Raw genomic sequence first — 111276 nt, forward strand, 5'->3', positions numbered from 1 at the left:
TGCTGCAGCCGGGGGATACGGTGATTGTCGACGATCCCTGTTATTTCAATTTCCATGCCCTCTTGCGGGCGCATCGGGTGAAGATCGTCGGTGTGCCCTATACGCCAACCGGACCGGACCTGCCGCTTTTCGAACAGGCTCTGAAAGAGCATCAGCCACGGCTATATATCACCAATTCCGCCATCCATAATCCCACGGGCGCAAGGCTTTCCGCCGTTTCCGCGCATCGTCTGCTGATGCTGGGCGAACAGGCGGGCCTGACCATCATCGAGGATGATATTTTTGCCGATTTCGAAACCCAGGCGGCTCCCCGGCTGGCGGCCTTCGATGGTCTGAACCGCGTCGTCCAGATCGGCAGTTTTTCCAAAACACTGTCGGCTTCCGTGCGGTGCGGTTTCATCGCGGCGCCCCAGGCATGGGTGGAAGCCCTGACTGACCTCAAGATCGCCACTGCTTTTGGCGGATCCCATTTTTCGGCGGCATTGATTCTCTCGCTTCTGACGGACGGCAGTTACCGCAAGCACGTCGAGGCTCTCAGGCAGCGTCTCGCGGCAGCGGTGCCGGAGGCGTCGGCGCGTCTGAAATCGGTTGGGTGTATCCCGTGGATCGAGCCGCAGGCGGGCATGTTTTTGTGGTGCCGCCTGCCGGATGGGGTGGATGCCGCCGACGTGGCGCGCAGGGCGCTTTCCCGGCAGGTGGTTCTGGCACCGGGCAATGTGTTCAGTTCCTCGCAGAGCGCCTCCGGTTTCATGCGTTTCAACGTCTCGCAAATGGCTGGTCTGCAGGTCATGACGGTGCTGGCAGAGGCCCTTCGGCAGGCGCCGGATCGCCACCTGTCCTGAATGGGTGGCCGGAATCGGAACAAAATCGCGTGAAGACCGTTTTCTCCGCAGAATGAAGAGGAGGAAACACCATGACATTCGATCCCAACAACCCGCGTCCGGACCGCGATCTTCGTCCGGAAGTGAATATCAGCAATGAACCACGTGCCCGCACGTCATCGTCCTGGGTGCCGTGGCTGGCGATCATCGCTGTCGTACTGGTGGGCATTTTCGCCTGGTCGCAGATGAGCGGCCCGACCACCGATCCGGCAACGACGTCCTCCACCACGCCGCCTGCGGCAACGGATCAGGCACCGGCACCCATGGCTCCGACTACTCCGGCAACGCCGCCTGTGAACAATACCGCACCGGCAAGCCCGAATACCGGCGGCACGCAGACCCAGCCTTAACGGGCCTGCTGATATGAAAAAACCACCTGCCTTCGGGCAGGCGGTTTTTTCGTGCGCGCAATCCGTCTACGGTCTCTAAAGCTGCTCCATGGCGGAGGGGTGGTTGGAAACGTGGGACCAGCGGGCAATCGATTCTTCCGCGAGCGCCGAAAGCCTGATGCTTCCGAAGCGGGACAACAGAATATTTTCCGCCTCGTTCATGGCGTCGAAAAGTGCTGCGTTGACGGCCTGCTCGATGACGCAGTTCGGATTGTCGCCCGCCAGCCCTATCGAGAAGAGTTCCGGTGTTCCGAGCGCCCGGTAGATATCGAGCAGCGTGATTTCGCTGAGCGGCCGCGCCAGCACCCAGCCGCCGCCATGGCCTTTTTCCGAGGATACATAACCATGCTCCCGCAACCCGGCCATGGTCCTGCGCACCACCACCGGGTTGGTCTGCAGCATGGCGGCGATGCTCTCGGACGTCGCCGCACCCTCGTGTTTTTCCATATGGATCAGAATGTGAAGCACCCTCGAAAGGCGCGTATCGTGTCTCATCGTTCAGGCCCGGTTCTCTTAATCAACGCTACCATCTTCCCGATGACGTAACAATATAAGTTGCGTGACTATTGACTCCTCATTTCATGTAACAATATAAGTATCGTGAAACGATGGCGGTTCCGCCTTGGTCCCTAAACGGTGGTGCATCATGAAATTCGACGTCATTATCATCGGCGGCAGCTATGCCGGCCTCTCGGCCGCCCTGCAGCTTGGCCGTGCCAGAAAAAACATTTTGATCGTGGATGCAGGCGAGCGCAGGAACCGTTTCGCCAGCCATTCGCACGGATTTCTCGGGCAGGACGGCAAGGCACCGGGCGACATTATCGCCGAGGCGCGCCGCCAGATCGAACGCTACCAGACGATAGATCGGGTTGAGGGCAGGGTGACCGATGCCTCCGGGTCTTTCGGCGATTTCGTGGTCGAGATCGACGGCACTCGCCGCGAAAGGGCGGATCGGCTCATCCTTGCCATGGGTGTCACCGATGAATTGCCGGATATTGCTGGGCTGAAGGAGCGCTGGGGCTCTTCGGTTTTCCATTGCCCCTATTGTCATGGTTACGAACTCAACCAGGGCAAAATCGGCGTCATTGCGGCTTCGCCCCTGGCCATTCACCATGCGCTGATGCTTCCGGACTGGGGTGAGACGACCTTTTTCACCAACGGCATATTCGAGCCGGATGCGAACCAGAACGCGCAATTGTCGGCCCGGGGTGTGCAGGTGGAAAAAGCCCGCATCAGGGAAATTGCCGGGCACGCGGATGTGGTTCTTTCGGATGGGCGCAGCATTGCTTTGGCTGGTCTTTTCACCCAGCCGAAATTGCGGATCGCTGCCGGCTGGATCGAAAAACTCGGCTGCGCGGTGGAGGAGGGGCCGATGGGGGCGAGCATCGTGACGGACCCGATGAAACAGACCACCGCCCGCGGCATCTTCGCCTGCGGTGATGTGGCGCGACCCGCCGGCTCGGTCGCCCTTTCGGTGGGGGACGGCGCCATGGCAGGGGCTGCGGCACATCGGTCGATCCTGTTTCCGGAATGACTAATGCGAGATAAGGCGCAACCATCGGCCCGGCGGCATGCCGAAGGCATTTTTGAAATGCCGGGTAAAATGCGCCTGATCCGCAAAGCCGCAGGCAAAGGCCGTTTCGGCAAGGCTCGCACCCGCGCGCATCATGTCCTTGCATTTTTGCAGCCGGCGCATGATGAGATAACGGTGCGGGCTGGTGCCGAACAGGCAACGGAAGTGCCGGAAGAGCGTGAAGCGGTCGAGCCCGCTTATCTGCTCCAGCTCCTGTGACCCAACGGTGTCGGCGCTGTTCTCCAGCAGATAGTCCCGGCACCGCAGAACGGCGGCACGGTCGATCCACTTGATGGGTCTGGCGCTTCCGTTCGAATGTTTCCAGAGCAGATCCGAAAGCCGCGATTGCCAGTCGGTGAGAAGCAGACTGCCAGGTTCACCGTCGAGATTGCCGAGTGCCTCGGTCAGGCATTGGCGAAATTCTTCGTCTTCGATGACGGCACTTTGGGCAAAGGGCAGCGTGTTATATCCCGCCTCTGTCGTTTTCTCCGGTGGAAGGTAGAGCATGCGATAATGCAGGCCTTCCTCCGTGCCTGCGCCGCCATCGTGAACTTCATCGGGATGCAGAACGATGACATTTCCCGGCATGCTGAAATGCGATGTGCCGCGATAGGAAAAGGTCTGGACGCCGGAAAGCGTGACGCCGAGCGCATAGGTATCATGGCGATGCGGCGCATAGGCATTGCCGTGAAAGCGCGCTTCGATGCGCTCTATGCCCTCGCTGGAGCGGGCCTGCATGATCCCTTCGAATTTGCACGAACGTTCAAGATCGCTGACGCCCCGAGGCGTTAGAATATCTTCTCTTTCGTAACCACAGCCGGATTGAGTTCGCATGTTTGATACCAAGATCGCCGTCATCCTTCGCGATGACCTTGCCGTGTGGCAAAAACTGAACGTCACCGCATTTCTCATGTCCGGTATCGTCGCCCAGACCGGAGAGATCATCGGGGAACCATATCGCGATGGGGCAGGCAACGTCTACAATCCGCTGTCCATCCAGCCGATCGTGGTCATGGCCACGGATCAGGAGGCGTTGCGCAAAATCCACCAGCGTTCCCTAGAGCGCGATGTTACGACATCGCTCTATATCGAGGAGATGTTCGCCACCGGGCATGATGTCGCCAATCGTCAGGTGTTTTCGGAGTTTTCTCCCGAAACTGCCAGGGTGGTCGGCATGGCGCTCAGGGCCGACAGGAAGATCGTCGACAAGATCACCAAGGGTGCGAAGCTGCACGCCTGAGGATGTGCCTTCAAACGCAAAAGGGAGGCTGTGAGCCTCCCTCCAATAGCGATGACAAATGATTGCCGCTTATTCGTCGTTCATCTTCAGAGCGGCGATGAAGGCTTCCTGCGGAATTTCCACCTTGCCGAACTGGCGCATGCGCTTCTTGCCTTCCTTCTGCTTGTCCAGAAGCTTGCGTTTACGCGTTGCGTCGCCGCCGTAACACTTCGCCGTCACGTCCTTGCGCAGGGCGCGCACGGTTTCGCGGGCAATGACCTTGCCGCCGATGGCGGCCTGGATCGGGATCTGGAACATGTGCGGCGGAATGAGTTCCTTCAGCTTTTCGCACATGCCACGCCCGCGCCGGTCGGCCGCAGAGCGGTGTACCAGCATGGAGAGCGCATCGACAGGATCGCCATTGACGAGGATCGACATCTTGACGAGATCGCCTTCGCGATAGTCGATGATGTTGTAGTCGAACGAGGCATAACCCTTGGAGATGGATTTCAGGCGGTCGTAGAAATCGAACACCACTTCGTTGAGTGGCAGTTCATAGGTAATCATCGCACGGTTGCCGACATAGGTCAGCTCCGTCTGCAGGCCGCGCCGGTCCTGACACAGTTTCAGGATGCCGCCGAGATATTCGTCCGGCGTCATGATCGTCGCCCTGATCCACGGCTCGCGGATTTCCTTGATCTTCACCACGTCAGGCATATCGGCCGGGTTGTGAAGTTCCTTTTCCGTGCCGTCCGTCAGCGTCATTTCATAGACAACCGAAGGGGCAGTGGCGACGAGATCGAGATTGAACTCGCGCTCGAGGCGTTCCTGAATGATTTCGAGATGCAGCAGGCCGAGGAAGCCGCAGCGGAAACCGAAGCCGAGGGCGGCAGACGATTCCATTTCGAAGGAGAAGGAGGCGTCGTTGAGGCGAAGCTTACCGACAGCTGCACGCAGGTCTTCGAAATCGGCCGCATCGACCGGGAAGAGGCCGCAGAACACCACAGGCTGTGCCGGCTTGAAGCCGGGCAGGGCCTGCGCCGTCGGGCGCTTGTCGTCGGTGATGGTATCGCCGACACGGGTATCGGCCACTTCCTTGATCGAGGCGGTGATGAAACCGATTTCGCCGGGGCCGAGGCTGTCGACATTGACCATCTTCGGCGTCAGTACACCGACGCGCTCGATGCCGTATTTCGCGCCCGAGCCCATCATGCGGATCTGCTGGCCCTTGCTCAGCACGCCGTCGATGACGCGCACCAGAACCATGACGCCGAGATAGGTGTCGTACCAGCTGTCGACCAGCAGCGCCTTCAGCGGCCCGTTTTCGCCAACTTCGCTCTTTGGCGGCGGCAGGCGGTGGACGATGGCTTCCAGAACATCGGGAATGCCAAGACCGGTCTTGGCCGAGATCATCACCGCATCGGAAGCGTCGATGCCGATCACTTCCTCGATCTGTTCCTTGATGCGGTCGGGTTCGGCCGCCGGCAGGTCGATCTTGTTGAGCACCGTGACCAGCTCGTGATTATTGTCGATCGCCTGATAGACGTTGGCGAGCGTCTGGGCTTCCACGCCCTGCGACGCGTCAACCACCAGCAGAGAGCCTTCGCAGGCCGAAAGCGAACGGGACACTTCGTAGGCAAAGTCGACGTGGCCGGGCGTGTCGATGAGGTTCAGCACATAGGTCTCGCCGTTATTCGCCTTGTAGTGCAGGCGCACGGTCTGTGCCTTGATGGTGATGCCGCGTTCGCGCTCGATATCCATCGAATCGAGAACCTGTTCCGACATGTCGCGTTCTGCAAGGCCGCCCGTCGACTGGATCAGCCGGTCGGCCAGCGTCGATTTGCCGTGATCGATGTGGGCAACGATCGAGAAGTTGCGGATATGGTCCAGGGGCGTGCGGGTCGAATTTGTGCTCATGTTCCGCGCTATAGCAGGGGCTTGTCATGCCGCAAAGCGGGAATTTGGTTAAAAGCCCTTTAAAATGGGCTTTCAGACCGCAAATTGCTCCGGCCAGTCGCGGCGAGTGGCAACCTGTCCTTCGGTACGGAGCCTTGCCACGGCGGCAAGATCGATATCTGCTATCAGCAGCGTGCTCTCCGTTACCGCATCGCTTTCGCTTTCTGCAAGGATGCCGGATGCCGGCATGCCGTAATCGGACGGCACGTAAAGGGCCGCCCGGCCGCGATTTTCATCGACGGCGGGAGACCATGGAGCCTCGCCCGCGGTGGGGGAGGAGAGGACGGCATATTGATTTTCCAGCGCCCGTGCCTGCGCGCCGATGCGTACCCGGTAAGCGCCGGCCAAAGTGTCGGTGCAGCTTGGGGCCAGCACCAGTTCCACACCGAGCTCTGCAAGCTTGCGGCCTAGCATCGGGAATTCGTTGTCATAACAGATCATGATGCCGAGCCTGCCGATGCTCGTCTCGAAGGCCTTCAAACCTTCGACACCGGCATGAATGTTCCATTGCTCCCGCTCGAAGCGGGTCATGATCTGCTTGTCCTGATAACCGATCAGTCCATCCGGGCCAAAGAGCCACGCCCGGTTGCGGAACTTGCCGTCCGGGTCCTTCACCGGCGCGCTGCCGGGCTGGAACAGAATATGGTGCTGTTGCGCCAACTCTTCGCAAAGCTCCACCCAGGAGGGGATGAGCGGCTGTATCTCTTCGATGGAACGGTGCAGATCGGAGCGGGCGTCGTGCGGCAGCTGCCCGGTCAGCGCCATCGCCGAATATTCCGGCAGAAGCAGCAGTTCCGCGCCCTTTTCCTTGGCCTCGCGGACGATGGCGGAAAGATGCGCGGCATAGGCCTCCCATGTCTCGATCAGTTCGATGGCATATTGGCTGGCGGCTAACCGTGTCATGCGTTTCCATCTCCGGCGATGTTCTTCATCCAGAAAGACAGCGGTTTTGCACTTTCGCTGCTCTCGTCCAGGTCCTGCCATGTGAAGCTGGTGCGCAATTCGGGATGGTGGCGATAACCGCGCTTTTCCCAGAAGGCATTGAGCGGCACGTAATCGGCCGGGCGGCGTGGATGGTCGGCGGGCCGCTCGACCGCGCAGAAGGTGCACCAGTCGAAGTTCAGGCGTCTTGCGTGAGCCTCCCGCTCCTCGAAAAATCTGACGCCAAGGCCGTGGCCGCGATGGCCCGGCAGCAGCACGCTTTCGCCGAAATAGAAGAACTGCGACGGATCGTAACCCGCCTTGACGAAGGGTGCCTTTACCTCATCGGTCTCCGCCATCATCGGCATGCCGGTGGACATGCCGACGACGCGCCCATCATCAAGCGCAAGGACGAAAACCGCACCGGTCGTATTGGCATAGGTCGCGAGATATTTGCGCTCGTAATCCAGCGAACCGTCATAGAGATAGGGGAAGGCACGAAAGACCGTGATCCGCAGGCGCGCGAGATCATCGAAATGGGGTGCGGCGTCGATGCCGGAAAGAGACTTGATTTCGACGGTCATGGGCATTTTCACTCTCGGTTGCACTGGTTATACCGTCATGGAACACCCGCGCAAGCATGAACGGAGAAGACGATGACCGCTGCCGAGACCATCCGCGCCTACTACGATGCCTTCAACCGTCAGGACATGGACGCCTTCCTGGCGTTGCTTCACGATGAGGTGGTGCATGACATCAATCAGGGCGAGCGCCAGACCGGCAAAGCCGCCTTCGCCTCCTTCATGGACCATATGAACCGCTGCTACCGGGAAAACCTCACAGAGATGGTGATCATGGCAAGCGCAGATGGCAAACGCGCCTCTGCCGAATTCATCGTGAACGGCGAATATCTGGTAACCGACGAGGGCCTGCCGGAGGCGAATGGCCAGAAATACGTACTACCGGCCGGTGCCTTCTTCGACCTGAAAGAAGGGAAGGTTAGCCGAGTAACAAACTACTATAACCTGAACGACTGGATCGCCCAGGTCGGCGCCTGAGCCGTCATTTGCCGCGCCGAGCCAGCCGCAACACACGGCCATGATTTCCATCATCATGGATATTGACTCCATCATGTGAGAACTCTAGTCTCATATGATGGAAAACGAAGATCATATTCTCGAACGTTCGATCGGCGGGCGGATCAAGGCGCTGCGGGCTGAAAGCGGCCTGACGCTGGATCGGCTCGCATCCGAATCCGGCGTCAGTCGCGCCATGATCTCGCGCATCGAGCGTGGTGAGGCGAGCCCCACCGCGTCGCTGCTCGCCCGCATCTGCGCAGCCCTTGGCCTTTCACTCTCCGGTTTCTTCGCCGAAGATCAAGAGGCGGTTTCCCCGCTGGTGAAGAAGCGCGACCAGCAGCTCTGGAAAGACCCGGAGACCGGTTATGTCCGCCGCGCCATTTCTCCGCCCCGCGTGGGGTCTGACGTTGATATCGTCGAAGTCGAATTTCCCGCCGGCGCGCGTGTCGGATTTCCGCCGCATGCGGCAAGCCGGGGCATGACGCAATATGTCTGGCTTTTCGAAGGTGTGCTGGAAATGACGAGCGGCGGTGTGGTGCACCGGCTGGAGCCCGGAGATTGCCTGTTCATGCCGGTGGGCGAGGGGCACGTTTTTCACAACCCTTCCGAAAAACCCGCCCGTTACGCCGTCGTGCTGGATCAACGGCAGCGCTGATTTTCCAAGAGGAGTTTATATGACCACCATCCGTGTATTGAACGGGCAAGAAACCATCGATGTCCTGCCCGAACTCTGCGACGTTCTTACTGCCTGCGTGAATGGCGACGCATCCGTCGGCTTCATGTTGCCCTTCTCCCTGCAGGATGCGGAACCCTTCTGGCAGGCCGTCGCAGAAAATGTGGGCGAGGGCGGTACGATCCATGTGGTGGCGGAAGTGGATGGCAGGGTGGTGGGCACCGTTCAGGTTGGACTTGCTTCCAAACCCAACCAGCCGCATCGCGGCGATCTGATGAAGCTTCTCGTGCATCCCTCGGCACGGGGCCTCGGTCTTGCCCGCAGGCTTATGGAAAAGGTGGAGCAGGAAGCGGCGGCTCGTGGCCGTACCCTTCTGGTGCTGGATACGGCCACCGGCAGTGATGCCGAGGCGATCTATCCCCGCCTCGGCTGGGAGAGGGTCGGCGTCATTCCTGACTACGCCCTGTTTCCCGATGGGCGTTATTGCGGCACGACCCTGTTTTACAAGCGGATTGGCTAGACCTCCCGGTTGCCTATTGTCCGGGCTTCAGCGTCCTGTTGAATGCGGCAACGATCATTTTTTCGAGCTCGGCGTGAATATCGGAACGATCGCGCGGCCCGGCCGGTTCGCAGATCGGATCGCGTTCATCGACGGATTTGAGAAACGCGCTGGCGCCCTCTTTGCAGAGGGGCAGGAAGCTGAAATGGTCGGCCTCGTTCACCTGCTGATAGGCGGCACCCGGTACCTCGGTCGCCAGCTTGTCCGCCAGCACGGCGGGCGGAATTTTACCCTTGCTGCCGAGATTGATGAAGGTGAGCGGAATATCGATCTGTCTCAGGCTGTCCGGCTGGAAGGCGAGTGCGAGACCGGGATCGACCAGCACGGCGGAACGGATGCGAGGATCGCGGTTCTGCTGCTCGAAACGGGCCTTGTCGAGGGTTCTGAGATCGAGCTTCGGCACGCTGGCCGGCTCGTTATTGACATAAGCCCGTCCGCCAGCGAACCACTGGCAATCTGGCATTGTTATATAGTCTTCGCAATAGCGCGCATAGGCGTCGAGATTGGCGCGGGCGCCGGATATCTCCATTGCCGCGCTGCCGCCCAGCGAAAAGCCGAGGACGCCGATCCTGCCCGTATCGATCGAAGCCAACCATTTACCTTGTGTCGTGAGCGCTGTGGCGATCGTGGAAAGATCGCCGGTCCGCTCCCAGATTTTCGGCGTATTGGCCGGCGTGGAATCGCCGCTGGTCGTGCCTGGATGGTTGGTGCCGGCGACGATGAAACCCTCACTCGCAAGTTTCGAGGCGATCCAAGCCATGCTGCGCACGCTGGCACCCGAGCCATGGGAGAGAAGCACCAGCGGAAGACGGCCAGGCTGCACCGCAGCGTCCTGGAAGGCGGGTGTGCCCTGAAAAATGCGGTCCTCGCCTGAAAACACCTGCGTGCCCTTGCCGTCCGTTGGATACCAGATCGTCACGGCAAGATCCTTGCCCCGTTCAGGCGAGTGAATGGCGATGTCGCTGACGCCGACAGCCTCGCCCGCAAAAAGCGGTTGGGTGGCGAGAGCGGAAAACAGTAAGGTCGTGATGGTGGTGAAGGTGTGCATGAAAACCTCGTGCGGTGAAAGGAACGAGGTGCAGTCTGCGCCATCACCGGTTTTCCGCGTCCTTGATCGCGTTTGAGGTCGTACCGAAACGCGATCTGGTCCATGAATGCGCAATATAAGTCTCGTTCAGGGGATATCCTTCGTGCTGTTCATTCCGCTGCCTTTTGTCGTGGCGCTTCTGCTGGTCGTCATGTTCATCGTCTTCCTTCGAAGTGGAGACGATGTGCGGACCAACCGGGCCTTTCTGGCGTCCATTGCCCTTTGCGCCGTGCAATCCGTCCTTGTCGGCCTGCGCTGGGGGTACGGTATCAGCGAAATGCGTTATGTTCTGCCGATCCTTGCCGCCTGCCTGCCGCCGCTCGTCTACATCGCCTTTCGCGGATTGATGGGGATGGGGGCTGAGAGCCGCAGAGCGATGCTCGCCAGTCTGGCCCTGTCGCCCCTGTTGATCGTCGTGCTGGAATTTGCGTTCCCGGCTGCGATCGACCTCGCGCTGATCGTCATTTTTGTCGGCCACGCCATCGCCCTGCTTCTTCTGGGGAGAAAGGGGCCGGACGGGCTGGACGAGGCGCAGTTCGCCAGCGTCGCCTCGGCGCACCGGGCGCTCATCATCGCCGCCGTTGCACTGTGTGTTTCCGCTCTTTTTGACCTGCTGGTGGTTTTCGATTTCGAATGGGCGCAGGGGCAGAATGTTGCAGCCCTCATCAGCAATGCCAATCTGCTCGGCTTGTTGTTGATTGGCCTCATGGTCACACTGGCCGGTAAAAGCAAAGCGCCTGAAACGGCCGCGGAGTCGGTTACGGAGGTTTCACCGCCGGCGGAGCCTTCCGAACAGGACCGGGACATCGTCGCAAGGGTCGATCGGCTGATGGAGACACAGGCGCTCTACCGCGATGAGAACCTCAATCTGTCGCGGCTTGCAAGACGCCTCGGCCTGCCAAGCCGGCAGATTTCGGGCGCGATCAATCGCCTGCTCGGCGTCAATGTCTCGCAATATGTCAACCAGCTCCGCATCCGCGAAGCCTGCCGGTTGCTGGAGGAAACGGAGCAATCGGTGACGGCGATCATGTTGTCCGCCGGCTTTCAGACCAAGTCCAATTTCAACCGGGAATTCCGCCGTGTCACCGGCATGAGCCCAGTTGACTGGCGCGAAAGGGAAGTGTGGAAACTGGTCTCGCCAAACAAAACGGCCACCCGGCAGATGCCGGATGACCGTTCGAAACCCGATGAACCTCTAAAGATCGTCGGAAAATGACGAGGGATCAGAGCGTGCCGTTACGCTGCTGGATCATCATGTAGGTATCATAAGTATATTCGGCGATCTGGGCCCAGAGATAAGCGTCCTTCTTGAAGGCCTGCTGGCTTTCATAGATCTTCTTGAAGTTTTCGTTCTTGGCCGAAATCTCCGCATAGGTCTCCAGTGCTGCCTTGTGGCAGACGTCGAGGATTTCCTGGCTGAAGGGGCGCAGGATGGCGCCCTGCGCCACCAGTTCCTTCAGCGCCTTCGGGTTGCGGGCATCGTAACGCTCCAGCATGCTGGCGCTGCCGGCGGCGCAGGCGTCTTTCAGAATGCGCTTGTAGTTCTCAGGCAGATCGTTGAACTTCTGCAGGTTCACGAAAGCATGCACGGCCGGGCCGCCTTCCCACCATGCCGGATAGTAGTAGTACTTCGCGACCTTGTAGAAGCCGAGCTTCTGGTCGTCATAGGGGCCGACGAATTCGGTGGCGTCGATCGTGCCCTTTTCCAGCGCGGCATAAACATCGCCGCCGGCGATCTGCTGCGGGGTCACGCCAACCTTCTGCATCACCTGGCCGGTGAGGCCGGCAATACGCATCTTCAGGCCCTTGAGATCGTCGATGGTGTTGATTTCCTTGCGGAACCAGCCACCCATCTGGGCACCGGTATTGCCGAGCAGGATCGAATAGATATTGTGCTGGGCAAGGAATTCATTGAGCAGCTCGTTGCCGCCGGCCTGGTTGAACCAGGCATTGGTCTGGCGTGCGTTGAGACCGAAGGGGACGGAGGTTCCGAGCGCGAAGGTCGGATCCTTGCCGACATAATAATAGGAGCAGGTATGCGCCATTTCGACGGTTCCGGCCGTCACCGCATCCGCTGCCTGCAGCGCCGGCACGATTTCACCGCCGGCGAAATGCTGGATGACGAAGTTGCCGCCGGAGGCTTCCTTGACATGGTCGGCAACGATCTGGCCAGCACCGAACAAAATGTCGAGGCCCTTGGTAAAGGACGACGTCATGCGCCAGGTGATCTTGGGGTTTTCCTGTGCGATGGCCGGGGCGGCAAGCGCCGTTGCGGTTACGCCGGCGCCGACAGCGCCTGCCTTGCGGATAAATGATCTGCGATCCATGTCGATAAGCCTTGATATGTCTGCATAATACAGGCGAACCGCACGGTACGCCTCCCGCTGGCTACTAAACATTTATCCTTGCGGCCATCAAGAGGGAATGTTCGAAACTTGCGTGATCTTCCGCAGTGCTTGCCGATTGTTGCTTGGTCTGCTCTTCCCGCTTCCGGTGCGGACTACGGCGCGCTGCTTTTTAACGCCGGGTCGTCCATTGCGGGATTATAAAACAGCGAAAGCGTCAGGCTTCTGGCGATGCGTTCCGCCGTTTCCATGAACCAATGATGGGCTTCCCTGCTCGGCGCGATGTCATCGAGCGTGGCGGAGAAAAGCGCGAGCCATTGCGGGAAAAGCTCTGCCGCCATGCCCTTTACCCCGAGATGGGCCTGCACCGGCTTACCGCCATAACCGCCATTCTTGAAGGCGACGGCCGTCCAGAACTGTTTCATCCTGGCCATATGTTCCGGCCAGCGCCCGGCAAGCCGCGCGTCGAAGACCGGGCCAAGCGTCGGGTGGTTGAGAACGGGGCCGTAGAAAGTTTCCACCAGCAGATCGATGAAACCGGCATCGACGCCGATCTCCGCCATGGCCTTTTCCGCCCTGTCCTGAATTTCCGCATTGTGGGCGGCTCTTGCCGCGACTTGGTCCTGCATCGTGTTTCCTTTTTGGTAAATTTACCCCGCCGCGCCATGGTCCGCAATGCGACCCTTTGCCTTGTTAGAATTATTCTAAAGCGGCTTGATCCCGATGTGGTCCGGATGTATTTAGAATTATTCTAAAAAGGTTTCAGCCATGTTTCGCAGTCTTTTTTCCCTGTCCAAGCGCCCGTTTTCCTCCCTCGGTGAACAGGAAATCCTGGCACTCGCCATCTCGTCCGAAGAAGACGATTCCCGCATCTACCGCTCTTATGCCGACCATCTGCGCGGGCAATATCCGCAATCGGCCAAAGTCTTCGACGATATGGCCGAGGTTGAGCAGCAGCATCGAAATGTCCTGATCGACATGCATCGCCGCCGTTTCGGTGAAACTATTCCGCTGATCCGCCGCGAACATGTGCGCGGCTTTTACGAGCGCACGCCGGACTGGCTGGTAAAAAACCTGTCGCTTGAGAAGATCCGCGCTCAGGCGGAACTGATGGAAGCCCAGGCGATCCGTTTCTACGATGAGGCCGTCAAGCGCACCACCGACGCCTCGACGCGCAAGCTGCTCGGTGATCTGGCCGAGGCAGAGCGGGGCCATGAAGACATCGCGCAACGGCTGGAAGAAAAACATCTCGATGAAAACGACCGGACCGATGAGGCCGAAACCGCTAAACGGCAATTTCTTCTGACTTATGTGCAGCCGGGCCTTGCGGGTCTGATGGACGGCTCCGTTTCGACGCTCGCGCCGATCTTCGCGGCGGCCTTCGCCACGCAGGATACCTGGCAGACCTTCCTGATCGGTCTTTCGGCCTCCGTCGGCGCGGGTATTTCCATGGGTTTCACTGAAGCCGCTCATGATGATGGCAAATTGTCGGGCCGCGGCTCTCCGGTCAAACGGGGCTTCGCCTCGGGCATCATGACGGCCATCGGCGGCCTCGGCCATGCGCTGCCCTATCTCATCCCGCATTTCTGGACGGCGACGGCCATTGCCGCCATCGTCGTTTTCGTGGAACTCTGGGCCATCGCCTTTATCCAGAACCGCTTCATGGAAACGCCGTTCCTGCGGGCGGTGTTTCAGGTGGTGCTTGGCGGTTCGCTGGTGCTGGCTGCCGGTATCATCATCGGCAATGGCTAATGAACGAAAAAGCCCGCGGCGTTCGCTGCGGGCTTTTTGCGTCGAGACTATATCCCGTGATTAGCGCAATGCGCCAACCAGCACGTCGCGGCCATCCTCGATGGAGACCCAGCGGCCCGTATTGAAGGACGCCTGCCGCTTCAGATAGGTGTAGTTGGTGTCGGTCCAGAGCTTCACGTCGTCAGTCAGGTTGTCGAGAATATAGTCGCCGTCGGTGGTGCGAAGCGTCAGCACGGCATGGCCTTCACCATCCGGCTTGCGCACGACGGTGATCAGGAGGTCGGCCACGGAGAAACCACGCTCGATCAGCTTCTTGCGCTTCAGCAGCACGAAATCCTCGCAGTCGCCAGCGGTCGTCGGATATTCCCAGACTTCGTCCTTGCCGTAGATTTCCTGGTCGGTCATCGCCACGATGGTCGTGTTGACGGAAGTATTGATTTCGCGAACGACACCCCAGCCATAATCGGTAACGCGCGGCGGCGGCGTCACCTTGCTGCGGATGTTGCACTCGTCGGCATATTTCTGACAGAACTCATAATGGCCGATCGGCTGGGACGTGATCCCGCCCGTCACCATGGAGGGGCTTCCCTTGATTTCCGCCATGGCGGAGGCAGCAGTCATTAGCCCGGCAGCAACTGCAAACAGCAGAGCACGCGCCAGCGGTGCGTTCATCATGAAACCCGTCCCTTAATTCTTAACGAAAAGTTAAGAGGGATAGGGGGTTTGAGTCAATCGCTAGCAATCGGCGATGCGCAAGACTCGTTGAATATGGTTAAGAGCGTTGCGCAAATGCCTATATTGCAAGGGCTTTGACCGCCGCGAGCATGCGCTCGATATCCTGCGGCCGGGAAAGCCGGTGGTCACCGTCGCGGATCAGCGTCAGCACCACGTCGTCGGCGGGAAGATGTTCGACGAGCTTCAGGGCATGCTGATAGGGAACGTCGGGATCGCGCATGCCCTGCAATATATGGACGGGGCAGCCGGTGGTGATGATGCCCGTGAGCACACGGTTCCGTTTTCCGTCTTCCATCAGTGCGTGGGTGAAGATGTTGGGCTCGGGACTATATTCCGAATGTTCCTCGAAATAACCCTTTTCCGCCAGAGAAGTCTTTTCCGCATCCGACAGGCTGGGCTCTATCAGTTCCGCCGTGAAATCCGGTGCAGGCGCAATGAGAACAAGACCGGCGACGGAGGGCGCGCCGCCCGCTTTCCGCAGCTCCTCGACCATACGCAGGGCAATCCAGCCGCCCATTGATGAGCCGACGAGGACAACACGCGATGGCGCCTTTGCGCGTACCACGGCGAGCGCCTCTTCCAGCCATCTTGAAATGGTGCCTTTTTTGAAATCGCCGCCGGAAGCGCCGTGGCCGGAATAATCGAGGCGCAGGCAGGCAAGACCGTTTTCCGCTGCGAAGCGATCAAGCTCGATCGCCTTGGTTCCGGTCATGTCAGAACGATAACCACCGAGCCATACCAGCATGGGCGCGTTCCCCTGCGAAGTGGCCGGGCGATGGAGGAAAGCGATGTCGCGGCTGTCGTTGTCAGGGCCTACACGCAGGAATTCAGCGGCTTGTTCGGTCATCTATATGCAATTCTCCTGATTTTTCGCGCAACAACGGCGCGTATTTGCAAAAACCGTGGCAACAGGTGATCTTTTCGGGCAGATATGCTATTGACTTCGCCACGGCAATAACGACATTTCCGCCGCTTGTACCAAACAAGCTGTTTTTTGCTGACGTGATCCAGAAACAGATCAGGAGAATACGACCATTCGCAGACCTTTCAAAGCCGATGCCCCCGTCAAGGAGGGGCCGCGCTCCAACCGGGAAATTCGGGTTCCCAGAGTTCAGCTTATTGATGAAGAGGGCCAGAACCTCGGTAGCATGCCGACGGATCAGGCTTTGAAACTGGCGGAGGAGGCCGGTCTCGATCTCGTTGAGATTTCGCCGAACGCTGAACCGCCGGTGTGCAAGATCCTCGATCTCGGCAAGCTGAAGTACTCGACCCAGAAAAAGGCCGCTGAAGCGCGCAAGAAACAGAAGATCGTCGAAGTTAAAGAAATCAAGATGCGCCCCAACATCGACACGCATGACTATGACGTGAAGATGAAGGCTATGGGCCGTTTCTTTGATGATGGCGACAAGGTGAAGGTAACGCTGAAGTTCCGCGGCCGCGAAATGGCCCACCAGGAACTCGGCATGAAGCTTCTCCTCCAGGTGAAGGAAGACACCCAGGCGATTGCCAAGGTGGAGGCCGAGCCGAAGCTCGAAGGCCGTCAGATGATGATGGTTCTCGCCCCGAAATAATTTGCGCCGGCCTTTGCGGCCGCATGAATCACCATCGCAAGGGGAAGTTTGCTTTCCCCGTTGCGCTTTTAGCCGACTGCGGTTATAAGCGCGCGTCCGAACGGTCCGGCAGGGCATGCCGTGGCCGTTCCTGAATAGCTTGAAATAGGCCTCGTCTGCCTGTTTCGATACAAAAACGGAGTAGCAAAATGCCCAAGATGAAGACGAAGTCCGCTGCAAAGAAGCGGTTCAAGATCACTGCGACCGGCAAGGTTGTTGCAGCCGCCGCCGGTAAGCGCCACGGCATGATCAAGCGTACCAACAAGTTCATTCGCGACGCGCGCGGAACCATGGTTCTCGCCGAAGCTGACGGCAAGAAGGTCGTCAAGAACTACCTGCCGAACGGTCTCTGAGACTTTTCCGCACATTTGGACACTTTAAGGAGATCATGACATGGCACGCGTAAAACGTGGCGTAACTTCCCGCGCCAAGCACACCAAGACACTCAAGGCAGCCAAGGGCTTCTACGGCCGCCGCAAGAACACCATCCGCGCAGCAAAGGCTGCCGTGGATCGTTCCAAGCAGTACGCTTACCGCGACCGCAAGGTTAATAAGCGCAACTTCCGCGCTCTGTGGATCCAGCGTATCAATGCTGCTGTTCGCGAATTCGGCCTGACCTATGGCCGCTTCATCGACGGCCTGAACAAGGCTGGCATCGAAGTCGACCGCAAGGTTCTGTCCGACATGGCTATCCATGAGCCGGCAGCATTCGGCGCGCTCGTCGAAGCAGCGAAGAAGGCGCTTGAGTACCTCAAGGATGCTGGTACGGCCAACGAGTTTGAAACCGCTGTAAAGTAATTACGGCGCGGACAAATCTGTTGTTCATTTGAAACCCGCGCCGGTTCTCCGGCGCGGGTTTTCGTTTTCTGAAATTCACGGCAGTTTGGGCAAGGGCGTGCAACGCTTTACGCCGGGGTTGCCAATTGGGTGGGGCATCCGGCTCTCGGTCGGCAGGCTCCATTGGGGGCAAAAATGCTGGTTGCCGCAAGCGAGGCGGAAAAGGCAAAGGGTTTCCACGTCCATCTCGAAGATGGCGATATCGCAGCCTTGATGCGGGTTCTGCTTAAAAGCGAGCGCCGCGTGCAGAAACTCGAGCTTTCCACAACGACCGTCTGGATCAAGCGCCAGGGCACGGAAACGCCGTCCTGGTGGATAAAGCTGCAGACCTTTCTCGCAAAGCTGCTGCCCTATACCTTCATGCGCCCATCACCCCCACTTGATGGCGCCGGCCTGATGCGCCGCGAACTCGAAACGCTGCAGGCATTCAAGGCCCGCGGGTTCCCCGTCCCACCCGTCATCTATTCCTCACGGACAGCGGTTGTGCTGGGCGATGTAGGCCCCACCATCATGGAGCGGATGGATATGATAAGGGCGGCCACGCCTGCGGAGCACGACGCCCTGCTTGTGAAATCCGCCGAGGCGCTCGGCGAGTTGCATGCGGCAGGCCTTTGCCATGGGCGTCCGCATGTGCGCGATTTCTTCCTCCAGGACGGGCGCATAGGCTTCATGGATTTCGAGGAGCGCCCGCAGGAGGTCATGCCGCTTGAGACCGCGCAGGCGCGCGATATCTGGCTGCTGTTTTTACAGGTCGCGACGCGCGCCTGCGATGCGCCGAAAACCCGCGATGCCGCCTTCGCCCGCTGGCGCGAAAACGCCCCGCCGCGGGCGCTGGAAGAATTGTGCCGCCTGACCGGCATTCTCGGGCGATTTTTACCGCTTGCCCGGTTGATCGGGCGCGTGCGGATGGGTAGTGATCTGCGACGCTTTATCATGGCGACCGACTATCTGATGAATGCTGTGAACCCCGAAGCCGCTCTCAAAAAAACCGGCAAGGCAGGAAAAGATGACTGAACTTGATACCTTGAAATCGCAATTGATGTCGGAGATCGCCGCCGCTGCCGATGAGCCGGCCATCGAAGCCGTGCGCGTTTCCGCACTCGGCAAGAAGGGCTCGGTTTCGGAGCTTCTGAAGACGCTGGGCAGCATGACGCCGGAAGAGCGCCAGACCCGCGGTGCTGCCATCAACCAGCTCAAGACTGAGATCACCGATCTTATCGGCGAACGCAAGAATGCGCTGAAGGATGCAGCCATCTCTGCGCGCCTCAAGGCGGAAACGGTGGATGTCAGCCTGCCGGTTCGACAGTCGCCAGCCGAGCGTGGCCGCATTCATCCGATCAGCCAGATCGTCGATGAAATCACCGCCATCTTCGCGGATATGGGTTTCTCGATCGCCGAAGGTCCGGATATCGAGACCGATTATTACAACTTCACGGCGCTGAATTTCCCCGAAGGCCATCCAGCCCGCGAAATGCACGACACCTTCTTCTTCCAGCCGGATGAAAAGGGCGAGCGAAAGGTGCTGCGCACACACACCTCGCCGGTGCAGATCCGCACCATGGAAAACCAGAAGCCGCCGATCCGCATCGTCATTCCTGGCAAGACCTACCGTCAGGATTCCGACGCCACCCATTCGCCGATGTTCCATCAGGTCGAAGGTCTTGTCATCGACAAGAAGGCACATGTCGGCAATCTGCGCTGGGTGCTCGAGGAGTTCTGCAAGACCTTCTTCGAGGTCGACAGCGTCGTCATGCGCTTCCGTCCGTCCTTCTTCCCCTTCACTGAGCCGAGCTTCGAGGTGGATATCCAGTGCGACCGTTCCGGCCCCATCGTCAAATTCGGCGAAGGCAAGGACTGGATGGAAATCCTTGGCTGCGGCATGGTGCACCCGAACGTGCTGCGCGCCGGCGGGCTGGATCCGGATGAATATCAGGGTTTTGCCTGGGGCATGGGCCTCGACCGCATCGCCATGCTGAAATACGGCATGCCGGACCTGCGCGATTTCTTCAACGCCGATGTCCGCTGGATGAACCATTACGGCTTCCGCCCGCTCGACATGCCGACGCTGTTCGGCGGTCTGAGCGTTTAATCCGGTTAGCCAAGGAGCAAAGACATGAAATTCACTCTTTCCTGGCTGAAAGAGCATCTTGATACGGATGCGACGCTGGACGAGATTTGCGAACGTCTGACGGCGATCGGTCTTGAGGTCGAGGATGTTGACGACAAGGCGGCCTACAAGCCTTTCGTCATCGCCAAGGTCGTTTCCGCTGAAAAGCACCCTGAGGCCGACCGTCTGAAGGTGCTGATGGTGGATGCCGGTGACGGCAAGCCGGTGCAGATCGTCTGCGGCGCTCCGAATGCCCGCGCCGGCCTTGTCGGCGCGCTGGCGCGCCCCGGCATGTATGTTCCGGGCATCGATGTGACGCTTGCCGTCGGCAAGATTCGCGGTGTCGAAAGCCACGGCATGATGTGCTCCGAAAAGGAGCTCAACATTTCCGACGATCACGACGGCATCATCGATCTGCCGCAGGACGCGCCGGTCGGCACCTCCTTCGCCGCCTATGCCGGTCTCGATGATCCGGTCATCGAGATCAACCTGACGCCAAACCGTCCGGACTGCACCTCAATCTACGGCATCGCCCGCGATCTCGCGGCTTCCGGTCTCGGCAAGCTGAAGACGAGGCCTGCGCCGTCCTTCAAGGTGGAAGGTGCTACCCCTGTCGATGTGAAGCTGGAACTCGATGATGCGGCGCTCTGCCCCGGCTTTTCCCTGCGCATCGTGCGTGGCGTAAAGAACGGCCCGAGCCCGAAGTGGATGCAGCAGCGCTTGATGGCGATCGGCCTGCGTCCCATCAACGCGCTGGTCGATATCACCAACTACATGACCTTCGATCAGGGCCGGCCGATGCACGTCTTCGACGCCGCCAAGGTCAAGGGCGATCTCACGGTTCGCCGTGCGAAAGAGGGTGAGACCATCCTCGCGCTCGACCAGCGCGAATACAAGCTCGGCCCGAATAATGTCGTCATCGCCGATGAAAAGGGCCTCGAGTCCATCGGCGGCATCATGGGTGGCGAACATTCCGGTTGCGACGAAAACACCGTCGACGTGCTGATCGAGGCCGCTCTCTGGGATCCGATCAACATCGCCAAGACCGGCCGTTCGCTCGGCATCATCACCGATGCGCGTTATCGTTTCGAGCGTGGCGTCGATCCGGAATATATGGTTCCGGGTCTGGAACGCACCACCGAACTGGTTCTGGAACTGTGCGGCGGCGTGGCTGGCGAAGCCCGCGTTGTCGGTTACAAGGGCCATCAGCCCAAGGTCGTGGATTTCCCGCTTGCGGAAGTGAAGCGTCTGACAGGTCTGGAAGTTTCGGCGGAAGAGAGCCTCACCATTCTCAAGGGCCTCGGTTTTGGTGTCGAGGGAACGGGCGAACGCGTGTCCGCGACTGTCCCGTCCTGGCGTCCTGACGTCGATGGCAAGGCCGATCTTGTGGAAGAAGTCATGCGCATCCACGGCGTCGACAACATCAAGCCGGAGCCGCTGGAAAGCCTCAGCGCCGTCAATGGCCGCATCCTGACCACGCTGCAGATCCGCACCCGCACCGCGCGCCGCGCGCTTGCAAGCCGTGGAATGCTTGAGGCCGTCACATGGTCCTTCATCCCGGAAGCGCAGGCGAAACTCTTCGGCGGCGGTTCGCCCGCGTTGAAGCTTGCCAACCCGATTGCGGCCGATATGTCGGACATGCGGCCGTCGCTGCTGCCGGGCCTTCTGACAGCTGCTCAGCGCAATGCCGACAAGGGTTACGGCGATGTGGCGATCTTCGAGGTTTCCGGCACCTATGAGGGCGATACGCCTGATACGCAGCGCCGCGTCGCCGGTGGTGTCCGCCGTGGCACGGCCTCGCTCGCGGGCAGCGGCCGCATGTGGTCCAATGCGGTGAAGGGTGGCGGCAAGCCGGTAGACGTCTATGACGCCAAGGCCGACGCGCTGGCAGTGCTCGAAGCCTGCGGTTTGCCCATGGCCAATGTGCAGATCGAAGCCGGCGGCCCCGCCTGGTATCACCCCGGTCGTTCCGGCACCATCAAGATGGGCCCCAAGGTCGTGCTCGGTTATTTCGGTGAATTCCACCCGAAGACACTGTCTGAATTGGATGTTTCCGGCGCCTATTGCGGCTTCGAAATCTATCTCGACGCCATGCAGGAACCGAAGAAGAAGGCGACCCGTACCAAGCCTGCACTTGAGCTTTCGCCCTTCCAGGCCGTCAAGCGCGACTTCGCCTTCGTGGTCGACAAGTCGGTGGAGGCGGGCGCCATCATCAAGGCCGCAACCAGCGCTGACCGCAAGCTGATCACCGGCGTCAATGTCTTTGATATTTTCGAGGGTGCATCGCTCGGCGAGGATCGCAAGTCGGTGGCTATCGAAGTCCAGATCCAGCCGGTCGACAAGACGCTGACGGATGAAGATTTCGAGGCGCTGACCGCAAAGATCGTCGGCAATGTCGAGAAATCGACGGGCGGCGTCCTGCGCGCCTGAGCCAGACAGCTGACGGAATAAAAAAAGCCGCGGTGATTGCCGCGGCTTTTTGTTTTTACCGGTTGGCCAACCGCGTCATTCGTTCCGGATAACGTTCGCCCGCAACCTTTGCCGGGGAGAGCAACGCGCCGAGGCTGGCGACTTCGTCAGCCGTCAGCGATACATCCGCCGCCGCCACGTTTTTCTCCAGATTGGCGATTTTCGTGGTGCCGGGGATCGGCACGATGAAGTCACCCTGCGCCATGACCCAGGCGAGCGCCAGCTGCCCCGCAGTAACGCCTTTTTCAGCCGCCATGTCTTCCAGCAGCTGGATGAGCGCCAGATTGGCATCGAAGTTTTCGCTTTGGAAGCGCGGCAGGCTGCGGCGGAAATCGTCGGAGGCAAGTCCGTCGAGCGTCTTCAGTGCGCCGGTCAAAGCGCCGCGGCCGAGCGGGCTGAAGGGCACGAAACCGATGCCGAGTTCGCGGCAGGTTTCCAGCACGCCATTTTCTTCGGGATCGCGGGTCCACAGCGAATATTCGCTTTGAATGGCCGCAATCGGGTGAACGGCATGCGCCTTGCGAAGGGTCGCCGCGCTCGCCTCTGAAAGGCCGAGTGCCTTCACCTTGCCTTCCCGCACCAGATCAGCCATTGCGCCGACCGTCTCTTCAATCGCCACGTCCGGATCGACGCGGTGCTGGTAATAGAGGTCGATGACATCGACACCGAGCCTTTTCAGCGAGGCTTCGGCGACGGCACGGACATTTGCGGGCGAACCGTCAACACCCTGGATCATTTCCGCCGAAGGTTTGCTGCCATCGATGCGGAAACCGAATTTGGTGGCGATTGTCACCTGGTCGCGATAGGGCTTCAAAGCCTTGCCGACGAGGATTTCGTTTTTGAACGGGCCGTAGACTTCCGCCGTATCGAAGAATGTAACGCCAAGCTCGACGGCGCGATGCAGCGTCGCGATGGAGCCGCTTTCATCGTTCGAAGGGCCATAGGCATGGCTCATGCCCATGCAGCCAAGTCCGAGCGCGGAGACGGAGAGGTCTTTTCCGAGAATTCTATGTTTCATCTGCCTGTCCTTTGTCAGAGCACGCCTTGAAAACTGTCCCGTGGTTTGCGCGGAGCGTGTATCCAAGACGCTGAATATACCCTTGGGGAGTGGGTATGGGCAAAACATAACGTCCGGTGGTGGCAAAGATAATCGCTGCAAATCCGCTCGGCTTGTTCTATTATTTAGAACAATGAACCGTGTGCAACTCTCCCAACTGGCCGTTCTCGCCGCTGTCGCCGAAGGCCGCAGTTTCCGCAAGGCCGCGGCTGAACTCGCCATTGCGCCGTCGGCCGTCAGCCATGCGGTGTCGTCGCTGGAGGCGAGCCTTGGCCTGCGCCTGCTTCACCGCACAACCCGCAGCGTTTCGCCGACGGAGGAGGGCAGGCGGCTTCTCGAGACGTTGGGGCCGGCGCTTGCCGATATCGACGCGGTCATCGAGACCCTTGCCGAGCATGGTGGAAGACCGGCCGGTCCCCTGCGTATCACCCTGCCGCGGCTCGCGGCCGAGGATCTGATCGTGCCCCGGCTGGGTGAATTCCTGCGGCTCTATCCCGATATCTCACTCGAAATCTCGACGGATGATCGCTTCGAAGACATTGTCGCGAAGGGGTTCGATGCCGGACTGCGGCTCGGAGAACATCTCGATGCGGATATGATTGCGGTAAAAGCGAGCGGTGCGTGGCGTGGGGCTATTGTCGGCTCCCCCGCTTACTTCGCAGAAAATCCGCCGCCGCGCGATCCAAGGGACCTCATCCGGCATCGCTGCATCCGTCGGCGCTTCGCGAGCGGCCTGGTTTATCGCTGGGAACTGGAGAAAAACGGCAAGCCGCTGGTGGTCGATGTGCAGGGACCCTTGATCCTCTCGGACCAGAGCCTCATTCGCCGAGCGGCGATTGACGGGGCAGGGCTTGCCTTTGTTTTCGAGCAGCGGGTCGAGGACGATATCAGCGAAGGCAGGCTCATCCGCGTGCTGAACGACTGGTGCGCGCCCTTCGACGGCTTCTACATCTATTATCCCTCGCGCCGGCAGATGCGCCCGGCGCTGAGGGCTTTCGTGGATTTCTTCCGTTTCCGGGGATGATCAGAACGTTATGCGATAGCGGATATGGCCGTCGCTCTTCACGTAGCTGTCGTAAAGCTTCTGGGCCCGGTGGTTGTCTTCGCCGGTGTTCCAGTACAGCCGCGACCAGCCCTTCTCCTTGCAGATGGCGATAAGATCGTCCATCAGCGCCCGGCCCGTCCCTTTGCCCCGGATTTCGCCATCGACGAATAAATCCTCCAGATAGCAATCGGGATTTTTCACCCAGGTGGAGTCGTGGAAGTGGTGGATGGCGAAACCGGCCATGCGGTCGCCCAGCAGGGCCACACGCATCGAAACGCGGGATGCGGGATCGAGGATGCGCGCCCAGGTATGCTCGGTGACGTCATCGGCAAGATCGACATCATAAAAGGCGAGATAGTCGTTCCAGAGGCGCAGCCATTCTGCCCTGTCAGCCGGCTCAGCGTTACGAATTGCAAGTTCCATCTTATGCACCTGCCTTGTCGAGAAGGGTCATCATCTCATCGGTCAGTTTCAGGTTGACGGCGCGTTTGAAGCTTTCAAGCTGCGACAGGCTGGTGGCGCTGGCGATCGGTGCGGTTACCGCCTTTTTCCGTAACAGCCAGGCGAGCGCGATATCGGCGAGCTTGGCCCCGGTCTGTACAGCCACAGCATCCATGGCACCCAGAACGGCAAGGCCACGCGTGTTGACATATTCGCCCACACGATAGCTGCGGGCGACGCCTTCCGTATCGGCCTTGGCGCGGTATTTCCCGGTCAGGAAGCCGGCGGCGAGGCTATAGTAGTTGATGACGCCAATCTCTTCTTTCACACAAAGATCAGCAAGCGGACCTTCGAAATCCGCGCGGTTATAGAGATTATATTCCGGCTGCAGCACGTCGTAACGCGGAAGATTGTTTTTCGCAGCTGTGTCGAGCGCGTTCTGAAGCTCAATCGCGGAATAGTTGGAGCAACCGATGGCGCGGATTTTTCCCTGTTCCTTCAGCTTTGCGAAGGCGGCAAGCGTCTCTTCCACCGGTACCTCCGCATCCGGTTTGTGGGCGAGATAGAGGTCGATATAGTCGGTTTGCAGCCGCTTCAGCGAAGCCTCGACAGCCTCTGCGATCCATTTGGCGCCAAGGCCGGTCTTCTGGCCGCGATTGTCGAAACCGACTTTCGTGACGATCACCGCGTCTTCGCGCTTCACGCTCGACTGTTTCAACCATTTGCCGATGATCGCTTCGGATTCGCCACCCACATGCCCGTCCACCCAGGCGGAATAGACATCCGCCGTGTCGATGGCGTTGAACCCGGCGTCGAAAAAGGCATCGAGCAGGGCAAAGGAAGTCTTTTCATCCGCTGTCCAGCCGAACACGTTGCCACCGAAGACGATCGGCGCGATGGAGAGGCCGGTCCGGCCAAGGCTTCGTTTTTCCACGGGAATGCTCCTGTTGCTGACTTTGCGGCAGGTTAGCAACTGCCCGTCGGCATAACCATTCAATTCCTTTGATGGCACTCATCAGCCAGCGGGCGATGGCCGGGAAAATCAGGCCTGAAAACCGCGATAATGGCTGGGCGGGTAACGATTATGCTGTTGCCAGACGCGCCGCAAATGCCGGGCGGAGGCAAAGCCCGCCCGCTCGGCGATGGCCTCCATATCGAGGCGGCTATTTGCGAGAATGTCGCGGGCGAGATTGACCCGCATCAGATTGACGTAGTCGATGACACTGATGCCGGTATGCTCGCGAAACAGGCGCGACAGGTGCCTTTCGCTGAGTGCTGCGATATCGGCCAGCCGTTCCAGCGACCAGTCCCGCGCCGGTTCCGCCATCACACGATCCTGCACGCGGTGAATGGCGGGATGCATGTGGTTGCGGCCGGTCAGCCAGGGAGAGACCTGTGGGTCGTTGCCGTTGCGCCTGAGATAGATGACCATGGTTTGGGCAATGCGCGCGGCGACCGCCGGTGATGTCAGCCGCGAAACCACATGCAGCATCAGGTCAATGCCGGTGGAGATGCCGGCGCTGGAGAAGCGGTTGCCATCCTCCACGAAAAGGCGGTTTTCGGCCACCTGCGATAGTGGCGCGATGCGGCGCAGTGCATCGATACAGTCGCTGTGCGTGGTGCAGCTCCGTCCGTCGAAAAGCCCGGCTTCGCCCGCCAGCAGCGCGCCGGAGCAAATGGAAATGACTGTTGTGTCGGGCTGCACGGCATGACGCAACCAGGCCGCCAGCGCCTGCCGTTCCCGCCGTATTTCCGGCTCGTTTTCGGAACGCGACGTGCTGCCGGATATCAGCAGGAAGGCATCGTCCGGCAGGGCGGCAGGCAAGGTCTCCAGCCCGCAAATGCCAAGGCCGATCGAGGATTGCTGTATTTCCCGTGCCGCGATGTAGCGGCATTCGAAGGAGATATCGTTCTGCTCGTCATTGGCATAGCGGATCACCTGCAGGGGTCCGGCAATGTCGAGCAACAGCGCGTGCGGCGGCACAAGCGTATAAAAGGGAATGATGCGTGTGCCGCCTTTATCCATCAGGCTGCCGCCTTCAGCGGGGCAAGCGCGTCGCTCACAGTGGCGATGCGCGCGAAGCGACCGGCCAGCACCAGCTCGGTCCGCTTGCGGATATCGTCTGCGCTGAACACCGTGCCGGAGGCATGTGTCATCGGAAAGGTCAGCGTCGCCTCGGTCACGTAATCGACGCTGTAACCGAGATCGGAAGCGTGCCGGGTGGTCGTTTCGCAGCATTGTTCGGTGCGGATGCCGGAGACGATCAGCCGGTTGATACCTCTCTGCGTCAGCCAGATTTCAAGGCCGGTGCCGGCGAAAGCCGAGTGCCGGTTCTTGTGAAAGGTGACATCCGGGGTGATCTGCACACCCTCCAGAGCGCGGATATAGCCGCTGTCTTTCGAAAAGGCGCGGTCGCCATCGACATGGAAAATCTGCACGACGGGGATTCCTGCGGCCCTGGCGCCATCGATCAGCGTCTGTTGCTTCTCGAGATAAGCGGCGAGCCCGCTCTCCTCGAAATAAGGAGCGTGCCGGAAGGATTCCTGAACATCGATAACGAGAAGCGCGGTATTGGAAGAGGACATTTCATGGTTCTCCAGTGAGTTCATGAATAGCATAATTCTCCTTTTATCACGCGGATAAAAGCAACCAGACCGACAAAGGCAGGACAAATCCGGCCAACCTTTATTCGTCGCGTGTCTGCGGCTTGTCAGAACGTGTGATGGTGGTAAGTTGCCGCTGGATTGCAGAGCGGGAGAATGAAATGCTGCGCTTCGGAATAATCTCGACGGCGAAGATCGCTCAGGATCACGTCATTCCGGCGATACAGGATGCGGAAAATTGCGTCGTCAGCGCCATCGCCAGCCGCGATCACGCCAGGGCGCGCGCGGTTGCCGACCGTTTTTCCGTGCCGCATGCCTTTGGTTCCTATGAGGAGATGCTGGCATCGGATGTGATCGATGCGGTCTATATCCCGCTTCCCACATCCCAGCATGTGGAATGGACCATCAAGGCGGCCGATGCCGGTAAGCACGTTCTCTGCGAAAAGCCGATCGCGTTGAAAGCAGAAGAGATCGATACGCTTATCGCGGCGCGTGACCGCAATGGTGTCATCGTGTCCGAGGCTTTCATGGTCACCTATGCGCCGGTTTGGGCGAAAGTGAAGGAGTTGCTGGCTTCGGGCGCTATCGGCACGCTGAAGCACGTGCAGGGCGCTTTCAGCTATTTTAATCGCGATCCCGGCAATATGCGCAATATTCCCGAACTGGGTGGCGGAGCACTGCCGGATATCGGGGTCTACCCGACCATCGTCACCCGCTTTGCCACTGGCGCCGAGCCGAAGCGCGTGCAGGCGACAGTCGAGCGTGACCGGGAATTCGGCACCGATATTTATTCCAGTGTCCGGGCCGATTTCGGCGGTTTCGAGCTGAGCTTTTATCTCGCAACCCAGCTTGCCGCCCGCCAGCTCATGGTCTTCCACGGCACGGATGGTTACATCGAGGTCAAATCCCCCTTCAACGCCAATCGCTGGGGTGCGGAAGAGATCGAACTGACCAATCAGGCCCATAACCAGTCGCAGGTCTTCCGGTTTCAGGATAGCCGCCAGTACAAGCTGGAAGCAGAGGCCTTTGCCCGTGCTGTGAAGGGCGAGGGAGACGTCGTCACCCTGGAAAGCTCGCGGAAGAACCAGCTTTTCATCGACGCCATCTACCGCGCGGCCGAAAAGGACGGCTGGGAGACGGTTTAATCCGGATCCCGCCGCTGTCTTTGCAGCCGCCAATAGCCGTAGAGGGCCAGCGCCAGTGCCGCGAGCGCTGAAAGGGCAAGCGGGACAAGCGGCTGCACCAGCGGGTTGCGCCACAGCAGCAGGGCAAAAAGTCCGACGCCGACGAAGCGGGAGATGAGCGTGACGGCATTCATCAGAAAGCCGTTCAACGCATCCGGTGCATTTCCATTGGAACGATTCAGCCGCCAGCTCGTAGCAAGTCCCGCTGCTGCGCCGGGCAAACGGGCTGCCAGCGGATCGACGCCGAGATAGAAGATAAGAAGGCAGGTGACGGCAAGATCGACGGCCAATCCGCAGATCTCGGTCAGCGCGAAGTGCGGAAGTCTCAAGGGTGTGGGCTTTTAAAGTGTCGGCTGCGTGGAGCGCGGGCGCTGCAGCACCAGAAGGCCGATAACGACACCCACGACGCCGAAATTATAACCGGCAAGCGCCAAAAGCAGCGACATCAGCGGCACGGCGGTGGAGGAAAGCACCATTGCGACACCATAGGCGCCGATAATCATCATGCAGATGAAAACGATGCTGAAGACAGAACGCAACGCAACGGCGGTTACGCCGAGCACTGTGGCGGTAAGAAAGATCATGATGCCGCCTCCTCTTTGGTTGCCGGGTCTGGAACAAGACCTAGCGTCTCCTTCCCTAACGAACCCTTGTTTTCTCCTCCAATCCCTGTTTTCCTAACTCGTTAGTTGAGGATATGGTTTCATCGTCGTTAAAATCGGTGAGCCGGTGCCGGCATTTCCGAATCGACGGCTTTTGGTTACAAACGGGCATGAGCGATATCTTCTCCCACGCCGCATTGAGCAATCTTGCCGAATTTTCGGTGTCCGAACTGTCGGGTTCCATCAAGCGCACGGTGGAGACGGCTTTCGAGCAGGTGCGGGTGCGCGGCGAGATTTCCGGCTATCGTGGCCCGCATTCTTCCGGCCACGCCTATTTCTCGCTGAAGGACGATCGCGCCCGTATCGACGCGGTGATCTGGAAAGGCACCTTCTCTCGCCTGAAGTTCCGCCCGGAAGAGGGCATGGAAGTGATCGCGACGGGCAAGATCACCACTTTTCCCGGTTCCTCGAAATACCAGATCGTCATCGAAAGCCTTGAGCCTGCCGGTGCCGGCGCGCTGATGGCGCTTCTGGAAGACCGTCGCCGGCGGCTGGCGGCGGAGGGGCTGTTTGATGCGGCCCGCAAGCGCCCTCTGCCATTCATGCCGCGTGTCATCGGCGTCGTCACCTCGCCCACGGGTGCGGTCATTCGCGATATTCTTCACCGTATCTCGGATCGGTTTCCGGTCCACGTCGTCGTCTGGCCAGTCAAGGTGCAGGGCGAGGGTTCGGGCGAGGAGGTGGCGAACGCCATCCGTGGTTTCAACGCGCTTAAGCCCGGCGGTGAAATCGCGCGCCCAGATGTGCTGATCGTCGCGCGCGGCGGCGGCAGCCTCGAAGACCTCTGGAGCTTCAACGACGAGATCGTCGTGCGCGCCGCGGCCGAGAGCGAAATCCCGCTGATTTCCGCCGTTGGACACGAGACCGATACGACCTTGATTGATTATGCCGCAGATGTGCGCGCGCCGACGCCGACGGGGGCTGCGGAAATGGCGGTGCCGGTGCGGGCGGAACTCGAAGCGCAGCTTTCCGGTCTCGCTGCCCGCCTTTCCGGTTCGGTCTTGCGGCAGATGGATAACCGCCGACAGGGCGTGCGGGCGCTGGTGCGTGCCCTGCCGTCACTCGATCAGCTTCTCGCCCTGCCGCGCCGCCGTTTCGATGAGGCTGCGAGCGGTCTTGGCCGTGGATTGGAATTGACGACGCTGAACAGGCGCCGCGCCTTCGAACGTTCCGCGTCGGGGCTGAGGCCGGAAACCCTCTTGAACGGTCTCAAACACCATAGGCAGCGGATTACCGAACGCATGCACCGGGCAGAGACTCTGGTGGAGCGCCGTCTGCTGCAGGGCAAAGGCCGGGTTGATTCCTTCGATTCCGCCCTGCGTTCGCTCCCCGCGCGCCTGCTTGGCCAGCTGGAACGGCAGAAGGAACGGGTCGTCACCGCATCGCGCCGGGCCGATACCGCCGTGTTGCACCGCATGGCCCAGAACCGTTCCGGGCTCGCCGCCCATGATCGCATCCTGCAATCGCTGTCTTATAAGAACGTGCTGAATCGCGGTTATGCCGTGATCCGTGACGAAGAGAACCGGCCTTTGACCCGCGCGGCAGCTATCGCTTCAGGCGCCGTCGTGTCCATGGAATTTGCCGATGGTCGGGTTTCCGCCATCACGACGGGAGAGGGGACACCCTCCCCGGATGCGGCCGCCGCGCCGAAAAAGAAGCCGGCGAAACCGGCTTCCTCCGGCCCTGGCAACCAGGGCAGCCTGTTCTGATCAGATCGACGCTGCATCCGAAAAACGGCGGCTGACGGTGAAGCTCTTTTCGATATCGGGATGCAGCTCCATGCCAAGGCCGGCGCCCGGCGGCACGGTGATCATGCCGTTTTTCACCTCCGGCAAGGCGGTGACGAGATCGCGATACCAGGTTTTGTAGAAGGCGCGCACGCTTTCCTGCACCAGGGCATTCGGCGCGTTGAGCGACAGATGCGTGGAGGCGCAGAGCACCACGGGGCCGGTGCAATCATGCGGCGCGACCGGCAGATGCCAGGCTTCCGCCATGGAGGCGATCTTGCGTGCTTCCGAAAGGCCGCCGCACCAGCTGATGTCGAGCATCACCACGCCGGCCGCACCCGTTTCCAGCAGATCGCGGAAGGCCCAGCGGGAACCGAGTGTTTCGGACGCGGAAATCGGTGCGGGCGAAACGGCGGCATAACGCGTCAGGCTGGAAAGGCTGTCCATCTTGATCGGGTCTTCATGCCAGAAGGTCTGATAGGGGGTAAGCGCCTTGGCGATCTGCATGGCTGGTAGAAGCTGCCACATGGAGTGAAACTCCACCATGATGTCCATCTTGTCGCCCACCGCCTTGCGGATCTTTTCGAACGGCTCAAGCGCGCTTTTCAGGTCCGGCATCGAGATATATTGCCCGCGCGTCTTCTCCGCCGCCGCATCGAAGGGCCAGATCTTCATGGCGGTGATACCGTCTTCCAGCAGAGAGTGGGCAAGCTCGTCGGCCCGATGCAGGAAGCCGTTCAGATCGTCATAGTCCTTGCCGTCGGAGAGGCCATAATTGGCCGTCTGCTGGCCGGTCGCCTTCTTGATATATTCGGTGCCGGCGCAGGTGTTGTAGGTGCGAATTTCCTTGCGGCTGAAGCCGCCGAGAAGCTGGGCTATGGGCTGGTTGGTGGCCTTGCCGAAAATATCCCACAGCGCGATATCGAAGGCGGAATTGCCGCGCACTTCCGCGCCCGACGAGCGGAAACCGAGATAACCGACGAGGTCCTGCGCCAGAAGATCGATCTGCAGTGGATCGCGGCCGATCACGCGAGGGGCGATATATTCGTGCACATAGGTCTCCACCGTCTCCGCTCCGAAGAAGGTTTCGCCGAGCCCGGTAATGCCCTCATCCGTATGGACCAGAACCCAGAGCAAGTTCGTCCGTTCCGCCACACGGACGGTCTCGAGTTTCGTGATTTTCATGGTATCTCCTCCAGAGGCAGTCAGTTTTCCATCTGGGACTGCGTTGAAAAAATCAGGCGATGCCAGCTGCCAGAAGCGCGTGCACGCTTTCATCGAAGTGGCGCGCCATCAGCGTTGAGGCGGTTTGCGGGTCGCCTGCGGCAATGGCCTGTCCGATGGCGATGTGCAGTTCACACGCGGCAAGGCGCTGCGCATCAGAGGTGCGGCTTTTCCAGCCGATCGGCCAGGTCTGGCGTGTCACATTCTGGAAAGCACCGAGAATGAGTTCGAAAACCGGGTTCTTGGAGGCTCTGGCAACAGCAAGGTGAAAGGCAAGGTCGTGTTCCATCACCTTGTCATTGTCGCTGAAATCCCGCTCCATATTGTTCGCGTGGTCGAGGATGGTGAGCGCTTCCGCATCCGCGCGCCTCAGCGCCGCGAGTGTCACGGTTCTGACTTCGATGGTGCGGCGCACGTCGTAAATCTGCTGGATGTTGATCTGCTCGGTGTGAATGCCATGTTCGAACATCAGCGACATCGCGCCATGATCCAGCGTCGCCACGGTGGCGCGCTTGCCGGCGCTGACATCGATCAGCCGCATGGCGGAAAGCGACCGGAAAGCCTCGCGAACGACAGTGCGCGAGACGCCGAGCTGTTGCGAAAGCGAAAGTTCGCTCGGCAGCTTGGCGCCGGGGGCAAGTTCATTTTCGCGGATATGGCGGGTGATCGCGCCGATCGTGCTGCTGACGAGGCCGGACTCATGCGAAATGGCGTTATACATTTTTCCTCCAACCTGTAGTACAGGTTTATGGAAAATTGCTTACAGGATTATATGTGACAAAACAAGCGCCCTTGCCGGCGATTGCGCTTCTTTCCGTGCGGCCAAGGCCTAATCCTTGAAACCCTGCAAAAATCGCTTCAGCAATCCGTTCAGCGCCACGCGCTCCTCTTCGCTGAGATGGGCGACTAGGCGATGCTGGTTTTCGACGTGTGCGCCGACTGCTTCCTCGACGATGGCAAAGCCCTGTTCTGTCAGCGATATCAAGACGCTGCGCCGGTCCTGCGGATTGTGAATGCGTTCCACCAGCCCGGCTTTTTCCAGCTGGTCGATCCGGTTTGTCATGGTGCCGGAACTGACCATGGTCATGGCAAGCAGATCGCCGGGTGAGAGCCGATAGGGTGAGCCCGCGCGACGCAATGTCGCCAGTACGTCGAAAGCCGAGGAGGAGAGGCCGTGTTTCAACAGCACCGCCTCCACCTCGCGGCCAAGATGTGTGCTGAGCCGGTGCAGCCGCCCGAGCAGCCCCATGGGGGCGACATCGAGATCGGGTCGCTCGCTGCGCCATTGTGCGAGAATATGGTCGACGTGGTCCATGGGTTCCTTGCTCATCACCAAGGCATAACAATTGATATCTTGACGTCAAGATAAAATCGACTAAGCTGGATTTATCTTGATGTAGAGATTCTTGAAATGAAGAAAAATACGACCTATGCCGCCGATGTGCTGGTGACCGCGCTTGCCCCCGCCATCTGGGGAACCACCTATTTCGTCACGACGGAATTTTTGCCGCAGGGATATCCGCTGCATGTCGCCATGCTGCGCGCCTTGCCGGCCGGTGTCCTGCTGCTACTTCTCGTCCGAAAGCTGCCGCAGGGCATCTGGTGGCCGCGCAGCTTCATTCTCGGCGCGCTGAATTTCTCGTTTTTCTGGGCGATGCTTTTCGTGTCGGCCTATCGGTTGCCTGGCGGTGTCGCGGCAACAGTGGGCGCGGTGCAACCGCTCATCGTCATCGGTCTGTCGCGGCTGTTTCTCTCAACACCGGTGCGGCCGCTTGCCATCGTCGCCGGTTTCCTCGGCATTGCCGGTGTTGCGCTTCTGGTGCTGACGCCCGGCGCGGCGCTGGATGGTATCGGCGTTGCCGCGGGTCTTGCCGGTGCCGTCTCCATGGCCTTCGGAACGGTGCTGACCCGCAAATGGCGCCCGCCGGTCTCGAACCTCACCTTCACAGCCTGGCAATTGACGGCGGGCGGCATTCTTCTTTTGCCGATCGCCTATGTTCTGGAGCCGGCCTTGCCGGCGCCAACGGCCGCCAATATTCTCGGCATGGCCTATCTCGGCCTTATCGGTGCGGCACTCACTTATCTTCTATGGTTTCGTGGGCTCGCCCGCATCGAACCTTCCGCGGCGGCATCGCTCGGTTTTTTAAGTCCTGTCGTGGCGACCCTGCTGGGCTGGCTGGCGCTCGGCCAAAGCCTTGCGCCAGCGCAGCTCGCCGGGTTCATTGCCGTGCTTTTCAGCATCTGGCTCAGTCAGCGCAGCCAGTTGCCGAGGTAGCCCTCGTCAGGCCCATTCACCCTTGCGCATAACCGGAACCGTGGAGCCATCCGGCTTCACGCCATCGATATCCACCTTGTTGGAGCCGATCATCCAGTCGATATGGATGAGGCTGGAATTGCCGCCCTGCGTCTTGATCTGATCCTGCGACAGCGAGGCGCCGTCGAGGAAGCATTTCGAATAGCACTGGCCAAGCGCGATGTGGCACGAGGCGTTTTCATCGAACAGCGTGTTATAAAACAGGATACCGCTTGCTGAAATCGGTGAGGAATGCGGCACAAGCGCCACTTCGCCGAGACGCCGCGCGCCTTCATCGGTGTCGAGCACCTTGTTCAGCACGGCTTCGCCCTTCGAAGCCCTGGCTTCGACGATGCGACCGGCTTCGAACTTCACCTGGATATCATCGATCAGCGTTCCCTGATGCGACAGCGGCTTGGTGCTGGAGACGTAACCGTCGACACGCAGCGCATGCGGTGTGGTGAAGACTTCTTCGGTCGGAATATTCGGGTTACAGGTCACGCCGTTCTTGGCCGTGGAGGCGCCGCCATGCCATTCGTGACCATCCGCCAGGCCGATCTTTACGTCGGTGCCGGGGCCGGTGAAATGCAGCGCAGAGAAGCGTTCGCCATTCAGCCATGCGGAGCGTTTGGCAAGATTGGCATTGTGCTGCGCCCACGCGGCGACGGGATCGGCCACATCCACCCGCGAGGCGGCGAAGATGGCATCCGCGAGCTTGCGCACCGCTTCATCCTCGGTGAGGCCGGGGAAGACCTGTTTTGCCCAGGAGGGGTTGGGATAAGAAATGATGTTCCAGTTGATGTCGAAGTTGGAAATCTTCTCCAGCGCCGGCTTATAGGCCGTGGAATTGGCCTTGTTGGCGCGCGCCACCTTTGCGGGGTCCTGCTCGGCCAGCAGCATGGGGTTGTCGCCGGCAATCGCCAGCCGAGCCGCGCCATTGGCATAGGCCTTCGCCATGCCCTCATAGAGCCAGCCGGAAGCCCGGTCGAAATTCGCGTCGCTGGCGTGGCGGTAGCGCGAAAGCGTGGTTTCCTCGTCGGAATAGAAAGTGGTGACCAGTCCGCCGCCCGCCATATAGGCATGCTTGGTCAGAAACCGCACCAGCGGCAGGGCTGCCAGCGGCGCAGTAATCACCAGATCCTGATCCTTCTGCAATTGCAGGCCGACCTTGACGGCGACTTCCGCGAGTTTTTCGAGTTTGACGGGATCGATGGGGGAAACGGTCATGATCTGCCTTCGTCTATTTCAATAGGAGGCGCCGACCATAGCCCATTCCTTCCGAAAGCCAAACGCTTTCAGGAGCGGCCGTTGCACCTCATTCCGCGACCAGAGGGGCGATAATGGCATTCAGCGCTTTCTGGGCATCACGGGGCGAAAGCCTCACCTGCAAACCACGCTGCCCGCCATTCATGTAGACGTAATCATGCGCCATGGCATCGGCTTCAATGGCTGTCGGCACCTGCTTCTTCTGCCCGAAAGGGCTGATGCCGCCGACATGGTAACCGGTCGCCCGCTCCGCATCGGCGGGTTTCATCATGCTGGCGGATTTACCGCCAAAGGCGGTGGCAAGCTTCTTCATGCTCACCTCGCGGTCGGAGGGGACAACGACGCAGACCGGCTTGCCGTCCAGCTCCGCCATCAGCGTCTTCAGCACCAGATGCGGCGCCTCGCCGATCGCCTCGGCCGCCTGCAGGCCGATGCGGTCGGCATTCGGGTCATAATCATAGGTGACGGTGGTGAAGGCGACACCGGCCTTCGTCAGCATCTGGGTGGCGCGGGTCGTTTTGGACATGGCGGGCTGTGCTCAGGCAAAAAGGGTCTGGTAGATTTCCGGCTTGAAGCCGACGGTTATCTTGCCCTTTGCCTCCAGCACCGGACGCTTGATCATCGAGGGCTGCTCCAGCATCAGGCCGATGGCCTTTTCGCGGGTAAGATCGGCCTTCTGGCTGTCATCGAGTTTCTTGAAGGTGGTGCCGGCTCGGTTGAGAACCGTCTCCCAGCCCGCGGCATCACACCATGTTTCCAGATGGGCGCGGTCGATACCGGTCGCCTTGTAGTCATGGAAAGAATAATCAACGCTGTTCAATTCCAGCCAGCTTCTGGCCTTCTTCATCGTGTCGCAGTTCTTGATGCCGTAAATCGTGACCGTCATGCTGGCGTCTCTCCATCTTTAGGCCTTCCGGCATAACGAAATATCCATCTTATTCAAGCTGCAGCCCAATTTGCCTTGCGACATTTTCGGGAACCTGACGTCTGAGCCATGCAAAATCGATGTGGCTGATATCCAAACGAGCGCGAGCAAAGCTGCATGGCTTCCCTGCTGCATCATGAGTTGTAGAACGGGCCGGAAATGCCCATTATCTGGGCATCAAAGATGGAGAGAAAAATGCGTCAGGTTGCAAAGACATCGCGTAACTTCTTCGGTGAAACTTTCGCCGTTCTCGGTGCAGCGCTCTCGGTTTCGGCCGCTGTTCGCGCACATCGCAAGCCTGCCCGCGCCGATCTCGAAGCTCTCGGCATCGACGGCAAGGCTTTCGACAAGGTCCAGCTCTAAGCTGCTTATCGTTGGTAGCGAGGCGAAATCGCCTCGCTTGCGCTTGGCACCGGAATTCCTTCGGTTTTCGGCAGGTGCCTTCGATGATTTGAACTGCGCCTTTGTCGTATAGAAGGCGCGTCCCTGCAGCTACTCAGCAGCAGATAGTTTTAGGCATGGATGCCGTGCTTTTTCAGGCCCACGCTATCGCGCCGCTATCTTACGGGTTGGCCGCTTCGGCAGGCTGAATATTTTTTCCGGCAGATATAATTGGCTCTCTGGCTGCTCGTAGCGGTCCGCCTTCGCCGAAAGCGCGAAGCGTCCCAGAGATTCGTGCCGTGTTTCCCCATTGTGGCTGAAGATGAGCTCGAAGCTGCCAGCCAGCCAGCTATAGGGTTTTTCAACCGGCATAGGATCGATTTTCCCGCAGCCATAGATCATGGTGAGGTGCGGCGTAAACGATGATGCGGCGATATAGGGGAGATTTGCCCGCCAGAGGGCGCGCTGCACCATCTTCGCCAGGGCCCTGAGCTCCAGCATCTCTCGGCTGCTGCCTAGCACCAGACAGTTGCGGTTGCCGAAAAGCGAACTCCCATCGAATGTGATCGGAACGGGCCGCGCCCTTATCTCCCCCAGTGCCGCCTTCAGCCGGTTTACAAGGCCGTGAGGCACGGTGTCGAAACATCCGATACAGAACAGGGTGATATGCAGAAGCTCCGCCGGATAGGCCTCTCGCTTCGTCCGCCCTGTGGCGTGGTGCGATGCATCGGTGAAAATTCTCTCCGCCAAGGCTGCCGGCGGTTTCACCACGACCAGGACCTTGCTGCTGAATCGCGGATTGATCCGGCGTTGTTTCTCCGGCTTAAACCCTTCAAGGAAAAGCTGCCTTAACCCTCCTTTATCCGTCAACTCGAAACCCATGACGACGCTCCACGGCCTGTGCCAAGGCCACGATAATATCATCACCGGGAAAAATTAAAAGAACAAAAAGAGAACATCGGCCGCTCACACTCACCAGATGCCAGGAAACAGCCGATAGCGTCTTTCACGGGCGTAGTCCGAATAGCCCGACAATTCGGTCTGGAGCAGGCGATCTTCCCAGTAGGTGCGCAGGATCAGCAGGGCGACAGCCAGGACGGCCGGAAGCAGAGCCACCCATGAACCCAATGCGAGCGGTATGCCGACGAACATGGCGATCGCTGCGGTGTAGCCGGGGTGGCGCACGATGCCATAGGGTCCGGAGGTGATCACGTGTTGTCCGCGCTCGGCCTGAATGCGAACACCCGGCTCAAAGAACGGATTGACCGCCTGAGCCCAGGCCGTGAGGGCGATGCCGCCGGCGAGCAGGAGATAACCGATTGTGATGACCAGGGGCGGTACCACGGACCAGCCCATCCGGCCCGCATCAAATGCTGCAACCGGAATTTCAGCGGCAAAAGCCAGAAGGATCGCGGTGACGAGGATCAGGTCCCATTTTTTGGTGCCGGGCTGGAAGCGGCTGCGGGCGCGGAAAATGACCGGGTTCACGCGCGCAAGGACCAGAGCGGAAAGGCCGAAAGCTGCGACGAGAGTTGCGATAAATATCCAGCCCGGAAGCCAGCCGATCCGCCCGGCAGGCAGAAAGACGAGTGCGATCAGGCTGAGCGGAAAACCAATGGCGTAGAGGATCGCGGCGGTACGCGTCAGGGGTTTCGGATCAGCATCGGATGCCATCATGCCTCCTCTCAGCGTCCTCATCAGGGCGAACGCTGGCCGCACACTGGCGGTGCTTCGTGAAGGATAGCCGAAATCCTCACGAAAGAGGACAAAAATTCAAGCATGTGAACGGCGCCGGCTGGCGAGCCCGGGCGCAAATCCCATGGCTCTTCGATCATGGTAGCGCCGCCGCAGCCACGCTACAATGATCGAGATATTCCTATTCCCACTCGATCGTGCCGGGCGGCTTGCTCGTCACGTCGTAGACGACACGGTTGATGCCGCGCACCTCGTTGATGATGCGGGTTGCCGCACGGCCGAGGAAGCTCATGTCGTAGGGATAGAAATCCGCCGTCATGCCATCCACGGAGGTCACGGCGCGCAGCGCGCAGACGAAGTCATAGGTGCGGTAGTCGCCCATCACGCCCACGGTCTGCACCGGCAACAGCACGGCAAAAGCCTGCCAGATGGTGTCGTAGAGACCAGCCTTGCGGATTTCGTCGAGATAGATCGCATCCGCCTTGCGCAGGATATCGAGCTTCTCTCGCGTAATGGCGCCGGGGCAGCGGATCGCGAGACCCGGTCCGGGGAAGGGATGGCGGCCGATGAAGCTGTCCGGCAGGCCGAGTTCGCGGCCAAGCGCGCGCACTTCATCCTTGAAGAGCTCACGCAGCGGCTCGACGAGCTGCATGTTCATGCGCTCGGGAAGACCGCCGACATTGTGGTGGCTCTTGATGGTGACGGAGGGGCCGCCGGAGAAGGAAACGCTTTCGATGACGTCAGGGTAAAGCGTGCCCTGCGCAAGGAACTTGGGCGCACCCTTGCCATCGGCGGCGATCTTGGCGGCTTCGGCCTCGAACACCTCGATGAACAGGCGACCAATGGTCTTGCGCTTCACTTCCGGATCGGAAATGCCAGAAAGCTCTCCGAGGAACAGATCGGCGGCGTCAACGTGGACAAGCGGAATATTGTAGTGGTCGCGGAACATGCCGACGACCTGCTCGCTCTCACCAAGCCGCATCAGGCCGTGGTCGACATAAACGCAGGTCAGCTGATCGCCGATCGCCTCATGAATGAGGATGGCTGCAACCGAGGAATCGACGCCGCCGGAAAGCGCGCAGAGCACGCGACCGGTGCCGACCTGCTCGCGGATCTTGCGGATCATCTCGGCGCGGTAGGCGGCCATCGTCCAGTCGGATTTGAGGCCGACGATCTTGTGCACGAAGTTGGAGAGCAGCTTGCCGCCGTCAGGCGTATGCACCACTTCCGGGTGGAACATGGTGGAATAATAATGACGGGTCTCATCCGCGGCGATGGCGAAAGGAGCGTTCTCGGAGGTCGCGATGACCTCGAAACCTTCCGGCAGCTTCGTCACGCGGTCGCCATGGCTCATCCACACCGGATAGCTCTTGCCCTGTTCCCAGAAACCTTCGAACAGCGGGCTCGCCTTCTTGATGTCGATATCGGCACGGCCGAATTCCGCCGCATGGCCACCTTCGACCACACCGCCGAGCTGCGTGCAGAGCGTCTGCTGGCCGTAGCAGATGCCGAGGATCGGAACCTTGCTGTCGAACACCGCCTGCGGCGCGCGCGGGCTTCCTTCGGCCGTCACGGATGCGGGGCCGCCGGAGAAGATCACGCCCTTGGGCTGAAGCTTCTCGAACGCCTCTGCGGCATTCTGGAACGGGTGGATTTCGCAATAGACCCCGGCTTCGCGGATGCGGCGCGCAATCAGCTGCGTCACCTGGCTGCCGAAATCGATGATGAGAATGCTGTCGGGATGGGCTATCTGGGTCATGGCGAGCCTTTAAAGAAAAGCGGGGCTTTAGGCAACCCGGAAGCGGGCGTCAAACGGCGGAAAATTGCGAAAATCGCAACGTTTCAAAGGGCAATCACACCATCCTCGATGGCGCGGCAGAGCCGGTCGATGGCATCGGCGAGCTTTTCATCGATGATATCAAGATATTCCGTCCAGTCGTCCACATGGTTCACATCGGCCCTGCCGTCGGAAATACCGCGCAGGCCAATGAGGGGCACACCGAAGCGCTGGCAGGCCCGCAGGACCGCAAAGGTCTCCATTTCCACCATGTCGGCATCGATCAACCCATAGGTCTCTCCGGAAACGACGTTGCCGCCGGTGGAAAGCCTTGCCTCGGCAATATCGGGTATCCGCAAAGGCAGGGCCACTTCGGCAGGCAGATCGAGAAATGGCGTGCGCCCCTTCTCGAAACCGAAGGCGGATGCATCCATATCGCGATAGGAAACCGAAAGCGCCTGATAGATACCCGTCTGTTCCAATGTCCGCGAACCGGCAGAGCCGAGCGAAACGACGAGGTCAGGCAGATGGTCGGCCGCATCGAGACCGGCAAGTATGGCCGTCACCGAAATAGCCGCCTCGACCGGGCCGACCCCGGTCATGAGTGGCGTGATGCGCGCCTGCAGATGGGGGCCGTATTCTGCGGAAGCCGCCATGACGAAAAGAACGGATTTATCCGCAACATGCGAAAGCCGGTAGCTCATCCGCTAATATCCTCGCGCCCCTTCACTACCATCATAGTGCCCGTCATGGAGGCGATCAGCTTTGCCGGCCCATCCGAAAGCGCATAGGCGCGACCATCCGCCACGATCAGATTGTTGCCGGGCTTGATGATCTCGCCGCGAAACAAAAACCGCTCACCACGTCCCGGCGACATGAGGTTGACCTTGAATTCGATGGTCAGCAGCGATGCTTCCGGTTCGATGATCGTATAGGCGGCATAAGTGCAGGCGGTGTCGAGACCGGCGGCGATGACGCCCGCATGCAATATGCCATGCTGCTGTGTCAGCTTTTCATGGAAGGGCAGCTCTATTTCCACCAGCCGGTGTTCGATGCGGCTTATCTCGGCATTGATGGCCTGCACCACGCCCTGCCGCGCGAAGCTTCTTTCTATCCGCTGGCGAAAATCGCCGGGATCCGTGATCTCCATGGCCTACCTGCCTGCTTCTGCCCTGTCGCAGACAGACATGGCGCGTGGCGCCGGGCAAGGCAAGGGCTTGGGATGAATTAGTTCAGCAAGCCGATGCTTGCGTTGAGCACCGTGGCAAAGGCGACCCACAGGGCATAGGGCGCGAAAAGCCACATGGATATGCGGTCGCGACGGTAGGTCAGCGCCATGAACGCGATGATGCAGATCAGCATGGGGACGATGATGACGAGCGCGCCGGCCGGGCTCTGCATGCCGAAAAAGATCGGCGACCACAGGAAATTCAGCACCATCTGCGTGAACCAGAGGCGCATGCGCGTCCCCATCGGTTTCCTGATCCACGTCCGCGCGCCGGCCATGCCGATCAGCACGTAAAGCGTGGTCCAGACCGGTCCGAAAATCCAGTTGGGGGGATTGAAGAATGGTTTCTGCAGCGATTGATACCATTCGCCCGGCACATTGTTGACACCGATCAGCGCCCCGATGGCAACAACAGCAACGACAAAAACAATATACACGGCAAGGTTTTTCATGACGCATCCAATGCGCCGGCCAAGCTTTTGTTCCCCAGCCTTTTCAGTATTTTAGCCGGAAAGGCGCACGATATGCTGGTCCCAGGCCACATCGCTGCGAAGGGCTTCGAAAAATCCGTCATAGGAGGAAACCGCAATACCGCCGGCGGCGGCCGCAACACCTGCCGCTTCCCGTACGGTGACCTCGGACACCACACGTCCGGTCTTTGCATCGAGCGTCACGGCGGCATTACCGTTCGGCGAGGTCAGGCCCACCAGCCCTTCGTGCCGGTTGACGGCGATGGCCCCGACATAATTGGCAAGCCGCACCGTCGTTTCGTGCGGCAGATCGACGAAGGCAAGATCTTCGCCCTTCGAAAAATGGCCGACCAGGGGCGGCAGATCGTTACGCGGCCCTTCATATTGGCAGGCGAACCAGATGCGGCCGTCATCGCCGAGATCGACATGGCGGGTGGAGAGCTGTCGCAGCTGCTCCGGCATTGCGTGCTTCTGGATCAGCTGGCCGGTGGCAGCATCCAGAAGCACGAGGGACGGTTCCATGCTGTCGATATTGAGCTTTGTGCGGCCGAAATCCGGGTGGGTCTCGATGCCGCCATTGGCGATCACGATCAGCCGTCCGTCGTCGCTCACCGTCATGTCATGGGTGCCGACACCATGCGCGTCATATTCGCCGATGCGGACAAAGCCGTTCCGGGCGTCGTAAAGGCCGATGACGCCGCGATTGCCGTCGAAATCGTTTTCGCTGGCATAGAGGATTGCGCCATCGGGTGAGAATTGCCCGTGGCCATAGAAATGGCGGTTCTCCGGCGTGTGCATCACGACAGGCTCCCGACGCTGAACGGGATCAAACGCCATGAAGAAAGTGCCGGGCCGTCGTGCGAAGGCCACCGTCATGCCGGTTGCATGGCTCGTCGCCATTCCATGGGCGCGGGCGGGAAGCGCAACGCGGTCGATAATCTCGCCGCGCTCGCTCACCGTCGCAATGCCGTAGGATCCATCACGGGCGCGGAAGGCGGAGGCAAAGACGGCGTCTGTGCGTTCCAGCGCATGGAGCGATCGCGGGGCGAGAGCGGCAAGGAAGGGAATACCCGCCGCCTTGATGAAGCTGCGCCGGTCGATCAGCATCCGCTTGCTGCCGGAAATCATCGCTCAGTCTCCATCAGCGAAGGAAAAGCCGGAACTGAGGCCGATGGCACCGCCATACTGATCGTTGAGGCGGTAGATCAGGTCTTTGCCATTGAGCAGCAGGTAATCCACCTTGGCACGCTGATCGTCCTGATCCAACGCCTTTTGCACATCCGTATCGATCGTTCCGGCAACGCGGATCATCGATTTGGCGATGAAGTCGATGGAGTTGACGATGGAGCGCTGATCGGGCGGTACGAGTTCGACCATGTCGGCGGTATGCAGGAGTGTCTGCACCGCCTTGATGTTGGTGGAGATGCTCTTCCAGGTCAGGTCGGAGCGCCAGTAGATGGCGGTGCGGGGAAATCTTGCCTTGTCTGGCCCCTTGTAGAAAGTCTCGATCCGCTGGTCGCGGATCGCCTCTGCGCCGTGCACGAGAATACCGAGCAGGGCAACCAGCGCCTCGCGCTCATCACGAAAGACGGGATTGTCCGGTCCGGGCTGTGTCCAGTTTTTCTGGGCGCCGTCAGGTGCGTTCCAGCTGTCGGAAAGCTCCGCCGCCACATTGGCGATATTGCCGGCGATGGCCGCGCCGAAACGGCAGCGGAAATCGCCCTTCTTGTCGAGAAGTTCATCCGCGCCGGTGCCATAAAGCACGAACTCCAGCGCGCCGAGCCCCTGTGCCGCGACGCTCTTGCCCTTCAGGCCGTCTGCGCTGGTGACGCTTTCATCCTTGTCGGCAAGGTAACGCTGCACCTGCTTCAGTCCGAGCCCCTTTTTGTCGGGGTAATAAAGCACGCGTTCGAAGCGGTTCTTCTCGATCACAGGGCCGATACGCACGATCTCGATTGTCGACCAGCTCAAGACCGTTTCAGTAAAAGCCGCCTGTGCTGCCGTTTCCGTCGTTTTGGAGGGTGCCGCGCAGAAGGCCTTCATGCTGCCTTCCAGCATCTCCGCAGATTGCCGGAAATGGTCATAACCGGGCCGGATGAAGCCGTTCACCGCTTTTTTCATCACGCCCCGCACCTGTACAGGGTCGAGCGGTGGCGGCGGCAACAGTTCCACATCCTGCGCCTTGGCCGGCAGCGTGGTGAGAAGCAGCAGCACGGAGATGACGCCGGAAATTTTTCGCATGGCAAAGTTCATCAAAGGGACTCCAGAAAGGCCAGCAAAGCCTGCCGGTCGGATTTTTGCAAGGCGGCAAAGGCGTCGCGCGCTTTTTGCCCTTCGCCGCCATGCCACAATATGGCTTCCGTCAGGTTGCGCGCGCGCCCGTCATGCAGGTAAAAACCGTTGCCATTCACCTTTTGCGTCAGGCCGATGCCCCAGAGCGGCTGGGTGCGCCAGTGCCGCCCGCTGGCTTCGCCCACCTGCTGGCCATCGGCAAGCTCCTCTCCCATGTCATGCAGGAGGAAGTCCGAATAGGGCCAGATCAGCTGGAAAGAATGCATCGGGTCGGCGGCATCGCGGCGGGTGACGAATTTCGGTGTATGGCAGGCCGTGCAGCCGGAGGTGTAAAATAGCTGTTTGCCCTCAAGAACGGTCGGATCATCGACATTGCGTCGCTGCGGCACGGCCAGGTTTTCGGTGTAGAAGGTCACGAGATCAAGAACCGGGTCCGGCGCTTCCACCGGCCCCAACCGTGGCTGCACGCCGGTCGGCATGGCCAGACAGTCCTTCTGGGCTTCGGTGCAATCGCCATAGGCATTCGGCGCATCCGGTGTGGAAATGCCGATATCGTGAGAAAAGGCGCTGGCGCTCTGGTCGCGTACATTTGCATTTTGGGCTTTCCAGCCAAACCGCCCGAGTTTTATCTCGCCGGTGCGATGGTCCCTGACCCATGCCGGACGCCCGGCGATGCCATCGCCGTTTTTGTCATTGGGGTCTGCGCTGGCGAGAATATCGGCATCGGCAATGGCCTCGATCAGGCCAAGCCCGAGCGTGGGCATGGCGATACGGGCCGAGAGCGTCGTATCGGCACCAAGCGGGCCATCGTGAAGGCCCATCACGCCATAGGCGGGCTTGCGCAGCATCACCAGTTCGCCATCTGCAAGCGTAATCGGTCTTTCCGTATAGGTGATGATCGGTTTGCCTTCAGCGGCGAGGCCGGGAATGGCAAGATTCTGCAACTGCCGACCATAGGTCTCGTCAGGAAAATTCAGTACCTCGTGGCGGGCAATGGCCTGTCGTTCGGCTTCATTCCGGGCCGGTCGCGCCAGCCGTAGAAACAGGGAAACAGCCTCTTCCCCGGCAAGGGGCGGGCGGCCCCTGCCATCCTTGACATGGCAGGTCTGGCAGGATCTGGCATTAAACAGCGGCCCGAGCCCGTCCGAGGCCTGTGTGGAGGAGGGGGAGGAGACCCAGAGCTTCTGGAACAGCGCGTTGCCGAGCTTGAAATCCTGCTTCCGCTCGAAAGGCATGGTAGCGGAAGGATGGGAAAATGCGCCGCCATCGGCTTTGCCGGTGCTGGTGGTTGCCCCGCCGGACATGGCCTCGAAGGGCTCCGGCTTCGTAAAATCGGTTGTTGGCGCAGTGACGGCCAGCACGCGGCTTCGATCTTTCTCCGTCAGATCGCTCCGCTGCTGTTCGGCATGCGCTATCGACGCCGCAAGGCAGGCTGCCCCGGCGAAAAAGAACGGCTTGCGGATCGATGACAGCAAAAATCGCATGGGAGCAACGGGCCGCAGCGATCTGCGGCCCGCTTTGCCGCTTATTTGAAGACGGCGTTCGGATTGTCGAGGCTGTCGGAGCCTTCAAGCTCGATCTTGCCGAGATCGAGCGCCGCGATGACACGTTCGACAGACTTCGTCTGGTCGAGAAGGCCGTCGATGGCCGCCTGAACCACGGCATTGCCTTCCTTGTTGCCTTCGCCGATCATCTGGTCATAGGCCTCGACGGTCTGGGCACGCTTTTCCATGGCATGCATGGCATCGAGCGTCTTGTTCAGCTTCGCCAGCATCTCGTCGTTCAGCGCCTTGTCCTTGGCGCCGACGAGTTCCGACAGCGAGGCACCGGTCATCTTCGTGCCGTCCGCGCGGGTATAGTCGCCGGTATAGGCCGAGGCGATGCCAATGGCGTCGTAGAGGTGCGAATTATAGGTGTTGTCGGAGAAGCAATCATGCTCCTCTTCCGGATCGTGCAGCAGCAGGCCGAGCTTCATGCGCTCACCGGCCAACTCACCATAAGAAAGGGAGCCCATGCCGGTCAGAATGGCGGTAAGGCCCGCTTTCGGATCGGCTTCCACGGTTTTCGTCGCTTCGCCCTCGGGAGCCCAGGCATCCACCATCTCCTGAAGATCCTTGATCAGCAGGGTGGAGGCGGATTTCAGGTAATCGGCGCGGCGGTCGCAATTGCCGTTGGTGCATTTTGCCTTGTCATAGTCGGTATAGGGGCGGTTGCCCGCGCCCGGCGCGGTGCCGTTCAGATCCTGGCCCCAGAGCAGGAATTCGATGGCGTGGTACCCGGTCGTCACGTTGGCTTCGACATCGCCCGCCTCGTGCAGGCTTTCGATCAGTTCCGGGGTGATTTTGGAGGCATCCACCTCTTCACCGCTGATCTTGATCTTCGGATTGGCGATGATGTTTGCGACGTAAAGTTCGTTCTCGTCGCTTTCCGTGCCGTAGGAGCCATCGACATAGTCGATCAGGCCTTCATCCAGCGGCCAGGCATTCACCTTGCCTTCCCATGCATCGACAAGCGGATTGCCGAAACGGTAGACTTCCGACTGCTGGTAGGGAACACGCGCCTTGATCCAGGCTTCGCGGGCGGCCTTCAGAGTCGCTTCGCTCGGCGTTGCAATCAACGCATCGATCGCCTTGTCCAGCGCCTTCGCCGTGGTCAGCGAATCCTCGTATTTCGCATGCGCGACATCGGCGTAATGCTTGACGACGGCAGCCGCGTCAGTGGCGGCCTGTGCAGGAAGCGCGGTGAAAGCCGCCGATGCGGCAAGAAGCGCGAAAGAGGCGCTGAGAATGGTTTTGCGGATCATGATCCCTCTCCTTGGGCAGGCATGAAAAGACTTCACGCTGCGGCCAGCGAGTTCTGACCCAATCACAAACTTGTGTCAAACATTCTAGTTTAGAATGCTTTGAAACAAGCCCGCGTGGTATTTTCCAAGTAAAATCGCTGCGTGCAAATCGGCTTTTATGCTTTGCGTTTCATCAAGCAGAAGAAGAAACCGTCCGTATCTGTGGTTGCAGGCGTGAGGGTCACTGTCTTGCCATCGGAAGAATGCGGTTTATTCGCATTGCCGCCGAAAATCGACTGCCAGCGCTCCAGAGCCGAGCCGATCGAAAATTCCGGGTTTTCCGCGCAGAAGCGCCTGACCTGCTGCTCGTTTTCCTCGGGCAGAACGGAACAGGTGACATAAAGCAGCTCGCCGCCCGGGCGCACGAAGCCTTTCGCCTGCGAAAGCGCCTCGCCCTGCTGTTGCACGCGCTCTTCCAGATTGCGCGCCGTCAGCCGCCATTTGGTGTCGGGGCGGCGGCGCCATGTTCCGGTGCCGGTGCAGGGTGCGTCGACCAGAACGCGGTCGAATTTTTCGTGGAACGGCGTAAGACCCGATGCGCGGTCATGAACCTGCACATTGCGCGTGCCGGCCCGCTTCAGCCGCTCGATGATCGGCGCGAGCCGCTTGCGGTCGGCATCGAAGGCGTGGACCTGACCCTTGTTGTTCATGCTGGCAGCCATGGCCAGCGTCTTGCCGCCACCGCCGGCGCAATAATCGAGGATCTGTTCACCTTCATGCGCGCCGGCAAGGTCGGCAACAATCTGCGAGCCCTCGTCCTGCACCTCAAACCAGCCCTTCTGGAAGGAGAGTTCGGCGGTGACATTCGGCAGGCGGGAAGGACCTTCGCCGGCGGGAATGCGCACACCCTGCCGGGCAATGCGGGTGGCTTCCGCACCGCTTTCCTCGAGCGCTTTCAGAACCTTGTCCCGGGTTGCCTTCAGCGTGTTGGCGCGCAGATCAAGCGTCGGTCGCTCGTTGAGCGCCTGCGCCTCGGCGAGCCAGCGCTCACCGAAAGCCGTTTCGAAGGAAGATTGCACCCATTCGGGAATATCGCCTTGAACATAGGCCGGCGCGTCGGAAAGTGAACGGGAGAGAAAGGCCTGCTGCCTTTCCGCGTCAGGCGCGGCGGGGGCGAATTTGTCGCCGTCGAATTCCGCCGCCAGTTCCGCAAAGCTTTTGCCCCATTGCCGCAGCAGGACAGCATAAGCAAGGGAGGCGGCGCTATCGTCATCCATCAGCCAGGCGTGCGACAGTTTCATGCGCAGCGCGTCATAAACGATATTGCCGATGGCGGCCCTGTCGCCGGAACCGGCAAAACGGTGGGCAAGGCCCCAATCCTTCAGAGCATCGGCGACGGGACGCCTGCGTCCCTCAATATCCGCCAATACTTCGATTGCTCCGGCCAAACGCCCGCCCAAACGCATTGTCTACCTCTTCTTGCTGATAAGCCCGGTTGGTAGACGCGAATGGCGGCGAGGGCAAGGCTCAATCGGCCTTGACGACCTCATAGCAGACCTTGGCAGTGCCGGAGCTGATCATGCCGATGTTCTTGGCTGCAGCCTTGGAAAGATCGAGAACGCGGCCCTTGATGAACGGGCCACGGTCGTTGATGCGCACCACAACGGCCTTGCCGTTGCGGGCATTCGTTACCTTGACCTTGGTGCCGAACCGCAGGGAGCGGTGAGCGGCGGTCAGGTTGGCGGCGTTCATGCGCTCGCCCGAAGCAGTCTTGGAGGTCAACGCATACCACGATGCGCCTCCACAACCATTTGCCGCATTCGCCTGAAGAGGCGCAATGATGGAACAGGCGGCGATAGTTGCAGCGGTGAAAGTTATACGACGGATATTCAACAAACTGTGCTTCCCTGAAAATCGGCCCCGCGCCGATTGATTGTGCCCTTGCTAAACGGCCAAGAACTGGCCTGAACGCCTTTTGATGCGAGATTGTAGGGCGAGGGAAAAATGGCGAAAAAAAGCTGATCTCAAATCACGAACTGTTACAGACTGTAACATTTGTGATCGTTAGCCGGAAAGCCGTCCATGGGGCCTGGCGGCGCAGAAGTGGAAAAAATAACGCAGAATCAATGGCCAATGGAAATGCCGTTGCAAGTCACGGCTTAGTGAATCCACTTCACGAAATGTGAGTGAAATATTTTTCTAATGACTATGATTTTAGCGATTCTTGGGTAGTTAATAAAATCCTAATTAGCTGAAATGGCACGAAAACCATCCGCAAAAACGGCTTTGGAAGGATTTTTCATCACTTTCGCCGGGGACGGTTTTCAGCCCCGCCAGAGATCGTTTTCCCATAATTGTTTCAGGGACAACCTGTATTCCGGAAAACGAAAATCGAAGCCGAGGGCACGTATTTTGGCGTTGGAAACGCGCTTGTTCTCGCCATAAAAGGAACGCGCCATCGGCGTCAGATCGACGGTCTCGAAGGCCTGTTCGGATGGTGGCTCCACGCCCATCAGGGTTGCTGCGAAGCTCACCACATCCTGCGGCGGGCAGGGTTCGTCGTCCGTCACGTTGAAGATGCCGCGTTCATTTCTCAACGCCAGAAAAGCAAGTGCCGCACCAATATCCTCGACACGGATGCGATTGAACACCTGGTCCTTCTTCACCAACCGTCTAGCGGTTCCCTTCTCGAAATTCATAAAGGCATTGCGCCCCGGGCCATAAATTCCGGAAAGACGCAGGATGGAAAGCGGCACATCTGCTTTCTGGGCTGCCTCGGTCCAGGCAGCCTCGGCGGTTACCCGTTCCACGGAGCGCGCGGAAACCGGGCGGCAAGGTGTCGTCTCGTCCACCCAGGCGCCGTGATGGTCGCCATAAACGCCGACGGTGGAAAGGTAGGCCACCCATTTCAGATTGGGCAGGAGCTTTTTCAGATCGCCGCCCAGAAGCGCAAGCAACGGATCGCCATCCTTGCCCGGTGCGATGGATTGCACGAGATGGGTGACATTGCCCATGGCGGCGATGAGATCGTCATTGAGATGGGCGCCGTCGAAGAGCAACGGCGTCATGCCGGCGGCCGCGAGGTTTGGGAGCTTATCCTGGCTGCGTGTGGTGCCGCAGACACTTGCGGCCTCGGTTTTCAGCGCGTTGGCAATGGCTTTCCCTGAATATCCCGCGCCGAAAATCATCACATGCATGGTTCATGCCTCTGCCAGTTGCCATTCCATTTCCGCGTCCGGATCAGTCTCCGGCGCGCGTGTGGCAGAGTATGTACGGAATTCGTCCCTGTCCATAAGCCGCGACAAAGCCCATGCGGCCATGCCGCGCACTTCCGCAGAAGGGTCGGTCTCCGCAAGCGCCTTGCATTGTTCCACAAATTGCCGGTCGGCAGAGTTTCCCGCAGCGATCAGCACGTTGCGGATGAAGCGATTGCGGCCGATGCGCTTGACGGGGGAGCCGCTGAAAAAGCTGCGAAAGGCGGCATCGTCCAGCGTCAGCAGGAAGGCGATGGACGGTTCCTTCAAATCCTCGCGCGCCTGCAGCTTCATCTCGGAGGCGCTGGCCGCGAACTTGTTCCACGGACAGGCGGCAAGGCAATCGTCGCAGCCATAGATGCGGTTGCCGATCATCGGCCGGAATTCGTGCGGGATCGGTCCCTTGTGCTCGATGGTGAGATAGGAGATGCAGCGGCGCGCATCCAGCTGATAGGGGGCGGGGAAGGCCGCCGTCGGACAGGCATCGAGGCAGGCGCGGCAGGAACCGCAATGATCCTTCTCGGCCTCATCCAGACAGAGCTCGGCGGTGGTGAACATGCTGCCCAGAAACAGCCATGAGCCATGGGTGCGGCTGACCAGATTGGTGTGCTTGCCCTGCCAGCCGAGACCGGCGGCGGCGGCGAGTGGCTTTTCCATCACCGGGGCGGTGTCGACGAAGACCTTCACATCCTCACCGGCGCGGGCGGCAAAACGGGTGGCGATTTCCTTCAGCCGCCCCTTGATGATGTCGTGATAATCCCGGTTGCGGGCATAGACCGAAATGGCCGCCTTGTCCGGTTTCGAAAGCAGGCTGCGCGGGTCCTCCTCCGGGCCGTAATTGAGACCGAACATGACGATGGAGCGCACGTCTCCCCAGAGTGTCTTCGGCTCCGCCCGGCGAGCCTCGGTTTCCTCCATCCACGCCATGGTGCCGTGGTAGCCATTGTCGAGAAACTGCCGCAGCCGCTCCGGTGCGAGCGGAATGCTGTCGGGCGCCGTGATGCGACACAGATCGAAGCCAAGCGAAAGCGCCTCCTGACGGACGAAATCCGTCAGTTTGCGTGCGCGTATCCGCTGCTTGTCGCTGGCAACGTCGATGGCCGTTTCTCCCGCGGGTTAATCTGCGACTTATATAGGCTGAGCCGCAGGTCGCCGCAAATAACCGGAAGGCCGGACCTTAGAAGTCCAGATCGGCGTAGTGGGAGGAGGGGGCAAGACGCGGAATGCGCTCGCTGAGGAACGGTCGGAAGGAGGGGCGGGATTTCACCCGCTGATACCATTCCTTGGCAATCGGCGCTTCAAGCCAGTTGATCTCGCCAAGATAGTCCAGCACAGAAACAGCGGCCGCGGCGGCAAGATCGGCATAGCTTAGCCGGTCGCCGGCAAGCCATGTGCGGGATCCGGCCAGCCATTCCAGATATTTGATGTGTTGGCGAATGTTGTTGCGGGCGGTGCGCAACAGCTTGGAATCCGGCGGTCCGCCACCCTGTGCCGCCGTCATCTGCAATTTATAGACCCTTTCGCGCACCAGCGGGCGGGTCACGTCATTTTCCATCTTCTGCAGAAACCATTCCGTCAGGCGGCGGATTTCCGCACGCTGAAACGGGTCTTCCGCCAGAAGCCGCCGGTCGCGCTTCAAAACCCCATGCGTTTCGTCAAGAAATTCGGCCAGCACATAAGGTCCGCTTAGGGAGCGCATATTGTCATCGAGATAGACCGGCAGGGTGCCGGCCGGATTGAGCGCCAGAAACTCCCGCCGTCTTTCCCACGGCTGTTCCTCCACGAGATCGGTCTGAAAGCCGTATTCCGCAAGGATCAGACGAACGAACCGGGATGCGGTCGACATCGGGGAGTGATAGAGAGTTGGCATCGGTACTCAATTTTTACGATTGGTTGTTATGATCGGCATTTGCCGGAAAACTTTTTCAGTTTCGCTTCATCAAGACGCTATAAGAGCTTGGCTACTTTAAAACAAGTTTAACGCAATTGCCTTCCATTGCCACTTTCCCCCTGAAAAGAAGGATACCTCATGGGTGACCAATCGATCATCAGCGCACTTCTGCTGGGCATTATCGAGGGTCTGACGGAGTTCATTCCCGTTTCCTCCACGGCGCATGTGCTGCTGGCCGGGCACTTCCTCGGCTTCAAATCACCCGGCAACACCTTTGCCGTTCTCATCCAGCTTGGCGCGATCCTTGCGATTCTTCTTGTTTATTTTCAAAAGCTTGTGTCGATTGCGCTGGCTCTGCCGACAAGCGCCAGGGCGCGGCGTTTTGTGCTGGCCGTCCTTCTTGCCTTCCTGCCGGCGGCGATAATAGGCGCCTTGGCGCATGACTTCATCAAGACGGTGCTGTTCGAAACGCCGATGCTCATCTGCGTCGTTCTCATCATTGGCGGCGTCATTCTGCTGGCGGTCGACCGCATGCCGCTCAAACCGAAATATACCGACATCATGGATTATCCGCCGTCGCTTGCCTTCAAGATCGGCCTTTTCCAGTGCCTGGCGATGATTCCCGGCACCTCGCGCTCCGGCGCCACCATTGTCGGCTCGCTGATGATGGGCACGGACAAGCGTTCCGCCGCGGAATTTTCGTTCTTCCTGGCCATGCCGACCATGCTCGGCGCTTTCACCCTCGATCTCTACAAGAACCGCGATGCGCTGAGTTTCGATGATAGCGCGCTGATCGTCGTCGGTTTCATCGCCGCCTTTGTCTCCGGCCTGTTCGTCGTGCGCTCGCTGCTGGATTTCGTCTCGCGGCGCGGTTTTGCGCCTTTTGCCTGGTGGCGCATCGTCATCGGTTCGCTGGGCCTGATCGCACTTCTTGTCATCGGCTGATCCAGCCTTTTATCCGGACCAAAACAAAAAAGCGCCCCGGAAAACCGGCGGCGCTTTTTCTTTGAAACCTGTAAAGGCCGATCAGTTGGCGCTGATCGAAGCCGTTGCGCAGGGGTCAACGCCATAGGCGGGAGCACAGCCGCTCTTGCCTGCTGCAACCGTTCCCGGCGCCATGAAAGAACCCGCCAGCACCACCAAAGCCGCACACGCAAAAAAGAGTGCGATAGATCTGCCCATTTTATGATTGCCTTTCAGACGTTCGTTCGCGCGGATCATGCCGCCGTGTGTGAAGTGAGGGTTCGGGATATGTTTGGAATGTGGCGAATATCAATAAACGAGCTTGCTGAATACCGGGTTAATACGAAGTCTTTTCCACAGTTGCGCTTGTGCCACGCTTGCGTGTCGAGACCGCACGGCCGTTAACTTTTACCCGGCTCTCCAAGCCCGCCTTCGCCCATTCTGCACCTCCCCCGCAGTTGAGGGGAAAATGCACGAATAGCGGTTTGGTTGCAATTGAATTGCACCAAAACAAAAAGCGGGAATGGCTCCCGCTTCCGTTTAAATCGTCAAGGCCCGAGGACGGGTTTCAGGCAGCCTTGCCCGCGTTCGAGAACTGGCCGTGCGGACGATACTGCACCATGTAGGACGGCAGAACCGAAGCGACGCGAACAGGCGTGATACCGATGCCTTCCAGTGTCAGGCCGTTCTTTTCAGCCTCGGCGGAAACGACATTGTCCTTTTTCAGCATGGTCACCTGATCGGGAGTCAGGGGCGGTGCAATCAGCGGCACCAGCGATGCGACCTTGCCGATCATCGAGGCCACGCCGAAGGGCAGGTTGACGAAGGAACGCTCGCGATAGGTCGCTGCAAGAACCGCCTCAAGACAGTCACGGAAGGTCATCACGTCCTGGCCGCCGAGTTCATAAATCGCGCCGGGCTTCAGCTTGCCATCGACGCCGCGCGCGACGGCTTCCGCCACATCCTCGACATAGACCGGCTGGAACCTGGTTTTTCCGCCGCCAATCAGCGGCAGGAACGGCATGCTGCGGGCCATCTTTGCGAACTTGTTGAAGAAATCGTCTTCCGGTCCGAAAATGATCGACGGGCGCAGGATCACGGCGCCAGGAAGGATGGAATGAATGGCGGCTTCGGCGCGGCCCTTGGTGCGGCCATAACCGGTCGGCGAACTGGCGTCTGCACCGATGGCGGAAATATGCGTCAGCGTGGCGCCGGCATCACGGGCCGCTTCGGCAATAGCTTTCGCACCGAATTCCTGTACGGCGTCAAACGTATTGCGGCCGCTTTCCGTCAGGATGCCGACACAATTGACCACATGGTCGGCGTCTTCCACGGCTTTGACGATGGAGTCGCGATAACGCAGGTTCGCCTGGGCGAAGGAAATCTGACCGACATTGCCGAGCGGCTGCAGGAAGCCGGCAAGATCGGGGCGGCGCACGGCGACGCGGATACGGTAACCGCGCTTGGCGAGCATTCTCACGACATGCCGCCCGACAAAACCCGAACCGCCGAAAACGGTGACGAGGGGTGGAAGGTTGGCCAAGGTCATGGGAGGCTCCTCAGAAGCTGTCGATAAAGCGTTTTTCAGTCTCTTAGCCCAAAGCCGCGCGCGCGTGAAGAGAGGTTGTCGCAAGGCCCGAGGCTAGTTTTGGAAATGCGGTTGACGGCCGTCAAATTCCTTCGACGATCACCATCTCCGCATCTGCGACGTCCTGGCGGATTTTGGCGGCCGCCTGGTATTCGGGAGAATTATAGCAATCGATGGCGTGCTGCACCGAAGGGAACTCGATGACGACGTTGCGCGCACGCGCCTTGCCTTCCAGCTCGGTCAAAGCACCGCCACGGGCCAGAAAATTGGCGCCAAAGCGCTCGAAAGCGGGTTTCGCCGTCGTCACATAGTCCTTGTAGCGTTCGCTGTCGCGCACATCGACGCGGGCGATCCAATATCCCTTGGGCATGTCGTCTCCTCCGATTGTCGTTACTGATTGGCCGGAAAACTGGCGCGCAGCATGTCGTCCAGAATGGCGCGGGCCGCCGCTTTCGGGTCTTCCGCTCTGACGATGGGGCGGGCGACAACCAGATGGCTGGAACCGGCCTTGATGGCGTCATAAGGCGTCATCACCCGCTTCTGATCGCCGAGATCGGCACCGGCGGGGCGAATGCCGGGGGTGACCACGGCAAGGTCCGGACCGAGGATTTCCCGCACGGCGGTCGATTCTTCCGCCGAACAGACGATGCCGCCCATGCCTGCCTCGCGTGCCTGTTCCGCCCGGCGCAACACCAGCGAACGGGCGTCGGATGCATAACCGGCTTCGACCAGGTCGCTGTCATCCATGGAGGTCAGCACGGTGACGCCCAGCAGGCAGAGCCCGGAGCCTTCCGCCGCCTTGACAGCAGCGCGCATGGCTTTCGGGTAGGCATGCAACGTCAGCATCGACATGCCCATGCGGGCGATGTTTTCGACGCCGGAGGCGACGGTATTGTCGATATCGAGCAGCTTCATGTCGAGAAAGACCTTCTTGCCGCTCTGCACAAGGTCACGCGCGAATTCGAGGCCGCCTGCAAATACCAGCTGATAACCGATCTTGTAGAAGAGAACCTCGTCGCCGATTTTCGAAACGATGTCTTCTGCCTGCTGCACAGTCGGAACATCCAGCCCGACGATGAGTTTTTCGCGCGCGGTCATTGTCTTATCCCTGCCATGTTTCCATTGCCGTCCAGTCGCATGTGGGGGACGCGGCTGCAAGTGAAAACTCGGCGATGGAGAAGCGGAAAAGATTGCCGCCACCCGCCGGCTGGTCCTTGCTGCGGCTGATGCCTCGGCCCTCGATATGGCATTTCAGAAGTGTGCCCACGCCACCATGGCCGACAAAGGCAATAGGCTGCTGCGGGTCGTGTCGGTCAAGAACGGCTTTGATGGCCCCGACGATCCGCGCCTGCGCGTCGATTGCACGCTCCCAACCGTGAAAACTCTCCTCGGGATGGGCGAAGAACCAGTCCGCCGCCTTTTCGAATTCCGGCGGCGGCAGGAAACCGGTGGCGGACCGGTCGTTTTCATGCATCGCCTCGACGATCTCCATTTCTGCGCCCGATGTCTCGGCAAGGATACGGGCGGTTTCGATCGCCTTGGTTTCGGCGCTGGAAACGATGCGCCGCAATGCCTTCGCCCAGGGGAGGCGGCTTGCCTCCCGCGTCCGTTCGACACCCCTGTCCGAAAGTCCCCATTCCGGGACGGGAACAGCCGGATCGATCTTGACCTGGGGGTGGGTGATATAGAGCGCATGCATGGGGTTCGGTCCTCAAGGGCGATGGAAAGGGTAAATCGACACCCTAACCATTCGTCACGACCGGGAAATGACGGGTTCCGGCAGTTTGCCGAGTATCAAGCCCGCGTATAGGTCCACAATTGCGCCGGCGGAATATTGCGCACGATGAAATCGAAATGGCGGATGTGGTAGAGATGCGGCTGCGCGACGATCGGGGAAATCGGACCGTAGGATATCTGCACCACGGGGCGGCCATGCGGCACGCGCTTCAGCAATTCGTCGAGAAGCTTGATGCGGGCGGCCATCGGAAAATTCAGCATCGGCACGGCGGAGACGACGCTGTCGAACATCTGGCCCTTGTGCTCACCAAGCGTCGCGTCAAGATCGAAGGCGTCGCCATTGATGAAATTAACGCCCGGATAGCTCCGGAGCAGCTGATTGTAGAAATCGGTCGAATATTCGATGGCGGTCAGGTTCTCCGGCTTGATGCCGCGCGCCAGAATGGCCTTGGTGATGACGCCGGTGCCGGGACCAAGCTCCAGAACCGGCAGGCCGGAATGGGGATTGATGACACTCGCCATTTTTTTCGCGGTGATGGACGATGTCGGGACGATGGCGCCCACTTTTTTCGGCTGGCTGACCATGCCCTTGAAAAAGCGGATTTCTTCCTCGAACTTCTGTTCAAGGCGTTGCTTCAGGTTGAGTGCCATGATTCCCCTCGGATATATTGGTCATTGTCAAAAAACTGTTACGCAATGTTGATCCCATTTGGCGCAAAAACAAGGCAAAATGTCGTAACTGAGAAAATTCGGTTACGGATCGAAATGCCTGTCCGCCGAATCAAAAAACGCCGATGAAATGATCCACCGGCGTTTCTGGTAAAAATTGAAGAAAACGGCCGGTTTTAAACGCGCATCGGCATCAGAACATAGAGCGCATCGTCGCCGGCGGTGTCGCGAACGAGCGTCGGCGAGCCGGCATCGGCCAGCAGGAAAATCGCATCGTCGCCGGAAAGCTGTGAGGTGATGTCGAGCAGATATTTGGCGTTGAAGCCGATTTCCATCGAATCATTGTCATAACCGACAGCCACTTCTTCCGTCGCACTGCCCGAATCCGGGTTGTTGACGGTCAGCGTCAGCTGGCCATTGGTCAAGGCCAGCTTCACGGCGCGGCCGCGCTCGGAAGAAATGGTCGAGACGCGGTCGACAGCCTGCGCGAAGGTCTGGCAATCGACACGCATTTCCTTGTCGTTGCCGGTCGGGATCACGCGCTGGTAATCGGGGAAGGTGCCGTCGATCAGCTTCGAGGTCAGAACGACCGAGCCAATGGTCAGGCGGATCTTCGCATCCGAGACTTCGACCGTGACTTCCAGTTCCGGATTGTCCATCAGCTTCTGCAATTCACCGACGGTCTTGCGCGGAATGATGATGCCCGGCATGCCTTCGGAGCCGGAAGGCGCATCCACATCGGCGCGCGCCAGGCGGTGACCGTCGGTGGCGACGGCGCGCAGCTTCAGTTCGCCATTGCTTTCGATGGTGTGGAAGAAAATGCCGTTCAGGTAATAACGTGTCTCTTCGGTCGAAATCGCAAACTGCGTCCGGTCGATCAGCATCTTCAGATCCGTCGCCTTCAGCTTGAAGGTGTGGCTGAAGGTGCCGGCGGTCAGATCGGGGAAATCCCCTTCCGGCAGGCATTGCAGCGAGAATTTCGAGCGGCCGGAGGCAACGGTCATGGAGGACCCGTCCGGGTTGGTCGCCAGAAGCACTTCCGAACCATCCGGCAGCTTGCGCACGATTTCATAAAGCAGATGCGCCGGCACGGTGGTGGCGCCCGCCTGCTCCACCATGGCCGGGGTCGCTTCGGTGATTTCGAGATCGAGGTCGGTCGCCTTCATGTCCAGATTGGCACCGGAGGCGCGCAGGAGGACGTTGGACAGGATCGGGATCGTGTTGCGACGCTCGACGACCCGGTGGACGTGGTTCAGCGATTTCAGAAGGTTCGACCGCTCAAGAGTAATACGCATGGACGCTACCGCTTTCAACCGTTGCGAACCGGCCACCGCCGGATCGGCAAGAAGAGTCTTCACCGGCCAAAAGCCGGACAATGTGGACGGGCAAAATGGCAGAGTTATTGCAGAAAATGCAAGAGCCGAGTGCATCTGCCACGGCTCATTTTGCTGCTATACAACATGATCCACAGGTTGGGACCGCCGATGGACCTTGTTCGCCGGTTTTCTATTGCCCATAAAGGGGAAAACCGGAGCGACCGGCCGGCAGGGATCGGCCAGAATGATTGGAAGCCGTGTGACGCAGGAAATATCGAGCAGCGATGCCAGACAGGCAGCGAAGGAATTCAGGATCGGCACGGCCACCATTCCGGCCCGGCCGCTGGAGCCGGCGCTTTATCTTGTGGCCACCCCCATCGGCAATCTCGGCGATATCACCATCCGCGCGCTGGAAACGCTGGCCTCGGCCGATGTTCTCGCCTGTGAGGATACCCGCGTCACCCGTATCCTGCTTGAACGTTACGGCATTCGTACCCGCCCGCTCGCCTATCACGAACACAATGCAAACGAGGCTGGGCCGAAGCTCATCGCCGCGCTGGAGGCCGGAAAATCCGTGGCGCTGGTATCGGATGCCGGAACGCCGCTCGTGTCCGATCCCGGTTATCGCCTCGGCCAGCTGGCACTCGAGGCCGGGCATCGCGTGGTGCCGGTGCCGGGCGCATCCGCGCCGCTCGCCGCCCTTGTCGGTTCGGGCATGCCGAGCGATGCCTTCCTGTTTGCGGGCTTCCTGCCGGTGAAGGATCGCGGCAAGCGCGACCGTTTTGCCGAGCTGGCGAAAATCCCCGCGACCCTGATCTTTTTTGAATCGCCGCATCGCATCAGCGCCTCCGTCAAGGTGGCATCGGAGGTGCTCGGCCGCGATCGCCGCGCGGTGGTCTGCCGCGAACTGACCAAGACCTTCGAGGAGTTCCGGCGCGGTTCGCTGGGCGAACTTGCGGATTATTATGATGGCGACCGTGTGGTGAAGGGCGAGATTGTGCTTCTGGTGGAGCCGCCGTCTTATGACGAAATTCCCGATATCGAGGATGTCGAGAAGCTCCTGAAGGATCTCGTCGCCACCATGTCTGCCGCCAAGGCTGCCGGCGAAGCGGCGAAGCTGACAGGCCTGCCGCGCAAGGAGCTTTATCAGCGGCTGCTGGATATGAAGGAAACGGATGGCCGCTGACGGACGAAGCGATAAAAGACGAGAAGCCGAGCGGCGCGGCCATGCCGCCGAATATTGGGCCGCACTCTATCTGCTGGCGAAGGGATATCGTATCCTCGCCATTCGTTATCGCACCCGGCTGGGGGAAATCGACCTCATCGCTCGCAAGAGGGATGTTATTGCCATCATCGAGGTCAAGGCACGGCGCTCTGGCCTTAGCGCGGTCGATGCCGTTGGCTTCCGTTCGCAGCAGCGTATTCGCGCGGCCGCCGATCTCTGGCTTGCCCGCCGCAACGATGCCGGGCGGTTTTCGCTGCGCTTTGATATCGTCGCCGTTCTGCCGCGACGCCTGCCGCAACATTTCATCGACGCCTTTTGAGGAGAAGGAAGACCATGTCCACCGAGCGGGAAAAAATGGCCGCGGGCGAATGGTATAGCTGCATGGATGCCGAGCTGGATGTGCTGCGCCGGCAGGCGCGCCGGGCCGTCCACCAGCACAATACCATGCCGCCGGACGAGCGCGGTTCCATGGCGCCAGCCTTGCGGACACTTTTTGCCTCGGCCGGAGAAGGGGCATTTATCGAAGCGCCGTTTCATTGTGCGTATGGCCTCAACATCACCCTCGGCGCGAATGTCTATCTCAATGCCGGCTGCGTCATTCTCGATTCCGCACCTGTGCGGATAGGCGACGGTGCGATGCTGGGGCCCGCCGTGCAGATCTATTGCGCCGAACACCATCTGGATCCCGTTCCGCGTTCGCAAGGCATTGAAATCGCAAGGCCGGTCACGATTGGCCGAGATGTCTGGATCGGTGGCGGGGCGATCCTTCTCGCGGGTATCACCATTGGTGATGGGGCGATTGTCGGCGCCGGTTCGGTGGTGACGCGTAATGTGCCGGAGGGTGCGACGGTGGTGGGAAATCCGGCCCGTCCGATAAAACGCGGCGACGTCTGAGATATGCGTTTTTGAGGCAACGCAGTCTATTAGCGGGTTCTGTAACAAATCTGACATGAAACTGTTAAAGAGGCGTCATGGAACGTCTCTATTCGCATCCTCATCCCAATAAATGGTGGAGAGGAATTAGTAATGTTGAAGAAGATTTCCATGGCCGCAGTGGCGGTCAGCATTTCGGCGACGTCTTCCATGGCTGCGACCAACATCACCTGGTGGCACGGCATGGGTGGCCGTAACGGCGAAGTCATCAACGAAGTTTCCCAGAAGTTCAACGAAGCCCAGAAGGAATGCGCTCTGACGCCGGTTTCCAAGGGCTCCTACGAAGAAGCGCTGGCCAGCGGCATCGCTGCTTTCCGTTCGGGCGAACAGCCGAACATCCTCCAGGTTTTTGATGCCGGCGCCGCCACCATCATCAACGCCAAGGGCGCGGTCATTCCTGCGGAAGACCTCATCAACAAGGCCGGTTACAAGTTCGACCGTGACGCCTTCATCAACGGCGTGCGTTATTTCTACGCTGCCGCTGACGGTAAGTTCGTCGGCATGCCGTTCAACTCCTCCGCTCCGATCATGTACATCAACGACGAAGCCCTGAAAAAGGCTGGCGTCGAGGCACCGAAGACCTGGGAAGAGTTCGAAAAGGTCGCGCCGAAGCTGAAGGAAGCCGGTTATATCCCGCTCGTCCAGTCGCAGCTGACCTGGCAGTTCACGGAGAACTTCTTCTCCCGCAACAACATCCAGTTCGCCAGCAACAATAACGGTTACGACAGCGTGAGCGACACCAAGCTCAAGGTCACCGACCCGAACCTCGTCATGATGTTCGAAAAGCTGAAAGACTGGAAGGACAAGGGCCTGTTCGCCTATTACGGCGCCGGCTGGAACGACAACCAGAAGCCCTTCGAAGAAGGCAAGGTTGCGCTCTGGGTCGGTTCTTCGGGTTCCTTCGGCGGTCTGCAGAAGACGGCGACCATGCCGTTCTCGGCAACCTTCCTTCCCTACTGGGGCTCCATCAAGGGTGCCGGCACCAACTCCTTCATCGGCGGCGCTGCTCTCTTTGCAATGTCGGGCAAGTCTGAAGCCGAAAACAAGTGCGTGGCCGACTTCTTCCAGTTCCTGACCTCGCCGGAAATCCAGGTCTTCTACCACAAGGCAACCGGTTACGTCGCCATCACCAAGGCCGCTTACGAAAAGGCCAAGGCTGAAGGCTACTACAAGGAAAAGCCGGTCGCAGAAGTTGGTATCCAGCAGCTGTCGCTGCCGGGTGGCGAGTGGTCCAAGGGTTACCGTCTCGGTTTCTACCCGCAGATCCGCGCCGTCATGGAACGTGAATATAACCGCATCTTCTCGGGCGAAGTGACGCCGAAGGCTGCTTTCGAGATCATCGAGAAGGAAGGCAACGACCTTCTGGCCCGCTTCGCCAAGACGGCTGGCTGATCGATCTTTTCGAAACCAATGATCGTTGTCGAGCCTCCTTTCCGATGGAAGGGAGGCTCGCTTCCGGATGAAGGAGGCGCAAGCGTGGCCTATACATCGTCTCAACCGCGCCGGTTTTTGTCCGGTCGGTCCGCAAAGGCTGGAAAACCCGCCAAGCCCGCAGAAGCCGGCATGAAGCGCGTGCAGTTCTCCTCGTCCTACGTGCCCTATCTGTTTCTTGCACCGCAGCTTGCGGTGATTTTCATCTTCTTCTACTGGCCGTCCGTTCAGGCCGTGCAATCCTCGTTTTATATCGAAGATCCCTTCGGCTTCGGCGCATCCTTTGTGGGCTTCGCCAATTATTCGGACGCGATATTCAACCCGGAATATCTCAGCATCGCCAAATTCACGGTTGTCTTCACCGTGCTGGTTACCTTCTTTTCGCTGGCGCTCGGCCTGCTGCTCGCCGTCAAGGCCGACGCGGTCATTCGCGGCAGTTCGACATACAAGACGCTGCTGATTTCCGTTTATGCCATCGCGCCGCCGGTCGCCGGCCTCATCGGCATGATGCTTTTCGACCAGCATATCGGGCCTTTCGTCAAATTGGCCGCGGTCTTCGGCTGGGACATGAAGGTCGGTCTCAACTACTTCGATACCGCTACAGCCATGATCGTCGTCGCGGTCTGGAAGCAGATCCCATACAATTTCATCTTTTTCCTGTCCGGCCTTCAGGGCGTGTCGGTTTCCGTGCGCGAAGCCGCGGCAATCGATTGCCGCTCCGGTTTCCGACGGTTCTGGACCGTCATCATGCCGCTTCTCGCGCCCACGGCTTTCTTCCTGCTCATCATCAACATCACCTACGCGCTGTTCGATACCTTCGGCGTCATCGACGTGATGGTGAAGGATAAGGCGGCGGATAATCCCATCACGCTGGTCTACAAGGTGTTTCTCGATGGTTTCCGCGGCAATGACATCGGTGGTTCCTCGGCCCAGTCCGTCATTCTGATGCTGGTCGTCTTCGTTCTCACCGTCATCCAGTTCCGCTTCATCGAAAAGCGCGTCCACTACAATTGAGGGAGAAGACCATGTATAAGACGAGACCTCTCGATCATCTGGTATTGATCCTCGGCGCGCTGTTTCTGATATTGCCCGTCGTCGTGGCCTTCATGACATCCACCCACACCGCAGCGGAAATCCACCGCAGCGGTCTGACGATCATCCCGGGCGACAATTTCGTCGAGACCTATGAAAAGGTGCTGACGCAGAAGGGCGGCTTCACCGGGCAGATCACGGGTCTCAACATGGTGATCAATTCGCTGATCCTCGGCATCGGTTTTGCCGTCGGCAAGATCGTCCTGTCGATGACGGCGGCCTATGCGATCGTCTATTTCCGCTTCCGTTTCGCGACCCTCGCCTTCTGGATCATTTTCACCACGCTGCTCTTGCCGCTCGAAGTGCGCATCATGCCCTCCTATGAGGTGATGAGCAAACTCGGCCTGCTGAATTCCTATACCGGCCTCATCGTGCCGCTTCTCGCCTCGGCAACCGGCACCTTTTATTTCCGGCAATTCTTCAAATCGGTTCCGGAAGAGCTGCTGGAAGCTGCCCGCATCGATGGTGCAGGGCCGGTGAAATTCTTCATCGACGTGCTCATTCCGTTGTCGCGCACCATGATGGCGGCGATCTTCATCATCATGTTCGTTTATGGCTGGAACCAGTATCTCTGGCCCATGCTGATGACGACGGACGAGAAGTTCTTCACCCTGATGCGCGGCATCAAGTCGATCCTGCAGGTCTGGGTCGGTTCGCAAATTCCCGATTACAACGAAGCTTTCGCACTCGCCGTTCTGGCCATGCTGCCGCCGGTGCTGATCGTCGTCATTTTCCAGCGCTGGTTCATCAAGGGCCTGACCGAAAGCGATAAATAAGGAGACCGAAATGGCCGCGATAGAAATCAGTCAGGTCTGCAAGGATTACCACGGCGGCGTGCGCGCCGTACATCATGTCGATATCGACATCCGCGATGGCGAGTTCATCGTTCTCGTCGGCCCCTCCGGCTGCGGCAAGTCCACGCTTCTGCGCATGGTCGCCGGCCTCGAGGATATTTCCGAGGGTACGGTGAAGATCGGCGACCGGGTCGTCAACCAGACCGATCCGGCCGATCGCGATATCGCCATGGTCTTCCAGAACTACGCGCTTTACCCGCATATGTCGGTGCGCGAGAACCTCGAATACGGGTTGAAGAACCGCAAGACAGCGAAGACGGAAATCGATGCGCGTGTGGCCGAAGCCGCGCGCATGCTGCAGCTTGAACCCTATCTGGACCGCAAGCCGCGCGCCCTTTCCGGCGGCCAGCGGCAGCGTGTCGCCATGGGGCGCGCCATCGTGCGCAAGCCGGCGGCCTTCCTGTTCGACGAACCTCTCTCCAACCTCGATGCCAAGCTGCGTGTTTCCATGCGCGGTGAGATCAAGCGGCTGCAAAAGCGTCTCGGCACCACCTCCATCTATGTCACCCACGACCAGCTGGAGGCCATGACGCTGGCCGATCGTCTGGTAGTGCTGAATGGCGGTCGCATCGAACAGATCGGCGCGCCGCTGGATGTCTATCACACGCCGGCTTCCACCTTCGTCGCAAGCTTCATCGGCTCCCCCGCCATGAACCTGCTGAATGCCGAATTGCATGGTGATAGCCTCGCCATCGGTCCATCGTTGTTTGCGCTCAATGGTTTCGCGCCCACCTCCGGGCCGGTGACGGTCGGCATGCGGGCGGAGGATTTCCGTCTCGCTGCGGCAGGCGAGCAGGGTTTTGCGCTTCGCGTCGATTATATCGAAGAGCTGGGTTCGCAGCGCCTTATCCACGGCGCGGTCGGCGACCAGAACCTGACAATCGCTTTCCCGCCGGATGTCGAGGTTCCCGCCGCGCTGTCGGTTACGATCGCGCCGGAAAAGCTGCATTTCTTCTCCAGCGAAACCGGCAAGCGCATTGCCGGCAAGGCGGAGCAGCTGGGTGTGCAGTCCGCTCAGCTGGCGACGGCCTGAGCGCAGCGCAGAAATCGGCGCGATGACTAAAATTGCGCCGATTGTCAAAACCGCTTTGTTACGATCCCGATGATAGAAGACCTCCAATATTTCACGGGGGTTTTCTCATATGTCGTTCAAAATGATGTTCGCGGCAGCCGCAACCATGGCAATCCGCACGGTGCCGATATTGCCGGCCTATCTGCGCAAACGAAAAGACGAAGCGGTCGTCAGCGCCTCCTGCACCGATCTGCGGCTTCAGCCGGCCCCCATCAATCCGGACTGGATCATTTCCGGCAACCCTCAGGCACGCGCGGCGGATCATTCCCGAAGCGGTGACCGCGCTTCCAGCACGGCCATGTGGGATTGCACGGCGGGTGAATTCCGCTGGTTCTTCGGCTGGGATGAGACCGTTTATATTCTGGAAGGCGAGGTGCATGTGACGGCCGAAGACGGCTCGGTCAGCATCCTCAGGGTCGGCGATGTCGCTTATTTTCCTGCGGGAACATGGGCCACCTGGCGGGTGGATGACTATGTCCGCAAGGTCGCCTTCATGCGCCGTCCGTTCCCCACCGCGCTGGCTTTTGCCTATCGCGTCAAGAACAAGCTGTTTGCCGGTCGCTCCTACAAGCTCGCGGCCTGAACCCTGTTTTCACCTCCCGGCCGGCGGGCCTGTGCTGCTCCGCCGGCGGAATTGTGAAGGTTCAATAAAACTCACACGAACCACCGCTTGCAGCAGTTGCGTTAGAATGGTCGCTGCCCTACATCTTTCGGGTTTTCTGAAGCATTTCCGGGGTCTCTCCCGGTCCTGCCGGGAACTGTGAAAAGACGAGGCAATGGGCACGGCGGGCCGGCGAAGCGTCCGCATGCTGCAAGAGGAACATGCGCATGGCGAAGATCAAGAACGTCGCGATCCAGATGGATCATGTCTCCGGCATCAACATCGCCGGTGATTCCACCTTCGCCATGAGCCTCGAGGCGCAGGCGCGCGGATATCGGCTGTTCCACTATACGCCCGAGCGCCTTTCCATGCGCGATGGCAAGATTTACGCCACCGTCGAGCAAATGGAACTGCGTGACATCAAGGGCGACCATTTCTCCCTGTCGGAGCCGGAGCGGGTCGATCTATCGACCATGGATGTCATCCATCTGCGCCAGGACCCGCCCTTCGACATGGCCTATATCACCTCCACACACCTGCTGGAGCGTATTCATCCCAAGACGCTGGTGGTCAATGATCCCGCCTGGGTGCGCAATTCGCCGGAGAAGATTTTCGTCACGGAATTCGCCGATCTGATGCCGAAGACGCTGATCACCAAGGATGTGGCCGAGATCGCCCGCTTCCGCAATGAGATGGGCGATATCATCCTCAAGCCGCTTTACGGCAATGGCGGCGCGGGCGTGTTCCATTCGGCGCGTGACGACCGCAATTTCTCCTCCCTGCTGGAAATGTTCGGCCAGATGTTCCGCGAACCCTATATCGCCCAGGAATACCTGCCGGATGTCCGCAAGGGCGATAAGCGTATCCTCTTGGTGGATGGCGAGCCGGTGGGTGCGATCAACCGCGTGCCGGCGGAAAACGATGCCCGCTCCAACATGCATGCCGGTGGCCGGCCGGAGCCGACGGAACTGACGGCGCGGGAGAAGGAAATCTGCCGCCGCATCGGTCCTGCTCTGCGCGAGCGCGGTTTCCTTTTCGTCGGTATCGATGTGATCGGCGATTATCTGACGGAAATCAACGTCACCTCGCCGACCGGTATTCGCGAAGTGCGCAAATTCGGCGGCGCCGATGTGGCAAGCCTGCTGTGGGATGCGATCGAGAAAAAGCGCGACGCTCAGGATTTCTGAAGCGGTTTTAATCGCTCCCGGTTTGTTCTGTGCGTACAACTCGATACAACTAAAATACATCGACCGCGAGAAATTGTTCTCTAGGTGTTCTTGTTTTATTCTTTGCTCTGTGGCACGTTGCTTGCGGGTGGCTGCCATGGAACATGAAGTTCCGATGACGCGGCCGGTTTGCGGGGGCAGGCCATGGTGGCACGGGTCAATACGGTTGCATTTCAGGGCATAGAGGGCGTGCCCGTTGAGGTGCAGGTCATGGTCGCACCCGGAAAGGTCGGCATCCAGATTGTCGGCCTGCCGGACAAGGCGGTGGCCGAAAGCCGGGAGCGGGTGCAGGCCGCCCTGCATGCCTCGGGTCTGGCCTTGCCGGCAAAAAAAGTCACCGTCAATCTCGCGCCTGCCGATCTGCCCAAGGAAGGCTCGCATTTCGATCTTCCCATCGCTCTCGGCCTCATGGCCGCTCTGGGCGCCATACCGGCGGAAGCGCTCAGCCAATATGTGGTTCTCGGTGAACTCAATCTCGATGGCACGATAGGCATGGTTTCGGGTGCGTTGCCGGCGGCCATCGGCGCCAATGCGCTGGGCAGAGGGCTGATCTGCCCGGCTGAAAGCGGGCCGGAAGCGGCCTGGGCCGGCGCTGGTATCGATATTCTCGCCCCGCGCAGCCTCATCGCGCTCGCCAATCATTTTCGCGGCACCCAGCTTCTGTCGCGCCCCACGCCCGCCATCCGCGCCAATCCGGTCAATCTGCCGGATCTGGCGGATATCAAGGGACAGGAAAGCGCCAGACGCGCTTTGGAGGTGGCGGCTGCCGGCGGTCATAATCTGCTGATGGTCGGGCCGCCCGGTTCGGGCAAGTCGATGCTTGCCGCCCGCTTGCCCTCCATCCTGCCACCGCTGGAGGTGGCGGAACTGCTGGAAGTATCGATGGTGCATTCCATTGCTGGCCAATTATCGGGCGGCAAGCTCTCGGACCGCAGACCATTTCGCACGCCACACCATTCCGCCACCATGGCGGCGCTGATCGGCGGCGGCTTGCGCGCCAAGCCGGGTGAGGCCTCGCTTGCCCACCACGGCGTCCTGTTTCTGGATGAATTTCCGGAGTTTTCGCCGCAGGTGCTGGATGCGTTGCGCCAGCCGCTGGAAACCGGCGAATGCATCATCGCGAGGGCCAACCATCGCGTCTGTTATCCCGCCGAAATTCAGCTCGTGGCTGCCATGAACCCGTGCCGCTGCGGCATGGCGGGAGAGCCGGGCTTCACTTGCGCCCGAGGCCCGCGTTGTGTGGCCGATTATCAGGCCCGCATTTCCGGGCCGCTGCTGGATCGCATCGATATTCGCATCGACGTCCCCGCCGTTTCCGCCACCGATCTCATCCGACCCGTTGCGTCCGAGCCAAGTGCGGTAGTCGCCGCACGTGTTGCCCAGGCTCGGCTTGCACAGCAGGAACGTTATGCGGCGGCGGGGTTCCCGTCCATCCGCACCAATGCCCGCTGCACAACGACGCTGATCGAAAAATATGCCGAACCGGATGCGTCCGGGCTGCAATTGTTGCGCGATGCCGCCGAGCGGCTGAAGTTTTCCGCGCGTGGTTATCATCGCAGTCTCAAGGTTGCCCGCACGCTTGCGGATCTGGATGGCAAGCAGACCGTCGGCCGCATCCATGTGGCGGAAGCGGTTTCCTATCGTATCGCAGGCGAAAGGCTGACGGTGGCGGCCTAGAACCGTGATGCTTGCATATTCGCGTTGCTGGTCGTTTGGGATAAGGACAGCCAAAAAGAGATTTGAAGAGCCTCGCACGGGCGTGGCTGAATGCAAGGCGTCTTAAAACCGATATGCCACCGGCAGCCGGCGGCATATCGAAATGTTCACTCATTGGGTGCGCGACTGCGCACCGGATGGCATGGTCAGAGTCCAAGCCCTTCGAAAAGCGCGGTCGAAAGATAACGTTCCGCGAAGGAAGGAATGATGACGACGATGTTCTTGCCGGCATTTTCCTCACGTGCGCCAACCTTGATGGCCGCAGCCAGTGCCGCACCCGAGGAAATGCCGACCGGCACGCCTTCGAGCCGCGCCGCCAGACGCGCGATTTCGAAAGCTTCGTCATTGGTTACGGTGACGATTTCGTCATAGATGCCGGTGTCGAGGATCGCGGGTGCAAAACCGGCGCCGATGCCCTGAATCTTGTGCGGTCCGGGGTTCCCGCCGGAAAGAACCGGGCTGTCGGCCGGCTCGACCGCGACAACCTTCACCTCTGGCTTGCGGGATTTCAGAACCTGACCCGTGCCGGTGATCGTGCCGCCGGTGCCGATGCCGGAGACGAGAATGTCGACGGTACCCTCGGTATCGTTCCAGATTTCTTCCGCGGTCGTTCTGCGATGAATATCCGGGTTGGCGGGGTTTTCAAATTGCTGCGGAATGACGGCGTCAGGCAGGGTCTCGGCCAGTTCCTGCGCCTTGGCGATCGCGCCCTTCATGCCCTTCGGACCTTCGGTCAACACCAGCTCGGCGCCCAGCAGGGCCAGCATTTTCCGGCGTTCGACCGACATGGTTTCCGGCATGGTCAGGATCAGCTTGTAACCCTTGGCGGCGGCGGCGAAGGCGAGCGCGATGCCCGTATTGCCTGAGGTCGGCTCCACCAGCGTGGTCTTGCCGGGGGTGATCTTGCCCTGCGCCTCAAGCGCTTCGATCATGGCAACACCGATGCGGTCCTTCACCGAAGCGATGGGGTTGAAGAATTCCAGCTTGGCGAGCAGGTTGGCCTTCACGCCCTTTTCTTTCGCCAGCTTATCGAGCCGCACGATCGGCGTGTCGCCGATTGTTTCCGTGATCGAGGAATAGACGCGTCCGCGTCCGGGCTTTCTGGCTTCGGGCATGATGCTCTCCTGTATGAAGACCGCAAGATTTGAGCGGCAGAATAGGAGCAATAGCCCTCTCAGGCTAGCGAACGTTCGTCCTAATATAGCGAAATGACAGGAATAATTTTACGGAAAGTGTGATCGGCGCACGAATTTATTTCAGGTGCTGCGGATCGCGATCATGGTCGCCGTTCCGGCAAGAATGCCGGCCGCCGTACGGTTGAGGATCGTCAGGGCGCTTGGCCGTTTCAGCAGGTTGCGTGCCTTGGCCGCAAGCAGGATGTAAGGCAGGAGAACGGCCATCAGCACAACGAAGGTCAGGGCAAGAAGTGTCGCATATTCCGATGGCCCGATCATGCGGATATCGATCAGCGTCGGCACCAGCGCCACATAAAACAGCATGGTTTTCGGGTTGCCGAGCGTGATCAGCAGGCCGGACAGGAACGACATGGACATGCTGGAGCTTTTTTTAGCCTTCAGATCCTGCGGCAACAGGCCGGCGGTCCAGAGCTTCCAGGCGATATAGAGAAGATAGGCTGCGCCCGCGAATTTCAGGATCATGAAAGCCTCCTGAAAGGTCTGCGCCACAAAGGCGAGCCCCAATATCACGCCGGTAAGATAGATCATGTCACCCAGTATCAGCCCGAGACCCATGAAGAAGGTCTCGCGAAAGCCCGATCCCAGCGCCCGCGCCACGATCGCCGTCATGCCGGGGCCGGGAATGGCGGCAGCAATGAAGAGGGCGGTGGCATAGGCAAGAATGGTGGTCAGCGTCATGATCGTGTTTCCCGGAAAATTCGCCAAATCCATAGCGAAATTGCCGGGCAAAGACAATCAGCCTGCGCGCCCCATCTTGAAGCGGAACAGGGCAGTGCCGCGTGGCGGGTAAGCGGTGTTGCTAAACGCCGGTGGAGCCGAAACCGCCGGCACCGCGCATCGTCTCGGATGTTTCCGTCACCTCGCTTACGGTCACCTGCGTCACCGGCGCGATCACCATCTGCGCGATGCGCATGCCGCGTTCGATCACGAAATCATCCTGCCCCAGATTGGCGAGAATGACCTTCACCTCGCCGCGATAATCGCTGTCCACCGTGCCGGGGGAGTTGAGGCAGGTAATGCCGTTCTTGATGGCGAGGCCGGAGCGGGGGCGGATCTGCGCCTCATACCCTTGAGGAACCTCGAAGATGAAACCGGTCGGCACCAGCGCCCGTTCACCGGGCTTCAGGGTCAGCGGTTCACCTGTGGACACTGCCGCGCGCAGGTCCATGCCGGCGGCGCCGCCGGTTTCATAAGAGGGCAAATCGAGGCCTGCGCCATTGGCAAGGCGGACGAGGCGGAGAGGGGGGCGATTGTCGTTTTGAACGGTCATGGGGCATTAGTTTGCCGAGATCGCGGCAAGGTCAATTGCAAATGCGGGCCTGAAACGCTAGATAGCCCGCAATTCCACAGGATTTGTCAGATGGCCGAAACACTTGCCGAGGCGGTCTCCCGCCGCCGCACCTTTGCTATTATCGCGCACCCGGACGCGGGTAAGACCACGCTTACCGAAAAGCTGCTGCTGTTCGGCGGAGCGATCCAGCTTGCCGGTGAGGTGAAGGCGAAGAAGGACCGTATCCAGACCCGTTCGGACTGGATGAAGATCGAGCGTGAGCGCGGTATTTCGGTCGTCACCTCGGTCATGACCTTCGAATATAACGACCGGGTCTTCAACATTCTCGATACGCCCGGCCACGAAGACTTCGCCGATGATACCTACCGCACGCTGACGGCGGTGGACGCGGCGATCATGGTCATCGACGCCGCCAAGGGTATCGAGCCGCGCACGCTGAAGCTCTTCGAAGTCTGCCGCATGCGCGATATCCCGATCATAACCTTCATCAACAAGATGGACCGCGAAAGCCGCGACCCCTTCGAGATTCTGGATGAGGTCGAGGAGAAGCTCGCGCTCGACACCGCGCCCATCACCTGGCCGGTCGGTCGCGCTAAAACCTTCTGTGGCGCCTATAATCTTGCCGACAATACGTTCCGAGGCGTCGATACGCAGGTGGAGGCCATGGCCGTCAACGGTCCGCAGGCGGTTGCCGATCGTCTGCCGGAAAATGAACGTCAGCTTTTTGTCGAAGAAACGGAGCTTGCGCTGGAAGCCTGCCGTCCCTTTGACCGCCAGGCTTTTCTTGAAGGCCATATGACGCCGGTGTTCTTCGGTTCGGCCTTGCGCAATTTCGGTGTGCGTGACCTCATCAATGCGCTCGGCGATTTCGCGCCGCCGCCGCGCGATCAGGTGGCGGATACCCGCACCGTACATGCGGCTGAAGAGAAAATGACGGCCTTCGTCTTCAAGATTCAGGCCAATATGGACCCGAACCATCGTGACCGTATCGCTTTCGCCCGCATCTGCTCCGGGAAGCTGGAGCGCGGCATGAAGGCGCGGCTTGCTCGCACCGGCAAGCAGATGGGCCTCACTGCGCCGCAGTTCTTCTTCGCCTCGCAGCGTCAGCTGGCCGATACCGCCTTTGCGGGTGACGTGGTGGGCATCCCGAACCATGGCACGCTGCGCATCGGTGATACGCTGACCGAGGGTGAAAATCTCGTCTTCCAGGGCGTTCCGAACTTCTCGCCGGAAATCCTGCGCCGCGTGCGTCTGGAAGATGCCATGAAGGCGAAGAAGCTGAAGGAAGCCCTGCAGCAGATGGCGGAAGAAGGCGTCGTGCAGCTTTTCTCGCCGGAAGATGGCTCGCCGGCCATTGTCGGTGTCGTCGGCGCGCTGCAGCTCGACGTGTTGAAGGAACGTCTGATGGGCGAATATGGCCTGCCGGTCTCCTTCGAAATGTCGCGCTTTTCGGTCTGCCGCTGGATTTCTTCCGATCAGCCGGCGGAAATGGACAAATTCCTCAACGTCAAGCGTGGCGATATCGCCCGCGATCTCGATGGCGATCCGGTGTTTCTGGCGCAGGATGCCTTCTCGCTGCGTTACGAATCCGAGCGTTTTCCGGCGATCAAGATGGTCGCGATCAAGGAATATCACGTCGCCAAGGCGGCGTGATATCAGCCGGATTGCACTTTGAATGCCAAGGGCTTAGTTTCCCCAGAAACGGGAAACTGGTCCGGCATCATGGCGCTTTCAGGCAAACATATTCTCCTCATTATCTCCGGCGGCATCGCGGCCTATAAGAGCCTCGATCTTATCCGCCGCCTGAAAGAGCGCGGCGCGAAGGTGACGCCGGTCATGACCAAGGGCGCGCAGGAATTCGTCACGCCGCTTGCCGTCGGCGCGCTTTCCGCCACCCATGTCTTTACCGAGCTTTTTTCCAGGCAGGATGAACAGGATGTCGGCCATATCCGGCTGGCGCGCGATTGTGACCTTGTGCTGGTAGCACCCGCCACCGCCGATCTGATGGCGAAGATGGCGCATGGCCTGGCCGACGATCTCGCTTCCACGGTGCTTCTGGCGACCGACCGCAAGGTGCTGGTCGCACCCGCCATGAACCCGAAAATGTGGACGGCGAAGCCGACGGCGCGCAATGCCGAAACCCTGAAGAAGGATGGCGTGTTTTTCATCGGGCCCATGGCCGGCGAGATGGCGGAGAAGGGCGAGGCGGGCCTTGGCCGCATGGCGGAGCCTTTGCAGATCGTCGAAGCCGTTGAGTCATTGCTGGATGGTGGTCCGAAGCCGCTCGAAGGCAAAACGGCGATCGTCACCTCCGGCCCGACGCATGAGCCGATCGATCCGGTGCGCTATATCGCCAACCGCTCTTCCGGCAAGCAGGGCCATGCCATTGCGGCGGCTCTGGCGGAATTGGGCGCAAAGGTCACGCTGGTTTCCGGCCCCGTCACCATCGCCGATCCGGCCGGGGTCACGACGATCCATGTCGAGCGCGCCGAAGAAATGCGCGATGCGGTGATTTCGCGGCTCCCGGCGGATATCGCCGTCATGGTCGCTGCAGTCGCCGACTGGCGGGTGATGGGCTCATCGGAACAGAAGATCAAGAAGCAGCCGGGCGATGCGCCACCGGCGCTGCAGCTGACGGAGAATCCGGATATTCTCAAGACCGTCGGCCACCATGAAAAGCGTCCCAGGCTTGTGGTGGGTTTCGCCGCCGAAACGCAGGATGTCGAGAAAAACGGCCGCGCCAAGCTGGAACGCAAGGGTGCGGACTATATCGTCGCCAACGATGTCTCGGCCGAGACCGGCATCATGGGCGGAGACCGCAACAGCGTGAAGATCATTTCGGCTGATGGTGTCGAGGCCTGGCCGGATCTCGACAAGGCGGACGTCGCAAGGCGTCTGGCCAGCCTTATCGCGGAGAAACTCGCATGACCTTCTTCGATCGCAAGACATTCGACAGGGTGCTTGGCGAATGGCCGGGCGTGAGGTTCGTCGATCAATGGGATTCGCATGTCGCCAAGGTGGGCGACAAGGTCTTTGCGGTGCTGGGCGAGCGGGAGGACTGGCGGCTGGTGGTGAAATGCTCGGAAGAGAGTTTTGAAATCCTCACCTCGCTTGAAGGCATCGCTCAGGCGCCTTATTTCGCCAAACGCAAATGGGTGTCGATTGGTGATCATTCGCCGCTCGAGCAGGAGGAACTGGAGCATTATGTGCGCCGTTCCTATGAGCTTGTCGCAGCCGGCCTGACAAAAAAGCTGCGGGGCGAGCTCGGCATCGTGATCGACACCGCGCTCAGCCGGTAACTTGCGTCAATTGACGTTCTTGTCCTTGCCGATGATCTGGCGGACGCCTTCCTTGGTGAAGGGCTGCAGGAGCTGCGGCACAAACCCTTTTGCTATCTCACCCTTGATGCCGATATCGGTGGAAGAGGGCCGGTCGGGATTATGGTAGGACCCGAAGATTATATCGAAGATGACGAGGTTCTCGCCGTAATTGGTATTGCCTTCCGGAAGCTGTTTCGAATGGTGCCAGCGATGCAGGCGCGGGGTGCTGAAGACATAATCGAGCAGCCCCGTTTTCATATCGACGTTGCAATGGGTCAGGATACCGATGAATGCGGTCACGGCACCCAGCCACCAGAAGACCTGAAGCGGCGCACCCATGAAATAGAGCGGAATCTGGCTGAGCGCGATCTTGAACAGGGAATCGGCCACATGGAACCGGCCGGTATTGACGACCCAGAGCCGCACGACACTATGATGCAGCGCGTGGAAGCGCCAGAAGAAAACGGTTTCATGCGCGATGCGGTGGGCCCAGTAGAGACCGAACTCGGCAATCGTTACCGCCAGCGCGACCTGAACGATCATCGGCAGATAAGACGGCCACATGTCGAAGCGCATCGCCGCCAGCGGCTGCAGCACATTGGCGGCCAGCATCGGGAAGATTGCCGCTGCGGCGGCGGCAAGTTGCACGAGCCCCTTGGTCAAAAGCGTGTGGCCGATGCTGGTCATGGTCTCGCCGTCGCCCTCAAGCCATTCGACTTCATAGGGAATGTAGCGCTCGAGAAGAAACAGGCTCAGAACCGCGCCCGCATAAACGGCCAGAAAGGCCGCGATGGGATGGCTGCCCGTGAAAGCGAAATAGGACCCCACGAGGCCGCCGACGAAGACGAGCGGCCACGAAGAATAGGAAAGGGCCTGTTTTATTACCTGCGTTTTTGCCATGAAACTCAAATCCCGTCCGGCATCATTCGGCTCTCAAGTGCCGGCGCAATTCCGCGCAGGCATCAAAGCAGCCCTTACCCGCATCGATTACCTGTCTCGCTTGAAGATCAGGCTCTTATCGCTCCAATACGTTACACAAACATGGCACTAGCCGCCCGTCAGCTCACCCTGATCGCAATGTAGACAAGCGTCAGTGCTATCACCCAGAGCGCGATGCGCCCCCATTTGGTGTGGCGCGCTTCCGCCTTGCCGATGGCTTCCGCCGTCTGCGCGTCGAAACGCAGGCCGTTTTCGCTCATATACATCAGTTCGGAATGCAGTTTTTCCGTCTTGGCGGCGATCTCGGGTGCCGCTTCGGCGAGCTTGAGAGCGGCCTTTACGCCGTCCTTCAGATCGGTGACGATGCGCTTCGGCCCGAGATTGTCCCTGATCCAGCCGCCGACGACCGGATCGGCCGCCTTCCACATGTTGAAGCGGGGGTTGAGCATGCGTGACACGCCTTCCACCACCACCATGGTCTTTTGCAGCATGACGAGTTCCGGCCGCGTTTCCATGTCGAAAAGCTCGGTCACTTCGAAGAGCAGCGTCAGAAGCTTGCCCATGGAGATCGTCTCGGCCGGTTGGCCGTGGATCGGCTCGCCAATGGCGCGGATCGCCTGAGCAAAGCTGGCTTTATCGTGATGGCCCGGCACATAACCGGCCTCGAAATGCACTTCCGCCACCCGCATGTAGTCACGCGTAATGAAGCCATAGAGGATTTCGGCAAGGAAGCGGCGTTCCTTTTTGCCGAGGCGTCCGGCAATGCCCATATCCACGGCGACGATCTCGCCCTCGGCATCAACGAAGAGATTGCCGGGATGCATGTCGGCATGGAAAAAACCGTCACGCAGCGTGTGCCGCAGGAAGGACTGGATCAGCGTATCGGCCAGCTTGTTCAGGTCGTGGCCGGCCGCCTTCAGCCCCTCTATATCCGACATTTTGACGCCGTCGATCCATTCCATGGTGACGACATCGCGGCCGGTGCGTTCCCAATCCACCTCCGGAACACGGAATCCGGGATCATCCTTGGTATTTTCCGCAAGTTCGGAAAGTGCGGCGGCCTCGAGCCGCAGATCCATCTCGATCTTGGTCGTCTGCTCCAGCGTGCGGGTCACCTCGACCGGGCGCAGGCGGCGCGCAGAGCGGACGAAACGCTGCTGCAAATCCGCGATCAGATACATCGCCTCGAGATCGTTCTGGAAACGCTGGCGCACACCGGGGCGGATGACTTTGACCGCCACCTTGCGCGGCCCCTTCGGCGTATCCACCATTGCCGGATGCACCTGGGCGATGGAAGCGGCGGCAATCGGATCGCCAAATTCCCTGTAGAGATCGGACACCGAGCGTCCGAGCGAGCCTTCGATATTGGCCTTCGCCGCGGCGGCCGGGAAGAAGGCCATGCGGTCCTGAAGGCTTGCGAGATCATCGGCGAAATCGGCGCCCACCACATCCGGCCGGGTGGCGAGGAACTGGCCCATTTTCACATAGGACGGGCCAAGCCGCTCGACGGCCACGGCCAGCCGGTCGCTGCGCTGCGCCCGTTTCGCCTTGCTGCGGGCGAAGGGCTTCAGCAGGGCCTTCAACAATTGCGCCGGGGCAGGCAGGTCATCGGACGGCAGGGCCAGCACGACGCCTTCGCGCACGAGAACCCAGCCAACTCTTGCGAGGCGGAAATATGCGCCCAAAGTGCTCATGCTTATGCTTGTCTCCTGCGTCTGCCGGCCATGGGTCTCAAAGTTTCCAGCCGGAATGCAGGGCGGCGATGCCGCCGGTGTAGTTGGTATAGGTGACGCGGGAGAAGCCGGCGGTGCGGATCATCGACGCAAAATCCTCCTGATTGGGGAATTTGCGGATCGATTCGATCAGATATTGATAGGGCTCGGCATCACCGGTGATCATCTTGCCGAATTGCGGAATGGCGTTGAACGACCAGGCGTCATAAACGCGGTCGAGCAGCGGCATGTCGACTTCGGAAAATTCCAGCACCAACAAACGTCCGCCGCGTTTCAGCACACGATGGGCCTCCTTCAGCGCGACATCGATGCGCGGCACGTTGCGGATGCCAAATGCGATCGTATAGGCGTCGAAGCTGTTTGCCTCGAAGGGCAGTTCCTCGGCATTGGCCTCGACGAAGGTCAGATTGTCGGAAAGCTTCTTTTTCGCCGCGCGCTCCTCGCCGACGGCCAGCATCGAGCCGTTGATATCGAGAACCGTGGCATGGGCCAGACGGTTGGAGGCTTCGATGATGCGGAAGGCAATATCGCCGGTGCCGCCTGCCACGTCCAGAATCCTGTAGGAAGGATCCTTGCGCGGCGAAAGCGAGGAGACCATGGCGTCCTTCCACAGCCGGTGCAGGCCGGCCGACATCACGTCATTCATGATGTCGTAGCGCTTGGCCACCTTGTGGAAGACTTCGTTGACCAGCCCCTGCTTCTTGCCTTCATCGACCTTGTGAAAGCCATAGGACGTTTCCATGCCGCCTTCTGCGGTCGTACGGGCGTCGGTCATCGTCTGTCTCCATATTTATTGCGTGGCGGACCATAGCGGAAACGCCATGGCAACGCTATCTGTTGCCGCATCGCCTTGGCGCGACATTTCGCGTGCCCTGTATAGACCACATGGTCCTAACGATAAACTGCCGGATAAGCCAGATGCCAGAATTGCCAGAAGTCGAAACCGTCAGACGCGGCCTCGCACCCGCCATGGAAGGTGCAAGGGTCCGCAAGCTCCATCTCGGCCGCCCCGATCTGCGTTTTCCGTTTCCAGCGGATTTCGCGGGGCTCATTGAGGGCAAGACGATCATCTCGCTCGGACGCAGGGCGAAATATCTTCTCATCGAGCTGGAGGACGGGCTGATAATCGTGTCCCATCTTGGCATGTCGGGCTCGTTCCGCATCGAGGCGGAAAAGGGTGAGGGGGCTGAAGCGCCCGGCGCGTTTCATCATGCCCGCTCGAAAGATGGCAAGCATGACCATGTCGTCTTTCATCTGGATAAAGGAGAGGAGCGTGTCTGCGTCATCTATAATGATCCGCGCCGCTTCGGCTTCATGCATCTGGTGGAGCGCAACAAGCTTGACCTCTATCCCGCCTTCGCCGAGCTTGGCCCCGAGCCGACGGGCAATGCGCTGAGCGCCGATTATCTGGCGAGCCGGTTTGAGGGCAAAAGCCAGCCGCTCAAAAGTACGCTGCTGGATCAGAAGGTCATTGCCGGGTTGGGCAATATCTATGTCTGCGAGGCGCTGTGGCGCGCCCATCTTTCTCCCTTGCGGGCGGCGGGAACGCTGGTGACGAAGGGTGGCAAGCCGAAAGCGCAGCTCACCGATCTGACGGACAAAATCCGCGACGTGATCGCCGATGCCATTGCTGCCGGCGGTTCCTCCCTGCGTGACCATATACAGACGGATGGGACGCTTGGTTATTTCCAGCATTCCTTTTCGGTCTACGATCAGGAAGGCCAGCCTTGCCGGACACCCGGCTGCGGGGGTACGGTTGAAAGGGTGGTACAGGCCGGTCGTTCGACATTCTATTGTGCCGCCTGCCAGAAGTGACAGTGCTGCAAGTTACGGAGAAGGGGAGATTGCCGTGGACTATGAAATGATACTGGTCGAGAAACGCGATGAGGTGGGCGTCATCACGCTCAACCGCCCCAAGGCGCTCAACGCCCTCAATTCGGTGCTTCTGAAAGAGCTGCGGCACATTCTGTCTTCGTTTTCCGCCGATGACTCCATCGGCGCCATCATCATCACCGGCTCGGAAAAGGCATTTGCCGCAGGGGCCGACATCAAGGAAATGCAGGGGCTGGATTTTGTCGATGCCTATGTCGGCGATTTTCTCGGCGGCTGGGACGATGTTGCGGCGACCCGCAAACCCGTTATCGCCGCTGTTTCCGGCTTTGCGCTCGGCGGCGGCTGCGAGCTGGCGATGATGTGCGATTTTATCATCGCTTCGGATACGGCGAAGTTCGGCCAACCGGAAATCACCCTTGGCGTCATTCCCGGCATGGGCGGTTCCCAGCGGCTGACGCGGGCGGTGGGCAAGGCAAAGGCCATGGACCTGGTTCTGACCGGCCGGATGATGGATGCGGCGGAAGCCGAGCGCGCCGGCCTCGTGTCGCGTGTCGTGCCGGCTGCAGACCTCATGGACGAGGCGGTGGAGGCCGCGACCCGCATCGCTTCCCTGTCGCGTGCTTCCGTTCTGATGGCCAAGGAAAGCGTCAACCGCTCCTTCGAAGTCCCGCTTGCCGAGGGGCTGAGATATGAAAGACGCGCCTTCCAGTCGCTCTTTGCCACGGCGGACCAGAAGGAGGGCATGGCTGCCTTCGTTGAAAAGCGTAAACCCGCTTTCCGGAATCGCTAAGGATTCGGAATATCGGCGCTTTTAAGCGTTTTGCGCGTTGACGGGGGGGCGCTTTAGCGGTATATGCCCGCCCACGGTTAAGGAAAGCCATCCGGCTTGTCCGAAATTACTCCCGCATTCTTGGGTTACGTGAGGTCGTCGAACGACCCGATCCTCTGGTTGCGGAATTTGGTTTGAATTCGAAGAGAGGCATACATGGCCAATACAACTTCGGCGAAAAAGGCGACCCGCAAGATCGCTCGCCGTACCGCAGTCAACAAGGCTCGCCGTTCGCGCGTTCGCGGCTTCATCCGCAAGGTCGAGGAAGCAATCGCTACCGGTGATCTCGCAATCGCCACCGAAGCTCTGAAGGCAGCTCAGCCTGAGATCCAGCGCGCCGCGACCAGGGGCGTCCTGCACGGCAACACCGCATCTCGCAAGGTGTCGCGTCTCGCACAGCGCGTGAAGGCTCTTTCCGCCTAATCCGGCTAATCACAAATAATTATTCTAAAAGCCTGGTCTTTTGACCGGGCTTTTTGTGATTCTAACCGCCCGTTAACCATTGCTGCCGTAACGTGACAAATGCGTGTCAGATGGACGACAGAAAAACTGAAATAAAAACAAGTACTTGCTGGAGGTCTCCCGGAAAATGGGAAGCTTTCTCTACGGAAGTCGCGGCTAGTTTTGAGTCAAGCAGATTTTTATTTTTTCGGTAAAAACAGCTCTCAAAAATTGCCAAAATTGAATCTCATTGATTCATAAGCGATTCTGCTTCGCACCTCGTCGGTGATGCAAAACGGCCTTTGCGAGTCAATGGCCGATCTGAGTTTTTGCAGAAAAAACGCCATTGATCTCTCCCCACGATCCTGCCTAAATGCATTCCAACAAGGGGTGCGGATCTCAGTCCACAGATTATCTCGATGATCGTATCGACGATATTGATCTCTTGCTGACGGGTCTTTCGGGGTCCGTTTTTTCAGGTCATGGAGCTTTTTGTGCCGTTTCGGTCTCGGAACGGGCAGGGGTTTTTTGTCCTCAAGAATGCGCCTTAAGGTTGTGACGAAAGGAGCGTTTTTAGCGTGTCGCAGGCCTCTCCATGAGGGGGAGGGAAATGGGATAACCGACTCGCAAACGGGTAGTCGCCTTTGACGTTCTTTCGAGGGGAACGCTGGGGGCAGAAATAAACGAGGGGGATCCCTGGCGATCGATCTTTGGTCGTCAGGCTATGATTGGCAATTTGAAAGGCGGCAATATGCAATTGAATTTGGCGATGGGTGCGGTGGCTGATGGGGACCGCGCACCAAAGGCATGTGATGCAGCTTGCTCAGATGCGGCAGGGGACAAATTGGCAATGAAGCACGATGCGCTGTTTGAACGTTTTAGCGCGCGGCTCAAGGCACAGGTTGGTCCGGAGGTCTATGCAAGCTGGTTCGCACGGCTCAAACTCCATACCGTTTCGAAAAGCGTCGTCCGCTTTACCGTTCCGACGACTTTTCTGAAGTCCTGGATCAACAACCGTTACATGGATCTGATCACCAACCTCGTCCAGAGCGAAGACCCGGACGTGCTGAAGGTGGAGATTCTCGTCCGTTCGGCGAGCCGCCCGGTCCGTCCGGCGCAGGCCGAAGAGCGGGCACATCCGGTTCCGGAAATTGGCGCGGCACCGCGTAACAAGTCCTTCATTCCGTCGCAGCCGGCGGCGGCGCCCGCAGCACAGCCTGCAGCAGCGCAGGCGACCCTGCGTCAGGGTGGTTCCGGGCCGTTGTTCGGCTCGCCGCTCGACACACGTTTCACCTTCGACACCTTTGTCGAAGGCTCGTCCAACCGCGTTGCGCTTGCGGCGGCGAAGACGATCGCCGAAGCCGGTGCCGGTGCCGTGCGCTTTAATCCGCTGTTCATTCATGCGGGTGTCGGCCTTGGCAAGACACATCTTCTGCAGGCCATTGCCAATGCGGCGATCGACAGCCCGCGCAATCCGCGCGTGGTCTATCTGACGGCTGAATATTTCATGTGGCGTTTTGCGACTGCGATCCGCGACAATGACGCGCTGACGCTGAAGGACACGCTGCGCAATATCGACCTGCTCGTCATCGACGACATGCAGTTCCTGCAGGGCAAGATGATCCAGCACGAATTCTGCCACCTGCTGAACATGCTGCTCGACAGCGCCAAGCAGGTCGTGGTTGCGGCTGATCGTGCGCCCTGGGAGCTGGAATCGCTCGATCCGCGCGTACGGTCCCGTCTGCAGGGCGGCATGGCGATCGAGATCGAAGGTCCCGATTACGACATGCGTTATGAAATGCTCAACCGTCGCCTCGGCTCGGCGCGTCAGGATGATCCGTCCTTCGAGATTTCCGACGAAATTCTGACCCATGTGGCCAAGAGCGTGACGGCAAGCGGTCGCGAGCTTGAAGGCGCCTTTAACCAGCTGATGTTCCGGCGTTCTTTCGAGCCGAACCTCTCGGTTGATCGTGTCGATGAGCTGCTGTCGCACCTCGTCGGAACCGGTGAGGCCAAGCGTGTGCGCATCGAGGATATCCAGCGCATTGTTGCCAAGCACTATAATGTGTCGCGGCAGGAGCTGGTATCCAACCGCCGCACCCGCGTCATCGTCAAGCCACGCCAGATCGCCATGTATCTCGCCAAGATGCTGACACCGCGTTCCTTCCCCGAAATCGGTCGCCGTTTCGGCGGTCGCGACCACACCACGGTTCTGCATGCGGTGCGCAAGATCGAGGAACTGATTTCCGGCGACACCAAGCTCGGCCACGAGGTTGAGCTGCTGAAACGCCTGATCAACGAAAACAACGCATGAAAAAAGCGGCCTTCGGGCCGCTTTTTTATTGTTTATTGGGTGTAAGCAGGGTGGCGCTGGGTTCAGCAGGCGAGATCGGCGACGACCGCGTCCAGAATGAGCATGCCCGATGGGGTGCAGCGCAGCCGGGAATTGCCGAGCCTTTCCACGAAACCGTGTTGCAGAAGGAATTCCTCCTTCTCCGGATCGAGGTCGCGGCCGGAAAGATCGCTCCAGCGGGCGAGATCGATGCCTTCACGCAGGCGAAGGCCCATCAGCAGCAATTCATCAGCCTGTTCATCGACACCGAGCAATTCCTGATCGACCATGCCATGGCCTTCCCGCTCGACGGTTTCGAGCCAGGTCTCGGGGTGCCGCTCGGTGGCGGTGGCGAGCTTGGAAGCGCCTCGTGTCAGGCGTCCATGCGCACCGGGGCCGATGCCGGCATAATCACCGTAACGCCAGTAGGTGAGGTTATGGCGGCTTTCGGCGCCGGGCCGGGCGTGGTTGGAAACCTCATAGGCCGGCATGCCGTAACGCTCGGTGATTTCCTGCGTAGCCTCATAAAGCACGGCCGAATGTTCGCCATCCGGCACGATGAGTTTGCCGGCCTTGTGCAGGCCATAAAAGGGCGTGCCTTCCTCGATCGTCAGCTGGTAGAGCGACAGATGGTCGACGGCATAGGAGACAGCCTCCTTCAACTCGGCGTCCCATTCGGCGACCGTCTGGTTCGGGCGCGCATAGATGAGATCGAAGGACATGCGCGGAAAGATTTCCCGTGCCAGGCGGATGGCTTTCAAGGCGTCGGCAACATCATGCAGGCGGCCGAGGAATTTCAGGTCCCGGTCATTCAGCGCCTGCACGCCGAGCGAGACACGATTGACGCCTGCCGCCCGATAACCGCGAAACCGTTCCGCCTCGACGCTGGAAGGGTTGGCTTCCATGGTGATTTCGATACCGTCAGGCACATGCCAGAAGCGCGAGATGCCGTCCAGCAGGGCGCCGACCGTCTGCGGGTCCATCAGCGATGGTGTACCGCCGCCCATGAAGATGCTGGTCACGACACGCGGGCCGCTCAGCGTCCGCATGTGCTCCATTTCACGGAGAAAGGCCGCAGTAAACCGTTCCTGATCCACCGGCCGGTGGCGGACATGGCTGTTGAAATCGCAATAGGGGCATTTGGCCGCGCAGAAGGGCCAATGCAGATAGATCCCGAAACCGGGATCGCCCGTATCCGGCAGAAGCGATGCGCCGGGGGCAGAAAGTTGGTGCTCCCCGACCATCGGGTTCATGCCTCCAGGCAGGTTTCTACGAATTTTTTAAACGCGCGGGCGCGGTGAGAAAGTGCGAAAGCATCGCCATGTTTCCAGCCGTGTTTTTCATCCGCGCTCATTTCGCCGAATGTGGTGTCGTATCCCTCGGGTTTAAAGACGGGATCATAACCGAAACCGCTCGTTCCGCGCGGCGGCCACACCACGGTGCCCTCCACCTCGCCACGGAAATATTCGACATGCCCATCCGGCCAGGCCAGGCACAGCACGCTGACGAAGCGGCCGGTGCGATCTTCCGGTTTGGATGCGCCACGCTCGGCAAGCGCATTCTCGACCTTCTGCATCGCCATGGCGAAATCACGCGTACCGTCGGCCGTCTCCGCCCAATTGGCGGTATATACGCCGGGAGCACCGTCAAGTGCATCGATCACCAGACCGGAATCGTCGGACAAAGCCGGCAGGCCAGATGCCTTCGCGGAGGCAAGCGCCTTGATGGCGGCATTTTCCTCGAAGGTCGTGCCCGTTTCGTCCGGCTCTACAAAATTCAGCTCCGCCGCCGATTTGGCGGAAAAGCCAAAAGGTCCGATCAGATCGGCGATTTCGGCAATCTTGCCCTTGTTGTGGCTGGCGACGACGATCGTTCTGGTATCGAGCTTGCGCATGGCGTTTTCCTGTCGGCTCAGGCGATGGCCTGTTTCTGAAGGGAGACCAGCTCGCTGCATCCGGCCTTGGCAAGACCGAGCAGCGTCAGGAATTCTTCCTCGGAGAAGGGGGCGCCTTCTGCCGTTCCCTGAACCTCGACGATGCCGCCGGAGCCGGTGATGACGAAATTCGCATCGGTTTCGGCGGAGGAATCCTCGAGATAGTCGAGATCGATCACCGGCTGGTTGGCGAAGATGCCGCAGGAGATCGCGGCGATGTGGTCCTTCAGAACCTTCTCGACCTTGATCATGTTGCGGGTTTCCATCCATTTCAGGCAGTCATGCAGGGCAATCCATGCGCCGGTGATGGAGGCGGTGCGGGTGCCGCCATCGGCCTGGATGACGTCGCAGTCGATGCTGATCTGGCGCTCGCCAAGTGCCTGCAGGTCAACAACGGCGCGCAGCGAGCGGCCGATGAGGCGCTGGATTTCCTGCGTGCGGCCGCCCTGCTTGCCGGATGCGGCTTCGCGCTTCATGCGTTCATGGGTGGAGCGCGGCAGCATGCCGTATTCGGCGGTGACCCAGCCCTTGCCACTGTTGCGAAGCCATGGCGGCGTCTTTTCTTCAAGGCTTGCGGTGACGAGCACATGCGTGTCGCCAAATTTCACGAGACAGGAGCCTTCGGCATGTTTCGAGAAATTGCGCTCGAAGGAAACCTTGCGCATCTGGTCGGTTTTTCTGCCTGAAGGCCGCATATGATCCACTCTCCATGTTGGTTCCTGCCTTCTAAGGTGCGCTCCGGGCTTTTGCAAAGCCAATTTCCATTTTGCCGCGGCGTTGCAACGCATTATATTGGTGCAAGCTGGTTTGAACGACAAAGAACGGACGAAATGGGTTTTTCCGCACCGCTATCAAAAGATCAGGCATCACTGCTGGATGAACGGTCTCGGGAAATTTTCCGGCGCATCGTCGAAGGCTATCTCGATACGGGTGAGCCGCTCGGATCACGCAGCCTGTCGCGGCTTTTGCCGATGTCGCTGTCTCCGGCCTCCGTCCGCAACGTCATGAGCGACCTGGAGGAGCTTGGCCTCATCTATTCGCCGCATATCAGCGCCGGGCGCTTGCCCACACAGACGGGACTGCGCTTCTTCGTTGATGCCTTCATGCAGGTGGGTGATCTGCCGGCCGAGGAAAGGGCAAATATCGACCGTCAGATCGGGCCGGTCGCCGGCCACGAACAATCGCTGGAAGGCTTGTTGACGGAAGCGAGCCGCATGCTCTCAGGCATGTCGCGAGGCGCGGGCCTTGTATTGACAGCGAAGAACGACGTCATCCTCAAACATGTGGAATTCATCAGGCTGGAGCCCACCAAGGCGCTCGCCGTGCTGGTGGGCGACCACAATCAGGTCGAAAACCGCATCATCGAACTGCCGGCCGGCATTTCCTCCTCGCAATTGACCGAGGCGGCGAATTTCATCAATGCCCATCTGTCCGGCCAGACGTTGCAGGAACTGCGTGGCCAGTTCCAGACACAGCGGGCGGAGCTGCAATCGGAACTCGGCATATTGGCGCAGGATCTCGTGGAGCGTGGTCTTGCGGTCTGGGCGGGTGATAATGAGGAAGGCAAGCTCGGGCGGCTCATCGTTCGCGGCCGCTCCAACCTGCTCGAAGGGCTGGCCGGTGAGGAAGACATCGATCGGGTGCGCCTGCTGTTCGACGATCTGGAGCGCAAGGAAAATCTGATCGAGATACTCAATCTTGCCGAAAGCGGTTCGGGGGTGAGGATTTTCATCGGCTCGGAAAACAAGCTCTTTTCGCTTTCCGGTTCGTCGCTGATCGTCGCGCCCTATCGCGACGAGGAAAACCGCGTCGTGGGTGCGGTTGGCGTCATCGGTCCCACCAGGCTGAACTATGCCCGCATCGTGCCCATGGTGGATTACACGGCGCAGATCATGGCGCGCCTTTCCCGCAAGCAGAGATAGGACAGACCCGCAAGGTCGGAGAATGCGGCAAGCTTTTCGCCGCAAGCCTTGATTTTTGCCCGTCAAAGCTCGATATCGGGCGCAACCGACAACATTCAAATCTGGAGAACGTCATGACCGACGATACAAAAAAGCCCGGACCTGACGCGGACGTCGCCGAAGAGCTTATTGAACCCGCATTTGCCGGGGAAGAGCCCGCTGATGCTGCCGAGCCCGATCCGGCCGAGCTGCTCAAGGCGGAAAATGCCGATCTGCGCGACAAATTCCTGCGCCTTGCGGCCGAAATGGACAATCTTCGCCGCCGCACGGAACGCGATGTCAAGGATGCAAAGGCCTATTCGCTGGCTGGTTTTGCGCGCGACATGCTCGCTGTTTCCGACAATCTTCGCCGTGCGCTGGAAGCCATTCCGGACGAACTCAAGACCAATGGCGAAGCCGGTCTTAACGGCCTGATCGAAGGCGTCGAAATGACCGAGCGCTCGATGCTGTCGACGCTGGAACGCCATGGCGTGAAGAAGATCGATGCCGAAGGCCAGAAGTTCGACCCGAATTTCCATCAGGCCATGTTCGAAATTCCGAACACGGCGGTTCCGAACAATACCGTGCTGCAGGTGGTTCAGGCCGGCTTCACCATTGGTGACCGCGTGCTGCGTCCCGCCATGGTGGGTGTCGCCAAGGGCGGCCCGAAGGTGGAGACCGCCGCATCGGCCGAGCCGGGCACGTCCTCTCTCAATGAAAAGGATGCATGAGGCATTTGTCCTTGCGTCACAAAAAAACGCGCCTTAAGGGCGCGTTTTTTATTGCCATTACCTGAGGGGATCGGCCTGCGATCAAGCCGCGGTCGCCTGTTCCTGATTGAGGAAGGCGTAGATTGCCGTATCGGAATCGGTGGCACGCAGCTTGGCCACCAGTTCGGGGTCACGCAATGCGCGCGCAATGCGCGACAGCGCCTTCAGGTGATCCGCGCCGGCGCCCTCGGGCGCGAGCAGCAGGAAAACCAGGTCGACCGGCTGGTCGTCCAGCGCTTCGAAATCGACCGGCGTTTCAAGGCGCGCAAAAACGCCAGTGATCTGATGAATGCTGTTGAGCTTGCCATGCGGAATGGCAATGCCGTGGCCCACACCGGTGGAGCCAAGTTTCTCACGCTGGAGGATGACGTCGAAAACTTCCCGTTCCGAGACTCCGGTAATTCTGGCTGCCTTTGCAGCCAGCTCCTGAAGCAATTGCTTTTTGGAATTCACCTTGAGGGCGGGAATAATCGCATCTTGTTGCAGCAAATCTGCCAACGCCATTCTCTTTTTCCTTCATGCCATCGAGACGATGCAGGAGGCAGACACGCGTTGCGCTCTGCCTCCCATGTCTTGTCAGACTGTTCAGCTCTTGATCGTTTCCGCGTCGATCCAGCCAATATTGCCGTCGTGACGCCGGTAAACGATGTTGAGATATTCCTTGCCGGGGCTGCGGAACAGCAGAACCGGCTCATCGGTCATGTCGAGCGCCATGACGGCACTGGCGACGGACATGGTCTTAATCTGTTTCGAACTCTCCGCCACGATGGTGGGTGCATAATCTTCGGGAACCTCGTGGTCCTCATCGGGAACAGCATCCATCACCGTATAGGCGATTTCCGACAGCGCGCCGTTCAAACCACTGTGGTGGTCCTTCAGCTTGCGCTTGTAGCGACGCAGGCGCTTTTCAATCCGCTCTGCAGCGGCATCGAAGCTGGCTTGCGGATCATTTGCCTGACCCGCCGCATGCAACACAACGCCGGTATCGAGATGCAGCTTGCAATCGGCGGCAAAACGCGATCCGGACTTCTCCACGGTCACCTGGCCTGAATACCCCCCATCGAAGTATTTGGTAACCGCCAGACCTATATTGTCCTCGATCCGCTGGCGGAAAGATTCACCGATCTCCATATGTTTACCAGATACACGCACACTCATGGAAATTTTCCTTTTTGTAGTGATTTGCGAGTACCAGCTTACGTCAAGCCGCGCGCGCATCCAAGCGTTTCGAAGACCTTAAAAAGTCCCCATTCGAATTTTACGCCCATGGACGGTGGAGATTATTCCGTTACAAATGACCTTGCTTACGTGTGCGGCGGGCTTCTAGCCCTTGCCGTGGCAAGAGTCAATGGTGCGGCAAAAAACCGCCATAAACGTGATCAGGTTCATTGCTCAGAAGGCGGAGAGCTTGGCTTGCGCCTTCTTTTCCCGGCGCCTCTGCACGGAGGAGGGGATGTTCATCGCCTCGCGATATTTGGCGACGGTGCGGCGGGCGATATCGATGCCGCTCTTTTTCAGATTGTCGACAATATCATCGTCGGAAAGGACTGCCTCGGCGGCCTCCTGCGCGATCATGGCCTTGATGCGGTGACGCACCGCTTCCGCCGAATGGCTGTCGCCGCCTTCCACGGCGCTGATCGAAACGCTGAAGAAATATTTCAGCTCGAACAATCCGCGCGGTGTCAGCATGTATTTCTTCGACGTCACCCGGCTGACGGTGGATTCATGCATCTTGATGGCGTCGGCCACCGTCTTGAGGTTCAGCGGGCGCAGATGGTCGACGCCGTTGACGAGGAAGGCATCCTGCTGCCGCACGATTTCGGTTGCCACCTTCATGATCGTCCGGGCGCGCTGGTCGAGGCTGCGGGTCAGCCAATGGGCCGTCTGCATGCATTCGGCCAGGAAATCCTGGTCCTCTCCGGCACGGGCCTTATGTTTTGAAACCTCCGCGAAGTAGCTCTGGTTGATGAGCACGCGCGGCAGGGTATCGGGATTGATCTCCACCAGCCAGCCGCCGGTGGAGGAGGCGCGAACGATGATGTCGGGAACGATGGTCTCCGAAACCATCGAATCGTAACCTGCGCCGGGACGGGGATTGAGCGTGCGGATTTCCGCCAGCATGTCGAGAAGGTCTTCCTCATCGACGCCGCAGAGTTTTTTCAGGGCGGCGAAATCACGTTTCGCCAGAAGCTCGAGATTGTCCACAAAAGCCCGCATGGCCGGGTCGAGCCGGTCCTTCTGGGCGAGCTGGATCGCCAGACATTCGCTCAGCGAGCGCGCAAATATGCCGGGGGGGTCAAAACCCTGAAGCGTCTTCAAAACCTGCGCCACCGCCGATGGGGCGGCCCCCAGCCGTTCGGCGACGTCATCGACGGCATCCGCCGCGATATAGCCGGTCTCGTCGAGCTGGCCGATCAGCGCGTCGGCAATCATCCGGTCCTCGGCGGCGGAGATGGCGAGCGGCAGTTGCTGATTGAGATGGTCGCCAAGGCTCTGTCGGGCCGCGACGAAGTCGTCCAGGTCGTAGCTTTCTCCCGACTCTTGGCCGGGCATGGATTTCCATTGGCTCGCCAGTTCGGGCGCATCGGCCTTTCTCGGTTCGCCATCATCGGGAAAGACGTTTTCGAAGCTGGTGTCGAGCTGCTCGCCAAGATTGGCGGCGCGGTCCCCATACCAGTCGTCGCTGTCCGGCGTCACCCTGGCGGCCGCGTCCGAAGCTTCGCCGTCGCTGAAAGTTTCCGCCTCCGCTGAAGTCTCGCCGCCCAAATCGCCATCGTTTGCCGCAATTTCCAGCAGCGGATTGCGCTCCACCTCCTGCGCGATGAACTGCGTCAGCTCAAAATGCGTCATCTGAAGCAGCTGGATGGACTGCATCAGTTGCGGTGTCATCACAAGAGACTGGTTTTGACGCAGCAAAAGGCTGGCAGACAATGCCATGGCGGACGCGAAACTCCCCTTACAGCTTCTCCATTGCCACAGTTTTCATAAATTTTGCGGAGGCGATGGAACTTGGCCCAAAAATTGCTTTTTTATCTTGTTTGGTCAAGCGTCAGGGTGGGGCGCGATGAAGAATCTTTCGCGCCCTATAGTTTAAAGGCTGAAATTATTGCCGAGATAGAGGCGGCGTACATCCGGATTGTTGACGATGTCGTCCGGACGTCCATGGGTCAGCACTTCGCCGGCATGGATGATATAGGCGCGGTCGATGAGGCCGAGCGTTTCACGGACATTATGGTCCGTCACGAGAACGCCGATGCCGCGCGCTGTCAGGTGCCGCACCAGATTCTGGATGTCGCTGACCGAAATCGGGTCGACGCCGGCGAATGGCTCGTCCAGCAGCATGAAGGTCGGATCGGTCGCGAGTGCGCGCGCGATTTCCAGACGCCGCCGCTCACCGCCCGAAAGCGCCACGGCGGGCGATTTGCGCAATTGCGCAATGTGGAACTCTTCCAGCAGCTCGTCGAGCTTGCGGTTGCGCTTGGCCGCATCGGGCTCATGCACTTCCAACACGGCGCGGATGTTTTCCTCGACCGTCAGACCGCGGAAAATCGAGGCTTCCTGCGGCAGGTAACCGACGCCGAGACGGGCGCGCCTGTACATCGGCATGGTGGTGACATCATTGCCGTTGATGGCGATCTTGCCGGTATCGACGGGCACCAGGCCCGTGATCATATAAAAACAGGTGGTTTTACCGGCGCCGTTCGGGCCGAGCAGCCCGACGGCCTCGCCACGGCGCACGACCAGCGAAACGCCGTTGACGACACGTCGCGTATTATAGGTCTTCGTCAGACCATGCGCGATCAACGTGCCCTGATAGGGGGTCTTGTCGACCGGTGAGGCCGCGCCCGCGGATCGGCTGCGCCCGCCGCCGAATATTTTTGAGATCGAAGGTATCTTCACGAGGAAAGACTACTGTTTTTTCTGGGACTTCGGATCGAGCATGATCCGGACGGGGCCGCCGCAGCTTTCAAGCTTTGCCTGCCCCGTATTCATCAGAACGGTGAGCTTGCAGCCGGTAAAGACGTTCGTGCCTTCAGACAGCACGACCTGTTTGCCGGTCAGGATGAATGTCTGCGCCGCCATGTCGAATTCGCCGTGGTCGGCCGTGGCCTTCTGCGTTTCGGAGGTCAGGTAGACATTGTTGTCGACGAAGATTTTTTCGATATTGGCGTCGCCGCTGGTCAGCGAAGAGCCTTCGCCCTTGTAATTTACCGTCATCTTGCCGGCCTGAAGCGTGGTCGTGCCCTGCACAACCTTAACATTTCCGGTGAAATAGGCCTTGCGCTCCTGATCGCGAATCTCGAGCTGATCGCTTTCGATCGCGATCGGCTGGTCGCCGGAGAGCTTGACGCCCTGCATGTTGCTGGTCGTGTTCTGTGCCACAGCCACGGTTGCAAGACACGAAAAAACAAGACCTGCGGCTGCGAGGCCAGCGGTTCTGCCGAGGGAAACGGGACGGGAAATTTGCATCATCTGGACCGGGCTCTCACTTGCCTTCATTCTTGATATTGGATGCAGCGATACGTGCCCGTACCTGCCCCGAAAATGTAATAGTCTTGCCATTATCGGCGATGTCAATCGATTGCGCAACAATCGAGCCGTCGTTTGTTTTGATCGAAACCGGCTCCTGGCTGCTCATTTTTCCGGCCTTCAGATCGACATCCGCAGACTGGAACTTCGCTTGTATGCCATTGCTGAGATTGATGTCAAAAGGGGCGGTCATCTTCAGCTTGTTGGTGGCCCGGTCGAAGATACCTTCCTTGGCGATGACCTGCGCGACGCTGTCGTTTACCGGTACTGCCGCCAGAACCTTCTCAAGCGTCATGAGGTTGGGGTTGGCGATGTCCTGCAACGCACGGTCGGCGTTCATGGAATAATCGATCCCCTTCTCGTTGCGGCCGGCAACGGCAGGTTTTTCCATCACGATCTTGCCGTCCTCTATTCTCGCGCTTTCAAGCGAGACCTCCTCGGGTGCCCAGGTCCGGATGACCGAAACGGCAATGAAGGCGAGCGAAATGATCGCCGCGCCGAGCGGCAGGATGATTTTCAGCCGTTTCACGCGCGCGGAATGCCTCAGCGCGTTGTCATAGGCGCCGTTCTGGTCATTGGGCAGCGAAAATGCTGGCGCGGGTTCGCGGAGTCTTTCGAGCATAAGAGTGGGTCCGGAATGCTTCTCGGGCGCCATTCTGGCGCACAATCGAAGCTTGTGTCTCTATCTAAATGTCTTTGGCATGAGTGCTTTGTCCTGCCAATATGGTTTTTGTCTGGAAAGGTGCAAGGGAAATGCGAATTTTATCGTAATTCTGGTTTCCTTATTGTTTCCTTGCGGCGTCGCGCTAGAAGAACCATATGGCCTGAAGCGCAAAGGCGGATGACAGAGGTTTTCGATGGATAATATGGCGATAGCGGATCGCAGGCGGTTGCGCCGCAAGCTGACTTTCTGGCGGATTGCCGCCGTTCTCCTGCTCGTTGCCGGCGCCTTCGGTCTTTACCGGTTTTTTTGGGAAGAGCCGCAGAAGAGTGAGAAGCCCCATATTGCCCGCGTCGAGGTCTCCGGCCTCATCCAGGACAATACCGAACTTCTGGAGCGGCTCGACAAGATCGCCAAGAGCGACAATGTCAAAGGGCTGATCGTGTCGATTTCCTCGCCCGGCGGCACCACCTATGGCGGCGAGCGCATCTTCAAGGCCATTCGCGGCGTCGCCGAAAAGAAGCCGGTCGTTTCCGATGTCCGCACGCTGGCGGCTTCCGCCGGCTATATGATCGCCTCCGCCGGCGATGTCATCATCGCCGGGGAAACCTCGATCACCGGCTCGATCGGTGTGATCTTCCAATATCCCCAGATCGGCCAGCTGATGGACAAGCTCGGCGTCTCGCTGCAGGAAATCAAGTCCTCGCCGATGAAGGCGGAGCCTTCGCCCTTCCATGAGGCGCCCGAAGAGGCCAAGACGATGATCCGCGCCATGGTGATGGACAGCTATGGCTGGTTCGTCGATCTGGTCGCCGATCGCCGCAAATTGCCGCGTGAGGATGTGCTGAAACTGGCGGATGGCTCGATCTTCACCGGTCGCCAGGCGCTCGCCAACAGGCTGGTCGATACGCTGGGCGGCGAAAAGGAAATTCGCAGCTATTTAGAAACCCGCGCTGTGCCGAAGGATTTGCCAATCGTCGAATGGCGCGCGCCGTCGTCCCGTTCGCCTTTTGCGCTTTTCAGTGTTGCGCAAATAGCGAAGTTTCTGGGATATGACGATTTAATACCCTTTGCGGGGCCCAGCCAGCTCGGTGCGGACAAGTTGTTTCTTGACGGTCTTGTTTCCGTTTGGCAGGTTGAGCCGCGTTAAAAATCCAATTCTTTCAGGGGGCAACCGTGATCAAGTCTGAACTGGTGCAGATCGTTGCTGCGCGTAACCCGCACCTTTATCACCGCGATGTGGAAAACATCGTCAATGCGGTGCTGGATGAAATCACCGATGCCCTGGCGGCGGGAAATCGTGTCGAGCTTCGCGGTTTCGGCGCATTTTCGGTGAAGAACCGTCCGTCCCGCTCGGGCCGGAACCCTCGCACGGGTGAATCGGTTTTCGTCGAGGAAAAATGGGTGCCCTTCTTCAAGACGGGTAAGGAACTGCGTGAGCGCCTGAACCCGGGTATGGGCGACGAAGAGGACGATTGATCGTTCTGACGCCTGGCGGACTGAAAAGGAGCCGGCGGAACACCCGCAGCGATGGAGTATTGTCGGATGTCGAAAAAAATCATCAACCTCATCATCCTGCTTCCGCTGGCGATCATCCTCGTCATCCTGTGCGTGGCCAACCGTCAGTCCGTGACGCTGGCGCTCAATCCCTTCCGACCGGAGGATGGCGTGCTGTCCTTCACCGCGCCATTTTTCGTCTTCCTGTTTCTGGCGGTCATTTCTGGTGTTCTGCTGGGGTCGGCGGCCACCTGGTTCGCCCAGGGCAAACATCGCAAACGCGCCCGTATCGAAGCGAAAGAGGCCGTCCGCTGGCACGAGGAAGCGAACCGCCAGAAAGCCGCCGCCACCGGACAGCCGCCGCATGCGGGACAGCTCCCGGCAAAGTGATGGCGCCGACATTTGTTCCGGCTCTAGGCGAGTGCCGCGTGTAATGCTATTTGCTGCGCAATAACACGCGGGCAGAAGCGGAAAGATTCCATTGAAGAAAAAAGACAGCCGGCCGGGCAATCGCGCGCGCGCCGGGAGCGAAAAAAAACAGGTTCATGCCGCAAAGCCGGCACGCCGTGCGGATGCCGCGCCGAAAAAGCGCGAGCCCGATGCGGTGCGTAGCGTGCCGAAAGCCACGCCGAAGGAAAAGGTTACCGCAGCGCCCGCCCTTGAGCAGGTGCCTCCGCGTCCCCTCAAACAGCGCACCGGAGAATTGCCCGCAGAACAGGTTCCCGTCATTCTGGAATCGAGTGGCGCGGGTGATTTTCACCTCATCGACAGCGGCAACGGCCTGAAGCTCGAACAATATGGCGATTACCGTATCGTCCGTCCGGAGGCGCAGGCTCTCTGGCAGCCTTCCGTTCCCGACCGCGTGTGGCAGAATGCCGATGCCATCTTTACCGGCGATACGGATGAAGACGGTATGGGCCGCTGGCGCTTTCCAAAGGCGGCGCTGGGCGAAACCTGGCCATTGTCCCTGCTGGGTGTTGATTTTCTTGGACGCTTCACGGCGTTTCGGCATGTCGGGGTCTTTCCGGAACAGATCGTGCATTGGGAATGGCTGAAACATGCCGTCGAGACGGCCGACCGGCCGCTGAAAGTGCTCAACCTGTTCGGTTACACCGGTGTCGCCTCGCTGGTCGCTGCGGCGGCCGGTGCTGAAGTGACCCATGTCGATGCTTCCAAGAAGGCGATTGGTTGGGCCAAGGAAAATCAGGCGCTCGCCGGGCTGGAACAGGCGCCGATCCGCTGGATCTGCGAAGACGCCATGAAGTTCATCCAGCGCGAAGAACGCCGCGGCAACAGCTATGACATCATCCTCACCGATCCGCCGAAATTCGGTCGCGGCACCCATGGTGAAGTCTGGCAATTGTTCGACCACCTGCCGCTGATGCTGGATATCTGCCGGGAAATCCTGTCGCCCAAGGCGCTTGGTCTGGTGCTGACGGCCTATTCCATTCGGGCCAGCTTCTATTCGATGCATGAGCTGATGCGCGAAATCATGCGCGGCGCCGGCGGTGTCGTCGCATCCGGCGAACTGGTCATCCGCGAGGCCGGGCTTGATGGCAAGACGCCGGGCCGGGTGCTTTCCACATCGCTGTTCAGCCGCTGGGAGCCGAAATGACGAAGGACATGCGCGAAAACACCACGCGCCGGGTTGGCCAGGTCAAGGAAGTGACGAGCCTTGCCAATCCCATCATCAAGGATATCAAGGCGCTCACCCAAAAAAAGGGCAGGGAAGAGACCGGCACCTTCATGGCTGAAGGTTTGAAGCTGGTCATCGACGCGCTCGAACTCGGCTGGACGATCAAGACGCTGGTTTACGCCAAGGCTGCCAAGGGCAAGCCGCTGGTGGAGCAGGCGGCGGTAAAGACCGTCGCATCGGGCGGTCTGGTGCTCGAAGTCAGCGAAAAGGTCATCGCCTCGATCACCCGCCGCGACAATCCACAGATGGTCGTCGGTATTTTCGAACAGAAATGGAAGCCGCTGAAGGATATCCGCCCGGAAAAGGGCGAGACCTATATCGCGCTCGACCGGGTGCGCGATCCCGGCAATCTCGGCACCATCATCCGCACGGCGGATGCGGCCGGCGCCTCGGGCGTCATTCTGGTCGGCGATTGCACTGATCCATTTTCGCTGGAGACGGTGCGCGCCACCATGGGTTCGGTCTTCGCCACGCCCGTCGCCCGCGCGTCCGTCGAGGAATTCCTCGCCTGGAAAAAATCGGCTCATGTCAGTGTCGTTGCCACACATCTTGCCGGTTCCGTGGATTATCGAAAGATCGACTATGCCGGCAAACCGGTGGTGATCCTGATGGGCAATGAACAATCCGGCCTGCCGCCGGAACTGGCCGGCAAGGCCGACCAGCTGGCCCGTATCCCCCAGCAGGGCCGCGCCGACAGCCTCAATCTCGCCATCGCAACGGCCGTCATGCTGTTTGAAGCACGGCGACATCTCCTCGAACTCGCACCGGTGACGTAATGGCCAAAGCGGCATTGTTCTCGAAATTCGCTCCGGCTTTTGCGCTGATCGTTGCCGCACTGGTGCTGGATCAGATCGTCAAGCAGCTGGTTGAGGCCTATCTGCCGCTGCAGGAGATGGTTCCGGTGGCGCCGTTTCTGGCGCTTTACCGCACCTACAATCTCGGTGTCGCCTTTTCGATGCTGGAGGACATGCACGGCTGGTTCATCGTCAGCATGCGTCTCGTCATCGTGGTCTTCGTTTTGTGGCTGTGGCGCAAGACGGCGGCGGACCGCACCTTCGCCCATCTCGGCTTTGCCTTCATTATCGCCGGTGCGGCTGGCAATCTTCTCGACCGCTTTTTTTACGGCCACGTCATCGACTATATCCTGTTTCACACGCAGACATGGTCGTTTGCCGTGTTCAATCTGGCTGACAGTTTCATAACCATCGGTGCGGCCTGCGTCATTCTCGATGAATTTCTGCACGCCCGGGCGGCCAAAAAGTAAAATTTTAGCGTTTCAGCCAAACATATCAAAACCGCTGCCGTGATAGCGGTTGTGTATGAGCGAACCGGCAAGACTTCGGCAAAAAGTTTCAGATGGCCTGGCCGCCACCGCGGCGCAGCCGGCAGACCGCGCCGACGCGACAACGCGCCGTGCGGATGAAGAACACGCCAATGATGTCCGCGTGGTTGCGCTCTATGTCGCTGTTTCCCTATCGGTGGGGGCCTTCTCCGCGACCCTGATCGCGCTTGCGGCGCCCTATGCGATCACCGCTGCGCTCGCTTCCTTTTTTGGCGCCGTGCTGCTCGGCGTCCTGTTTTATGCGCTTTTCGGCAAATCCTTCCCGCTTCCCCGCACGCTGCCCGCGGATTATTCGGATGTCCGGCTGCGGCAAACGCAAAACCGCTCGCTGATTGCGGAGATGCAGGAATCCATGGGCGATATCGTCGTGATCCGTGACATGAACCGGCGCATCGTCGAGGCGAACCGCGTCTTTCGTGAAATGACCGGCTGCGCCGCGCCCGAAGGACTGAGCTGCGAGGAGATCGGCATTGCTTTCCGCCCGGGCGACAAGGTCCATGCCTATGACGTGGAGATCGCGACGCCGTTCGGTCAGCGCATCTTCTCCTGGCACGATGTCGTGACCCGCGATCTCGCAAGCAGCCGGCTTATGATCAGCAGCATTGCGAGAGACGTGACCGAAGAGCGGCTTGCGCTGGCCGAACGGGAGGATGCCCGTCTGCGCGCCGAAAAGGCGGATGCCGAAAAGGCGAGGTTGCTCGCCACGGTCAGCCATGAAATCCGCCTGCCGCTTTCGGGCATGCTCGGCATGAACCATCTTCTGGCGCAGACGAAGCTCAACCAGGAACAGCGCAATTATCTTGACGGCATGAAACAGTCGGGCCAGTCGCTGGTGCAGCTGGTTGAGGATCTTCTCGATTATTCGACCATGGAGGCGGGGCGCTTCCGGCTCAATCCGCGCGCGGAAAACCTGCGGCGGCTGATCGAGAGCATCGTCGAGATGCTGGCCCATCGCGCCCATGAAAAAGGCATCGAGATCACCTCCTTCGTCACGCCGGATGTGCCCGATTATCTCGATTTCGATCCGGCAAGGTTGCGCCAGGTCCTGTTCAATCTCATCGGCAACGCCGTCAAATTCACGCGTGAAGGCGGGGTCGTCATCCGGGCTCGCATGGCTGACGGCGAGTTGCAGATCACCGTCGAAGATACTGGCCCCGGCATGAGCCCGGTGGAGCAGGCCCGTATCTTCGGGGAATTCGAGCAGGCCGGCCCGCTGTCGCAGCGAAGCGCGGGCACGGGTCTTGGCCTTGCCATTTCCGCCCGTATCGTGCGGGAATTCGGCGGCAGCCTCGCGGTTTCGAGTCGGAAGGGCAAGGGCAGCATTTTCAAGCTGGCATTCCGTCCGGGTGGCGCACCTGCCGCGATGGCGGATCCGGGCCGCAGGCATTGCCTGCAACATACGAATGTCCTGCTTATCGCGCCAGAGGGCGTGGCGGCGGCGGTGACGATGGAGGCAATCAAGGCTTTTGGCGGCAAATGTGTTCTCATCCACCAGGCCGAGGATCTGGAAAGGCTGAAAGCCGGACCGGCGGGCTGGGTCGCCGATCTTACCGATATCATCGTCGACCGGCGCGTTTCGCACCTGTTCAGGGACGCTCTGAAGGATTGGCCGCAACAGAATGTCCGCCGCACGCTGCTGGTCAGCCCCGAAGAGCGGGCTTCGACCATGCATGTGTCCTTCGATGCCTGGCTGATCCGGCCGCTGCGCGAAAAATCCCTGATCGATGTCCTGTGCGGCCGCCTGCGTGGCATAGAGCGGCGCGATGCCATCAATGACAATCACCCGGATGTGGGATTTTCGTCTCGGGTGGCGGAAGGGGCAAGCGGTATCGAAATACTCGTGGCCGAAGACGATGCCGTCAATCAGCGCATCATCCGCGCCGTTCTGGAAAAAAGCGGTTACCTCGTCCGCACGGTCGAAGAGTTCGGGGCCTTGCGGCAATCGCTGACGCCCGGTGTGTCCCGTCTGCCTGCTCTCATCGTCTCCGATCTGAATATGCCGGGTGGCGAAGGGCTCGATGTGCTGCCGGATATTCTCAATACGCTGAAGGGCGAGAGAAATATTCCCCTCATCGTGCTCAGTGGCGACACGGGTCACGAGGCGGTCGAAATTTTGCTGAAGGCCGGCGCGGGCGCGGTTTTGGCCAAGCCTGCGGACCCACGGCGGCTGGTTGAGGAAATCCGCCGCCTGCTAGAGGCGAAACGCCTTTCATCATCATAGCTTGACGGGCTGGCCCTGGCGTCATTTTGTCACTATTCTGTCGTCAATTAGTGATTTATGACAGGAAAATTCTTTGGTGGCGGAGCGATTCCCCATGGTTGCCGAAATCCTCAATCACGACATTTGTGAAAACAATGTCGTCATTACTCCTCGTCCCGAGACCGCTCAGGACAATGAGGGTCTTTTCGGTCGTATAGGCACGCTGGAAACACGGCTGGCCAGAACCGAACGCGAAATCGATGCCGCGCAATCCGTGCGTTATCGGGTTTTCGTCGAGGAAATGAAAGCGCGCCTTCCCGCTGACGCGATGCGCCGCAAGCGCGACTTCGACGCGTGGGACAGCGTCTGCGATCATCTGCTCGTGCTCGACAAGGCGATCGAAGGCGACAGCGAAGATCAGATCGTCGGCACCTACCGTCTGCTGCGGCAGGAAACGGCGCTCGCCAATAATGGTTTTTATTCCGCCAGCGAGTTCGATATCGCCGGGCTCGTCGCGCGCCATCCGGGCAAGCGCTTCATGGAGCTTGGCCGTTCCTGCGTGCTGCCGGAATATCGCACCAAGCGTACGGTCGAGCTTCTGTGGCAGGGCAATTGGGCCTATGCCGCGAAACACCGCATGGACGCCATGATCGGCTGCGCCTCCTTCCCCGGCGTCCAGCCGGAAGCACATGCGCTGGCGCTCTCCTTCCTGCACCATAATTGCCTTGCAAAGGGTGAGTGGGAAGCGGTCGCTCTGCCCGAACTCTACCATGAGATGGACCTCGTGCCAGCCGAGGCGCTCAACGCCCGCAAGGCGCTGAACGCCATGCCGCCGCTGATCAAGGGTTATATGCGCCTTGGCGCCATGTTCGGCTCCGGCGCGGTCGTGGACCATGCCTTTAACACGACGGACGTTCTGGTGGTCCTGCCCGTAGCCTCGATCGCCGGCCGCTATATCAGCTATTATGGCGGCGAGGCCGAGCGCATCAACGGCTGAGCGGATTTTGATCGGGGCCTATCGGGATGTTCCTGTGGGCAGTGGCCCGGTGCGTGTTGTGCTGGGGCGGCCATTGCCGCTAGTGTCGGCGCTCCTTTTCCGCAACACGATATGACATCGGCAGGCCATTGACGGACGTTCTGACAACCGCTTCCCTGATCTCGGAAGAGAGCCGCGCGACGGCCACTCCGATGATGGAGCAATATATCGAGATCAAGGCGAACAATCCCGGTTCGCTGCTGTTCTACCGCATGGGCGATTTTTACGAATTGTTCTTTGACGATGCGGTCGAAGCCTCCCGCGCTTTGGGTATCACGCTGACGAAACGCGGGCAGCATATGGGGCACGATATTCCCATGTGCGGCGTTCCCGTTCATGCGGCGGATGATTATCTGCAAAAACTCATCCTGCGCGGCTATCGTGTCGCCGTCTGCGAGCAGGTCGAAGACCCGGCGGAGGCTAAGAAGCGCGGATCGAAATCCGTGGTCAAGCGCGATGTGGTGCGGCTCGTCACGCCCGGCACGCTGACCGAAGAAAAGCTGCTGTCGCCGACGGAATCCAACTATCTGATGGCGCTTGCCCGTATTCGCGGCAGCGCCGAGGCGCAGTTCGCGCTTGCCTGGATCGATATTTCCACCGGCGTCTTCCGTCTGGCGGAAACCACGCTGACGCGGCTTCTCGCCGATATCTGGCGCATCGATCCGCGTGAGCTGATCGTTGCAGACAGCCTGTTCCACGACGAGGAATTGCGGCCGGTTTTCGATGTGCTGGGCCGCGTCGCGGTGCCGCAACCGGCCATTCTTTTTGACAGCGCCACGGCGGAAGGACGTATTGCCCGTTACTTCAACGTCTCGACGCTGGATGGTTTTGGCACGTTTTCGCGGGTGGAAATGGCCGCTGCCGCGGCGGCCGTGGCCTATGTCGAAAAGACCCAGATTGCCGAACGCCCGCCGCTCGGCGCGCCGGAGCGGGAAAGTGCGGCCTCCACGCTTTTCATAGATCCCGCCACCCGCGCCAATCTGGAGCTGGTAAAGACGCTGTCGGGCGAAAGGGATGGATCGCTGCTGCACGCGCTTAACCGCACGGTCACGGGCGGTGGCGCGCGGCTTCTGGCCGAGCGGCTGATGTCGCCCTTGACCGATCCCGAAAAGGTCAATGCCCGCCTCGATGCCGTGGCCTATCTCATCGATGACGTCGCCCTCTGCGATGGCCTGCGCGATGCGCTGAAACATGTCGCCGATATGCCGCGTGCGCTTTCGCGTCTCGCGCTGGAGCGCGGCGGGCCGCGCGATCTTGGTGCCATCCGGCAGGGGTTGGTTTCGGCCGAAAAAATTGCGATCATTCTCGATGGCGGGCTGCTGCCGGAGGAACTGGCGGCGGCGCTTTCGGATTTGAAAGCCCTGCCTAGCGGGCTGGAAGCCATGCTCGGCTCGATGCTGGCCGACGATCTGCCGCTTCTGAAACGCGACGGCGGTTTCCTGCGCGAGGGTGCCAATCCCGAACTCGACGAGGTGCGGGCGCTGCGCGACCAGTCTCGCCGGGTGATCGCCGGGCTGCAGCTGCAATATGCCGATGAGACCGGCATCAAATCGCTCAAGATCAAGCACAACAACGTGCTGGGCTATTTCATCGAGGTGACGGCGGGCAATGCGGATGTGATGATGGCAACGGATGAGGCCAAGGCGCGTTTCATCCACCGTCAGACCATGGCGGGCGCCATGCGCTTCACCACCACCGAGCTTGCCGATCTCGAAAGCCGCATCGCCAATGCCGCGGCTGAGGCTCTGACCATGGAGCTGGAGGCCTTCGAGCGTATGGTCAAGGCCGTGGTGCAGCAGGCGGAGGCGATCAAGGCCGGCGCGCTGGCGCTTGCGGTGATCGATGTCGCCTCGAGCCTTGCTTATCTCGCCACCGAACAGGCCTATTGCCGCCCGATCGTCGATGCCTCCATGACCTTCGCGATCACAGGCGGACGCCATCCGGTGGTGGAGCAGGCGCTGCGGCGGCAATCCGCCGGGCCGTTCATCGCCAATAATTGCGATCTGTCGGCAAGCGATGGTGGCAAGAACGGTGCGATCTGGCTGCTCACCGGTCCCAACATGGGCGGTAAATCGACCTTCCTGCGCCAGAATGCGCTGATCGCCATTCTCGCGCAGATTGGCTCCTTCGTTCCGGCGGAAGCCGCCCATATCGGTGTCGTTGACCGGCTGTTTTCCCGTGTCGGCGCCTCCGACGATCTGGCGCGCGGCCGCTCGACCTTCATGGTGGAAATGGTGGAAACCGCCGCCATTCTCAATCAGGCGACGGATCGCTCGCTGGTCATTCTGGACGAGATCGGGCGTGGGACTGCGACTTTCGACGGGCTTTCGATCGCCTGGGCGGCGGTGGAACATCTGCACGAGGTCAATCGTTGCAGGGGCCTCTTCGCCACCCATTTCCATGAGCTGACGGTCTTGTCGGAAAAACTCGGCCGCCTTTCCAATGCCACGATGCGGGTGAAGGAATGGGAAGGCGATGTCATCTTCCTGCACGAAGTTGGACCGGGCGCTGCGGACCGTTCTTACGGTATTCAAGTCGCACGGCTTGCCGGACTGCCGGCATCAGTGGTGGAGCGTGCCCGTGAGGTACTGACGAAGCTCGAAGATGCCGACCGCAAGAACCCGGCCAGCCAGCTGATCGACGATCTGCCGCTGTTCCAGATTGCCGTGCGCCGCGAGGAAACCCGCAAGGCCAGGCCATCGAAGGTGGAGGAGGCTTTGAAGAGCTTCAACCCGGACGAAATGACGCCGCGTGAGGCATTGGACGCGCTCTATGCCTTGAAGAAAGAACTTGGCAAGGCTTGAAGGGATAGAGTGCCTGTCCATCGCCTTTAAAACTCGCTATAGGACACTCCCATCGCAAGCGGTGGGGTCTCCCACAGGACATGGATACCGGCATAGATGGCCATCAAGGACCTGGATTTTTCCGACATTCTCGATGTCTCGGCGCTGAAGCGCGACTGCGACGTCATCTTCAAGGAAGACGGCAAGCGCATCACCGATATCAGGTCCGACCTGCTGCCGCTCTTCCGCAAGGCCAGCACGGAAGGCCGGGAAAAGGCGCGGGAACTGCTGAAAACCGATGGCAGCGGCATTGATTGCGCCCGGCGCATCTCCTGGCTTCAGGACCGTCTGATCGAGACGCTTTATGATCTCACCTGCCAATATGTCTATCCGAAGGATGCGACCCAGATCGCGGTTGCAGCTGTCGGCGGGTACGGTCGCGGCACGCTGGCGCCGGGATCGGATATCGACCTCCTGTTCCTGCTGCCGGCCAAGAACACGCCTGACATGCACAAGGCCGTGGAGTTCGTGCTTTATCTGCTCTGGGACCTCGGCTTCAAGGTTGGCCATGCCACCCGCACGGTGGATGAATCTATCCGCCTCTCCAAATCCGATATGACGATCCGCACCGCCATTCTGGAAGTGCGGGCGATCTGCGGCAAAAAATCCCTGACTGACGACCTCGAAAAGCGCTTCGAGTCGGAAGTCGTCACCGGCACCGGCCCGGAATTCATCGCCGCCAAGCTCGCCGAGCGCGACCAGCGCCACCGCAAGGCGGGCGATACGCGTTATCTGGTGGAGCCGAATGTCAAGGAAGGCAAGGGCGGGTTGCGCGACCTGCACACGCTGTTCTGGATTGCCAAATATTATTACCACGTTCGCGACACGGCCGATCTGGTCAAGCTCGGCGTTTTGTCGAGATCGGAACTGAAGCTGTTCGAGAAGGCCGATGATTTTCTCTGGGCTGTACGCTGCCAGATGCATTTCATCACCGGCAAGGCCGAAGAACGCCTTTCCTTCGATATTCAGCGTGAAATCGCCGATGCGCTGAACTATCAGCCGCGCCCGGGCCTCTCCGCCGTCGAACGTTTCATGAAGCACTATTTCCTCGTGGCGAAGGACGTCGGTGATCTGACGCGCATCGTCTGCGCGGCACTTGAGGACCGTCAGGCGAAGGATGTGCCGGGCCTTTCCGGTGTCCTGAGCCGCTTCGCCCACCGTGTTCGCAAGATTCCGGGCTCTGTGGAATTCGTCGAGGATCGGGGACGCATTGCGCTCGCCAAACCCGATGTCTTCAAGAACGACCCGGTCAATCTGATCCGGCTCTTCCACATCGCCGATATCAACAATCTCGAACTGCATCCGGATGCGCTGCGCGTCGTCACCCGCTCGCTGTCGCTCATCAATGACGAGCTTCGGGAAAATGAGGAAGCAAACCGGCTTTTCCTGTCGATCCTCACCTCCCGGCGTGATCCGGCGCTGACGCTGAGGCGCATGAATGAAGCCGGCGTGCTGGGCAAGTTCATCCCCGAATTCGGCAAGATCGTCGCGATGATGCAGTTCAACATGTATCATCACTATACGGTGGATGAACACCTGATCCGTTCTGTTGGCGTTCTGTCGGAAGTGGACAAGGGAACGGCTGTCGATGCCCATCCGCTCGCCAATCAGCTGATGCCCAGCGTCGAGGAACGCGAGGCGCTTTATGTCGCCGTGCTTCTGCACGATGTGGCGAAGGGCCGGCAGGAGGATCATTCGATTGCCGGCGCGCGCGTCGCGCGCAAGCTTTGCCAGCGTTTCCGCCTGACCGGCAAGCAGACCGAAACGGTCGTCTGGCTGATTGAGCAGCACCTGCTGATGTCCATGGTCGCCCAGACGCGCGACCTGCACGACCGCAAGACCATCACCGACTTCGCCGACAAGGTGCAGTCCATGGAGCGGCTGAAGATGCTGCTCATCCTGACGGTCTGCGATATCCGCGCCGTTGGTCCCGGCGTGTGGAACGGTTGGAAGGGGCAGTTGCTGCGTTCGCTTTATTACGAGACCGAGTTGCTGCTCTCCGGCGGCTTCTCGGAAGTCTCCCGCAAGGAACGTGCGCAGATCGCCCGGCAGGCGCTCTACGATGCTCTTGATGACTGGGGCCAGAAGGCGCGGCGCAAATATACCAAGCTGCACTACGAGCCCTATCTGCTGACGGTGGCGCTGGAGGATCAGGTGCGCCACACCCGCTTCATCCGCGAGGCGGACAAGCAGGAAAAAGCACTGTCGACCATGGTGCGCACCCATTCTTTCCACGCCATCACCGAAATCACGGTATTGGCGCCGGACCATCCGCGCCTGCTGTCTATCATCACCGGCGCCTGTGCGGCGGCTGGCGCAAACATTGCCGATGCGCAGATTTTCACCACCTCCGACGGGCGGGCGCTCGATACGATCCTCATCAACCGCGAATTCCCGATCGACGAAGACGAGATGCGACGCGGCAACAATGTCGGCAAGCTCATTGAAGAGGTCCTGTCGGGCCGCCAGCGCCTGCCGGAAATGATCGCCACGCGCACCAAGAGCCGGAAGAAAAAGAGCGCCTTCACCATTCCGCCTTCCGTCACCATCTCGAATGGTCTGTCGAACAAGTTCACCGTCATCGAGGTCGAATGCCTCGACCGGCCGGGGCTTCTGGCGGATATGACGGCGGTCATTGCCGACCTGTCGCTCGATATTCACTCCGCCCGCATCACCACCTTCGGCGAAAAGGTCATCGACACCTTCTATGTCACGGACCTCTTCGGGCAGAAGGTGACGAATGACAACCGGCAGGCCAGCATCGCCACGCGCCTGAAGGCGGTGATGAGCGAGCAGGAAGATGAATTGCGCGACCGCATGCCGAACGGCATCATCGCCCACCCAGACGTGGCGGCCCTGCCGGCCGCCCGCACGGCAAAGGCTTGAAGCGCCCATGAGTCTGATCGGCAAGTTCGCCACCGTCGGCACCGCCACGCTCGGCAGCCGCATTTTCGGTTTTCTGCGCGAAACCCTGATGGCCGCCGCCGTCGGTACCGGCCCGGTGGCCGATGCCTTCAACGCCGCGTTCCGTTTCCCCAATACCTTCCGGCGGCTCTTTGCCGAAGGCGCCTTCAACTCGGCCTTCGTGCCGCTTTTCGCCAAGGAGATAGAGGCGAACGGTATGGAGGGTGCGAGACGTTTTTCCGAGGAAGTCTTCGGCGTTCTCTTCACCGTGCTTCTGGCGCTGACGATCGTGATGGAGCTGTCGATGCCCTTCATCGTTCGCACGATCATCGCGCCGGGCTTCGTCGATGATCCGGTGAAGTTCGAAAACACCATCCATCTCGCCACCATCATGTTCCCCTATCTCGCCTGCATGTCGCTGGCGGCGATGATGGGCGGCATGCTGAATTCGCTGCACCGTTATTTCGCGGCGGCGATTGCGCCGGTTTTCTTAAACATCATCCTCATCGGCGTGCTCGCGCTTGCCTGGTGGAAGAATTACGACCCCCTTCAGGTGGGTTACGCACTCTCCTGGGGTGTGATGGCGGCGGGGCTGGTGCAGCTCGCGATCGTCTGGATCGCCGTGCGTAATGCCGGCATGCGGATCGGTTTCCGCAGGCCGCGGCTGACCAAGAACGTGCAACGGCTTCTGGTGCTTGCCCTGCCTGCCGCGATCACTGGCGGCATCACGCAGATCAACCTTCTGATCAACACCAATATTGCGTCTGCCGGCGAGGGCGTGATCTCTTCGCTTGCCTATGCGGACCGGATTTATCAATTGCCTCTCGGCGTCGTCGGTATTGCGGTCGCCACCGTGCTTCTGCCGGAACTGGCGCGGGCTTTGCGCGGCGGTCATATGGTCGAGGCAGGCAGTCTTCAAAATCGCTCGGTCGAATTCGTATTGTTCCTGACCTTGCCCGCTGCCGCTGCCCTCCTGGTCATGGCGGAGCCCATCGTGCGTTTTCTCTACGAGCGCGGCAATTTCTCGCCTTCAGCCACCATCACCGTCGCGCAAATCCTCGGTATCTATGGCTTGGGTCTGCCGGCTTTCGTGCTGATCAAGGCCTTCATTCCGGGCTTTTTCGCCCGCGAGGACACCCGCACACCGATGATTTTTGCGGCGATTTCCGTAGTGGTGAATGTCTCCCTGGCGCTGACGCTGTTTCCGCGTCTCGGCGGCCCGGGCATCGCCATCGCTGAAATCACCGCCGGCTGGGTCAATGCCGCCCTGCTGTTCGGCATGCTTTTGTGGCGCGGTCACTGGCATGTGGATATTCCGCTGCTGACCCGCATTCCGCGGTTGCTTCTGGCTGCGGCTTTGATGGCCGTTTTTGTGCATTATGCGCTGACCTATCTGAGTTTCGAGCTCTCCTCCGCCTCATCCATCTTCGTCCGGGCCGGCACCATCATGGGCCTCGTCTTTGCGGCCATGCTGGTCTATTTCGTGCTGGCTTTCGTTTCGGGCGGTGCCGATATCGGCATGGTCAAGAGAGCCATCCGCAAGCGCGGTAAAAAGACCGCCGAAACGGAGGCGGGCTGATGTCCTTTGCTGCAAACCGCCGCATCGCACTGGTCACGCTTGTCGTGGGTGACTACGACCGGGCAAAGGCATTTTATTGCGATGTTCTCGGCTTCGAATGCCTCTCCGATCAGCCGCTTGGTGATGGCAAAAGGTGGCTTGTGGTCAAGCCGCAAGGCGCGGAGGGTGGTGCCCTTTTGCTTGCCGAGGCGGATGGCGAAGCGCAACGGCTTGCTATCGGCAACCAGACCGGCGGACGTGTCGGATTTTTCCTGCATACCGACGATTTTGCCCGCGACTATGAAACCATGATTGCGCGCGGCGTGCGCTTTCTGGAAGAGCCGCGCCATGAGGTTTACGGTTCCGTCGTGGTCTTTGCCGACCCTTATGGAAATCGCTGGGATCTTCTTCAGCCGCGCGGCTGACAGGCCCTGAAACCGCTTGATTGCTAGGGGCTGCGGGTGCATAAGCGCGCGTGCAATTCCAATCACGGGGCGGGGCCCTCCACAAGCCTTTTCGAGGACGACAATGAACGCATTCAAGCCGCTGGTTTTCTCGGGTGTCCAGCCGACCGGCAATCTGCATCTCGGCAATTATCTCGGCGCGATCCGCAAATTCGTGGCACTGCAGGAAGAGAATGACTGCATCTATTGCGTCGTCGACATGCATGCCATCACCGCCCAGCTCGTTCATACGGACCTGAAGGCGCAAACCCGCTCGATCGCGGCCGCCTTCATCGCCGCCGGCATCGATCCCGTGAAGCATATCGTCTTCAACCAGTCGGCCGTGCCGCAGCATGCGGAACTGGCATGGGTGTTCAACTGCGTGGCGCGCATCGGCTGGATGGAGCGCATGACGCAGTTCAAGGACAAGTCCGGCAAGAATGCCGAACAGGTGTCGCTCGGCCTGCTTGCCTATCCGAGCCTGATGGCTGCCGACATCCTTGTTTACCGCGCCACCCACGTTCCCGTGGGCGACGACCAGAAGCAGCACCTCGAACTCGCCCGCGATATCGCCCAGAAATTCAACATCGATTTCGGCGATCATATCCGCAAGGCTGGTCTCGGGCTCGACATCACGGTGGGCGATGAGCCGGTGCACGCCTATTTCCCGATGGTGGAGCCGCTGATCGGTGGTCCGGCCCCGCGCGTCATGTCGCTGAAGGATGGCACCAAGAAGATGTCGAAGTCCGATCCTTCCGATCTGTCGCGCATCAACCTGATGGATGATGTCGACGCGATCTCGAAGAAGATCAAGAAGGCGAAGACCGATCCGGACGCGCTGCCGAGCGAAGTGGAAGGCCTGAAGGGCCGTCCCGAGGCGGAAAACCTCGTCGGCATCTATGCCGCCCTCTCCGACAGGACCAAGGCTGACGTTCTTTCGGAATTCGGCGGCCAGCAGTTCTCCACCTTCAAGCCCGCCCTGGTCGAGCTTGCCGTCAATGTGCTGGCGCCGGTCAACAACGAGATGCGCCGTCTTCTCGATGACCCGACCCACATCGATGCCATCCTCAAGCAGGGTGGCGAGCGGGCGCGCGCCATTGCCGAAAAGACGATGAACGAGGTGCGCGATATCATCGGCTTCCTGCGCTGACAGGTCGCTGCCACGCGAATGCGGCGGGCGGTTTGCGCCTGCTGTGATTTGATATAATCTCCGCCCGAACCGTCGGGCGGTTTTTCGGATCACGGCGGATTGAGGGAGTGCGGAATGGTTTCAAAACGGCTGTCGCGTCTGGAAGGACATCGCCGCAAGTTTCTCGCTGTTATCGATGACACACCGGAATGCGAAAGGGCCGTGCACTATGCCGGTCGTCGCGCCAAGAATTCCAATGGCGGACTGGTGCTGCTTTACATGATCCCGGAAGGGGATTTCCAGCAATGGCTGGGTGTAGAGCAGATCATGCGGGCCGAGGCGCGTGAGGAGGCGGAAGCCACGCTCGCCAAGATCGCCCAGAAGGTACGTGAAACAATCGGAATCGAGCCGGAAGCAGTCATTCGCGAAGGCAGCGCCACTGAGCAGATTCATGGGTTGATCGAAGAAGACCGCGATATCGCCATTCTCGTGCTGGCGGCCGGATCGACGAAAGAAGGGCCAGGGCCGCTGGTCTCCTCCATCGCCGGACGCGGTGCGGCCTTCCCGATCCCGGTCACCGTCTTGCCGGATACGCTGTCGGACGAGGAAATCGACGCGCTCTGCTGATCCGGTTTCGGACAGGATCTGAGGGCTGACGATTTCTTGAATGTAATTATCATGTCAGGGCTTGAAGTGAAGCTTCGCCGGGCGTACTTTTGGAAGAATTCTAAATTACGGGGCGTGAACCGCGACCTCGAAGGAGACGACGATGTTCATTCAGACGGAAGCCACGCCCAACCCCGCCACGCTGAAGTTCCTGCCGGGCAAGGTGGTGCTGGAAAGCGGCACAGCGGAGTTCCTCAATGCTTCGCAGGCGCAGGCTTCGCCCTTGGCAGAACGCCTCTTCACGATTCCGGGTGTCACCGGGGTTTATTTCGGTTTCGATTTCATCACCGTCACCAAGGATGATGCGGAATGGCAGCATCTGAAGCCTGCCATCCTCGGTTCGATCATGGAACACTTCATGTCCGGCCGGCCGATCATGGGAACCGCGATTGCCGCGGAAGTCTCGGACGAAGAAGGCGAATTCTTCGAAGAGGGGGACGAAACCATCGTCGCCACTATCAAGGAATTGCTGGAAACCCGCGTCCGCCCGGCCGTGGCGCAGGATGGCGGCGATATCACCTTCCGCGGTTTTCGTGATGGCACCGTGTTCCTGAACATGAAGGGCGCCTGCTCGGGTTGCCCGTCTTCCACCGCCACGCTAAAGCACGGCGTCCAGAACCTGCTTCGCCATTTCGTGCCGGAAGTGCGCGAAGTCGAAGCGGTTTGATGCTGTAAGTCAGGCCATGATTGTTCTCGCACTCGACACGTCAGGCGTAGATTGCTCCGCCTGCATTTATGACCGCGCCTCTGACAGGGTGCTCGGCGAGGTCTGCGAAACGATCGGCAAGGGCCATGCCGAAAGGCTGATGGCCGTGATCGACGGTGCGCTGCAGCAGGCACAATTGCCGCTCCAGAAGGTCGAGCGCATCGCAGTGACCATCGGTCCGGGGTCCTTCACGGGCATTCGGGTCGGTGTTGCCGCTGCGCGCGGTTTTGCCCTGTCACTCGGCGTCGAGGCCGTCGGCGTTACCACGCTCGAGACGCTCGCCTTGCATTATTTGCTCGAAAATCCCGATCGGCGGGTGGCCGTGGGGCTCGATGCCAAACGTGGCGAAACCTATCTCCAGACATTCGGTGCGGATGGATCGCCGCTCAACGAGGCGGCGCTTCTGTCTCTGGATGATGCCAAAGGTGTTCTTTCCGGTTTTAATGGTGCCATCATCGGTTCCGCCGCGCCGCTGTTTGCCGGAGAGGAGAGCGGGTCCGGGCCGGATCATTTCCCGATTGCCTCCGTCGCCCGCGCTGGTGTGCGCAAGCCGGCAGGCCAGCCCAAACCGGCGCCGCTTTATCTGCGCGGACCGGATGCCCGGCCACAGACCGGTTTTGCGCTGGCACGCCAGGACGTTGCCTGATACGGCAGGCATGAGTGCCTGCCACTGATTCCCGTGATGCCTGATATTT

The 111276-nt window shown here is 59.8% G+C and carries 115 protein-coding genes and 1 pseudogene (1 of these 116 cut by a window edge); 56 read left to right on the top strand and 60 right to left on the bottom strand.

Annotation, left to right across the window (positions count from 1 at the left end; genetic code table 11):
* Window positions 1–842, top strand: partial view of an aminotransferase-like domain-containing protein gene (locus O3S81_RS06010; protein ID WP_269341546.1) — the 3' portion only. Its footprint begins 571 nt before the window's first position; 842 of the gene's 1413 nt are visible here — the last part of the coding sequence; its start codon lies off the left edge, out of view; it ends in the stop codon at window positions 840–842.
* A 71-nt stretch (window positions 843–913) separates the two neighbouring features.
* Window positions 914–1231, top strand: a complete 318-nt coding sequence (locus O3S81_RS06015; protein WP_269341548.1) for a hypothetical protein — start codon at window positions 914–916, stop codon at window positions 1229–1231.
* Window positions 1232–1306: 75 nt separating this feature from the next.
* Here the strand turns inward: O3S81_RS06015 and O3S81_RS06020 are convergent, their stop codons facing one another.
* The gene (locus tag O3S81_RS06020; RefSeq protein WP_269341550.1) at window positions 1307–1765 is read right to left on the bottom strand and encodes an Rrf2 family transcriptional regulator; all 459 of its coding nucleotides are present in this window, start codon (window positions 1763–1765) and stop codon (window positions 1307–1309) included.
* 151 nt (window positions 1766–1916) lie between these two features.
* Between O3S81_RS06020 and O3S81_RS06025 the strand changes: the two genes are divergently transcribed.
* Window positions 1917–2804 (top strand): NAD(P)/FAD-dependent oxidoreductase, encoded by an 888-nt coding sequence (locus O3S81_RS06025; protein ID WP_269341552.1) that lies wholly within the window; start codon window positions 1917–1919, stop codon window positions 2802–2804.
* Here O3S81_RS06025 and O3S81_RS06030 read toward each other — a convergent pair whose 3' ends face one another.
* A complete protein-coding gene (locus tag O3S81_RS06030) occupies window positions 2805–3581 on the bottom strand; it encodes an AraC family transcriptional regulator (RefSeq protein ID WP_269341554.1) in 777 nt (258 codons plus the stop codon).
* Window positions 3582–3675: 94 nt separating this feature from the next.
* On the opposite strand from O3S81_RS06030, the gene O3S81_RS06035 reads away from it, so the two are divergent.
* Window positions 3676–4083: a DUF2000 family protein gene (locus O3S81_RS06035; protein ID WP_269341555.1), complete on the top strand. Its 408-nt coding sequence runs from the start codon at window positions 3676–3678 to the stop codon at window positions 4081–4083.
* Between the two features lie 69 nt (window positions 4084–4152).
* On the opposite strand, the gene lepA is transcribed toward O3S81_RS06035, so the two are convergent.
* The 3 genes from lepA to O3S81_RS06050 form a co-directional block, all read right to left on the bottom strand.
* A complete protein-coding gene (gene lepA, locus O3S81_RS06040; protein WP_442864875.1) occupies window positions 4153–5979 on the bottom strand; it encodes a translation elongation factor 4 in 1827 nt (608 codons plus the stop codon).
* A 72-nt stretch (window positions 5980–6051) separates the two neighbouring features.
* Window positions 6052–6921 carry a carbon-nitrogen hydrolase family protein gene (locus O3S81_RS06045; RefSeq protein ID WP_269341556.1) on the bottom strand — a complete coding sequence of 290 codons (870 nt, stop codon included), beginning with the start codon at window positions 6919–6921 and terminating at the stop codon, window positions 6052–6054.
* Complete coding sequence (locus tag O3S81_RS06050; protein ID WP_269341557.1) at window positions 6918–7523, bottom strand: GNAT family N-acetyltransferase; 606 nt, start codon at window positions 7521–7523, stop codon at window positions 6918–6920. The genes O3S81_RS06045 and O3S81_RS06050 overlap by 4 nt, the downstream gene beginning before the upstream one ends.
* A gap of 72 nt (window positions 7524–7595) precedes the next feature.
* On the opposite strand from O3S81_RS06050, the gene O3S81_RS06055 reads away from it, so the two are divergent.
* The 3 genes from O3S81_RS06055 to O3S81_RS06065 all read left to right on the top strand — a co-directional run bounded on the left by O3S81_RS06055 (window position 7596) and on the right by O3S81_RS06065 (window position 9211).
* Window positions 7596–7997 (top strand): ketosteroid isomerase-related protein, encoded by a 402-nt coding sequence (locus O3S81_RS06055; protein ID WP_269341559.1) that lies wholly within the window; start codon window positions 7596–7598, stop codon window positions 7995–7997.
* A 94-nt stretch (window positions 7998–8091) separates the two neighbouring features.
* Window positions 8092–8673 (top strand): helix-turn-helix domain-containing protein, encoded by a 582-nt coding sequence (locus O3S81_RS06060; protein ID WP_442864876.1) that lies wholly within the window; start codon window positions 8092–8094, stop codon window positions 8671–8673.
* Window positions 8674–8692: 19 nt separating this feature from the next.
* Window positions 8693–9211: a GNAT family N-acetyltransferase gene (locus O3S81_RS06065; protein ID WP_269341561.1), complete on the top strand. Its 519-nt coding sequence runs from the start codon at window positions 8693–8695 to the stop codon at window positions 9209–9211.
* A 13-nt stretch (window positions 9212–9224) separates the two neighbouring features.
* On the opposite strand, the gene O3S81_RS06070 is transcribed toward O3S81_RS06065, so the two are convergent.
* Entirely contained in the window at window positions 9225–10298 is a 1074-nt protein-coding gene (locus O3S81_RS06070) for an alpha/beta hydrolase family protein (RefSeq protein ID WP_269341563.1), read from the bottom strand.
* Between the two features lie 142 nt (window positions 10299–10440).
* Here O3S81_RS06070 and O3S81_RS06075 point away from each other — a divergent pair, with 142 nt between their 5' ends.
* Entirely contained in the window at window positions 10441–11553 is a 1113-nt protein-coding gene (locus tag O3S81_RS06075) for a helix-turn-helix domain-containing protein (RefSeq protein ID WP_269342408.1), read from the top strand.
* A 7-nt stretch (window positions 11554–11560) separates the two neighbouring features.
* Here the strand turns inward: O3S81_RS06075 and O3S81_RS06080 are convergent, their stop codons facing one another.
* Both O3S81_RS06080 and O3S81_RS06085 read right to left on the bottom strand, forming a co-directional pair.
* Window positions 11561–12664 (bottom strand): TRAP transporter substrate-binding protein, encoded by a 1104-nt coding sequence (locus tag O3S81_RS06080; protein ID WP_269341565.1) that lies wholly within the window; start codon window positions 12662–12664, stop codon window positions 11561–11563.
* Between the two features lie 173 nt (window positions 12665–12837).
* Window positions 12838–13311, bottom strand: coding sequence for a group III truncated hemoglobin (locus O3S81_RS06085; RefSeq protein ID WP_269341566.1), 474 nt, complete (start codon window positions 13309–13311; stop codon window positions 12838–12840).
* 139 nt (window positions 13312–13450) lie between these two features.
* Here O3S81_RS06085 and mbfA point away from each other — a divergent pair, with 139 nt between their 5' ends.
* A complete protein-coding gene (gene mbfA / locus O3S81_RS06090) occupies window positions 13451–14434 on the top strand; it encodes an iron exporter MbfA (protein WP_269341567.1) in 984 nt (327 codons plus the stop codon).
* 60 nt (window positions 14435–14494) lie between these two features.
* On the opposite strand, the gene O3S81_RS06095 is transcribed toward mbfA, so the two are convergent.
* Together O3S81_RS06095 and O3S81_RS06100 are read right to left on the bottom strand one after the other, a co-directional pair.
* Complete coding sequence (locus O3S81_RS06095; RefSeq protein WP_269341568.1) at window positions 14495–15109, bottom strand: transglutaminase-like cysteine peptidase; 615 nt, start codon at window positions 15107–15109, stop codon at window positions 14495–14497.
* 118 nt (window positions 15110–15227) lie between these two features.
* Window positions 15228–16016: an alpha/beta hydrolase gene (locus O3S81_RS06100; RefSeq protein WP_269341569.1), complete on the bottom strand. Its 789-nt coding sequence runs from the start codon at window positions 16014–16016 to the stop codon at window positions 15228–15230.
* Window positions 16017–16203: 187 nt separating this feature from the next.
* On the opposite strand from O3S81_RS06100, the gene infC reads away from it, so the two are divergent.
* The 6 genes from infC to pheT all read left to right on the top strand — a co-directional run bounded on the left by infC (window position 16204) and on the right by pheT (window position 22153).
* Entirely contained in the window at window positions 16204–16740 is a 537-nt protein-coding gene (gene infC, locus O3S81_RS06105) for a translation initiation factor IF-3 (protein WP_078051391.1), read from the top strand.
* A 188-nt stretch (window positions 16741–16928) separates the two neighbouring features.
* Window positions 16929–17132 (top strand): 50S ribosomal protein L35, encoded by a 204-nt coding sequence (gene rpmI / locus O3S81_RS06110; protein WP_003493355.1) that lies wholly within the window; start codon window positions 16929–16931, stop codon window positions 17130–17132.
* A gap of 40 nt (window positions 17133–17172) precedes the next feature.
* Window positions 17173–17577: a 50S ribosomal protein L20 gene (rplT, locus tag O3S81_RS06115; RefSeq protein WP_003493358.1), complete on the top strand. Its 405-nt coding sequence runs from the start codon at window positions 17173–17175 to the stop codon at window positions 17575–17577.
* Between the two features lie 174 nt (window positions 17578–17751).
* Complete coding sequence (locus O3S81_RS06120; protein ID WP_269341570.1) at window positions 17752–18630, top strand: phosphotransferase; 879 nt, start codon at window positions 17752–17754, stop codon at window positions 18628–18630.
* On the top strand, window positions 18623–19705 hold the full coding sequence (gene pheS, locus O3S81_RS06125) for a phenylalanine--tRNA ligase subunit alpha (RefSeq protein ID WP_269341571.1): 1083 nt from the start codon (window positions 18623–18625) through the stop codon (window positions 19703–19705). Before O3S81_RS06120 ends, pheS begins: the two co-directional genes overlap by 8 nt.
* 24 nt (window positions 19706–19729) lie before the next feature.
* Window positions 19730–22153, top strand: a complete 2424-nt coding sequence (gene pheT / locus O3S81_RS06130; RefSeq protein ID WP_269341573.1) for a phenylalanine--tRNA ligase subunit beta — start codon at window positions 19730–19732, stop codon at window positions 22151–22153.
* A gap of 55 nt (window positions 22154–22208) precedes the next feature.
* Here the strand turns inward: pheT and O3S81_RS06135 are convergent, their stop codons facing one another.
* The gene (locus tag O3S81_RS06135) at window positions 22209–23210 is read right to left on the bottom strand and encodes an aldo/keto reductase (RefSeq protein WP_269341576.1); all 1002 of its coding nucleotides are present in this window, start codon (window positions 23208–23210) and stop codon (window positions 22209–22211) included.
* Window positions 23211–23382: 172 nt separating this feature from the next.
* Here O3S81_RS06135 and O3S81_RS06140 point away from each other — a divergent pair, with 172 nt between their 5' ends.
* Entirely contained in the window at window positions 23383–24273 is an 891-nt protein-coding gene (locus O3S81_RS06140) for a LysR family transcriptional regulator (protein ID WP_269341578.1), read from the top strand.
* Here the strand turns inward: O3S81_RS06140 and O3S81_RS06145 are convergent, their stop codons facing one another.
* The 4 genes from O3S81_RS06145 to O3S81_RS06160 all read right to left on the bottom strand — a co-directional run bounded on the left by O3S81_RS06145 (window position 24274) and on the right by O3S81_RS06160 (window position 27321).
* Window positions 24274–24717 (bottom strand): GNAT family N-acetyltransferase, encoded by a 444-nt coding sequence (locus O3S81_RS06145; protein ID WP_269341580.1) that lies wholly within the window; start codon window positions 24715–24717, stop codon window positions 24274–24276.
* A 1-nt stretch (window position 24718) separates the two neighbouring features.
* Window positions 24719–25669 carry an aldo/keto reductase gene (locus O3S81_RS06150; RefSeq protein WP_269341582.1) on the bottom strand — a complete coding sequence of 317 codons (951 nt, stop codon included), beginning with the start codon at window positions 25667–25669 and terminating at the stop codon, window positions 24719–24721.
* Window positions 25670–25777: 108 nt separating this feature from the next.
* The gene (locus O3S81_RS06155) at window positions 25778–26761 is read right to left on the bottom strand and encodes a GlxA family transcriptional regulator (RefSeq protein WP_269341584.1); all 984 of its coding nucleotides are present in this window, start codon (window positions 26759–26761) and stop codon (window positions 25778–25780) included.
* On the bottom strand, window positions 26761–27321 hold the full coding sequence (locus O3S81_RS06160) for an isochorismatase family protein (protein ID WP_269342410.1): 561 nt from the start codon (window positions 27319–27321) through the stop codon (window positions 26761–26763). The genes O3S81_RS06155 and O3S81_RS06160 overlap by 1 nt, the downstream gene beginning before the upstream one ends.
* A gap of 179 nt (window positions 27322–27500) precedes the next feature.
* Between O3S81_RS06160 and O3S81_RS06165 the strand changes: the two genes are divergently transcribed.
* Entirely contained in the window at window positions 27501–28484 is a 984-nt protein-coding gene (locus O3S81_RS06165; protein ID WP_269341585.1) for a Gfo/Idh/MocA family protein, read from the top strand.
* Here the strand turns inward: O3S81_RS06165 and O3S81_RS06170 are convergent.
* Together O3S81_RS06170 and O3S81_RS06175 are read right to left on the bottom strand one after the other, a co-directional pair.
* Window positions 28481–28852 (bottom strand): hypothetical protein, encoded by a 372-nt coding sequence (locus O3S81_RS06170; protein WP_269341587.1) that lies wholly within the window; start codon window positions 28850–28852, stop codon window positions 28481–28483. The genes O3S81_RS06165 and O3S81_RS06170 overlap by 4 nt on opposite strands.
* A gap of 12 nt (window positions 28853–28864) precedes the next feature.
* Window positions 28865–29107 (bottom strand): hypothetical protein, encoded by a 243-nt coding sequence (locus O3S81_RS06175; protein WP_010970778.1) that lies wholly within the window; start codon window positions 29105–29107, stop codon window positions 28865–28867.
* Window positions 29108–29295: 188 nt separating this feature from the next.
* On the opposite strand from O3S81_RS06175, the gene xseA reads away from it, so the two are divergent.
* Window positions 29296–30894 (top strand): exodeoxyribonuclease VII large subunit, encoded by a 1599-nt coding sequence (gene xseA / locus O3S81_RS06180; protein ID WP_269341589.1) that lies wholly within the window; start codon window positions 29296–29298, stop codon window positions 30892–30894.
* Here the strand turns inward: xseA and O3S81_RS06185 are convergent, their stop codons facing one another.
* The 3 genes from O3S81_RS06185 to O3S81_RS06195 form a co-directional block, all read right to left on the bottom strand.
* Complete coding sequence (locus O3S81_RS06185; RefSeq protein WP_269341591.1) at window positions 30895–32097, bottom strand: mandelate racemase/muconate lactonizing enzyme family protein; 1203 nt, start codon at window positions 32095–32097, stop codon at window positions 30895–30897.
* Window positions 32098–32149: 52 nt separating this feature from the next.
* Window positions 32150–32857 (bottom strand): FadR/GntR family transcriptional regulator, encoded by a 708-nt coding sequence (locus tag O3S81_RS06190; protein ID WP_269341594.1) that lies wholly within the window; start codon window positions 32855–32857, stop codon window positions 32150–32152.
* Between the two features lie 108 nt (window positions 32858–32965).
* Entirely contained in the window at window positions 32966–33466 is a 501-nt protein-coding gene (locus O3S81_RS06195) for a MarR family winged helix-turn-helix transcriptional regulator (RefSeq protein WP_269341596.1), read from the bottom strand.
* An 81-nt stretch (window positions 33467–33547) separates the two neighbouring features.
* On the opposite strand from O3S81_RS06195, the gene pecM reads away from it, so the two are divergent.
* Window positions 33548–34411 carry a 4-hydroxybenzaldehyde efflux transporter PecM gene (pecM, locus tag O3S81_RS06200; protein WP_269341598.1) on the top strand — a complete coding sequence of 288 codons (864 nt, stop codon included), beginning with the start codon at window positions 33548–33550 and terminating at the stop codon, window positions 34409–34411.
* A gap of 6 nt (window positions 34412–34417) precedes the next feature.
* Here pecM and O3S81_RS06205 read toward each other — a convergent pair whose 3' ends face one another.
* The 3 genes from O3S81_RS06205 to O3S81_RS06215 form a co-directional block, all read right to left on the bottom strand.
* Entirely contained in the window at window positions 34418–35656 is a 1239-nt protein-coding gene (locus tag O3S81_RS06205; protein WP_269341599.1) for an aminopeptidase, read from the bottom strand.
* Window positions 35657–35744: 88 nt separating this feature from the next.
* Window positions 35745–36221: a Cys-tRNA(Pro) deacylase gene (gene ybaK / locus O3S81_RS06210; protein WP_269341600.1), complete on the bottom strand. Its 477-nt coding sequence runs from the start codon at window positions 36219–36221 to the stop codon at window positions 35745–35747.
* A gap of 12 nt (window positions 36222–36233) precedes the next feature.
* Entirely contained in the window at window positions 36234–36581 is a 348-nt protein-coding gene (locus O3S81_RS06215) for an ArsC family reductase (RefSeq protein ID WP_269341601.1), read from the bottom strand.
* A 234-nt stretch (window positions 36582–36815) separates the two neighbouring features.
* Between O3S81_RS06215 and O3S81_RS06220 the strand changes: the two genes are divergently transcribed.
* Entirely contained in the window at window positions 36816–36983 is a 168-nt protein-coding gene (locus O3S81_RS06220) for a hypothetical protein (RefSeq protein ID WP_003503889.1), read from the top strand.
* A gap of 183 nt (window positions 36984–37166) precedes the next feature.
* Here O3S81_RS06220 and O3S81_RS06225 read toward each other — a convergent pair whose 3' ends face one another.
* The 15 genes from O3S81_RS06225 to O3S81_RS06295 all read right to left on the bottom strand — a co-directional run bounded on the left by O3S81_RS06225 (window position 37167) and on the right by O3S81_RS06295 (window position 52369).
* Window positions 37167–37883 (bottom strand): 2'-5' RNA ligase family protein, encoded by a 717-nt coding sequence (locus O3S81_RS06225; RefSeq protein ID WP_269341603.1) that lies wholly within the window; start codon window positions 37881–37883, stop codon window positions 37167–37169.
* Window positions 37884–37973: 90 nt separating this feature from the next.
* Window positions 37974–38675, bottom strand: coding sequence for a methyltransferase family protein (locus O3S81_RS06230; protein WP_269341605.1), 702 nt, complete (start codon window positions 38673–38675; stop codon window positions 37974–37976).
* A 202-nt stretch (window positions 38676–38877) separates the two neighbouring features.
* A complete protein-coding gene (guaA, locus tag O3S81_RS06235; protein ID WP_269341606.1) occupies window positions 38878–40455 on the bottom strand; it encodes a glutamine-hydrolyzing GMP synthase in 1578 nt (525 codons plus the stop codon).
* 83 nt (window positions 40456–40538) lie between these two features.
* A complete protein-coding gene (locus O3S81_RS06240; protein WP_269341608.1) occupies window positions 40539–41177 on the bottom strand; it encodes a 5'-methylthioadenosine/S-adenosylhomocysteine nucleosidase in 639 nt (212 codons plus the stop codon).
* Window positions 41174–41623 carry a PaaI family thioesterase gene (locus tag O3S81_RS06245; protein ID WP_269341609.1) on the bottom strand — a complete coding sequence of 150 codons (450 nt, stop codon included), beginning with the start codon at window positions 41621–41623 and terminating at the stop codon, window positions 41174–41176. Before O3S81_RS06245 ends, O3S81_RS06240 begins: the two co-directional genes overlap by 4 nt.
* Window positions 41624–41700: 77 nt before the next feature.
* Window positions 41701–42153 carry a TspO/MBR family protein gene (locus O3S81_RS06250; RefSeq protein WP_269341610.1) on the bottom strand — a complete coding sequence of 151 codons (453 nt, stop codon included), beginning with the start codon at window positions 42151–42153 and terminating at the stop codon, window positions 41701–41703.
* Window positions 42154–42204: 51 nt separating this feature from the next.
* Window positions 42205–43299 carry a DUF1513 domain-containing protein gene (locus tag O3S81_RS06255; RefSeq protein WP_269341612.1) on the bottom strand — a complete coding sequence of 365 codons (1095 nt, stop codon included), beginning with the start codon at window positions 43297–43299 and terminating at the stop codon, window positions 42205–42207.
* Window positions 43300–43302: 3 nt separating this feature from the next.
* Window positions 43303–44424, bottom strand: a complete 1122-nt coding sequence (locus O3S81_RS06260; protein WP_269341614.1) for an imelysin family protein — start codon at window positions 44422–44424, stop codon at window positions 43303–43305.
* On the bottom strand, window positions 44424–45947 hold the full coding sequence (locus O3S81_RS06265) for a di-heme oxidoreductase family protein (protein WP_269341616.1): 1524 nt from the start codon (window positions 45945–45947) through the stop codon (window positions 44424–44426). The genes O3S81_RS06260 and O3S81_RS06265 overlap by 1 nt, the downstream gene beginning before the upstream one ends.
* A gap of 41 nt (window positions 45948–45988) precedes the next feature.
* A complete protein-coding gene (locus tag O3S81_RS06270) occupies window positions 45989–47266 on the bottom strand; it encodes an imelysin family protein (RefSeq protein ID WP_269341618.1) in 1278 nt (425 codons plus the stop codon).
* 155 nt (window positions 47267–47421) lie between these two features.
* Window positions 47422–48711 carry an RsmB/NOP family class I SAM-dependent RNA methyltransferase gene (locus O3S81_RS06275; protein ID WP_269341620.1) on the bottom strand — a complete coding sequence of 430 codons (1290 nt, stop codon included), beginning with the start codon at window positions 48709–48711 and terminating at the stop codon, window positions 47422–47424.
* 61 nt (window positions 48712–48772) lie between these two features.
* A complete protein-coding gene (locus O3S81_RS06280) occupies window positions 48773–49141 on the bottom strand; it encodes a septal ring lytic transglycosylase RlpA family protein (RefSeq protein WP_269341622.1) in 369 nt (122 codons plus the stop codon).
* A 428-nt stretch (window positions 49142–49569) separates the two neighbouring features.
* Window positions 49570–50442, bottom strand: a complete 873-nt coding sequence (locus O3S81_RS06285) for an SDR family oxidoreductase (protein WP_269341623.1) — start codon at window positions 50440–50442, stop codon at window positions 49570–49572.
* Window positions 50443–50445: 3 nt separating this feature from the next.
* A complete protein-coding gene (gene queG, locus O3S81_RS06290; protein ID WP_269342411.1) occupies window positions 50446–51597 on the bottom strand; it encodes a tRNA epoxyqueuosine(34) reductase QueG in 1152 nt (383 codons plus the stop codon).
* Between the two features lie 79 nt (window positions 51598–51676).
* The gene (locus O3S81_RS06295; RefSeq protein ID WP_003520121.1) at window positions 51677–52369 is read right to left on the bottom strand and encodes a glutathione S-transferase family protein; all 693 of its coding nucleotides are present in this window, start codon (window positions 52367–52369) and stop codon (window positions 51677–51679) included.
* Window positions 52370–52528: 159 nt separating this feature from the next.
* Here O3S81_RS06295 and O3S81_RS06300 point away from each other — a divergent pair, with 159 nt between their 5' ends.
* On the top strand, window positions 52529–53335 hold the full coding sequence (locus O3S81_RS06300; protein WP_269341625.1) for an undecaprenyl-diphosphate phosphatase: 807 nt from the start codon (window positions 52529–52531) through the stop codon (window positions 53333–53335).
* Window positions 53336–53416: 81 nt separating this feature from the next.
* Here the strand turns inward: O3S81_RS06300 and O3S81_RS06305 are convergent, their stop codons facing one another.
* The 7 genes from O3S81_RS06305 to dnaN form a co-directional block, all read right to left on the bottom strand.
* The gene (locus O3S81_RS06305) at window positions 53417–53572 is read right to left on the bottom strand and encodes a hypothetical protein (protein WP_006310141.1); all 156 of its coding nucleotides are present in this window, start codon (window positions 53570–53572) and stop codon (window positions 53417–53419) included.
* A 349-nt stretch (window positions 53573–53921) separates the two neighbouring features.
* On the bottom strand, window positions 53922–54902 hold the full coding sequence (locus O3S81_RS06310; RefSeq protein WP_269341627.1) for a complex I NDUFA9 subunit family protein: 981 nt from the start codon (window positions 54900–54902) through the stop codon (window positions 53922–53924).
* A 121-nt stretch (window positions 54903–55023) separates the two neighbouring features.
* Window positions 55024–55311 (bottom strand): DUF1330 domain-containing protein, encoded by a 288-nt coding sequence (locus tag O3S81_RS06315; RefSeq protein WP_269341629.1) that lies wholly within the window; start codon window positions 55309–55311, stop codon window positions 55024–55026.
* Between the two features lie 20 nt (window positions 55312–55331).
* Entirely contained in the window at window positions 55332–56039 is a 708-nt protein-coding gene (gene pyrF / locus O3S81_RS06320; RefSeq protein WP_010970804.1) for an orotidine-5'-phosphate decarboxylase, read from the bottom strand.
* A 4-nt stretch (window positions 56040–56043) separates the two neighbouring features.
* The gene (locus O3S81_RS06325; RefSeq protein WP_269341632.1) at window positions 56044–56640 is read right to left on the bottom strand and encodes a histidine phosphatase family protein; all 597 of its coding nucleotides are present in this window, start codon (window positions 56638–56640) and stop codon (window positions 56044–56046) included.
* Window positions 56641–56735: 95 nt separating this feature from the next.
* Window positions 56736–57329, bottom strand: coding sequence for a phospholipid N-methyltransferase PmtA (pmtA, locus tag O3S81_RS06330; protein ID WP_003503844.1), 594 nt, complete (start codon window positions 57327–57329; stop codon window positions 56736–56738).
* Between the two features lie 194 nt (window positions 57330–57523).
* Window positions 57524–58642 (bottom strand): DNA polymerase III subunit beta, encoded by a 1119-nt coding sequence (gene dnaN, locus O3S81_RS06335; RefSeq protein WP_269341636.1) that lies wholly within the window; start codon window positions 58640–58642, stop codon window positions 57524–57526.
* A gap of 265 nt (window positions 58643–58907) precedes the next feature.
* Here dnaN and rsmI point away from each other — a divergent pair, with 265 nt between their 5' ends.
* The 10 genes and pseudogenes from rsmI to O3S81_RS06385 all read left to right on the top strand — a co-directional run bounded on the left by rsmI (window position 58908) and on the right by O3S81_RS06385 (window position 68774).
* Window positions 58908–59849 carry a 16S rRNA (cytidine(1402)-2'-O)-methyltransferase gene (gene rsmI, locus O3S81_RS06340; protein WP_269341638.1) on the top strand — a complete coding sequence of 314 codons (942 nt, stop codon included), beginning with the start codon at window positions 58908–58910 and terminating at the stop codon, window positions 59847–59849.
* On the top strand, window positions 59839–60207 hold the full coding sequence (locus O3S81_RS06345) for a YraN family protein (protein ID WP_269341640.1): 369 nt from the start codon (window positions 59839–59841) through the stop codon (window positions 60205–60207). The genes rsmI and O3S81_RS06345 overlap by 11 nt, the downstream gene beginning before the upstream one ends.
* 23 nt (window positions 60208–60230) lie before the next feature.
* Window positions 60231–60782: pseudogene (locus tag O3S81_RS06350) on the top strand (sugar O-acetyltransferase); the annotation flags it as partial.
* Window positions 60783–60914: 132 nt separating this feature from the next.
* Window positions 60915–62213, top strand: a complete 1299-nt coding sequence (locus tag O3S81_RS06355) for an extracellular solute-binding protein (protein ID WP_269341643.1) — start codon at window positions 60915–60917, stop codon at window positions 62211–62213.
* Window positions 62214–62297: 84 nt separating this feature from the next.
* A complete protein-coding gene (locus O3S81_RS06360; RefSeq protein WP_269341645.1) occupies window positions 62298–63266 on the top strand; it encodes an ABC transporter permease subunit in 969 nt (322 codons plus the stop codon).
* Window positions 63267–63277: 11 nt separating this feature from the next.
* A complete protein-coding gene (ugpE, locus tag O3S81_RS06365; protein WP_269341647.1) occupies window positions 63278–64120 on the top strand; it encodes a sn-glycerol-3-phosphate ABC transporter permease UgpE in 843 nt (280 codons plus the stop codon).
* Window positions 64121–64130: 10 nt separating this feature from the next.
* A complete protein-coding gene (locus O3S81_RS06370; protein ID WP_269341649.1) occupies window positions 64131–65231 on the top strand; it encodes a sn-glycerol-3-phosphate import ATP-binding protein UgpC in 1101 nt (366 codons plus the stop codon).
* Window positions 65232–65340: 109 nt separating this feature from the next.
* Complete coding sequence (locus O3S81_RS06375; RefSeq protein WP_269341651.1) at window positions 65341–65853, top strand: cupin domain-containing protein; 513 nt, start codon at window positions 65341–65343, stop codon at window positions 65851–65853.
* Window positions 65854–66098: 245 nt separating this feature from the next.
* On the top strand, window positions 66099–67058 hold the full coding sequence (gene gshB / locus O3S81_RS06380) for a glutathione synthase (RefSeq protein WP_269341652.1): 960 nt from the start codon (window positions 66099–66101) through the stop codon (window positions 67056–67058).
* A 183-nt stretch (window positions 67059–67241) separates the two neighbouring features.
* Window positions 67242–68774 (top strand): YifB family Mg chelatase-like AAA ATPase, encoded by a 1533-nt coding sequence (locus tag O3S81_RS06385; RefSeq protein WP_269341654.1) that lies wholly within the window; start codon window positions 67242–67244, stop codon window positions 68772–68774.
* Between the two features lie 185 nt (window positions 68775–68959).
* Here O3S81_RS06385 and cysK read toward each other — a convergent pair whose 3' ends face one another.
* The 3 genes from cysK to dut form a co-directional block, all read right to left on the bottom strand.
* Entirely contained in the window at window positions 68960–69928 is a 969-nt protein-coding gene (gene cysK, locus O3S81_RS06390; RefSeq protein WP_269341655.1) for a cysteine synthase A, read from the bottom strand.
* Window positions 69929–70069: 141 nt separating this feature from the next.
* A complete protein-coding gene (locus tag O3S81_RS06395) occupies window positions 70070–70687 on the bottom strand; it encodes a LysE family translocator (RefSeq protein ID WP_269341656.1) in 618 nt (205 codons plus the stop codon).
* A 121-nt stretch (window positions 70688–70808) separates the two neighbouring features.
* On the bottom strand, window positions 70809–71279 hold the full coding sequence (dut, locus tag O3S81_RS06400; RefSeq protein ID WP_269341657.1) for a dUTP diphosphatase: 471 nt from the start codon (window positions 71277–71279) through the stop codon (window positions 70809–70811).
* Between the two features lie 90 nt (window positions 71280–71369).
* Between dut and O3S81_RS06405 the strand changes: the two genes are divergently transcribed.
* From O3S81_RS06405 to O3S81_RS06415, 3 genes are all read left to right on the top strand, one after another.
* Entirely contained in the window at window positions 71370–72953 is a 1584-nt protein-coding gene (locus O3S81_RS06405; protein WP_269341658.1) for a peptide chain release factor 3, read from the top strand.
* Between the two features lie 69 nt (window positions 72954–73022).
* Entirely contained in the window at window positions 73023–74228 is a 1206-nt protein-coding gene (gene coaBC, locus O3S81_RS06410) for a bifunctional phosphopantothenoylcysteine decarboxylase/phosphopantothenate--cysteine ligase CoaBC (protein WP_269341660.1), read from the top strand.
* Entirely contained in the window at window positions 74225–74599 is a 375-nt protein-coding gene (locus tag O3S81_RS06415) for an MmcQ/YjbR family DNA-binding protein (protein ID WP_269341662.1), read from the top strand. The genes coaBC and O3S81_RS06415 overlap by 4 nt, the downstream gene beginning before the upstream one ends.
* Window positions 74600–74605: 6 nt before the next feature.
* On the opposite strand, the gene O3S81_RS06420 is transcribed toward O3S81_RS06415, so the two are convergent.
* From O3S81_RS06420 to ubiE, 3 genes are all read right to left on the bottom strand, one after another.
* Entirely contained in the window at window positions 74606–75520 is a 915-nt protein-coding gene (locus tag O3S81_RS06420) for a sterol desaturase family protein (RefSeq protein WP_269341663.1), read from the bottom strand.
* A gap of 158 nt (window positions 75521–75678) precedes the next feature.
* Window positions 75679–77253: a 2-polyprenylphenol 6-hydroxylase gene (ubiB, locus tag O3S81_RS06425; RefSeq protein ID WP_269341665.1), complete on the bottom strand. Its 1575-nt coding sequence runs from the start codon at window positions 77251–77253 to the stop codon at window positions 75679–75681.
* A 37-nt stretch (window positions 77254–77290) separates the two neighbouring features.
* Window positions 77291–78067 carry a bifunctional demethylmenaquinone methyltransferase/2-methoxy-6-polyprenyl-1,4-benzoquinol methylase UbiE gene (ubiE, locus tag O3S81_RS06430; protein WP_269341667.1) on the bottom strand — a complete coding sequence of 259 codons (777 nt, stop codon included), beginning with the start codon at window positions 78065–78067 and terminating at the stop codon, window positions 77291–77293.
* Between the two features lie 143 nt (window positions 78068–78210).
* Between ubiE and mutM the strand changes: the two genes are divergently transcribed.
* The 4 genes from mutM to dnaA all read left to right on the top strand — a co-directional run bounded on the left by mutM (window position 78211) and on the right by dnaA (window position 82709).
* Window positions 78211–79107: a bifunctional DNA-formamidopyrimidine glycosylase/DNA-(apurinic or apyrimidinic site) lyase gene (mutM, locus tag O3S81_RS06435; RefSeq protein WP_269341668.1), complete on the top strand. Its 897-nt coding sequence runs from the start codon at window positions 78211–78213 to the stop codon at window positions 79105–79107.
* Window positions 79108–79153: 46 nt separating this feature from the next.
* Window positions 79154–79915 (top strand): enoyl-CoA hydratase, encoded by a 762-nt coding sequence (locus O3S81_RS06440; protein WP_442864892.1) that lies wholly within the window; start codon window positions 79154–79156, stop codon window positions 79913–79915.
* Between the two features lie 195 nt (window positions 79916–80110).
* Window positions 80111–80377 carry a 30S ribosomal protein S20 gene (gene rpsT / locus O3S81_RS06445; protein WP_269341670.1) on the top strand — a complete coding sequence of 89 codons (267 nt, stop codon included), beginning with the start codon at window positions 80111–80113 and terminating at the stop codon, window positions 80375–80377.
* A gap of 868 nt (window positions 80378–81245) precedes the next feature.
* Window positions 81246–82709 (top strand): chromosomal replication initiator protein DnaA, encoded by a 1464-nt coding sequence (dnaA, locus tag O3S81_RS06450; RefSeq protein WP_269342412.1) that lies wholly within the window; start codon window positions 81246–81248, stop codon window positions 82707–82709.
* 62 nt (window positions 82710–82771) lie between these two features.
* On the opposite strand, the gene hemW is transcribed toward dnaA, so the two are convergent.
* From hemW to rph, 3 genes are read right to left on the bottom strand one after another with little or no spacing between them, the layout of a single operon-like run.
* The gene (hemW, locus tag O3S81_RS06455; protein ID WP_006310172.1) at window positions 82772–83971 is read right to left on the bottom strand and encodes a radical SAM family heme chaperone HemW; all 1200 of its coding nucleotides are present in this window, start codon (window positions 83969–83971) and stop codon (window positions 82772–82774) included.
* Window positions 83972–83976: 5 nt separating this feature from the next.
* Window positions 83977–84621 (bottom strand): RdgB/HAM1 family non-canonical purine NTP pyrophosphatase, encoded by a 645-nt coding sequence (gene rdgB, locus O3S81_RS06460; RefSeq protein WP_269341672.1) that lies wholly within the window; start codon window positions 84619–84621, stop codon window positions 83977–83979.
* Window positions 84622–84638: 17 nt separating this feature from the next.
* Window positions 84639–85355: a ribonuclease PH gene (gene rph, locus O3S81_RS06465; RefSeq protein ID WP_269341674.1), complete on the bottom strand. Its 717-nt coding sequence runs from the start codon at window positions 85353–85355 to the stop codon at window positions 84639–84641.
* Between the two features lie 135 nt (window positions 85356–85490).
* Here rph and hrcA point away from each other — a divergent pair, with 135 nt between their 5' ends.
* Window positions 85491–86582, top strand: coding sequence for a heat-inducible transcriptional repressor HrcA (hrcA, locus tag O3S81_RS06470; protein WP_269341676.1), 1092 nt, complete (start codon window positions 85491–85493; stop codon window positions 86580–86582).
* Between the two features lie 113 nt (window positions 86583–86695).
* A complete protein-coding gene (gene grpE / locus O3S81_RS06475) occupies window positions 86696–87331 on the top strand; it encodes a nucleotide exchange factor GrpE (RefSeq protein WP_269341677.1) in 636 nt (211 codons plus the stop codon).
* A gap of 81 nt (window positions 87332–87412) precedes the next feature.
* Here the strand turns inward: grpE and ptsN are convergent, their stop codons facing one another.
* The 6 genes from ptsN to lptC all read right to left on the bottom strand — a co-directional run bounded on the left by ptsN (window position 87413) and on the right by lptC (window position 92522).
* Window positions 87413–87874 (bottom strand): PTS IIA-like nitrogen regulatory protein PtsN, encoded by a 462-nt coding sequence (ptsN, locus tag O3S81_RS06480; RefSeq protein ID WP_003503792.1) that lies wholly within the window; start codon window positions 87872–87874, stop codon window positions 87413–87415.
* Window positions 87875–87955: 81 nt separating this feature from the next.
* A complete protein-coding gene (hpf, locus tag O3S81_RS06485; protein WP_269341679.1) occupies window positions 87956–88528 on the bottom strand; it encodes a ribosome hibernation-promoting factor, HPF/YfiA family in 573 nt (190 codons plus the stop codon).
* Between the two features lie 234 nt (window positions 88529–88762).
* The gene (gene rpoN, locus O3S81_RS06490; RefSeq protein WP_269341680.1) at window positions 88763–90307 is read right to left on the bottom strand and encodes an RNA polymerase factor sigma-54; all 1545 of its coding nucleotides are present in this window, start codon (window positions 90305–90307) and stop codon (window positions 88763–88765) included.
* A 153-nt stretch (window positions 90308–90460) separates the two neighbouring features.
* Window positions 90461–91270, bottom strand: a complete 810-nt coding sequence (gene lptB / locus O3S81_RS06495) for an LPS export ABC transporter ATP-binding protein (RefSeq protein ID WP_269341682.1) — start codon at window positions 91268–91270, stop codon at window positions 90461–90463.
* 9 nt (window positions 91271–91279) lie between these two features.
* Complete coding sequence (locus tag O3S81_RS06500) at window positions 91280–91843, bottom strand: LptA/OstA family protein (protein WP_442864879.1); 564 nt, start codon at window positions 91841–91843, stop codon at window positions 91280–91282.
* 13 nt (window positions 91844–91856) lie between these two features.
* Window positions 91857–92522, bottom strand: coding sequence for an LPS export ABC transporter periplasmic protein LptC (gene lptC / locus O3S81_RS06505; RefSeq protein WP_269341684.1), 666 nt, complete (start codon window positions 92520–92522; stop codon window positions 91857–91859).
* Window positions 92523–92757: 235 nt separating this feature from the next.
* Between lptC and sppA the strand changes: the two genes are divergently transcribed.
* The 16 genes from sppA (at window position 92758) to tsaB (ending at window position 111227) form a co-directional block, all read left to right on the top strand.
* Window positions 92758–93711, top strand: a complete 954-nt coding sequence (gene sppA, locus O3S81_RS06510) for a signal peptide peptidase SppA (protein ID WP_269341686.1) — start codon at window positions 92758–92760, stop codon at window positions 93709–93711.
* 2 nt (window positions 93712–93713) lie between these two features.
* The gene (locus O3S81_RS06515; protein WP_219256707.1) at window positions 93714–94040 is read left to right on the top strand and encodes an integration host factor subunit beta; all 327 of its coding nucleotides are present in this window, start codon (window positions 93714–93716) and stop codon (window positions 94038–94040) included.
* A 66-nt stretch (window positions 94041–94106) separates the two neighbouring features.
* Window positions 94107–94448, top strand: a complete 342-nt coding sequence (locus O3S81_RS06520) for a LapA family protein (protein WP_269341688.1) — start codon at window positions 94107–94109, stop codon at window positions 94446–94448.
* A 91-nt stretch (window positions 94449–94539) separates the two neighbouring features.
* Window positions 94540–95673: a class I SAM-dependent methyltransferase gene (locus tag O3S81_RS06525; protein ID WP_269341689.1), complete on the top strand. Its 1134-nt coding sequence runs from the start codon at window positions 94540–94542 to the stop codon at window positions 95671–95673.
* Window positions 95670–96530, top strand: coding sequence for a TrmH family RNA methyltransferase (locus O3S81_RS06530; RefSeq protein ID WP_269341690.1), 861 nt, complete (start codon window positions 95670–95672; stop codon window positions 96528–96530). The genes O3S81_RS06525 and O3S81_RS06530 overlap by 4 nt, the downstream gene beginning before the upstream one ends.
* Entirely contained in the window at window positions 96530–97018 is a 489-nt protein-coding gene (gene lspA, locus O3S81_RS06535) for a signal peptidase II (protein ID WP_269341691.1), read from the top strand. Before O3S81_RS06530 ends, lspA begins: the two co-directional genes overlap by 1 nt.
* A 55-nt stretch (window positions 97019–97073) precedes the next feature.
* On the top strand, window positions 97074–99317 hold the full coding sequence (locus O3S81_RS06540) for a hybrid sensor histidine kinase/response regulator (protein WP_269341692.1): 2244 nt from the start codon (window positions 97074–97076) through the stop codon (window positions 99315–99317).
* Window positions 99318–99411: 94 nt separating this feature from the next.
* A complete protein-coding gene (locus O3S81_RS06545; RefSeq protein ID WP_269342416.1) occupies window positions 99412–100293 on the top strand; it encodes a GNAT family N-acetyltransferase in 882 nt (293 codons plus the stop codon).
* Window positions 100294–100484: 191 nt separating this feature from the next.
* The gene (gene mutS / locus O3S81_RS06550; protein WP_269342417.1) at window positions 100485–103136 is read left to right on the top strand and encodes a DNA mismatch repair protein MutS; all 2652 of its coding nucleotides are present in this window, start codon (window positions 100485–100487) and stop codon (window positions 103134–103136) included.
* Window positions 103137–103232: 96 nt separating this feature from the next.
* Window positions 103233–106061 (top strand): [protein-PII] uridylyltransferase, encoded by a 2829-nt coding sequence (locus O3S81_RS06555; protein ID WP_269341694.1) that lies wholly within the window; start codon window positions 103233–103235, stop codon window positions 106059–106061.
* Between the two features lie 7 nt (window positions 106062–106068).
* Window positions 106069–107658, top strand: a complete 1590-nt coding sequence (gene murJ, locus O3S81_RS06560; protein ID WP_269341696.1) for a murein biosynthesis integral membrane protein MurJ — start codon at window positions 106069–106071, stop codon at window positions 107656–107658.
* A complete protein-coding gene (locus tag O3S81_RS06565; protein ID WP_269341698.1) occupies window positions 107658–108062 on the top strand; it encodes a VOC family protein in 405 nt (134 codons plus the stop codon). Before murJ ends, O3S81_RS06565 begins: the two co-directional genes overlap by 1 nt.
* Window positions 108063–108165: 103 nt before the next feature.
* Complete coding sequence (gene trpS, locus O3S81_RS06570) at window positions 108166–109230, top strand: tryptophan--tRNA ligase (protein WP_269341700.1); 1065 nt, start codon at window positions 108166–108168, stop codon at window positions 109228–109230.
* 114 nt (window positions 109231–109344) lie between these two features.
* The gene (locus O3S81_RS06575) at window positions 109345–109836 is read left to right on the top strand and encodes a universal stress protein (protein WP_003503758.1); all 492 of its coding nucleotides are present in this window, start codon (window positions 109345–109347) and stop codon (window positions 109834–109836) included.
* Between the two features lie 142 nt (window positions 109837–109978).
* Entirely contained in the window at window positions 109979–110542 is a 564-nt protein-coding gene (locus O3S81_RS06580; RefSeq protein WP_269341703.1) for a NifU family protein, read from the top strand.
* Window positions 110543–110558: 16 nt separating this feature from the next.
* Window positions 110559–111227, top strand: coding sequence for a tRNA (adenosine(37)-N6)-threonylcarbamoyltransferase complex dimerization subunit type 1 TsaB (tsaB, locus tag O3S81_RS06585; RefSeq protein WP_269341704.1), 669 nt, complete (start codon window positions 110559–110561; stop codon window positions 111225–111227).
* The last annotated feature ends 49 nt before the right edge of the window (window positions 111228–111276 follow it).

The organism is Agrobacterium sp. SOY23 (assembly GCF_027212525.1).
Taxonomy (GTDB): domain Bacteria; phylum Pseudomonadota; class Alphaproteobacteria; order Rhizobiales; family Rhizobiaceae; genus Agrobacterium; species Agrobacterium tumefaciens_I.

Excerpts from the sequence above, each read along its gene's own strand:
- O3S81_RS06015 (WP_269341548.1), top strand. The coding sequence starts at position 914 with ATGACATTCGATCCCAACAACCCGCGTCCGGACCGCGATCTTCGTCCG.
- O3S81_RS06020 (WP_269341550.1), bottom strand. The coding sequence starts at position 1,765 with ATGAGACACGATACGCGCCTTTCGAGGGTGCTTCACATTCTGATCCAT.
- O3S81_RS06025 (WP_269341552.1), top strand. The coding sequence starts at position 1,917 with ATGAAATTCGACGTCATTATCATCGGCGGCAGCTATGCCGGCCTCTCG.
- O3S81_RS06030 (WP_269341554.1), bottom strand. The coding sequence starts at position 3,581 with ATGCAGGCCCGCTCCAGCGAGGGCATAGAGCGCATCGAAGCGCGCTTT.
- O3S81_RS06035 (WP_269341555.1), top strand. The coding sequence starts at position 3,676 with ATGTTTGATACCAAGATCGCCGTCATCCTTCGCGATGACCTTGCCGTG.
- lepA (WP_442864875.1), bottom strand. The coding sequence starts at position 5,979 with ATGAGCACAAATTCGACCCGCACGCCCCTGGACCATATCCGCAACTTC.
- O3S81_RS06045 (WP_269341556.1), bottom strand. The coding sequence starts at position 6,921 with ATGACACGGTTAGCCGCCAGCCAATATGCCATCGAACTGATCGAGACA.
- O3S81_RS06050 (WP_269341557.1), bottom strand. The coding sequence starts at position 7,523 with ATGACCGTCGAAATCAAGTCTCTTTCCGGCATCGACGCCGCACCCCAT.
- O3S81_RS06055 (WP_269341559.1), top strand. The coding sequence starts at position 7,596 with ATGACCGCTGCCGAGACCATCCGCGCCTACTACGATGCCTTCAACCGT.
- O3S81_RS06060 (WP_442864876.1), top strand. The coding sequence starts at position 8,092 with ATGATGGAAAACGAAGATCATATTCTCGAACGTTCGATCGGCGGGCGG.
- O3S81_RS06065 (WP_269341561.1), top strand. The coding sequence starts at position 8,693 with ATGACCACCATCCGTGTATTGAACGGGCAAGAAACCATCGATGTCCTG.
- O3S81_RS06070 (WP_269341563.1), bottom strand. The coding sequence starts at position 10,298 with ATGCACACCTTCACCACCATCACGACCTTACTGTTTTCCGCTCTCGCC.
- O3S81_RS06080 (WP_269341565.1), bottom strand. The coding sequence starts at position 12,664 with ATGGATCGCAGATCATTTATCCGCAAGGCAGGCGCTGTCGGCGCCGGC.
- O3S81_RS06085 (WP_269341566.1), bottom strand. The coding sequence starts at position 13,311 with ATGCAGGACCAAGTCGCGGCAAGAGCCGCCCACAATGCGGAAATTCAG.
- mbfA (WP_269341567.1), top strand. The coding sequence starts at position 13,451 with ATGTTTCGCAGTCTTTTTTCCCTGTCCAAGCGCCCGTTTTCCTCCCTC.
- O3S81_RS06095 (WP_269341568.1), bottom strand. The coding sequence starts at position 15,109 with ATGATGAACGCACCGCTGGCGCGTGCTCTGCTGTTTGCAGTTGCTGCC.
- O3S81_RS06100 (WP_269341569.1), bottom strand. The coding sequence starts at position 16,016 with ATGACCGAACAAGCCGCTGAATTCCTGCGTGTAGGCCCTGACAACGAC.
- rpmI (WP_003493355.1), top strand. The coding sequence starts at position 16,929 with ATGCCCAAGATGAAGACGAAGTCCGCTGCAAAGAAGCGGTTCAAGATC.
- rplT (WP_003493358.1), top strand. The coding sequence starts at position 17,173 with ATGGCACGCGTAAAACGTGGCGTAACTTCCCGCGCCAAGCACACCAAG.
- O3S81_RS06120 (WP_269341570.1), top strand. The coding sequence starts at position 17,752 with ATGCTGGTTGCCGCAAGCGAGGCGGAAAAGGCAAAGGGTTTCCACGTC.
- pheS (WP_269341571.1), top strand. The coding sequence starts at position 18,623 with ATGACTGAACTTGATACCTTGAAATCGCAATTGATGTCGGAGATCGCC.
- pheT (WP_269341573.1), top strand. The coding sequence starts at position 19,730 with ATGAAATTCACTCTTTCCTGGCTGAAAGAGCATCTTGATACGGATGCG.
- O3S81_RS06135 (WP_269341576.1), bottom strand. The coding sequence starts at position 23,210 with ATGAAACATAGAATTCTCGGAAAAGACCTCTCCGTCTCCGCGCTCGGA.
- O3S81_RS06140 (WP_269341578.1), top strand. The coding sequence starts at position 23,383 with ATGAACCGTGTGCAACTCTCCCAACTGGCCGTTCTCGCCGCTGTCGCC.
- O3S81_RS06145 (WP_269341580.1), bottom strand. The coding sequence starts at position 24,717 with ATGGAACTTGCAATTCGTAACGCTGAGCCGGCTGACAGGGCAGAATGG.
- O3S81_RS06155 (WP_269341584.1), bottom strand. The coding sequence starts at position 26,761 with ATGGATAAAGGCGGCACACGCATCATTCCCTTTTATACGCTTGTGCCG.
- O3S81_RS06160 (WP_269342410.1), bottom strand. The coding sequence starts at position 27,321 with ATGTCCTCTTCCAATACCGCGCTTCTCGTTATCGATGTTCAGGAATCC.
- O3S81_RS06165 (WP_269341585.1), top strand. The coding sequence starts at position 27,501 with ATGCTGCGCTTCGGAATAATCTCGACGGCGAAGATCGCTCAGGATCAC.
- O3S81_RS06175 (WP_010970778.1), bottom strand. The coding sequence starts at position 29,107 with ATGATCTTTCTTACCGCCACAGTGCTCGGCGTAACCGCCGTTGCGTTG.
- xseA (WP_269341589.1), top strand. The coding sequence starts at position 29,296 with ATGAGCGATATCTTCTCCCACGCCGCATTGAGCAATCTTGCCGAATTT.
- O3S81_RS06185 (WP_269341591.1), bottom strand. The coding sequence starts at position 32,097 with ATGAAAATCACGAAACTCGAGACCGTCCGTGTGGCGGAACGGACGAAC.
- O3S81_RS06190 (WP_269341594.1), bottom strand. The coding sequence starts at position 32,857 with ATGTATAACGCCATTTCGCATGAGTCCGGCCTCGTCAGCAGCACGATC.
- O3S81_RS06195 (WP_269341596.1), bottom strand. The coding sequence starts at position 33,466 with ATGAGCAAGGAACCCATGGACCACGTCGACCATATTCTCGCACAATGG.
- pecM (WP_269341598.1), top strand. The coding sequence starts at position 33,548 with ATGAAGAAAAATACGACCTATGCCGCCGATGTGCTGGTGACCGCGCTT.
- O3S81_RS06205 (WP_269341599.1), bottom strand. The coding sequence starts at position 35,656 with ATGACCGTTTCCCCCATCGATCCCGTCAAACTCGAAAAACTCGCGGAA.
- ybaK (WP_269341600.1), bottom strand. The coding sequence starts at position 36,221 with ATGTCCAAAACGACCCGCGCCACCCAGATGCTGACGAAGGCCGGTGTC.
- O3S81_RS06215 (WP_269341601.1), bottom strand. The coding sequence starts at position 36,581 with ATGACGGTCACGATTTACGGCATCAAGAACTGCGACACGATGAAGAAG.
- O3S81_RS06220 (WP_003503889.1), top strand. The coding sequence starts at position 36,816 with ATGCGTCAGGTTGCAAAGACATCGCGTAACTTCTTCGGTGAAACTTTC.
- O3S81_RS06225 (WP_269341603.1), bottom strand. The coding sequence starts at position 37,883 with ATGGGTTTCGAGTTGACGGATAAAGGAGGGTTAAGGCAGCTTTTCCTT.
- O3S81_RS06230 (WP_269341605.1), bottom strand. The coding sequence starts at position 38,675 with ATGGCATCCGATGCTGATCCGAAACCCCTGACGCGTACCGCCGCGATC.
- guaA (WP_269341606.1), bottom strand. The coding sequence starts at position 40,455 with ATGACCCAGATAGCCCATCCCGACAGCATTCTCATCATCGATTTCGGC.
- O3S81_RS06240 (WP_269341608.1), bottom strand. The coding sequence starts at position 41,177 with ATGAGCTACCGGCTTTCGCATGTTGCGGATAAATCCGTTCTTTTCGTC.
- O3S81_RS06245 (WP_269341609.1), bottom strand. The coding sequence starts at position 41,623 with ATGGAGATCACGGATCCCGGCGATTTTCGCCAGCGGATAGAAAGAAGC.
- O3S81_RS06250 (WP_269341610.1), bottom strand. The coding sequence starts at position 42,153 with ATGAAAAACCTTGCCGTGTATATTGTTTTTGTCGTTGCTGTTGTTGCC.
- O3S81_RS06255 (WP_269341612.1), bottom strand. The coding sequence starts at position 43,299 with ATGATTTCCGGCAGCAAGCGGATGCTGATCGACCGGCGCAGCTTCATC.
- O3S81_RS06260 (WP_269341614.1), bottom strand. The coding sequence starts at position 44,424 with ATGAACTTTGCCATGCGAAAAATTTCCGGCGTCATCTCCGTGCTGCTG.
- O3S81_RS06265 (WP_269341616.1), bottom strand. The coding sequence starts at position 45,947 with ATGCGATTTTTGCTGTCATCGATCCGCAAGCCGTTCTTTTTCGCCGGG.
- O3S81_RS06270 (WP_269341618.1), bottom strand. The coding sequence starts at position 47,266 with ATGATCCGCAAAACCATTCTCAGCGCCTCTTTCGCGCTTCTTGCCGCA.
- O3S81_RS06275 (WP_269341620.1), bottom strand. The coding sequence starts at position 48,711 with ATGCGTTTGGGCGGGCGTTTGGCCGGAGCAATCGAAGTATTGGCGGAT.
- O3S81_RS06285 (WP_269341623.1), bottom strand. The coding sequence starts at position 50,442 with ATGCATGTGATGATTTTCGGCGCGGGATATTCAGGGAAAGCCATTGCC.
- O3S81_RS06295 (WP_003520121.1), bottom strand. The coding sequence starts at position 52,369 with ATGCCAACTCTCTATCACTCCCCGATGTCGACCGCATCCCGGTTCGTT.
- O3S81_RS06300 (WP_269341625.1), top strand. The coding sequence starts at position 52,529 with ATGGGTGACCAATCGATCATCAGCGCACTTCTGCTGGGCATTATCGAG.
- O3S81_RS06305 (WP_006310141.1), bottom strand. The coding sequence starts at position 53,572 with ATGGGCAGATCTATCGCACTCTTTTTTGCGTGTGCGGCTTTGGTGGTG.
- O3S81_RS06310 (WP_269341627.1), bottom strand. The coding sequence starts at position 54,902 with ATGACCTTGGCCAACCTTCCACCCCTCGTCACCGTTTTCGGCGGTTCG.
- O3S81_RS06315 (WP_269341629.1), bottom strand. The coding sequence starts at position 55,311 with ATGCCCAAGGGATATTGGATCGCCCGCGTCGATGTGCGCGACAGCGAA.
- pyrF (WP_010970804.1), bottom strand. The coding sequence starts at position 56,039 with ATGACCGCGCGCGAAAAACTCATCGTCGGGCTGGATGTTCCGACTGTG.
- O3S81_RS06325 (WP_269341632.1), bottom strand. The coding sequence starts at position 56,640 with ATGCATGCGCTCTATATCACCCACCCCCAGGTCAAGATCGATCCGGCT.
- pmtA (WP_003503844.1), bottom strand. The coding sequence starts at position 57,329 with ATGGCACTCAACCTGAAGCAACGCCTTGAACAGAAGTTCGAGGAAGAA.
- dnaN (WP_269341636.1), bottom strand. The coding sequence starts at position 58,642 with ATGCGTATTACTCTTGAGCGGTCGAACCTTCTGAAATCGCTGAACCAC.
- rsmI (WP_269341638.1), top strand. The coding sequence starts at position 58,908 with ATGATTGGAAGCCGTGTGACGCAGGAAATATCGAGCAGCGATGCCAGA.
- O3S81_RS06345 (WP_269341640.1), top strand. The coding sequence starts at position 59,839 with ATGGCCGCTGACGGACGAAGCGATAAAAGACGAGAAGCCGAGCGGCGC.
- O3S81_RS06355 (WP_269341643.1), top strand. The coding sequence starts at position 60,915 with ATGTTGAAGAAGATTTCCATGGCCGCAGTGGCGGTCAGCATTTCGGCG.
- ugpE (WP_269341647.1), top strand. The coding sequence starts at position 63,278 with ATGTATAAGACGAGACCTCTCGATCATCTGGTATTGATCCTCGGCGCG.
- O3S81_RS06370 (WP_269341649.1), top strand. The coding sequence starts at position 64,131 with ATGGCCGCGATAGAAATCAGTCAGGTCTGCAAGGATTACCACGGCGGC.
- O3S81_RS06375 (WP_269341651.1), top strand. The coding sequence starts at position 65,341 with ATGTCGTTCAAAATGATGTTCGCGGCAGCCGCAACCATGGCAATCCGC.
- gshB (WP_269341652.1), top strand. The coding sequence starts at position 66,099 with ATGGCGAAGATCAAGAACGTCGCGATCCAGATGGATCATGTCTCCGGC.
- O3S81_RS06385 (WP_269341654.1), top strand. The coding sequence starts at position 67,242 with ATGGTGGCACGGGTCAATACGGTTGCATTTCAGGGCATAGAGGGCGTG.
- cysK (WP_269341655.1), bottom strand. The coding sequence starts at position 69,928 with ATGCCCGAAGCCAGAAAGCCCGGACGCGGACGCGTCTATTCCTCGATC.
- O3S81_RS06395 (WP_269341656.1), bottom strand. The coding sequence starts at position 70,687 with ATGACGCTGACCACCATTCTTGCCTATGCCACCGCCCTCTTCATTGCT.
- dut (WP_269341657.1), bottom strand. The coding sequence starts at position 71,279 with ATGACCGTTCAAAACGACAATCGCCCCCCTCTCCGCCTCGTCCGCCTT.
- O3S81_RS06405 (WP_269341658.1), top strand. The coding sequence starts at position 71,370 with ATGGCCGAAACACTTGCCGAGGCGGTCTCCCGCCGCCGCACCTTTGCT.
- coaBC (WP_269341660.1), top strand. The coding sequence starts at position 73,023 with ATGGCGCTTTCAGGCAAACATATTCTCCTCATTATCTCCGGCGGCATC.
- O3S81_RS06415 (WP_269341662.1), top strand. The coding sequence starts at position 74,225 with ATGACCTTCTTCGATCGCAAGACATTCGACAGGGTGCTTGGCGAATGG.
- O3S81_RS06420 (WP_269341663.1), bottom strand. The coding sequence starts at position 75,520 with ATGGCAAAAACGCAGGTAATAAAACAGGCCCTTTCCTATTCTTCGTGG.
- ubiB (WP_269341665.1), bottom strand. The coding sequence starts at position 77,253 with ATGAGCACTTTGGGCGCATATTTCCGCCTCGCAAGAGTTGGCTGGGTT.
- ubiE (WP_269341667.1), bottom strand. The coding sequence starts at position 78,067 with ATGACCGACGCCCGTACGACCGCAGAAGGCGGCATGGAAACGTCCTAT.
- mutM (WP_269341668.1), top strand. The coding sequence starts at position 78,211 with ATGCCAGAATTGCCAGAAGTCGAAACCGTCAGACGCGGCCTCGCACCC.
- O3S81_RS06440 (WP_442864892.1), top strand. The coding sequence starts at position 79,154 with ATGATACTGGTCGAGAAACGCGATGAGGTGGGCGTCATCACGCTCAAC.
- rpsT (WP_269341670.1), top strand. The coding sequence starts at position 80,111 with ATGGCCAATACAACTTCGGCGAAAAAGGCGACCCGCAAGATCGCTCGC.
- dnaA (WP_269342412.1), top strand. The coding sequence starts at position 81,246 with ATGAAGCACGATGCGCTGTTTGAACGTTTTAGCGCGCGGCTCAAGGCA.
- hemW (WP_006310172.1), bottom strand. The coding sequence starts at position 83,971 with ATGGTCGGGGAGCACCAACTTTCTGCCCCCGGCGCATCGCTTCTGCCG.
- rdgB (WP_269341672.1), bottom strand. The coding sequence starts at position 84,621 with ATGCGCAAGCTCGATACCAGAACGATCGTCGTCGCCAGCCACAACAAG.
- rph (WP_269341674.1), bottom strand. The coding sequence starts at position 85,355 with ATGCGGCCTTCAGGCAGAAAAACCGACCAGATGCGCAAGGTTTCCTTC.
- hrcA (WP_269341676.1), top strand. The coding sequence starts at position 85,491 with ATGGGTTTTTCCGCACCGCTATCAAAAGATCAGGCATCACTGCTGGAT.
- grpE (WP_269341677.1), top strand. The coding sequence starts at position 86,696 with ATGACCGACGATACAAAAAAGCCCGGACCTGACGCGGACGTCGCCGAA.
- ptsN (WP_003503792.1), bottom strand. The coding sequence starts at position 87,874 with ATGGCGTTGGCAGATTTGCTGCAACAAGATGCGATTATTCCCGCCCTC.
- hpf (WP_269341679.1), bottom strand. The coding sequence starts at position 88,528 with ATGAGTGTGCGTGTATCTGGTAAACATATGGAGATCGGTGAATCTTTC.
- rpoN (WP_269341680.1), bottom strand. The coding sequence starts at position 90,307 with ATGGCATTGTCTGCCAGCCTTTTGCTGCGTCAAAACCAGTCTCTTGTG.
- O3S81_RS06500 (WP_442864879.1), bottom strand. The coding sequence starts at position 91,843 with ATGATGCAAATTTCCCGTCCCGTTTCCCTCGGCAGAACCGCTGGCCTC.
- lptC (WP_269341684.1), bottom strand. The coding sequence starts at position 92,522 with ATGCTCGAAAGACTCCGCGAACCCGCGCCAGCATTTTCGCTGCCCAAT.
- sppA (WP_269341686.1), top strand. The coding sequence starts at position 92,758 with ATGGATAATATGGCGATAGCGGATCGCAGGCGGTTGCGCCGCAAGCTG.
- O3S81_RS06520 (WP_269341688.1), top strand. The coding sequence starts at position 94,107 with ATGTCGAAAAAAATCATCAACCTCATCATCCTGCTTCCGCTGGCGATC.
- O3S81_RS06530 (WP_269341690.1), top strand. The coding sequence starts at position 95,670 with ATGACGAAGGACATGCGCGAAAACACCACGCGCCGGGTTGGCCAGGTC.
- lspA (WP_269341691.1), top strand. The coding sequence starts at position 96,530 with ATGGCCAAAGCGGCATTGTTCTCGAAATTCGCTCCGGCTTTTGCGCTG.
- O3S81_RS06540 (WP_269341692.1), top strand. The coding sequence starts at position 97,074 with ATGAGCGAACCGGCAAGACTTCGGCAAAAAGTTTCAGATGGCCTGGCC.
- O3S81_RS06545 (WP_269342416.1), top strand. The coding sequence starts at position 99,412 with ATGGTTGCCGAAATCCTCAATCACGACATTTGTGAAAACAATGTCGTC.
- mutS (WP_269342417.1), top strand. The coding sequence starts at position 100,485 with ATGATGGAGCAATATATCGAGATCAAGGCGAACAATCCCGGTTCGCTG.
- O3S81_RS06555 (WP_269341694.1), top strand. The coding sequence starts at position 103,233 with ATGGCCATCAAGGACCTGGATTTTTCCGACATTCTCGATGTCTCGGCG.
- murJ (WP_269341696.1), top strand. The coding sequence starts at position 106,069 with ATGAGTCTGATCGGCAAGTTCGCCACCGTCGGCACCGCCACGCTCGGC.
- O3S81_RS06565 (WP_269341698.1), top strand. The coding sequence starts at position 107,658 with ATGTCCTTTGCTGCAAACCGCCGCATCGCACTGGTCACGCTTGTCGTG.
- trpS (WP_269341700.1), top strand. The coding sequence starts at position 108,166 with ATGAACGCATTCAAGCCGCTGGTTTTCTCGGGTGTCCAGCCGACCGGC.
- O3S81_RS06575 (WP_003503758.1), top strand. The coding sequence starts at position 109,345 with ATGGTTTCAAAACGGCTGTCGCGTCTGGAAGGACATCGCCGCAAGTTT.
- O3S81_RS06580 (WP_269341703.1), top strand. The coding sequence starts at position 109,979 with ATGTTCATTCAGACGGAAGCCACGCCCAACCCCGCCACGCTGAAGTTC.
- tsaB (WP_269341704.1), top strand. The coding sequence starts at position 110,559 with ATGATTGTTCTCGCACTCGACACGTCAGGCGTAGATTGCTCCGCCTGC.